This is a genomic window from Bradyrhizobium yuanmingense (genome assembly GCF_025200905.1).
GTDB lineage: Bacteria > Pseudomonadota > Alphaproteobacteria > Rhizobiales > Xanthobacteraceae > Bradyrhizobium > Bradyrhizobium yuanmingense.
Genome location: NZ_CP104173.1, coordinates 5,855,010 through 5,970,352, shown reverse-complemented (window position 1 = coordinate 5,970,352; position 115,343 = coordinate 5,855,010). Strand labels below are relative to the sequence as shown.

Here is a 115,343-nt window from a genome sequence, read left to right as displayed (position 1 = left end):
ATCACCCGTCTGGTCGGCGCGATCCTGCTCGAGCAGAATGACGGGTGGGGCGTCGAGCGTGGACGCTACATGACACTGGAAACCATCGCACCCCGTTGGGCGATGATCCGCCGTCAGCCTTCCGACTATCGCCAGCTGACCGATCCGGCCCATGCCGGCGAACGTGGTGACCCGTAATCAGCTACACCACGCCACGGGGCACGATCATACAAGAAGGCTCAAGAACGCCCACAGAACCGTTCTTCGGGTGGTTCCTTATCGATTTCCGGCCATGGGGCAGCCTGCGTGTCCGCTGCAGGAAATCGGCGGCTCCGCGTCAGGTTCTCGACAGATATCGCACATAGAGCAGGGTCTCCAGAAGCGATCATAGCTGGCGATCGCTGCAAGAAGACTGGAGCGCGCGGTCGGAGTGCTTCGACGCGGCATTTTAGGGCGTTCACGATAGTTTTCTGCTCGGTTCGATGCTGCCGAGTCGATTCCGTGGCAAATCACAACCGACCTCAGGCTTCAAATTGGCCTATAGTCCGAAAGTGAGAACGAATGAAGTTCGAATCCACCAACTGGGTGCGTCAACAATCGGGCACCGCGGGCCCGCAAGAGAGCTCACCGGCTCCGTCCACAGATGCGGCTGCCTTTGAGCAGCAGCTGAGCGAGATCGCTGTCCCGTCTGCTCCCGTGCTCATGCAGGTCCGCGCCCATCAAGCGGAGGCATCGCGATCTGAGGCGCATGCCGGAACGGATGAGGCGGTGCTGGGCGCCGCAGCGCTCCAGACCGCTCAGTCAAATTGGGTCTTGGTAGGTCGCAGCAAGGAGCCGCTTTATGCTAAGGATGCGCGCCTTATTTCCGGCCTTAAGCAGGCGCTCCTTGGAGCCGCCGAGAGCACCGCCGCGAGCTACGTCGGTTATCTGCTCAGCTTGAGCCGCTGGCTCTTTGCAAACGACAAGCCGGGCATTGCTGATCGGCTTCATGACGAGTCGATGGACAAGGATGTCGAGGAGTTCATAACCAAAGGTGGGACGGCGAACGTCCCTTGGGCACTAGCTCATCTGCGGACCTCTCAATTGACGGGGGGAGTCGTACCGATCGCAGGCCGCCCTGACCTCACTCCTTATCCCAAGGACGGAACTCTCATCAAAGAATACAGACAGCAAGCAGTGGCGGCCGGAACTTCAAGTACCGCCAAAACCTATGCATCCATTCTCACGGATTTCAGCCACTACCTTCGTGCAACCAACAAGCCTGGCATTGCTGCTCGGCTTCAGGACGAGAAATGGAACGAGGACGAACCGCTCAATGAAGAGATCAAGCGCTACAAGGACGCTGGGGGTAACAAAAGTATCGGCGCGGCACTTGATCATCTCCGTAATGGAGCGAGAAAACTCAACGGTCCGCCTTTTCATCCCGAAGACGCGCCCTTGATTTCCGGACTTCAAGAAGCACTCGTTAAGGCTGGGTACGAGGAGATCACCGCTAAGACGAATTATGTTCGTCCTCTTCGCAGATTCAGCCAGTGGCTCTTTGCAAAAAACGAGCCGGGAGTGGCTGCTCGGCTTAACGACGAATCGCTCAGCAGCGACGCTGCGATCTTCGATCAAGGTCGCAGGCACCTCGTTCTTACCGCACTAGATCGTCTCCGCGCCTCTCAGTCGCCGGGCGGAGTCGCGTCAATCACTGCGCGGGCAGGGGGCATTGAGGCCGCGGCTAAGCAGGGCGGGGCGCAGCCCGCCTTCAGTTGGCCAGCGGCACTCGCTGAGGGGGATGATCGAGATTTATTCTTTGGGACGGTCGACGAAGCCGGTGCATCGTCGTGTCTTCAGGCACCGCGGCATGGCCTGGCATTGAATCCTACAGAGTCCCCTAATCCCGTGAACTGGCGCCACCAGGACGACGAGCTGACGGATGAACGTTACAGCAACATCCTCGTGCCAGGCGAGCAGATTCCCATCATGCGGGCGAGCGGGCACCCATCTACGCCGCCTCCGCACGGTCAAGGCGGTAGAACGATGCTGAATGCCTCGGCGCTACCGCCCGGCCATGCAAATTTGGTTTTCGCAGGTAGCAGCCTGGATCCTGTTTATTGCGAAGATGCCTCTCTTATTGAGGGGCTCAGGCCGGCACTCATCAAGGCTGGGGCCTCCGAGAGCACGGTCGGTCGCAATCTACGTGGTCTTCTCAGCTTCGGGCATTGGCTCGTAAAGAACGACAAGCCGGGCATTGCTTCCCGGCTTTACGACAAGTCGCTGGACAAGGATGCCCAGGAGTTCGCCGAGAAGGAGGAGCAGGCCATCGCTACCCCACTGGATCATCTTCGAGCCTCCCAATCGCCGGGCGGCATCACGCCGTTTGCAAGCCGGGTTGAGCGGAATCCCTATCCCCAGGATGCGGATCTCATCAAAAGGTACAAGGAAGAAGCAGCCCCAAGCACCGCCAACACCGCCAGGAGCTATGCATCTCTTCTTATCGATTTCAGTGATAACCTCCGTGAAAACGGTAAGCCCGGCATTGCTGCTCGGCTTGGCCACGACTCGCTGGATGAAGATGTCAGTCGGTATAAGGAGGCGGACCCCCATGGCCGCAGAAAAGCCGGAGCCGCACTGGCCCATCTCCTGAGGTCGCCGGCGGGTGCTAGAGCGATCGAACTCCTGCGTCATATTCGCCCCCTTCCCGATCTCGAAGACGCGGTTCGCGCCGAGACGAAGCCGACCCTCACCGCGACCGCGCAGCACAGCGGGTCGAACGGAGCTGTCAGCTGGCCGGAGACTCTGCCTGCGAGCCAGCAGGATCTGCTTTTGGAGACGATGGACGGACCCAACTCCTCGCCGCCTCCGCAGGGCGACGCGGTTGAGCGGCGGCTGATGCAGACCCCATCCCATCAACTGGCGACGTCACCACCGCAGAGGCAAGCTCCGGTGTCGTCGCCGGACGAGCTGATCGGCGAGCAGCTTCCGGCCGAAGACGCGGAGCTCTTGGCGAGGTTTCGTGTAGACGCCGAGGGGCGCAAGCTCACCCCAGGGGCCATCAACAACAGTGTTTCCGGGCTTAGGACTTTCGTCCGCTGGGTCAACGCAAGTCATGGGGGCCCTGTAGCTTCTCGGCTGCGAGACGGTTCATCGCTGGATGAGGAAATAGCGAAGTACAGGAGCTTGGGTCGTGACCCCCAGAACCGCATTAGATCGGCTCTGGACGTTCTCAAGCGGCTGCTACGTGGGGGGGACGATGTCGAAGCACCCGAACCCCGCGTTCTCGGTGCCCCCCGTCACCGCGTTCCTCATCCAGAAGATGCGCCCTTCATCGAGGGCGCGCTGAGCCAAGCCCTGAAAGATCTTAAAATCCCGACTGCGAAGCTGAGGCAGTCTGCGCAACAGCGGGCGACACGTCTTCGTGCGCTGAGTGCGTGGCTTAGAGAGAATGGCAAAGGGAGCATTATTGGGCGACTAAACGGCTCCAGCAGGCAGCAGTTATCCCTCGACAATGACGTGGTAGCATTCCAACGGACTGGAGGCAGAGTACACGGTCCCGATTTGTCGCATCTTCGCAGCTACTTGAAACTCATCGAGGCGAACCGAGAGCTGGGGCTGCCAGGCCCTGAGCAGCCGAGCTCGCCGGCCGCGCAGGGCGATCGGTTTTCCGGCTCTTCGCAGGATCTTCCCTCAACGCCGGCCAGCCTAAGCGCTGGAGCTTGGGTTTGGTTGAGTGAACAGCTGCAAGAACCAGGATCACCATCCAGGCCCGCGTCAAATGCTAAGGGCAGGCTTGAGCCATTTGTTGATCTGAATGCGCCACCGCCGTCCGAGTTGCGCGACGATGCTCACTTTGCGCCAGCCGATCCTGCCAGGGCTCGCTCAGACACCTACGCTGGTTCTGTATCATTTGTTGGTCGGGATGCGCCCAGACCGCAGGTGATTGATCTAAATCCGCCCACGCTGCAGGAGCTGCGTGATGATGCTCGTTCTGCGCCTTTCCCGCCCACATCCGCCGATGCTCAGATCGGGGCTATGGATCCGACGGCCTCCTCCTACGGCCGCAGTAGACTAGAGCTCGGCGCCAAGGAATGGCTGGGCGACAAGCATATCCACAGGGATTACGAGCTCCTGGCGGAGGAGTTGCGGCGCGGCCGTCCGGAACTCGCCGCCCTGACGCAGTTCGTGGACCCCCTGGTAGCTCACTATCAACTGCGCTTTGGCGCCGAGCCCGACATGCTCCGCGCGTTCCAGCGCATCGTCTACGATCCAAATGGCAATGATACGGCCGACTTCCTGTTCCTGCCAGTGAACGACGCTATGGATCCTAATCGCCTCGGCACGCATTGGTCGCTGCTGCTCCTTGATCGCAACACGCGAGGAGAGCCAGTTGCCTATCACTACGACTCTGTCCGGGGACACAACCACGAGGCGGCAGCGCAGCTCGCACGACGGCTGCGCGCCCGCCTGGAGTCACCCAACATGGCCCAGCAGCGGAACAGCTATGATTGCGGCGTCTTTGTGGTGGACGGCACGCGGGCGCTGGTTCGACGATTGGCCCAAGGAGAGCGGCCAGCGCACGAGCCGCTGCACCTTGACAACCTCGTCGCTAATCGGCGGTCCCTCCAGAGTCGACTGGCTCATCCCGGCTTGGGCTAATGGAGCTGGCTGGAGCGGCTCTCCCGGACACTACACCGGGGGGCTCGCTCGAGCGAGCCGCCTGTTTGGCCGCGGAAGCCGAAGCCCAGGGGCCTTGCTGATCGGGAAGCTCAAACTCACGATCAAGAAGCTCCGCCACGAGCAGTTCGCAGAGTCCTCCGAGCCACGCGCATTGCTGGAGCAGCTCGAGCTAAAGCTCGCCAACGCGGAGGAGACTGCGGCGCAAGCTAGAGCATTCGCCGATCATGTTGCAGCGTATCCTGCGGCGATGAAGTAGTTGCGGCATTCGGTTGCTGTGAAGCGATCAATGATGCCACCAATCGCGCTCCCGAGGCCTCGACGGTTCGTTCCGCGGCCTGACGCAAGAGCGCTTTGAGCTTGGCGAAGGCATTCTCGATCGCATTGAACGCTTCGCTTGTTTAGGGCGATTGCGATGTTCATCGACAACGGAAAGCGTGGCATTGGAGATGCCAGTCTCGGTTCGGCCAACGTGGCGTTATTGGCTTTGAAGCTCGCCGAATTCTCGTGGCGCCGTAAGAAGAACGAACGAAACTTTTCGCTTCTTTGCATCGAGGAGCCCGAGGCGCATCTTCACCCCCAGCTCCAGCGATCGATCTTCAAGAAGCTGCTTGGAAATCTCGACGCGACGCAGGCGATGATCGTCACCAGTCATTCGCCGACTTTGGCGGCAGTTACTCCGCTGCGCTCAATCGTCCAGTTGAAGAAGCAGGCTGGGGCGACGCAGGCATTCTCGTTGGCGAACCTACCGGTAACTTCGGACGAGATCGACGACCTTGAAACCTACCTCAACACGACACGCGCTGAGCTGCTGTTCGCCCAGGGCGTCATTTTCATCGAAGGCGACGCGGAGGAGGCGCTCCTGCCCATTTTCGCCTCATCGCTCGGTCATTCGTTGGATGAGCTCGGAATTACGGTCTGCAATGTCGGAGGGGTCAACTTCCGCCCCTATGTGAAGCTAGCTGAGGCATTGAAGCTCCCCTATTGTGTCATCACCGATTGGGATCCTCTCGACGGTAGCAAGCCGCCGTTAGGAAAGAAGCGGACGCTCGATCTCTGGCAGGACATTTTAGCGATCCGTGGCCAACCTCTTTTAACTCCTCCACAGCGCGCGTACTGGGAAACATTGGACTATCCGACCTTTAGCGTTGAAGCGGCGAAGTCCAATGTCTTTCTCAACGATCAGACATTTGAAGTGTCGATTGCCAATACGTCCGGACTGTTGCACCCACTTCTTGATATCTTAAGCGAACAAGACTTTGGCTCGGTCCGAACGGCACGGATCGCCGCTTGGCGGGCCGGTGCGGCGGTCGATGCCGCACAATTGCTTGCTATGATCGCTGACATTGGCAAGGGCCGACTCGGCGCGCGCCTGTCGAAGAAGGCCGTTGGCCTGAAGCCGCCGGCCTATATCGAAAGCGCAATCAACGCTGTTGTCTGGTTGGCCGCTCATGTCTAGCGACCGCGCGCTTCTGCAGGCCCAGGCCGAGCTCGAGGCCAACCCGGAACAGTCGGCAGCTGTCGCTGAGACCGGGCATTGCGTCGTGCTGGCTGGTCCCGGCAGTGGGAAGACCAAAACCTTGACCACGGCTATGGCGCGAGTTTTGGCGCAGGACGTTGTCGAACCGCGAGGTGTTGCCTGCATCACTTATAACAACGAGTGTGCGATCGAACTCGAGACCCGTCTCGCCCGTCTCGGCGTTACTCCTGGAGATCGTGCCTTCATCGGCACCGTGCACAGCTTTGCGCTCAGTCAAGTAATCGGTCCCTACGCCCGCTGTGTGCCGGTGGGCCTTCCAGCGAACTTCAGGGTTGCTACGCGATTGGAAGTGAGAAGTGCGGTGGAGGTGGCGTACAGGTACACCATCAACGGCAGCGAAAATCCGCATGATCGTTGGGAGTTCGCGACCGAGAAGCGTAAGCGCGACGTCGATCGCTCGCGGCCGGAATGGCGTGGGCGCAATCCCGAACTGGTTGCTTTTATCGAGGCCTATGAATCGGAATTGCGCCGACAGGGCCTGCTTGATTTCGACGATATGCCTCTTCTCGCCTATCGTATGATCAAGGAAAACCTGTGGATCCGTGAAGCTCTTCGCGCGCGGTTTCCCGTATTGTTGATCGACGAGTATCAGGATCTCGGCCATGCTCTGCATGAGCTCGTCCTGCTCTTGTGTTTCGAGGCAGGAATAAGGCTTTTCGCGGTGGGCGACGTTGATCAATCCATCTATGCCTTTGCCGGCGCCAATCCCGAACTCCTGGAAAGCCTTACGATCCGTTCCGATGTGCGGACGATCAAGCTGCGGTTCAATTATCGTTCCGGTGCTAAAATCATTCGCGCTTCCTTGGGGGCCCTCGGTGAGGAGCGTGATTACTGCGGCGTCAATGGCGTGCCCGAAGGCGATTTGAGCTTTTGGGAAGCCCCCTACGGCCATGACTCGCAGGCGCAAGTCATCGCCAGCACGATCATCCCCAAGCTAATCGAGCAGGGATTCGAGCTTGAGCAGATCGCGGTCATCTATCGGGCAGCGTGGCTGGGCGACAAGGTCGCGACCGTGTTGAAGGAGGCCAACATTCCCTTTGTTCGAAGTGATAATAACGCTCTAGTCAGGAGAAATTCGCCCCTCGCAGCTTCATCGAGGGGTGTGCGCGCTGGGCGACCGGCGGATGGCGTGACGCCGATCCGCCCTATGCGCGGCTTCTGTCGCAAGCGATCACGCTCGTGTTCGGGCGTCACGCCAGCGAACGCGAAGAACAAGATCTGTCCGCACAGCTCACGGCGTTCCTCAATGCTTCAATCGGGACCGCGGAGACCACGCATGCGTGGCTGCAGCGCTTCTCGCGAGAGCTTATTACGCCATGGCGCGTTTTTGCCCGAAATTCCGAGCAGGAATGGCAAGTTTGCGACGAAATGATCAAAAATACAGATCCGAACCGCGACCTCGATCTTTCGCTGGCGCACTTTGCAGGGCGCATCGAAGGAGCGGGGCGCGTCAACCTAAGCACGCTACATAGCGCGAAGGGCAGGGAGTTCGACGCCGTCATAATGTACGGGGTTAACAATACCGATTTCCCAAGCGCGCGCGATAAGCGGACTCCGACTGGGCTTCGAGAAGCAAGGCGCCTGTTCTACGTCGGTGTAACGCGGCCAAAAATACATCTCAGCCTCGTTTTTCAGGAGCAGCACTTTTCCCCTTGGGTCCTCGAACTGTATCAAAGAAGCCAGAAAGAATAGCAGGCCGCGGCGTACTTCTTTGGTCGCCAAAAACCGGTCGAGATGAGAACTCTAAGCGCGCCGTCGAAAGACAATCTTGCGTTGTGAACTTTCAACAAGGTCGTAGGGCGCCCAGGTCATATCGACGGCGATGTCGTCGGCAGGGGTGATCAAGTGGCGTACATAGTCGAATTTCGCAAATTGGCCAACGAAGTGCCGGTTGAAGCCCATGGCAGTCGGAACGTCGATCTCTCGGTTTGAAAAGGCGCCATCGAAGTCGCCCAGCAGCAGGCAAGCAATCGTCGCTGGGTTGAGGGTCAAGACGAGCTGATACGGAATCATACCGGGAAGTGGGAGCGCCATTGCCGGATGCGCGGGCGCAGGCATCGCGAGCACTGGAGTAGTTGAGGACCGAAGGGTAATCGGAGAGCGGAGCACCATCATAAGCGCGCCCTTAAAGTTTCTCTCCGCCCACGCTGTTGTCGCAGCCATCTTCAACATCTTTTTAGCCAGGTTCGGATTAGCGCGCATCTCTCCGTATGCGGCGCGCTCGTCGTCGCCAAATGGCATTTCCGAAGTAGGGTCGCTCGCCATTCGCGCGAGTTCACTCATAGTAGCTTCGTAGTGTGGCGTGCGGGCTTCGAGATGCCGGATTAGCGCGTAAAGAATCGCTCGGTCAGATCGATCAAGGGCGTCGGTTCGACCACTCGTAATTTTGGCCCATGTGTCACTTTGAGAGATCGGTGTTTCTATCCGACGGTTGATTTCCGTTTCGACCGACTCGGGAATGCCATGGCGCATGTGCACATAGAAGTCACGTTCGTAGCCAAGACTTTCGATTGAACGCTCACTCCAAATTGCCATCGGGCCATGTTTTCCGACCGTCGTTATGCGGGTTTTCTCCTGGTCCACCGCGAAGTTGCGCAGAAAGAACTGTGGAACATAGTGGTGGTCGCGAGGTTCGTTTGGGGCCAATTTCGTCAATCCGGCGGTGTTGAAAGGTTGCGGGTTCAAATTCGAGAACCCAACGTGCCGTTATGGTCGGCTGCACCCAATCGCAACAAGTCGGCGCAACCTCATTTGCGCAGAAACTCCCGCATTGCATCGGAGACAGGGTGCTCAATGTCGAATACGCCGAAACGCTGGCGGAAGCGGTCCCAATGTCGACCGAGCTGGCCAAGGCGGCGGGCGTCCGGGCAGATCCAAATCCAATCAAGGCGCCACGGTCTTTCATCCGCCCCGTCCTGCGGCCGGAAAGAGCACGCACCGACGATGCGTCCGTATTCGTCGGAGAATAGGAACCCGATGGCGTCCGGATCGTGCCGCGCCTCTAACGACCACTGCGTGAAGTCGTAGCCTAGTTCCCGCTTAAACTCGAGCGCCCGGCCATAGACCTCTGCGCGTTTCCATTTTGGCGACTTGACATCTACCCACGCGGCATCGAGGTCTCGATTGAGCGCTTCCCTGAAGCGCCGGTGCGGTTTTGGTTCGATGATGGAAAATCGCCTTCGGTGGTAAGAACGATGCGATTGCTCGTTGGTCCGAGAGCCTTTCACGTACATCATTCCGCAATCGGGGCATGTAACCGCCTCCGATGCCGGCCGTTTGCGGTATTTTGGGGCTTGGGCGGTGAGCCACAACGCGTGACCATTGCTGTCAAAGGCATATTCCAGGCGCTATCCGGATGATGTCTTGAAGCGCGACATCTTGATGCCGCGCCACTCCCGATATGGGGCGGAAAGCGTGAGCGGCGGGAGGCGGTGCCGGTTCGCCTCGTAGAAGAGCACTGAAATCTCCTCGTCGGTCACGTGCGTTGTTGCGTCCAGACGCGGGCAAAGGCGCGCTGCGGTATCGGCTGCTGAAAGCATGTCATAGCCAGAGACTTCGTCGTTGCGGCGCTGCGGTCGAGGGAACACCGAGCGAAATGGCAGGCCCAGCGCATCTGCCAAAACTTTGGGGTCGATGACGGCTGGAGGGTCGAGCCGGCGATCCTGGTGAAAGCAGATAGTCCTCCAGATCAACGGCCGATGCCCACCCTGACGCGGCGATGCGCTCGTCCATCGCATTTGCGCGACGCGATGTCGTCGATGCGGGCTTTTGCAAAGCACGCCAGATTGCCTCTATCGCTTGAGCTTCGAGCTCCATCCGGTCGCCATCAAAGTGTTGCGAATCAAGAGTTTTGCGGATTCGACGATACTCGCGTAACCCAATCTGGTCTGTAGTCGTCAGTCCTGGGCGCGAACATAAGAAGCTAGCCTGTCAAGAATCGGATACTCTCTAGGGAAGGGCGACCAGTGCACCAACGAGAGAAGGAACGTGGATAAGTTTCACATTGATCTCACCCAGAGTGAAGTTGAGCTTGTTCAGAGGATCGATCTTCGTGTGACACACCGCGATCACACCGAAGGCCATGCCAATTACAATGCCAATAAGGAGCCTATTCTGACGCTCCTGCGTTCCTTGAGCGAGCGCAATGCGGTGCCGCCACAACGGCTAAGCTACTGGAACGATCCCAAGTATAATGTCGGCAGGGTCAAAACTTCCCGAAAAGGGTTATTCGAGCGGAACGGATGCACTGGAACGGAGATCTATACGCACCCTCACTTCGTTCCGTATCTAAGATATTTCTTGTTCGGTCCCGAGCTTCCCGACGACGTCATTGCGGAATTCGAGGCAAAGGTCGGCAATCCGGGATGGGTGACATCAAGCGATGTCGTTCCGATCGGGAAATTTGCACGTGACCTGACGCGGCGGTATCGCCTAGACCCCTCCGACGCGATGGAGGAATTCTTCAAGCTGTGCCTCGACATGGGCTTGAGCCTCAGCATCGCAGAAAGCGTCATGCGATCAGTGCGACAGATACGCTGAATCTCAAGTCTTGGAGGCCGAGGTCTGTCCGCGGCGTTGGTCACCTTCATTCAGCGTTTGGATCGCCAGTGCCGATCTCTCTCAGTTGGGCTAAGAAAACCGTGCCGATGTTGACGGCCCGCTTTGCAGCGTCAGCTCTTCAACTGGCTCATTGGAGGCTCTGATGCTCACGCCAAGGACTATTCATTGCTTCTGGCCAGCGGTCCTCTCGTGCGTCTTGCCCCCCTTTACGACATCGCCAGCATTCTTCCTTACGACCACGTCGATCAGCGCAAGATCAAACTCGCCATGAAAGTCGGGGGTGAATACAACCTCGATCAAATTGGCTTGCGTCAGTGGCAACAATTTGCGCGCGAGACGCGTATTGATGCGGACGTGCTCATCGCCACGCAGACGTCCATGGCCGCGCAGATCCCTGATCTGGTGGCGGACATTCGCACGCGCTCGCAAAAGGAGGGGTTGGAGAACGCTCTCATCGAGCGATTGGCAACGGCTTTGGGTACCCTGGCCAAGAATTGCGAACATGTTCTGAAGGGGATCTAGAATACGGATCATCGATTAATTGAAGGAGTCGAACGCAACCGCGAGCTCGTTCATTCCGATATCGGCGCGCTCGTCGAACGGGTGCCTGACAAGCCCTTTGCTGCGTCGCCTTATGCTCGTGCCGAGGTACGGATTGCATGCACTGGGCCGCGCTCAACTTTGCGGGTCGAAACTAGCGAGCTGCTGCCGGTCTGGAATCATGATCTCGCGTTGAGTATTGCGGACGAAAGCAAGAACGCCATCATTATGCAATTGCGACACTGCGGTGAGACGGTCTCGATGGTCAAGAAGGTAATCCGCGATGTTGCGGCGAGACATTGGCAGTGACATGACATCAGCAGTCGTGAGCGGCGCCCCCATCTGGTGCAAGAAAGCGGCAACGCGCTCCAGAGCAGTCTTACTTCCAAGCAGCCTCATTCGGTTCACCGCGTGCTGCAATCAAGTCGCGGTCATGTTGAGCAAGGTGCGCCAGAGACAAGTGCGTCAGTGTGGGCGATCGCATCAAGAGTATGCCTCTTGATCTGTGCTGTGCGAAACGGCTGCCGCGGTAAATCGGTGTACCCCACCGTTCTGGAATCCAAAAATGTCACCCGGGAAATGAAATGCGCCAGTCAGACCTCGCCCATCGGACGGCAGTTTGTAGGCCCGTACCGCTCCTTTCATGACGTGATAGAGGTGCTCCGCGGGCTCACGTCCCTTCTTTTACCGCTGACAATGTGTGGAAGATCGTGCTGATTTGATTTGAGCATTGTCGGCATAGATGAGCATTCACGGTGTGTTGGTTTCTCAGCCATGGATCCGCGCGCTTCGTACTCGGTATGTGTTTGTCCTATTCCCGCCTGAATGTCGTAAATCCGACAGGAGCTGCCGGAGCAACGCCGCACGAAACGCTTTACGTGGGCATGTTCTTCTCGTTCAACAACGCGCAGTCTAGACTTTGTGGGTGGCACGGCGGTTGCTAATGAGCAGAGAGATCACCGGCTGGGTGGGTGAAGATGGTCGCAGGCGGACTTTAGTGTTCACACGGATGAGACTGTTGCCGGTTTCAACAGACGTCATGCAAGACGCGGCTTTTGCGGATGGGCCATTCACCCCGCCTCCCGCGGCTACAGGCCAAGCCGCTGCCGCATCCCAAGTCACACAAACGTGCTTCGGTAATGCAGCGAAGGACCCGGACAGTACTGACGCGAGCGCCAAGGACAAGAACTTGCACGAGCTCAAAGAGACTCCTGTGGAAATGCTGGATGTCATCGGAATTGGGATCGGCCCATTTAACCTCAGTCTCGCAGCGCTTATTGAACCTACTCCGCTCCGCGCACTTTTCCTGGATAAGCGAGACGCACTTTTCTGGCATCCAGGCCTTGCACTGCCGAACAGTCGGCTGCAGGTGTCGCCGCTAAAGGATTGCGTGACCCTAGTCGATCCTACTAGCCCATACTCGTTCCTCAACTATTTGGCACTGCATGGTCGGCTCTACGGCTTTGTCAACAAGCGCAATGCTTCAACGTCCCGGCAGGAGTTCATTGAGTATTACCGGTGGGTCGCAGGGCGACTCAATACGCTCCGATTCTCCGAGGACGTCACAGATGTTGTTCCGTTTAGGGGCGGCTACCGCATCAGCACGAATACAACCACATACTTGGCCCGCGCTGTTGTTTTGGGTGTTGGCGTAGAGCCCAAGATTCCCCCCTGTGCCAGATCTTTGCTGTGTGACACCGTCTACCATGCAGCCGACTATCTCGAGCGGCAGCTACCGAATGCAGCCGAGCATGTGCTCGTTGTGGGAGGTGGTCAGAGCGGGGCTGAGATTATCGAGGACATTCTTACTCGTTCTGTGCCCACTCAGATCACGTGGGCAACGTCGCGCTCGAACTTATTTTCAATGGACGACAACAGTTTTGTGAATGAGGCTTACACACCCGCCTATAGCCGTCGCTTTCACGCCCTACCGCTTCAGCAACGCCGGGACATAGTCGAGGGCGAGATGCTTACGAGCGATGGTATTTCTGTCGATTTGTGCAACCGCCTATATGAAATGCTGTACGAACGGAGCGTGGATGGCACGCTGGCGGGCCGTTTTCGTCTGTTGTCCAGCGTAGTCGTGAAAGACATCAGGTCCCATGAAAAGCGCTGGCGAGTAGATCTAGATGAGAACGCAACGCGGCGAAATAGCTGCATCCTCGTCGATCGCATAGTGCTTGCTACAGGTTTCCAACCACGCACGCCGCCCTTCTTGGAGACCCTCCTCGAGGGTGCGTGTATGGAAGATGGCCTGCCAGTACTTGGCCCGGACTACGCAGTTCGCTTCGGTCGGCACATGCCAGGACCACTATATCTGCAAAATCAAAGCCGCGTGCAGCACGGATTGCAGAGCGCCAATCTGTCTTTGGTCGCGTACCGCAACAGCCAAATTATTAATAGCCTCCTCGGCCGACCGTTCTACTTGAATACATCCGACAGGGAGATGATTCAGGTTTGTGCACCTCCAGACACGTCTGAACGAGAGGCCGGTGTGGTTGCGCTGCGATCAACCCGACAGGTATCGGGGAGCGCATGAACGGCGGCTCGACCTCACCGCTGCGGGCCCGGATTGCGGATGGAACGGCCAACGCCGCCGACCAGCTTTCAGGCACGATCGACTACGGCGCCTTTGTACCGTTTTTGATTGCCTCCATTGTCATTGCCGCAGCTTACGGCACTAGCTTTCTATTGCCGGACTACATGCATGCGCTCGAAACGGATGGTCGAGCCGCGGATCTTATCATTTCTAGCGGCATGGCTGCTACTCTCGTTTCCTGTTGCTTGGCAGGGCGGCTGGCAAAGCGGATAGGCCTATTACCCACGTTGACTGTCGCATCGCTGTTTATGGCGTTAGCCATGCTGGCCTTTGCCGGCGCTGCCCTCGATACGCGAGCGGCGTACTGTGGAGGACTACTGGTGGGCGCTGCTTGGTCAGTGTTCCTCATTCTGGCACCGCTGCAGATCGTCCGCCATCTACGGCCCTCAGCACGTATTCAGTATTTGACGGTCTTATCCGGATCGCAAATGGCTGGGCTCGGCCTAGCGTCTCCACTTGGCCACTTGCTCGCAAGATACACCGGTTCGCTCGCGACCATTTATGCCGTGCTTGCGATTGCGTGCGTGATCGCCGCCGTTTGCGTAGACCTTACAAGACGCGCAATGTCGAAGCTATCGGCACTGGCTATGCCGGATATCGAAATTACACTGGCTGCGACTACGACAGTGCTTCAGAAGTGCACAGCGCTCCCGATCTTCATGATTGCGATTTCAGCCTGCATGTTCGCGGGGCTGGCCACATACCAGAGCGCGTATTCCGCATCACGTCACTTGAATTCCGATCTGTTCTTTCTCGTGTTTACTGCTACGAGCGTGGTACTACGCTTCTCGGTCGCTCACCTCATGGGCAGCCTGCCGTTACGCCGACTGGCGCTCACGCTCATCCTATTGACCGCTGCATCTCTGGTGCTGTTCCTTCTCAACACTGGCAGCACCTCACTCTATATTGCGGCCACGGTCCTCTTTGCCGGCGGCTATGGGTTAAGTTATTCAACCTTGAACACGATAGCAGTCAATCTCGCCGGCGAGCACGGCGTCTCCGTACCCACTACCTCGCAGATCTTTACCCTCGCATATTTCCTCGGGCTCTTCGGCTTTCCCATGGTCGGAGGGCAGTTGGTCCGTGGATTCGGCCTTGACGTGATGTTGCTGAGCATATTGAGCGCGACCGCTCTTAATGCGGTGCTAGCAACCCGTCTCGGGCAAAGCACAATTGATCCGCCTCATCTTAGGAAGGAGCTCACACATGCTGACTGAGGCACAACAATCGAAGTGGCATAAGGATGGATACCTTCGATTGGAAAGGTTCTTCGATCCAGCCGCGCGCGACAAGATTTCTCGTTACGTTGAGGAAGTTGCTCGTTGGGATGTAAGCTCCGATAGGTGGATGTTGTGGTTCGAGAAGACGAGTGACAGCCGGAAGATTATCTCCAAGGCCGAGAACTTCTTAGACTACCATGCACCTCTTCGGGAGGCGCTCCTGGCCGATGGCCGCATTCGTATAGCGGTCGAGACACTCTTGGATGAGAAGACACGGATGTTGAAGGAACTCTTGATCTTCAAGTATCCGGACAGCGGCGGATACCGTCCTCATCAGGACATCTATCATGTCCCGCACAAGATACCCGAGCGCATGGTGCACGCAATTGCATCCATCGCCGTGGACGACTCCGACCCGGGTAACGGTGGGCTCTTCTTCACGCCAGCTCGCCATAAGGAAGGAATGTTTCCGATGGATGCCGGCGGCGTGATCCACCAGGAGATAGCCGAGACCTTCAAATGGGAGCCGGTGCAATTGAAAGCTGGCGATGTCTTCATTTTCGACGATTATGCGCCCCATTTCTCCTTGCCAAACAAAAGCGATCGGTCGCGTCGTGCGATTCACTTGGTATTCCAGCGCGCATCCACTGGGGGTCCGACACGCACCGAATACAACCGGATGAAGCGCGCCTACAACCCACCAGAGGAAGCGGTGGCGGATCTTGAAAACCTGAAGCTTCCCAACGGCATATTCTATCGCGACTGATAGCCACGTCTGAGGAAGACCAACGTGTACACGACGCAGCTCGATCATTCTCTGATGCGAACCGAATACAACGTTCTGGTCTGGCGCCTTTTGGAGCATCTCCCGGAGGGTCTCAGCCCCGCATTTGGTGCTTCAGTCGTGGAGCTCGCTCCAGGCGATGCGGTCGACCCGCACGATCATCAGGAGCACGAACTGTGGCTGCTGATCTCTGGTCGTGGAGAATTCGAAGTCGACGGTCAGGTCCGTGATGTTGGCGAAACGACCTTGTGTTACATTTCGCCTCATCAGACGCACACTATCCGCAATATCGGCCAAGACGGCCCTCTCAAGTTTATCTCGATTTGGTGGGATTGACGTGCGCACTTATTTTGTCTGTCCCGCGCCGCCTTGCCCCAACGGCAAACTACATCTGGGCCACATCGGCGGCGTGTATTTACTCGCTGATATCTTCGTCCGCTTTCAACGCATGAACGGCCATCGGGCCTACTACATCACTGGATCGGACGAGCACGGCACACATACGATCGAAACGGCACGAAAGCTCGGCGGATCTTTTAGCGAGGTCGCAGAACAATACGTTCACCAGATCTTAGCGTGTTTGCGTGCCGTGCAAATTGCGCCTGATGTGTTCGTGCGCACATCCAGCGCGATTCACAAGGAAAATGCGCTAGCGATATTCCGCGAGCTGCAAGTGGCCGGGTACGTTGACGTGCGGCAAGGCGTCCAACTGTATTGCGAACATTGCGGCGAGCTCGTTGCGGACTCGCTCGCAACTGGCCGTTGTCCGGCTTGCTCATCGCCTTGCGACAGCAACCTGTGTGAGAACTGCGGGCTGGCTGTTCAGCACGACACAATCCGTGACGCACGGCACGTGACCTGCGGCCGCAATCTTGTGCTAAGACCCATCACGCAGGCCGTGTTCGACATGCCACGTCTGGCTCGCCAGCTGCACGAAGCCGTTGGAGAAAGCGCATGGCCCGAGCCGATACGCGCCAAGGCGCGCGCTTGGCTACACCGGGATGTGCGCGGCTTGCCGATGACCCGCCATTTCACGCACGGAGTCGGGGTAAAACAGCCTGACGCTCTGATCGGCCAAACGCTGCTTACATGGTTTGAGGGCCTCTGGTGCTTCGACACCGGAATTCGCGAGCAATGCGCCCGCTTAGGTCTGGACGCAAACGCGACGCTGCACGACCAGAACAGCGAGCTGCTCTTCTTCATGGGGCAAGATAATCGCTTCTATTACACGCTAGGTGTAGCCGGCGCTCTGCTCGCGCGCGGCTACCCAATTCCAAAGAATCACTCCGTCCAGGATTTCTACAAGCTGGAAGGCGAGAAATTTTCCACCAGTCGTGATCATGCTCTTTGGGCCGATGAAGTGGCGCGCGAGGTGGGCCCAAACGTACTGCGTTATGCACTGGCGCGCGTGGCCAAGCCGTTTGGAACCGACGCAAACGATTTTGATCTCGATGGGCTCATCTCGGCAGCCTCCCGGATTCGGATCTGGGAAGATGCGTTACGGCGGTGTGCAGAAAGCGCACGCACGGTAGAGAGCACTGAACTCTCCCCGAATCTCCGCCGATTCGCTGAAGATTACGCCGATGCCGTCACCGCACTGCGCTTCTGGGATGCGCTTGATATCATCGATAGGTACTTCGATCTAGCTGGCTTCGCACATGCAAAGGGTTGGACATGGAATGCTGCGCAGATCTCGCTGTTCCTGAGCCTACTCTATCCCGTAGTACCTGAGTTGGCGATGGGCTACGGCCAGCACTACTTTGGCGGTGCCTGGCGGCCGTCCCTCCAGACATCAGCCGTAACAGCCCAGCCAAAGGCGTCGGTGGACTTTCCCCGTTTCAGCACGCCAATACCTGCAAGCTTTGCCTCGGCGTACAATAAGCGCTTTCGCAGAGAGCAGATTTGGCAATCATGAAGATCCGAATGACGAAGCCATGAATATGCGCATCTCAAAACGCAGCGCTGTGGCTCAGGGGTTTGCGCCGTTCAACTCCTCACGCGCGGCGCATGGCATCAATTTCGGCTACGCGTTGCCCGACCCGGTGATGTTTGCAAAACTGCCGTGGCCAGATGCGTTTGACGAACGTACAGGTGTGGCCCCCGCCGATCTGCCGCAGTATACGGATGGCGCGGGTTTGCCCGAGCTTCGTACAAAGCTGGCACTGAGGTACGGTGTGCGGCATGACCAAGTTATGCTTACGGGTGGAGCTTCGCAGGCCTTACAATTGATTGCCGATGGCTGGATTGATCCCGGTGACGTGGTCCTGACGGAGGACCCCTCCTACTTGGGCGCACTGGGTACGTTTTCGATCGCGGGCGCAACCGTGGTCCAGCTAGGTCTGGGCGCAGACGGAGTGGATCTGAACGAAGTGGAGGCAATGCTGCAGACCACTGCCCGGGTGAAGCTTTTGTACACGATGCCAGCATTTCATAATCCAACGGGGCACCAGATGTCGTGCGACCATGTGGCCAAATTGGCGGCACTGCTGGCCCGCAATGGCGCTCTCTTGGTGCAGGATCTTGTCTATGCTGAGTTGCCCTATAACGGTCCAGTGCATTGGTTGGCGCCGGGCGACAACGTGATCAATGTCCATAGCATCTCAAAAGTTGCCGGACCGGGACTACGGGTAGGCTGGGTGCTTGCGGAGTCGGACATTATCAACAGGCTTGCGCACCTCAAACGCGACGGCGGCGTTAGTCCGGTTCTAAGTAATGTCGTTTTGGGATTGTTGCAATCAAGCGCTCTCGACTCGCACATAACACGCTTGCGCGAGCACTACCGAGCGAAGCGAGACGGCGTACATACGTTATTGCAGCGCAGCCGGATTTGCGAGCCGGAATATAGTCTGCCAAGCGGGGGCTTCTCGTTCTGGGTGCGGCTTACCGCCGGTACAGATCCGGAGAGGTTTATTGAGGCTGCAAGCGGCGAGCACGACGTGCACCTTATAAATGGTCGGAACTATGGCCCACGAAGTGGCCGCCACGTGCGCCTGTGTTTCAGCTATCTCCCAATATCTCTCATTGAGCAGGGGCTGGAGCGCTTAGGTCATTTGCATGCTAACCTTTAGACGCGCGCGGTATGTTTCACAAAGTCTTCCCATCTGAGACGGGGGCGCAGGTCCATCTCCCTTCGCCGATACTTCTGAAAGAGCGAGCTTACGCGGACACACGAAGTCGCTGTCCTGCTTTGTTGCCGGTCGGCAAGGTCGCCTTGGTGCACCTTAACCGAGCTGCCCGTCACCCGTCGGAAGCTTCGAAGAAATGTTCAAGCTGTATAAGGGGTGCTTCGGCCGACCGCTCATCGGCAGAAAGCTTCAATCTGCCGTGCCGTTCAAGTGACGGGAGCAAGAACGGCTCGCGACGAGCCGCTTACTGCAGAGCCGGTCAGAGGCGTCCCATAGCACAATCAGTGCGGCGCGAATGGAAGCCCCATAGGTCCGGCTTCGCCGCCGCGGTACGTCCGATCCCGACGCCCCGTCCGCTGACAGTGGTCGGATCGCGTGCTTACGATGTCGTCCGGTGACGGCGCAAAGCTCGTCCAGGATCCGTCCCTTCTCGCGACGACCGCCGGCCTGATGACGCTCGGCCACGGCTGATGTGATCTCGCGCTTTGCGCGCATGCTGATATTTCCTGCCATAGCCGCCACCGAACTGATTCGGCAGCTCCGCCCTCAGGCACGACAGGACAGCTGTTCGGTAGCAGTTTTAGTGGGGCAATGCGCCCCTCTGCGACACGAGGATAGCCTCTCCTGGCATGGCCGATGAGAGAGCGAATGAACGAGGCACGAATCGCAGAAGGGCTCGTCGTGGATTTGCGAGAACGATCCGGGGCAATTGTGGCTTGGCACCATGCGTGCACCTGCTGCGGCGCCGGTATGCCGTTTTGCAATCAGAGAAATGACAAGTCGTCGGCCCCCATGCCGCCGGAGGGCTGCATCGGCCGCGAGGAAGGCGGGTCCTGAAACCGATGAAGTCCCGCGACGATTGAGAGCCGTGGGGCAGTTTCGTTCTGCAGATGTGGCGATGCATTGCTTCACGAGCCACGGCCTCGTCAGCTTCTGGAAAGCCTATCCATAATAGGATCAGCTCAATTGTTTTCTTGGACGTGAGGCTAGGGGTGGACCCGTACAATTTCGATCCATCCAATGTAACAGCTTGGTCCCAGTTGCAGCACGCCGTCTTGGAAGAGCACCAGGGGGGCTATGCCGGGCAAGAGGGCTTTCAGCAGCACTTGGCCGAGGCGCCCACCCAATCCGGGTCCTGTCTCCGGTGGCGGCCGCAACCACCATTCCGATCTCTCTGCAGAAGATCGAGACATTATCGATAGGGCGATGGCCCAATATGCGGCTCAGAAAAACCCAAAAGTGAAGACGATTAAGCGCCATACTCAGGCGCTTCGCCCGCTTCGGTGTTTCCTCAGCGGATGCCGCTACCGTGGCGGTCTGCACCGGCGTAAAAAATGGTGCAACTTGTTCCGGAGCCCGCGCTCGTCGACGCCAGGTAAACACCAGACTGGCCGACACTCCGTTGCGACGCGCAACCTCAGTCACCTTCGCGCGGGGCGGAAACGTCTCCTCGGCATCGGTGCCTTGTCGTCCTGCGACCAGCGGCGCCGCCGCTACAGCCCGCCCAAGACCTCGAGCGCATCACCTGATGAATTTAAGTTAGACTTAAGGTCACACGCTTCGCGAATGACCACCCCTCATCCAAGATGGCCCCCGTCAGATGCGTACCGCAAAGACCCGACAGGCATGCTTCGGAAAGCATCTAGGACGCGCAGACCCATGCGCGCGAGGACATATAGATCTCCGGCTGGTGGGTTCTCCCGCTTCCCGCGTGCGGCGCCCCCTGGATCACTCCGCGGCGAGCCGTCACTGACTGGTTCCTGCTTCATTCACTCTCTCCGCAGCTATCCCGAGGAGGGGCAATTCCGGGGGGCAGTTTTCCGGTCGGGGCTACACGTGATCGAAAGCACGTTCCCGACCGTGCGCCACCGCACTCTGCGCGCCAGGGATGTCGAACAAGGCTGCGCTCGCAATAACCGTCAAGTTCGAGGAGGCGGACGGAAAAGGTTGCGTCTGTCGTTAGGCCTCAACCACTTGCAGAAACTCTTCCCGTGTAAATTCGCCGCCAACCAAGTCGTCAGACCGGGAACTCAATCCACTGCCGTCTAGCCCGTTGGGGCATCAACATTCGTTGGCGGTTCTTTATTCCACGATAAGTCACACGTTGGGTCGAAAGACAAGTAATCGCAAGTCAGTTCTTCACCAGATTGTACGTCACGGGCCGTCACAATTCGGCAATGATTGTCTTGGCATGTGTTTGGCTGACTGCTGTGGTTCATGAAGCGGGCGTTGTCAGCGTTGTACTCTATCACGCCATCGTTTGCCTTGTAGTCTCTTGGATAGGCATGCTTATCAAGTAGAGCTTGAAATGTTGGATCCAGGGCTGCGTACTGCTCAGCCGTCACCGCGATATCAACGATTGGGTTGTGAATCCAAATCAACGAACCTTTGGGCAGAAGAGTAGCGGAGAAAAGTCCGATACCGCCAAACTGGTCTGGCTTCAAAATAGTATCAACGACCAACATTGAAGAAGCCTCCCAGAGTCACCGGGCAAGCTAGCTGACCTGAGTCCCGAAATCTCCTGCACAAAGTGGTAGGGTAGTCTCATCGTGCCTCTATCACAATTTGGATTCTATCCGCATTTCTTTCGGCAGTCTGCGGCGGATCCCCCTCCGCGGGACCGCCATCGTGGTGATGCTGGAAAGGAGACTGCAAGTCAGTGGGATTCTGGGCGAAGATCCGCGTCCAAAGGCGGCGAGGTCGTGCCGCGCGATCGTGATCTGTTGACCTATTAGCGCGGCGCACGCTGGAATTTCTCGCGGCTCGGCAAGCCCGCCGACAAAGGTTTTTATCGAGGTCTTTGAAGAGCCGCTTTCCGGCCGAATGCGTCAATGCCCACCTCACTCCTTTGCCTTGGGGGGCCCAGGAAAAAGTGGAGACATGGGCAGATATTGCAGCGAAGCGCGCACCATCGGCGGTCGGTAGTCCACCGCCGATCTCGCTGCACAATCGCCTCGGCGCAACTAGCCCGCCAACGTGGTCACGCCGTTACCAAAAACAAAAGGCAAGAGAACTGTTCGGCTTAACAAGGAGCGGCTAAGCGATGATGCCCGCAAGTTCTCAGCGCCTATCCGCACCGCCAGAACCTCGCCAAGCTCGCAAGAGTCATTGAAGCAAGCTATGGTCCATCAAAGTCCGCTACCTGAGCTAGCGGGACGCTTCTCACGTAGCGACTGTCCCTGGCGTCTACATTTGGGGATGATGGATGAGCCGAATATCATTGGGTCCTCCCGGCCCCAAAAGGGCGGTGTAACGCTCACCGCGAATGTCGTACTGCTTCATCGGCTGCGCTTCGTCCGGCAAGAGGCCCCAGCAGCCGAGCTTCGAGATCATCGAGATTGGGGCGGGTTGGGTGCCGTGCGAAAAGCCCTCAGGAACGGCGAATGATGCAGCGTAGACCTCGCGGGCCGCAGGCGACGTCTCAGTCCGGGCCGACGCCGGAGCGGCTTGCTCCATCGTCCCCGCAAGCCGTGCTGGCGAGGGCCGATTCGCCGGCTGCGCGCTGGGCTGCGGAACGTTTTCCGGTCGAGATCCGAAATGAATGGGTGCGCCTGACAAATTGAGTGGAGAGCCGCCCCTCATCGCCGCCGCGGGCACGAACAGCGCCGTGAAGCGGTCGTTATGAACTATGAAAGGAGCGGGTGGGGTGTCCTGGCTCGGCAGGACGCTGCTACCCTCAAGCGGAACGGATGTGCGTTGGTCGCCATGCCGCGAGCTCAAGGAACGAACGGCCACTCCCAAATCCGCGACCTGGTCATGACGCTCGGTTGGCGCGAGAGACGACGATGGGCCGGCGTTTTCCATCATCGCCCAGAGCAGATCCTGATAGTAGTCTTCGGCAGGAAGGACCAACTGACCGCTCGGCTGAAACGATGTGCCGGCATTTTCCATCAGCTCGCGCGCGACTGAATTGCCGGGCCCGCTGAGCTGGCGCTCAATGGCATCCCCTTCCGTCTCGCTCAGTGTCCTCTGCCTCTTCGCAGGCCTTAACTGCCCGGTGTAATCCTCACTGATGAGGACATGGTGACCCGAAAAGGGGGCTATCCCGGTTAGCTCGTTTGCAGCAGGCTGGTAGGCGTCGCTCCAGTTGAAGTAACGAACGGCTTCTCCAAGATCCGGTTCCTGGTGACCGGGCGCGGTCGGGTTGAGTGCCGATGCTAGGATGGCTTCGTCTATCGGCCCTCGCTGATTGTGCCGTTCCGCACTCAGCTCCTGCGGCCAGGTCAAAGCTTCCCGCGGCGCGCTAGGCTCCGCAGCAGCGTCCCGAAGCGTCGAGTGACTGCGGCTTGGGGATGAGGACCGTCGGCGCTCTGGTGCCCAAGTCCCAACGCCCCGGCGCGTCTGCGGCCTTCTTCAGACAGATGAGGATAGTAGTGATCTCGTGAAACAGGATCCTCCGCGACGGAAGAGGTATCAAGCTGCAGCACTTCATCCAGGTACGGCTCAAACTCCGCTTGCCGCTGTTGCGATTGTGGCGCCGCGGCGTTGGAGGCAGCGAAGTCTCGGTCGAATGGGTTGATGCTGTTAAATGGGTCCATGTCCACTCCCCAGGATTTGAGTTGGTTCGCAATGCCAAGCCGATAGTGTCGCTCTCTCTCGCTCTATTAGGATCAGCTGTCGAAAAGCTGACGCGCTTGGAGACTTACCCTGATTGCGTCTCCGATCATTCATTTTGGCGCTCTTAACCGCGACTAGTAAGGGAGCGGAGGAGGCGGCATGATTTTGCGGGTTCGGGACGAGCTCAATGGCGTCGCCGCTCTGACGCCGCCACGATCTCGGCACTGATTGGGGCTCTCAGCCAGCCCAACGTCTTCGACGCGACCTCGATCAGCTTGCACCATCAATCGTATGGTTTGTGGCCATAACTTGGCGTGCACGCCCGTGTGCCGAACCGCGGCGGATGCTGTCGATCGGATTGTATGTCTGAGCTCTCTCTGGTGCTCGGCAGGAAAGTCATAGAAAGCCAAGAGGCTTTAGGTTGGCGATCCTGGTCCGGCGATCAAGGACGCGCACATTTGGCGCGATTGTCGACGAACGTATTCGAGTGCATGCTCCCCGACCGCCCGGCTTGGCGCCATTGAGATCCTGCATGGCCTTCTTGCCGCCCCGAACCGGTTCGGCATCTTTTTTGATTACACTGATGGTCTTGTGCTGCCAGCGCTCGTATCCGCCCCTCCATTGTTCGTTCAGGCCCGAAATCACAAGGCGAAAAGTTCGGCGCATCCTTTCCCGCAGGGCCAAGAGCCCTCCTGGCATCGCCTGTCGACATACGGCGCAGCTAAGGGTCGGGCAGCAGGGGATCGAGGCTCCTGGTTCGCCGCGCTCAAGTGGCAAAATCACCAAGGTCAAGCGGATCCAACCGGCGAGCCGCTCGCGCGCCGGTCCTCACCTTGGGCCTGGCAACCTCGATCGCGCCGATATTCGTTTGCGCTGCTGCGCGCCGGGCCATAGCCGTGCCGCACGGCCGGGCACGACCATCCGCCGCGGCTTCAGCTCGCTGGCGTCTCCGGAACGCGGCAGTTCCGTCTGGACGGCCCGGGCAAACAGATCACGCGCTATGCGGAGAGTTTGTAGCAGTGCATGGGCAACCGCAGACAACTGACCGAAGGGCAGGATATTGATCGTCTCCTTCGAGCCGTATCGCCTCCTTGGAGAAGTTCTCGCAGGTTCGCCATCCGCCTGGATAGGCTGCCTCTCTGAGCGCGTCATCACCAAGACCCGCATAGCTCCCGCTTTCTCCGTATTCACCTGGTCCCGTTCAAGACCTCCATGTGCAGAACCCGACAGCAAATTGCGATTGAGTCGATCTGAAATCGCCAAGAGATGATTGTCTGAACCAAGCTCGCAAGTCCTGGCACGTCGATTGCTAAGAGGTGCCTGCTACCTCATGCCACTACATAGACGCAGAAGGCGGAGTCAGCCCCAACTTGCCGATCAATTCTCTAGCATAGAAGCGGCCCTGTTAACTGCCGCTCCGCCGACGGAGCCGGGTCATGCCGATCGACACATCCGAAATCTTCGCCTCCATTCGCATCAACAAGCAGGAAGCGCGGGAGCGCCAGACCACGGCGCGATGCGAATGGCCAGGTTGCCAGAACAAGGCCAGCCATCCCGCGCCCAAGGGCCGCGACAATGCGCGCGAATATTGGCACTTCTGCATCGACCATGTTCGCCAATACAATCAGTCTTACAATTTTTTCTCGGGGATGGACGCGGAAGCGGTCGCGCGCTACCAGAACGACGCGCTGACCGGCCATCGTCCGACGTGGAAGATGGGCGAGAACATCAGCGCCCGCAAAACGGCCGGCAGCGCGGCCGATGTCGAGGACGACTGGCATGCCCTCTGTACGCTCGTCGAGCTGAACGGACGCGCCGGTGCCCGCCCCCGCGCAAAAGCGAAGCCTGAGGCGCCCAAGATTCTAAATGCCGAGCGGAAAGCGTTGCAGGTGATGGGCCTGAATGCCAACGCGACGCTCGGCGATATCAAGGCGAAGTACAAGGAGATGGTCAAGCAGCACCATCCCGACGCCAATGGCGGCGACCGCTCCACGGAGGATCGCCTGGTCGAGATCATCAAGGCCTACCATTACCTGAAGGCCGTGGTGCGCGAGAGCTAGCCCCCAACATGACTTGAACGGCTTCACCCCACCGGCCGCTACGTAGCGCGTCATCGTGTGAAGGCTGCATCCCAGCTGGCGTGTAATCCGCTTCAGACCCCCACGCCTACGCCTCAGAGGCGCAGCATCTCCGCCAAGTTAGCCGGCGTCTTTATCAACAGCGCGCCGCGGATCAATCCACGACGAGCCTTCCGTGATTCTTTCCTCCTTCATCTGTTCGCTCCTCGGCTTTGCAAGGAGGGGACAAGTGCTCCCGACGCCGAAGGGGCAGGTTCGCAAAGGGCGCCACAGCGAAACGCTGAAAGCGCCGGCCATCGGCTGCTCAAAGACCCCGCAAGACTAAACTGCTACTCCGCTGCTCGATTTCAAGGATGGAAAGGCCGTTACTGGATTTGGCTTGGGCCTTAGGACCGCACTCACAGGCGGCGCCCATCCGCGCTCCGCGTCAATGCAAGGTGAGGCAACCGGCCTTTAATCATGCTCTTGATATGTATCAATTCGATGTCCCGCCTGAGACGTTGTCGCATGTTTACGTATGTCGCATCCGCTCGAAACACCTCAGATGAGACCGTCTTTCTCTGAGTGCCTCTCTCTTAAGGGGTCATTTTGCTAAACGGAAGGTGGTACGAGAATTGCTGTGCCCACCATGCTGGTTCTAGGACGTCCTGAGGATCGCATGTACGCCGTCGTCCTTGTCAAGCAGCTGGTTGTCAATGTCCGCGAGTGGCGGCCCAACATATGCAAGCGCCTGAGGGGGGCTGCACCGGTCCGTGACCTGAGTTGTGTCGAGCTGCGCGAAGAGTCCCGTGCCGAGCGCACTTCTTTACGTCGGCGCTCTAGATGCTGGTATGTTCTTACGAGAAGCGCTGCCCTTGTCCGCCGCAACCGCTGCATCATTTGCCAGCCATTCTTTCGAGAGTCTGGATCCGCATGCGAGATTCGGCAGCTCGGATAGCAACCCGATCGGTCGCCAACGAACGAAGTCAGCTCCGCGTTGGCTCAATCTGCGGGCGGCGCGTGCCGGTTTGCTCCACCTATCTGATCTTCGGTACGCGCTGAGACCGAGTCAAACATTTCGGGCCCGGCGCTTTCCTTCGCGTGCGGGCGTCCAGCTGCAACAAGCAGAGCCAACATCTGTGCAAGTAAAATGGAAATAGAAATGGATGACCTATCGCACGGCGAAATGCCACTCTCTTCAAGCGGACGGGAAAGCCGCGGGCCAGACCTATTCAGCTTCGTCGAATGCGCTACACAGACAAAATCAATCAAGGCGCTGTTCGATCTTCTTGTGAATTGCGCGAGCAAGGAAGGCTTTGATAAAGTCGCGTACGGAGCTCTCACCTGCCCGAATGAGCGTCGTCTGCTGGACTATCTGCCGCCGCCGCCAACTATAAACTTTCCGTCTGATTGGTGCCAACGCTATGCTGAGCAAGAGTATCGAGCGATCGACCCGGTAGTCCGGCGGACAGCAATGCTGCCCAGGCCCTTTCTTTGGGATGAACTGACTCGTCGATATGAACTGCAGCCCCGTGAGCTGCGCGTCTTACACGAGGCCAGAGAAGCAGGTCTTAAGCATGGCATAAGCGTTCCATTGTTTGGATCGGAAGGCCGATTGGCTTTCGTATCGTTTGCATCTCCCTTCGATGATGCCGATCCACAGGATCGCATGGCTCATCTCACGACATTGGCGTCGGCGTTTCACAACGCTGTCGCGCAGATTACACCGCCGCTTGATGAAGGTTGGGAGACAGACATTCCGCTAACACAGCGAGAAACAGAGTGCCTATACTGGGTCGCAGAAGGAAAGTCAGCCTGGGTAATCGGGCGACTTGTGGAGGTCAGCGAGAATACCGTCAACTTTCACATGAAGAACGTCGTCAGAAAGCTGGGGGCGGCGAACCGGACAAATGCTGTAGCCAAAGCAACCCGACGCCGCCTCATTTAACTCCGCGCCCTCTAGAGGAACGATTAAAAGCCCCGTCCTCGAGCGGTCTCTTCTGTCATTGCCGCGCATCGGGACAACCGATCTCAAGTGGCTTCAACCATGTACTTCAACGGAAAGCGGCTCAAACCAGATAGCTGGGCAGGCAAGCGCATTCGGCGCGCGTATGCGGTGTCCCTCAACAGCGCCCGGTCTGGACTTGGGGCGTCGTCGTTGCATGCAAGTCTCGTTGCGCCAGACTCAATCCGCCTCTCAAGCGTTCTAGTGTTGCTAAACAGGATGCTCAACGAGATGGCGGGAAGACGCCGACATCATCTTCATTCCCTCCAGCAACCGTCCCGAGGCGATCCGGCCGCGCCAGCCGTCCCGGCCTTAACTCGATCAGGCAATCGAGGTGCCGCTGCCCGATGCGATCCGCCGCGGCAAGGTGGTTCGCCCTATGCAGCGGCTTGCCGGTGGACGATGCCATGGTCGCTAAAGCCGTGCGCTTCACCGCGGGGCAGCGCCGCCTTACAATTGTGGCGCGATTTCCATCAACGTGGAGCTACCTGCTCGTGCAGCGAGGTCAATCGCCTATCTAGGCATTGTGTAAGCGTTCTCCAGCCATCGACCTTGCCGCATGTGATCTGGCCGGAGGTGAGCAGGCCAGGACAATATTGCCGTGGCGGCCGCTGGTGGCAAACGGTCTTGATCTCGATCCGTCGCTTGAACTCCTCGTGCGGCCGCTCAATGGTGTTAGTAACCGCTATGAGATCTGCCGGTGCCAACGTTCCGCTGCGGTGGTCTACAGCTTGGTGTATGGTGCTACCATCGTCACAGAGGCAGCGGGAGCACGAACTGGGGGTCCGGCGATACAGCCAATGAGCCGGGGAGGTCGAGTTGGGAGCTGGCCACCTCTGCGACTCACTGCGTTGTACCAAGAGCGCTAACCCGCACGTGTCGTCTCGCCGTAGCTCAGATGACAGTGAGACGAGTGATTGGAATCGGCATCCACCGAAGCTTCGGAGGGATGTTGTTTGGGGGGGCGGCAGGCTCCGCCCGCTGCACTGATATGACGCCGAGTGCGCCAAAGCGCTGGCAAGACTCTGCTAGCCAGCGATGAGGTGGTGCTCGAGGTCATAGGCAACAGCATAGCGGTACTACGCGCGTGCGGACGCCTTTTTCCCGGTGTGATTGTCGGCAGTCCTTCTGCAAGCGAAGCAACTCGCGTAGGCTCTCGACAAACGACAAGATCGTCCCGGTCACGCCGGCACGTTGGAGGAGGAAGGTATCCTTCCCAGATTCGAATGCGCGTGAGAGGCCCAGAAGCGACACCGCGAATACGTTGGGACCTTCGCCAGGATAAGCCGAAGCGCAGGCACAATAGTGGCCGCTGTTCGATCTTCCGCCGATTTGCCCCAGCAATTTGGGCAAGGGACTTGTTTTCGACGCACATGGGGTAGGCGCTGCGCTAACAAGCGGCGGGCTTTAGGCAGCCGAACGCGACGATAACCTCGCAATCTCTTTTGGCGCAAGGCCGATCTCGCGGCCAGATCAACCCGCCACCTCAAGTGTTTTGACTGCCAGCCTTAGTGCCAATCCGTTTGGGCAACGTTCTTCCATGATTGGCTTCAAAGTTCGCGCCAATTCCGAGCGTGCAGCAACGGTCTATGTTGGTGGAATGTCAGAGTGACGGGCAGGCACCGATGAAGCCGCTGGTCCTACGGAATGGTCTAGGATCGCGGCTACTCTCAGAAGTCACCGAAACTGCCGCGGACTGCCAAGTCGTTCACAGGAGTGTCGCCACAGTGAAACTGTCCTGTTGGTTCATGTCCTCGGGTCAAAGGGCCACCTCCCAATCTCTAGTTCTCTAGTCTCACGGACAGCGGAACTTAACGAAGGAGTTCCGCAAGTGTTTCGGTGTCCAGTTGTTGTCGGCCTTCATCAAAAATCTCCACCTCGCATCTGCTTTTGCGCGACATCAAAGCGGGTGGATCAGCTCCTGGCTAGATGAGCAAAACGCGGGCCAACTTCAGTAAAGGTTCTTGCTTCATGGCGCTTACGCAGAGATTAGAGTTCCGGCAATCGCAGTCGCTGGTCATGACGCCGCAGCTGATGCAAGCGATCAAGCTGCTGCAATTGTCCAATCTCGATCTCACGACCTTCGTGGAGGAGGAGCTGGAGCGAAACCCGCTGCTGGAACGGGCCAGTGACGAGGCCCCCGCGGGCGAAGCTTCGGCCGAGGCCGGCAGTTACGGCGATTCCGGGGGCGGCCAAGGTGACGGTCATGGCGATGGCCAGGGCGAGGACGGCTTCGGCGGCAACGCGGAAGGCTTCGAGCCGGGCCAGGAAGACTGGATGAGCAAGGATCTCGGCACCCGCGCCGAGATCGAGCAGACCCTGGACACCGGCCTCGACAATGTCTTCTCCGAGGAGCCGGCCGAGGCTGCGGCGCGCAACGCCCAGGATGCCGCGCCGACCACCTATACCGAATGGGGCGGCGGCGCCTCCGGTGACGAAGACTACAATCTCGAAGCTTTTGTCGCGGCCGAGACAACGTTGTCGGACCATCTCGCCGAGCAGCTCTCGGTTGCCTTCACCGCGCCCGCGCAGCGCATGATCGGCCAGTACCTGATCGACCTCGTCGACGAGGCCGGCTATCTGCCGCCCGATCTCGGCCAGGCCGCCGAGCGTCTAGGCGCGTCGCAGGCCGAGGTCGAAAACGTCCTCGCCGTTCTGCAAAAATTCGATCCGCCCGGCGTCTGCGCGCGCTCCTTAAGCGAGTGCCTGGCGATCCAGCTGCGCGAGCTCGACCGCTACGACCCCGCGATGCAGGCGCTGGTCGAGCACCTCGATCTGCTCGCCAAGCGCGACATTGCGGCTCTGCGCAAGATCTGCGGCGTCGACGATGAGGACATCGCCGACATGATCGGCGAGATCCGCCGCCTCAATCCCAAGCCCGGCATGAAGTTCGGCTCGGCGCGCCTGCAGACCATGGTGCCCGATGTCTATGTCCGTCCGGGTCCCGACGGCGGCTGGCATGTCGAGCTCAACAGCGACACCTTGCCGCGCGTGCTGGTTAACCAGACCTATTATTCCGAGCTGTCGAAGAAGATCGGCAAGGACGGCGACAAGTCCTATTTCACCGACGCCCTGCAGAACGCGACCTGGCTCGTGCGCGTGCTCGACCAGCGCGCCCGCACCATCCTGAAAGTAGCGACCGAGATCGTGCGCCAGCAGGACGGGTTCTTCACCCATGGCGTCGCGCATTTGCGGCCGCTCAATCTGAAAGCCGTCGCCGACGCCATCCAGATGCATGAATCCACGGTGTCGCGCGTCACCGCCAACAAATACATGGCGACCAACCGCGGCACGTTCGAGCTGAAATATTTCTTCACGGTCTCGCTTGCCTCGGCCGACGGCGGCGAGGCGCATTCGGCGGAAGCGGTGCGTCACCACATCAAGCGGCTGATCGATTCGGAGGAGCCCTCCGCGATCCTGTCGGACGACACCATCGTGGAACGCTTGCGCGCCTTGGGCATTGATCTTGCCCGCCGCACGGTCGCAAAGTACCGCGAAGCCATGCGCATACCCTCCTCGGTGCAACGCCGCCGCGACAATGAGTGGTCAACGATTAACACTCGAGCATCGGGCGAAACTGACGTCGGTGAAGAAACTCCCAGCCGTCGATTTGGACTCCACAAGCTACGCGTTGCATCTGCCTGAAAGTGGGTCGTTGGCGCGACATTTGTTAATCGGTGATGGAACGAAGCCGCTCGCGCCGACTGCCGTCTGAGAGGATCCGGGCGTTCTCAGAGCCGCCCCCTTCAGACAGGAGGTTTTCTGATGGCCAGGTGAGCCGCCGCATGATTGAGGACATGACGGTGGGCAATTTGTCGCCGGAAACGCAGCCGATCATATCTCAACGCGGTATCGAAGCCTGGCCGAGCTTTTCTAGCCGATCGCCCGCTTGGGAGGATGTTCATACGTTCCAGGTTCAGCTGGTGGTAACAGGGATCTTTTGGCCGCATCTCAACCAGATGGTCTGTGCGTTGCACTTTTTCAACGGCGTGACGCTCGGCCACAGCGAGATTCCCGGGCGCATCGCCTACGCGTGAGAGCCTCGCAAAATGCCCGTCGTGCTGATCGCCGAGGAGGTGGTGAGCTTTCTGAAGGCAATCCTGAACCTAAGGAGCCGCATGGCGCTGACCACGTCTATGCCGCAGGATTAAGCGTGTTGGAAGTGGCTTTCCTCGCGATTCCGGATATCGACAGACAGCGGATAGTAATCTGAGTCGAGCGGGCAAAGGCGGCAGGGACGTCATGCTCTCGCCACCACTTCTTAACATCGCCGCCTTCATCAAGGAGTTCATGCGGCGCATCGCGCAATCGTCCATCGCGCGCGATGGCGGCAAGACGGTCATCTGCAATGATATCGATCAGGCGCTGGACGATATGCTGCCGATGAGGGGCACGGATCGCAGACCGGGCAAGCTGGCCGTGAGCCGCGACAAGGGGCAGGAGCGGCCACAAAGTGTGCGCGCAGTTGTCCGAAATCGGCCAGTTGGCCCACGTTGAGATCGGCGGCGAGCTGAACCGGCGAGTGGGGATCCGCAGGCATAGACTACAAGCCCCAGACCCATCGCCTCTGATTGACGCGGGCAATCCGTCGCGAAGATGTTGAGTTGCCCCCGTCAGTCAAGATCGCCATGCGGTTGAACGACGGTGGCGATGTCCTGCCAGAGCCGACGCCAACCCGCCTGTCGGTCTTTTTCGAGACCAAAGAAGTAACGGGTCTGCATCTTGATATCCACGGACCCCCAACTGGCGGACAACCGCGCCAACATAAAGCGCGACAATCCCTGGAACAGTTATGTCATCGACGAGGTGGCAACGTTGCTGGCGGAGAGCCGCCGTCGAATCACGATCAGACGAGATGATGATCCAGGATGTGGCTCGCTCGCATGTCGGTCACCTCCTCGCTGGCAATGTGTTTGGTGTACTGGCGTCGCCGCTGCTTGTCGGACGAGTGAGCGGTGCCAGCCGGCCTCAAGAGGGGGCTTCACTCGACTTGGACGAAGAAGCAGAGACCACCAATTTCGGTGTCCCGGTTGGGCCAAGCGGCATCCTGCCAGTGTCCATCGGGGCGGCGCGCGCAGGCCATTACGCCAACAGGTCGTGCCGCGGTTATTCACCTCCTTTGTGTTCCCCGGCGCGGAAGTTGCCCAGGCCGTCGTGACGATTTCAGATGAGCGGAGGTAAGAACTCGCAAAAATAGTAAGCTATACTGTCACTCTTTTAGATTGAAATCTATAAAAGCGTGAGCGAATAATGATGCTACTTAAGCTTTATCCCGAGCGAGAGGTGCGACAAACAGTCGTGAGCTGAAGATTACGCCGCCGAGATCGTGGTCGCTCGAGGATACCAGTCGCGGGCCAAGGCAACTTTCCAAGTTCTAGGCTTCGGCAAGTTTGGATTAACGAAAGGATTTCGAAATGTAGCCACAATTCTATTGGCGCCGAAAAAAGTTCTCAAGTGATGCCAAGGGAAGTAAGCCGGCCTTTTTCAAGAGGCGCTTATCTCCAGAAGTGTGTAGCTCTGACTCGAAGCCAACATTGATACCGCATGTCCGAATGCGACAGGTCTGAAGGTTTGGCCTGCAGTCAAGTGGCAAGATTGGTCTTCTTATTTAGGTGGATGATATGCTTCTGGCGATCCGTTCCCGTTGTTGCGGCGCAGTCCTCATATCAATCTCGATAGTTGTCCCAGTCAAAAGTGCCTTTGCTCAGGTCGACGTGCCTGGCGGATATCGACAACTCGTGCCCGGGCTGCTCAGCCGATCAATTTTCAAAGGTGACGCGGGAGGTCGGACTGTCGAGGTGATCGACCTGCTGGTCGGTGCGCGTAAAGCCTCCCAAGAACTTACCGCGCCTGGTCGTGCAATGCTGGACGTAGAGGCCGGTGAAGCGACTCTGATTGTTGACGGCAAGTCCCAGCAGGTGCGTCCCGGCGCTGTCGTTGCGCTCGATAGCGACCAGCGGATTGCAGTCGACAATACTGGCGGGGAACGCCCCTTTGTCGCGCGACTGATTGTGCTTTCGCCAGCACGGCACTGAGAGCACTTTTTTGGAAAGGGAGGGGCGCATGCAGGTTCGTTTGGCCATTTCCATCATCGTGAGCGCCATGATGGTCGGTTGCCCTGTCGTGAGCGCACAGCCAGCGCCCGAGCGAGACCCGCATCTGCAACCGGGTGGCGGAAGATTTCAAAACAATCCGGAGGTGGTCTCGCCGATCCTGCTCACAAGACCGATCTACGAATGCGCTCAGACGGTTGTCGTGAACGGCTACGTTCCGGATGCGCAGATCGAGATCTACCTTGCTGGCCAACCAAATCCCATTGGTTCGGCCACTGCGTCCGAGATCGCCAATCAGCCGATCAAGGTAGCGACGCCATTTGAAATCGGGCAAGTCATCACTGCTGTCCAGGTTGTGGGTGGAGTGAAAAGCAAGCCTTCGAATGCGGTGACCGTCACGTCCTACAAGGATGACTATCCAGCAGGCCTGCCGCAGCCGCGGTTGAATCCGGCGCCTTGTTACGATTGCGGGCGGGCAGTCGGCATTGCCGACGTAATCCCTGGGGCACGGTGGAAAGTATTTGCCGAGGATCCGCTGGCGGGCGGTGGTTTCGGTCCGAAAACCGAGATAGGTGGTAACGCGGATTTTGCCTATACGTTCGTGAACCCCGCGTTTCGGAAGGGGCAACGCATCACCGCGCAGTCCGGAATTTGCCGCGATATCAGTCCGGTGTCGCGCGCCGAGATTGTGCAGTCGCAACCGTCCTCATTACCGGGGCCGGTGGTTGACACGGTGTATGAAGGTGCCCCCGTTGCGGTGGTGCGCGGGCCGGCCTCGAGTCCGCTGCTCAACGGTGCCGATATCAAGGTGTTCACTGACAACATGATACCGAATCCCAACCAGGTCGGGGGACAGCCCACTCCTGGCGGTGCGCAGCAGATTGGACTGAACCCTCGCGGGAAGGGGACCGGCAACTACTGGGCCACCCAGGCACTGTGTACTGCCAGTGCACCGGGACCGAAGACGCCGGCGAAGCCCTGCAGCCAGCTGCCCGCCGCAAAGATTCGTCAGCCGCTACCGGGTGATACGATCATCGAGGTAGTGGAGTTCGTCCCCGGATCAAGGATCAGGATTTACGCAGAGGCTGAAGAAATCGGGGATGGCGGTGGTGCCCAAGTCGCTCTGACGCGCGCGATAAAGGAAGGCGAGAAGATATCAGTGGTGCAGTCGATGGGACGTTGTGTGGCGGATCTCGTTTACGTCGCCAACGCCGGTTGTGGAGACCGTGATCCGAAAGTCTGTTCGCGGGAGTGGCCTGCTTTCCGGCACAGTGGACTGCGGGACGCGCAGCAGCCGTTCGACTCTCCACTGGCGGACCCGCAACAGGTCAAAACGCTTAAGGTAAAGTGGACGTTCCGGCCACCGGATGATCCACGCGGTTTCCGCGCATCTGCCATCGTCCACCAGGGGCGTGTTTTCATCGGAAACGGCAATGGGAGGCTCTACGCTATCGATGCGGCGAGCGGCAATCTGCTCTGGCAATATCCAAAGGCCGGCGATCCTGCGCTGCGCTCCCAATATGAGACAGTCTCCGCACATAACCCTTCTTCCGAAGGACTGCCAGCGAGCGCGTCAATCGGCACGGTCAGGGAGAGAGATGCAGTTATTTTCGGGGGGCCCGACCAATCTGTCGGACGCAGGCTGGGCAGCGGCCGGCTGTTTGCTCTCGATCCCGCGAGCGGTGCGGAAATCTGGAAGTCTCCAGAGATCGCGGCTCTCAATGGGCTCACACCAGGCGATGGCCGAGAACTGCACGAGAATATCGGTTACTCCTCGCCACTCGTAATCGGAAATCGTGTGTATGTGGGGATCGCAAACCATGCAGATAGCCCGATCCAGAACGGGCGTGTCGCTTCGGTCGACATCAATTCCGGCAACATCGTTGCTTCTTTCGATTTCAAGGCTACGAGCACGCGTGGCGGCGGAATCTGGTCCTCACTGGCGGGGGGACTGTTGGGTAATGCGATTTACGCGACAACCGGTAATGCGCGGCTCTGGAACGGCGGAAGTCAACCGCAGCCAAGTGTCGATCACTCGTTAAGTCTGCTAAGACTGAATGCCGCAACCGGCGCACTCGAGTGGAAGCTCAAGCCGGTGCCATTCAACATGGACGATGATCCCGATTGGGCGTCAGGTCCTACCCTGCTCGACGCACGTTGCGGAGCTACGGTTGCTTCGACGCAGAAGGATGGCTGGAGCTATGCAGCACGTGCGGGTGCCGGTGCGGGGGGAAACCCGGTGGTACGCTGGCAATTTCCTCCAACGGGCATCCCTTTTACAAGCGGGACCCACGGAGATACGCGCTATCTGATTCCGGGCGCTGCTTGGCGCGACACGTTCATCACGACCACCGGTGGCTATACCGTGGAAGCCGGACAGGTACCACCCGGGTTCACCCGGTTGCATGCGCTCGACGTCTGCGTAGGGCCTTCTGGTCCAGTGCGGTGGGTAGCAGACATTCCGGGCACGAGGAAAAATACGGCCTACCAGCTTGGGCCGCCGACGGTCACGCGGGGCATCGTGTTTCTGGGCACCGCACAAGGGCACCTCGTTGTGCTCGCAGATCCGTCGGTTTGGCCACCAGCGGGGTCGATATGCGATAATCCGGAGGTTTTACAGGCCGACTGCGTGCCCAACGGTTTCAGACTCGTTCCCCGTCCTCAAATCCTCGCGGATATCGATCTTGACCCCGGTAACACTAGTGACCGCATTTTCACCGAGCCCGTCCTCGCCGATGGCCGAGTGTTCGTTGCGACAACCGCCGGCGTACTCTACATGCTCGAAACGGCCAGATAACCGGAGAACATCGATGAGCAGCGTCCCACTTCGCGTCCTCATCGTCATCGCCATCGCCATCCCCATCCCCATACTCTCGTTGTCTCGCGAGCCCGTTTGGGCTCAAACTGCCGCAAATACGGCAGGCATTTTCGCTCGCGACCGCTACTCCGGCCCGCTGATCGCTCAACGCGTCGTGGGGAGGAACCGACCAGCTGCAGCGCCACAAGCGGGGGGGGCTGGTCTGGACGTGCCGGTACTTCACTATCAGGAATTAAGTCTGCGCCCTGGCACACGAGTGGCTGGCTCAACTACGGCGGCGTCGCCAGCGGCAGGGGCAGGGTCTTCGCTCCCGCTCAAAGCCACAGGCGGCTTTCTGATCTATGAGTTGAGGGCAGGAAAGCTCACGACAATCATCAACGGGAATCGGCGGGAACGCGGGTTAGGCGAATTCTGGATCGTGGGGCCCACAGACACGGTTACGCTTGAGACCGAGGATGACTCAGTGGTTCTTCGGACGATCCAGCTCGCAGATCAATAACCAAGCGAGCCGCCGCACCCGGCGCTTGACCGATAGTCTCGTCTCTAACGGACGGGGCCGTGCTCGTCTGAGGGCCGGTTTGGCCGCGCAGGCGAACCAGAGACAAATCTGTCCGACTTGTGCAGGACGCCCTTCCAAAGGTGAGGAGGCCTCCCTTCTATGTCTTTACGGTAACCTTTCCCCTCATTCCGCCGTGATGGTCACAGTGGTACGGGATTTCTCCGGTCGTTCCAAACGTATGCTCGAAGGGCGGGTCACCCTTGACCATGTCGCCGCTGTCGAACTCGCCACCATCAGCCGTTACGGTATGCGCAACAGTATCCTCACTTGTCCATATGACTTTGTCGCCTTGTTTGATTTCAATCTGCGACGGGGAAAAAGCGAAATTCTTGATCGTGACGTTATAGCTGGCCATGAGACAGGGTCCTTACTTTGCAATTTTGACGCGTTCCATCATTCCCATATCCTCGTGTCCGAGGATGTGACAATGCATGACAAACTCTCCTTCGTAGTCCAAATATCGAGACCTGATGACTATCGGCTTTGGTTGGCCACCGGCTGGCAGGATGATCGTATCCTTCCAAAGTTTCGCCTGCTGCATCTTGCCATCCTTCGCGGGCTCCTCGCGCTCTACTTCGAACGCGTTGACGTGAATATGAAAGGGATGAGGGAAAATCCCATCACCTGTTATGGTCCATTTGGATGCTTGCCCTAGCTTGAGCATGCGCGGCGCATGCTCGGGCATAAAGACTCGTTCATTCGACGTAAAATGAATCTTGCAGTCGGGAGTTTCGGTCTGGCATATCGGGCAATTCCCGTCCGGGGTGCAGGAGCGGCGGCTCATGCCATCGAAGCGCACCGACTGCTCCGCGTCAGCCAATTCCTCGTCCCTGATCGGAACGAGGTCGCTCGGGACACGGTCACGCAGCTCTTCGCCACTCGGCAATGCCATGTCTCTGGAGGCGCCCTCAACGAGCACTCGTGCAATGATGCGTTGCGGTTTGTTTCCGATGTCGGCAATGAGATCCCCTGCATTGAAGGCCGCTCTTGACTGCGCGACCCGGATTACCGCGGTTGCGGCTTGCAACGACAGGGCGGCGGGCAACATGCCGTCTCGCAGGAAGTACTCCTTCGACGTCTCGCCAGGGGCGAGAGGGGCGGCCTTGACTAGAACGTCACTGCGGTAACCGGGACCGAGCAGCAACTCGCGGACACCCTCTTGAGAAGGCTCGGCCGCTGGCCAGTCCACCCGGCGACCCAAGGCCAGTCCATCTGCTGCGATTTCATGGAGCTGATGGCCGTCAAGTGCCAGGGCGATATTGTCTTCGACGCCCGCATGAACAAAGCGCCATCGCTGCACCTCGCCCGGATGAATCCGGATCGTCGGAACGAACACGCCATTTACTGTAATGTTACGCGACCACTGCCGGTCCGGAATCGCCTTGTCGAAGTCCTCAAGCTTTCCGTCAGGTCCAAATCTTATCTGCTGAACAACGAAGACTTTTTGTTCGGCAGCCTTGATTTCGGGTACGGCATCCAGCCCACCGTTTGCATCCTGACCACCCTCGATAATGAGAGCTCCTGCCATCCCGCTGGAAACCTGCACGCCGGTGCTGCCATGAAAGTGAGCGTGATACCAGAAGGTACCTGTCGGATGCTTGTCGGGGATGTGGATCCGATACAGCTGCGTAGCCTTGGGGTCACCCGGATACTTCTCTGGCCGTATCTCCAGGAAAACGTTGTCGCCGTTGCCGGACGGGGAGGTGTGCAGCCCGTGTGTGTGAAGATTGGTGATATTGAAGCTGAAATCACCGTCATGGTCAGCCGGATGTGGATCCTGCGGGTGATGATGCGTCACATCTGGCAGTTTGTTCGTCAGGCGGATGAAAAGCGTATCACCCGGTCTTGCGCGAATGGTGGAGCCAACGAGATCGCCGTTATAGGAGCGAAGCTCAACATCGCACCCTGCGACTTTCTTCCCCTTCGAGTATTGGACAACGAGCTCGTAGGGGGCGCTTTGGTTTGTCGGTCGGACGACAGCAGGTTCATGAAAATCGGCAAAGCCAAAGCTTCTGATGAGCTCTTTGATCCAAGCCTCACGCTGCTGCGGATTGCGCGGGTAGGGGGCACAAGGGTCCGTGACAGGCACCTGCGCGCAAGCCAGCCCGGTACTCGCAATTAGGGCCAGGAGGACAATAGCAATATAGGGGGCTGAAATACTGCATCGAGACAGCATCATTGCTCCGTGCATTTCGTTGTATCACAACCAGAGCTATTCTATCGCTGCTTGTCAGGCAGGCAAGAAAAAATGTCAGCTTACGCATTGCCTGAAGGACGGGCGAGAAATTACCGGCCATTCTCCTGCGGCAACTAACGGGTAGAGATAGGCATTCTTCGCGCTCCGGCACGTGCGCGCCTAAAGCGAGCTGAGGATTCACTCCGGCTCAGGAGAATGTATTGAGCGGTCCCGAGCTTGAAAGTTATTTTATCGACCGCACCTGCAACCGCAGTGCGTAAGCCGGGCCCTCGTTGTATTGCTTGGTAGTGGAGCGATTGGAGCTTGTTTGTATCGAGACCTCGATGTTGCCGAACTGGCTCGATGTTCCCGGAGTCAATTCTCGCGTCTCGGCGCCAACTGTCACCGCTACAGCGAGCTCTCCTGCCGGACCGGCTATTTGACGGGCCCTCAGGTTCGCTGTTTGGACGTCGAGGGAGACCGGTTGTTCGCCGGACCGGAACGCTGTGGCGAGCACTTCACTGTTTCGCTTTACGGCCACCACCTGTTCTTCGGAGGCGTGGTCCGAGTTGACCCGGTATTCAACGTCTGCGGGTGCGATCACCGCGTCAATGGCAGGATCGGGCGGCATTGCGATCGTATTTCCCATCGGAACTTCGACACCTGCAGTGAAGTTACGATTCATTTTCTTCACATCAAATTCCAGCCGAACTGCGCCGCCAGTCGAAGGGTGCACCCGAACGGTACCGGTTTCTGCACCTTTCCTGCGTTCCATCTCCTCTATCAGGCGCTGCACGCGGCCAATCTTGTCGGCGTCGCTTGTCGACGTCGGCGGGTTAACGGCTTGGTTCAGGTCCGTATTTTGCGTTCTTCCGGGCGGCACAACAGCACGCAAGCGGTTCTCAACGGCGTCCTGCTGCTGCAGCTTATTCCTCAGGGCGTCGGTCGTCGGATCAGCCTGCACCAACTGTGGGTGTCGAAAGCGCCCGCTATTAGAAGCGCCACCGAGAGCGGAGATTGTCGTCAGCGCAGCCAGAGCAAGATTCAGGACAATCACGGTGTGACCCTCCCACCGAGACGTGGACCGTCAAACCGGAGATTAGGCCAATTCGGGTGGTCCGTCACCTTGGTGGCCGCGGGCTCATCCTCGTCGATAACGGCGGTCACGTATTGGGAATCGATGACGCCGTTCTTGTTCCAGTCGATAGGCGAGCCGCACACCCCAACTTGTTCATTCAGGCTACCCGCATTGGGGGCGAGTTCCGGCCCAATTCCCTCCGAATAGTCAATCACAAAGCCAGCCACCTGAGGCACAGTGCCATCTACTTCTTCAGCCCCATCCGTCGCATAGTAGACGGGGGTGCAGGTCGGATACCGCCGACGGAATGCGTCAGCCTGACTCATTCGAAGCTGCCAAGCATAAGACATTACGCTCCAATAATTCGGCTTGAAACGGGAGTGATTTGTGCCGCCGTGCCGCTGGCCCAGATTGTGACCGAGCTCGTGTGCGAATGTCGCAGCCTGTGACTTCAATGTCTGGTATTGAACTGGAGCATCTCCGAGCGTTACCATGAAGTCGTTACCGACCTTCGACCCGTCAAAATCGATATTGCTCTCGCCGCTCCATCCCAGCGGATGGGCTCTTGCCCAGATCGCATAATGAAAGAGACCTCGGCGCGAGGGGCTGAAGTGGTCCTGTTTCAGAAGAGCAAAACTTGCAGTTCGGGTTGCCAGGTCATGCCTCGAGCGGAACTCAAGCAGCTCCCATGAGGGAACAGAGCCCGAGGAATCAACAAACAGATTGATGCCGTTTGGCCCGAACGGATTCAAAATAGGGGCATTTGCAAACATCTCCCGCGCTATATCGAACGTACCTGGCGTAGCTCCCAGTCGCTCGATTGGCCGATACAGCACGCCCTCCATGACATCGGCTTCGACAAATATATCCTTGCGAAACGGATCGGCGCCCAGTGCCTTGATATCGACCAAGGTGCTGCCGGGTTCGCTCCCGAGATAACCGTTGATCTCAACGACATCGGGGATACCGTCTCCATCACTGTCCAGGGAGCTTGCATCCAGAGGCAGCTTGAATATTCGCTCCAGACTCAACTCTCCGAGTTCATTCCGTAGCTGCACGCGGATTTCCGACCCGGCAGGGAAGCTGTCAAGAGGTACGACGCGCGAGAGATAATGCCTGATGGGAAATCCCAGCACCGCAGGATTCGCACCAAACATATTGTTGAAGAGCGCCTTGTGCGCGTCTGAAGTGCGTTCGACGCCATCCACGAGTACGGTCGCGCCTACATCCACATTTGCGCCCTGAATGTACAGAACGCACCGAACCCTTCCCCCATCGTCAAATCTGGTATCAAGAAGACTGATGTCGTCGATCCTAGGAAGCGCAGCTGGTGCAGCGCCAGTAATGGTCATTGTAACTGGAGATGAACGACCCTCGTCGTTCTCGATGGCGACAGCGTAAGAACCGGGAGACACGCCGGGAGGAATCGAGAACATCACAGCGCCTTGAACGGCTCCGTGCAGGACCTTTGGATTTGGCGAATTGGCATCCCAAATAATGCGAGCTTTACCGAGGTTCGTGCCCTGAACCAACACGAGGCCACGTGGCACCTGGCTCGGCGCTTGCAAACCCTCCAGCACCGGCGGGGAGGCCGAGGCTATGCCTGAGGCGCCGAACAGCTGTAGCAACAATGCCAAGGCCGACAGGCGAGACCATGCGAACGCTCTTGTATCCGCCCGCGGGAGACCAGAGCTGACGGCATTTGTATCACTCGTCGTGCGATGGTTCTCGTTGAGTGGTGGCGCCATAGGAAACTCTAAATGAAAAAGGGCGCTGATATAGTAATCAGCGACTGAACAGTTCTATTCTCCCAATCCTGACGGCGGCTGCGCTGGTTGAATTGGAGACTACGGTAATCCTCACACTGGCCGGATCGATTCCCTGTGCGATCAGTTCACGCATGCGGTTCGTGACTTCGATAACCTTGTCAGAAGCCGTTTGGCCGGCATGTCCAGCGATTGCATGATCGTGCGTACCAAAAAGCGCAAAACTTCCAGCAGGCTGACCAGCAACTGCGCCCGCGCCTGGCCCATCAAGGTAGATATCGAAAACACCTGAGGGCGCAGCTGGCGAACTGACTTCCGAAAATCGCAATATCCAACGGCTCGACGGTGAAGCGACGGCCGCCCCCGCGCCCGGTTCGGGAGCGAGCTGTGTCGCCGCCGATCCTCGGGGAGTAACGGACAGGACGTCGTCGCTTCGGCTCACTCGGTTTGGTGGGCGAGGTGAGGAAGCAGCCAGGGGGGATCCAGCCACGGCCGTCGGAACTGGGGCCAGTTGATCGTAGCTGTAAGCCGTCCCGACCATTCCGAAAGACTCTCCTGCGGTCAATCCGGTCTTCTGAGCGTTCGGCGAGACGAATAGATACGGTTCTTGGGTCCAGATGTACTCAGGCGTGCGAGGCGGATCACCCTCGAGTGGCGGCTGGTTCCTCCACCATTCCCATAGGCGGTCGAGATTTGAATGGTGCAAATAGAAGATCGGATCACGCGCCGCTAGTGCTGGGGTAGCCATTCCAAGGGGGACATTCTGATCCGTGATCACGCCGATGCGGCCGTGAACCAGATCATGAGGCGCGCTCTCCAGCTGGAAAGAGAATCCACGGTCTAGGCCCAGGACATCCCCTCGCTCCAGAAAGCGCTGGTCGGCAGCCGTTTGCCAGTTCAAATCACTGTCGCGGATCAACGGCTTTTCGGATGAAGGGACGGACGGGTCGTTCGGATCGCGGCATAGCGGACTGCGGTCCGAATAGTAGAGTGCATTGTCGCTGCCATCACTTTCCTTTGCAGGTCTGAAGCTTGCCGGAAAATCTCGATGCCTGGTATCGAGATAATTCCAGTAGGGCAGAGCAAACGGCTCACCTACAACGCTCTCGATAATGCGCTCAAAGAAGTAAAGGTAGACGCGATGCCAGGGCAGAAAATCGTAGGTGCGGTGTGGGCACTTCAACCAGATGCGATCACGTCCTACACCAACAGAGGGATCTAGGGGCACCTCTCCTGCGACTAATCTGCGCGATGCCTGGATGCGTGCGAGTACTTCCGGCGTTGCGCCAGGCAGCGGCTGAAACAGCCCGTTGAAACAATTGATTTCGTAGCATCCTTTCGAATCATCCTGCTGCGGCGTCCAGTGAATATTCGCCTGAAACCACCAGCTCGTCGGATCCCAGACCGGCCGATCTTTCATCTCTTTGATGGCCCGCTTGTACAGCTGGAGCATTGGTGTCGCTGCCGGATCATGGACCTCCCGTCGTACGGGAGGTGTCTGCGCATTGAGTTTGACGCCGGATTCGGTGAGAAGCATTGCGAGACTCGTTAGGCCTCCCGCAACGAAATTTCGTCTGTCCAGAGCGGCTGCCAGCATGCTCGTCCTCTTGGTGTCATCGTTTCAGAAAGGAACGGTTCATTCGTTCTCCGCTACGAGATCGAGAAAGTACGTCATGTTTCTGTCGAAGCTGCAGATCAGTCCTTTGCGAAACATAACCCGCAAGGCCTCATGAAGAGGCTCAGTCGCGGCGCAAGCGTCAGTAAATCCCTGCCTGCACCCCTTCTAATATCTCGCAGGCGTAGCAATATCGATCTCACGGGATGCGCTTTTCTTATTTTTAGTTCGATCCCCACTTGCAACGTAAGATAGCAGCTCCGGCGGGCCTTGTATAGCTGGTGACCGCTCGCGCGCCTACTTCAAGTCAACAGTATCTTCCGCGATGATTTCTTCATCGAATCCGCTCGTCCGCAATACGCGTATCTCGGCGCGTTTGGCGCCTGCGAACTGATTGCGATCGACGTCTACTTCGGGAGTGGGACGACTCACCGCGATCGTGTCCCACGTCGACTTGTTGTCTGGCCTGACCTGGATCGAGTAGGTCACTCCGGCAACAGGCTGCAGGCCGGCGAGCTGGTTGATCTTCAATGGCCGTCGGCTGGCTGCCACAGCTCCGCCAAGCTCAAGCCCGAACGCGCCTGCGGCCGGCTTGGGAGGCGCCGCCCCGGCTTCGTACCGGCTGACCTCCTTCCCCTTGAGCTGGAGGCTTACCGACTTCATGCCGGCGACGCGCGGAAGGTCCGCCTGGATCAGGCCGACATCGTTCGGCCGGTCGGGTTCGGCGGATGATCGGCGGACGACGACAGGGTTACGATACACTTCCTGGCCGTTGGCGTCGTAGGCCACAAGCTCCACCTCGTCGTCGGTGGCGGCGTCCGACGCGACCGTGGAGATCGAGGGGTTAACGTACATGATCTTGCCGTCGCCAGCGGTCTTGTTGATGGTGGCGACGACGTGAACGAATGATCCGGTCTTGATTTCGGTCTTCATCGGATCCTCCTAGGCGACCGGCGGGCCGAGGGCGTCCTCTTCCAGCAGCCGGGTGAGTATCGCCTGATAAGTGTACGCCGATAGCCACTGGTTGTCTGCATAGGTCATCACGTCGTGATATGTGAGGCCCGGCAAGGCAGCGGCCGGCAAGCCGAGTTCGTGGTCTCCGGTATCGACACCGACATATTTGTTGTCCGGCTTGCTGATGCAACCGTTCTCATAAGGAAACTGCGAATCGCTTGCGTCCTGCGCGCCGGGAGGAAATCCCGGATGAAACCGGCCGAACGTATGCCCGAGCTCATGAGCGCCGTACCAGTCGGCATATGAGGCGTCCCCATCGCCAGCAAAGCCGTTAGGGACACCCGCGGGTCCGGAAGCTACAGTATCAGGCTGGGCCGCCCCCGGAATGGCGAACGCCTTTCCGCGCATGAAGTTGGCAGACGCGTTGTCGTCGACCAGACCGTAATAGTGCGTGCGCGGATCGACGCCGCTGCTCACCTCGCGGCTCCGTAGTGCGGCGATCTGCGCATTGGCGAGGTCGACGGTCGAGTCGTTGAACGGCGCGGTAAAGTCCGCGTCCACCACCATGTGGGACCATTCGAGCGTGGCGACCGGATAGGCGCGATTGAGAAACGACCTGAGATACGAAAAGTGCACCGCAGCGGGTGTGACGGTCGTCGCGCCCACCTTGTACCGAAGACCGATCACCCGGATACGCAGCGGCGGGGCCGCCGCGAATGTTATGGGCGCGATGTTGAACGCCGCCGCCGGAAGGTCACCGCCTCCGGGCTGGAAGATGCGACTGATGCGCAAGTTGAGCTGGCCCGCGCCGATAGCCTCGGCCGGCAGGCGGAAGTTGAGGCTCTTGTCGAGATCCTCCCGCTGTTCGCGGAGGCTGAAAGGCGAGCCCGGGTTCACTCGAAGCGAGTTGATGGCGGGGAGGAACGTGTCTCCTCCTCCGCTCCGGCTCCAGGCAATTTCGGCTGTGATCTGCCCGGGCTGCGACAGCGAGGTCGGCTCGAGATAGAGGCGAACGATCGTCGCTTTATCAGCGACCAATGGCACCGAGTTGGCCAGGTCCTGAACGCACTGGACGATCTCGACGCCACGCACCTGCACGCCGGCCTGCGGCTGAGCTAGACCGAGCGCGCGGCGCTTGCGAGTTTTTATTCTGGGAACGCCCGAACCGCGATGCACACACATCATGCACATAATGATTTTTCCGGTTTTGATGACCCGCAACGCGCTCGGCTTTCACTTTGCAGTGTGGACTTCAGGTAGGCGTCGGGTGTATGGTCAAATTATAGTACTCGCTAAGATTGAATCAAGCCAGCCGGTGCCGGTCGGTCGTTTCGACGCGCACGGCTGACGCCGCCAGATGCCGTACCGCGAGCGGCTCCAGCGCGCTAAAGTTCTGGTGCGAACGATTTTTGTGACCCGGGAGGATGTCCGATGTTGCATCGCTTTCTGTCGCGCGGGCTCGGCGCGGCGGTTGCTCCGCAGAGCACAGTGCCGCCACGATCGGTGATCGAGCCGATCGAGGACATCCGTGCCTCGTTCATCGACAAGTTTCAGAAGCGGCGCATCGAGGCCGGCGAAAAGCCCGCCGAACGTGCTGTCTTCCGCAAGCAGCACGGCGCCGCGAAGGGCAAGCTAACGGTCGCGGACGAGTGCCCAGCGAAGCTTCGCAATGGGCTGTGGCAAGGCGGCCCCTATGACGTTTGGATGCGCTGGTCCAGCGACGTGCCGCCAAACATTCCGGATCAGAACAACAACACCCTCGGCTTCGCGCTCAAGCTGTTCGGGGTCAAAGGCCCGACGCTGGCAACCGACAATCCACTCGCGTCTACGGCCGACCTGATCTTCCAGAACAGCGATATCTTTTTTGTCGACAACGCGCAGGAAATGGCGGCGATCTCGTCGGAAGACGAAACGAACGCTTTCACCGCAATCCACAAGCGGTCGTTACTGATCCTGAATGAGATGGCAAAGAAAGAAAATAGTCTCGCGGCGGCGCGTTATTACAGCACGCTGCCATATGCGGTGGGCGAGGAGATCGTCAAATATCGTCTCATTCCCGCACAAGCGGTGCAGACCGCCGCGCCGGGCCCATCCCCGGTCTATCTCGCGGAGGATATTAAGGCGCGCCTCAAGGCCGGTGCGATCAGTTTCGTGATGGAGGCGCAATCGTTCGTCGACGACAGCGTCACGCCCCTCGATCGCGCAACCGAGCGCTGGGAGGAGACGATCTCTCCCTTCGTGCCCGTTGCCCGGCTGGATATTCCGGCGCAAGACATCGATCAGGTGGGTCAGGCCGCCTATGGCGAGAGCCTTGCGTTCTCGCCATGGCGGACCTTGTACGAGAACAGGCCGCTCGGCTCCATCGCCGACGCAAGGCGCATCTCCTATCCGGCCTCCGCCGCCGTGAGGCGCAGCCTGAACGGACAGCTGATGGAGGAGCCCGACCATCCACGCTGATGGGTGGCCGACGGCATGCGGCAATTCTCGTGCGACCGCCCCCGCTTTGTTTTTAATAATCTTTTTGATCTCGAGGTCAGACGATGGTCGATCCAAACGCAATTGCAGCGCTGAAAATCTATCCGCCGATCGGCATCGCCCGCGTCGGCAATGCCCAAGGCGCCGACGATTACGTTATTGGCCCCGAAGTGATCGGTGGCGCGCCGACCCTGCCGGGCACGACGCCGGAGCAGCCGGCCCGCTTTGTCGAGGACTTCCGTACCGCGAGCGGCGAGATCAAGCGCCAGGCCGCGCGCTTCCGCATCTACGCCCACATGAAAGACGGCAGCGTACAGGAGGTGACGGCCGCCTCCGCGAAGATCGAGTGGCGCGTCACCATCGCAAACCTCAAGGCCGGTTGGTACGACTTCAATCAGGCGATGGACCTCGGCGCGTTGAGCCACAACGCATTGCAGCGAAACCGCGAGCTGGTTTCGCCAGACGCCAGGTGGAAGCTCGACATCACTCCAGCGCCAAAAAGCATTACGGGGCAGACGGCCGGCCCGATCAGGCTGGATGACGGCGCGTTCTGGGGCTCGCCGGTCTATCTCGGTGAGCTTCGCACCGACGGCGACGGACGGCTGATTTTCCTGGGGGGCAACGGAGTGTCGCAGCCGTTCCGCAGAGGGATACGGCCCCTCACATTCGCCAACAATCCAGGTTGGCACGATGACGTCAGCGACGGGCCGGTGCGGGCGCAGGTGACTTTTCCGGGGCGTGCACCTATCGATGCAGAGCCCGGCTATGTCTGCGTCACGCCGCCGAATTACGCGCCAGGCCTGTTCGGTCTCGTGACGATGGACGACGTGGTGCGGGAGGTCTTCTACGACCAGGGATGGATTCCACGACCGGTCAAGACTTCGTTCACCAATGACGTGCTGCCGGTGTTTCAGCGCCTGACCGGACTGCAATGGGTCAATCACGGACTCTTCGTGGTGCATGGCTTTGGCTCGCCGCTTGACGTGCAGAATCCGCAAGTCGTCGCGAAGCTCAACGACGGGTCTCCTACGAATGCGGCGTGGCGCACCGCAGCATTGGCGTTGTTTCGCGATCCAGGTGCGGGTGGCGCCCTGATCGAAGATCAAATCCCGCAGATCTTCGGCGATGCGGTCGACGAGTTCTTCGGCAATCCGCCGAAGCCAACGAATTCGCTGCTTGCCGTGACCAAGACTCAGTACGCGCACCTCAAGCGCTGGGCCGCCGGAACATTTGAGGCCGAAGGGTCGTCGAATACGCCGGCGCAGCCGCAGGACTTCTTCGCCCTGCCTCCCGAGCTCCAGGTCGCGCATCTCGAGCGCGCGCCTTTGCACGACTGTCTCGGCGGCCCGTTCCATCCCGCGATGGAGATGACATGGGTGATGCGGATTCCTCTCATGTGGACATCGGCGTATCGTCTGAAAATCCTGCCCGGCGAGCAACCTGCGCGGCAGGACTTTGGGAGCACTCTCACGCCGGCGGTCTGCACCGGAGCGAACGGCCCACACGACGGTGTTTCCGCAGGCTGCCTCACCCGTTTCCTCGGCGTGCCCTGGCAGACCGATCATACCTCATGCAATTCGGCCGCCGACTACTTCCCCTCGACATTCCTGTCGATGCCGACGTTCTGGGGAGCGCGTGCACCCGATCAGGTTCTGGCGGACGGAAATTATCTACGTGCGGCCGCGATCGTGCCGCTCGGTGAGGCGACGCAACAGCAGACTTTCAAGCACCTGATGAACCGGGTCGACTGGCTGCGCGACATCCGCGGCAACGATTACTACGACCGGCTGTCGAACATGATTGCGGAATGGTCCGAGCTCGGCATGGTGCTGCCGGTGAAGAGTGCGCCTGCATCTTTGCCTGTGCAGGACGTGCGCGTCGAGCAGGGACGCACCGATAACGGGGTGCCGATCGATGTTAGGACCGATCCGAAGTACCACGCCGTCGAAAACATCGAGGACCTTTTCTCGCAGCAGGCGATGGCAGGTTTGGCGCAGCGGCGCGCCGCGCGCACGACGACTCCGCCGCCGAAGCGGACCTATCGCCAGGGCGAGATCTGACCTTGGACGTGTTGCGCACCGACTGTCTCGTGGTCGGCGCGGGGCCTGCCGGGTTGACCGCCGCACGCCTACTAGCCCTCAAGGGCCGCGTGGTCGTTGTCGCGGAATCCGGCAACTCTCGGACGACTCGCCTGGAGCTCCTCGCGCCGGCGTCGCTTGTCACCGTCGCGGCGCTAGGACTCGATCATCTGCTGGCCGATCCGGCGATCGCGAGAAGCTGTCTCGGCATTCGGCGAGCCAGCCGCTCGGGTGAGCGGGAGTACGAAGACTTTCTGCGTCATCCCTGCCGCCTGGGCTATGTGGTCGATCGCGTCCGTTTCGACGAGCGCCTTCGCCAAGAGGCTGTCGCCGCCGGAGTTACGTTCTGCGGATTGCGCGCAATCGGCGTCATGCCGGACCGCAGGGTTATCTGTCGTGTAAGCGATACATCCGGGGTGAAACTCGTGCTTGCGGAAATCGTCGTCGATGCCACCGGCCGCGCCGCCGCGATCGCGCGGCGTCGGGGTGCACGCGTGGCCGTCCGGGATCGCATGGTCGCCGAACTGGTCGAGGATGCGGCCGTCGACGCGACTGCCGACTCCGCGTCGTGGCTCGATTATCGCAGCGATGGACCGACTTGGTCCTACCACATCCATGGACCGCAAGGGCGCGTACAAAATTGGCGCATTCGCGCCGCCGGGACACCGGCTGGACACGCGCTACTCAGCGTGGACGCATCCGCATGCATCCTCTCACAAGCTGCGGGCGAAGGTTGGATTGCAGTGGGCGATGCGGCGATGGCGTTCGATCCGATCGCCGCTCAGGGGCTGTTCAACGCTTTGTCGTCCGCGTTGGTCGCTACGGGTGCATTGTTATCGGCCGATCGATTGAGTCCGACCGCAGCTCGATTGTATTCTGACGCGGTCACCGCAACTTTCGTTCGCTCTGAAGCGGGGCGCTTCAGCATCTACAACACTACACCGCCCTTCAGATCGTGAAGTTATTGCCGAAAATAGCCTGCGGGGTGCGGATCGGGGTTACGTGCTTCGTTCGCCGAGCTCTCGGTTTCGTCGCGCAAGATGACGTTGAGCTCGTCTCCGAGGGACTCTGACAGGCCCCAGGCACGCCGGCGTTTTCTCGGGCTGGCCAACCGAGCAACATCGCCTGACTTCAGTCTGTCTGGCCTACCGAACTGGCTCTGGGTTGCGAACAAAAAGTGAACACGCGTATTGAGGCTCTAAGACCCTCAGGGTTTGCGCTTGCACCAAACTGCGGGCCAAGATGCCATTCTTGCTATCGTGACGGTTGAATTACCGTCGAGGACCAGGAATAGGCCATTTTCCAAGAGAGTGACGGAAATGGGTTCCCTCTTCGGAATCATTCCGGAAAAGGCTTTTTGCATCAGGAGTGCAGCGTTCGCAATGCCATCGGGCCGAGCACGTTTCTGAGCCAATTTTGCGATCGGGATTTCTTCACCTGTGTCCGTGACGAAGTAAAAGCGGTGCCCGTAAGGGAGGGAACAGGCAATCTTATAGATCCCCTCAGGGACCTGGATTTCAGTGGTATTTCCATCCGCGAGAGGAACTTTCACAATATGCATGGTATTGAAAGTCCTTAAGAAAGTGTTATCTGTCCGTCGAACTTCCGCATTGCAAGAATCTGAAGCTTGCGGTACTGATGTCTTAGTTTCACTGAGGAGGGTTACTATGATTTGCCGTCCGATCGTTTTAGGCTGAATTTCTCGGGTTTGGCCGTAAGGTCAAAGTAGCGCAGCCAGCCCGCTTGCAGGCGCCAGTTTAAGCAGGCCTCGGCGACGTCCCTCTCAAATTCCGCGGCGAGTTTTACCGATTCCGTGCAGAGTTCGATTCCTTGCCGGACCTCCGCTGGTGTTTCTCCGAACACGATCCTGAACAGACCCTGTGTGTCCATGAACGCAGATTTGAGGGCATCCATCTTCTGAAATCGCTCATCTCCGAGAATCTTCTCCACATCAGCCTTCAAGGTCTGGAGATGTGACTTGTTTCTCATTGGCCGAAGATGTTCTAGCTCCAAGAGATATGTGATGCGATTGAAGTTCAGCACGAGCTGCGTGTCTGCGTCGAACCTTCCGGTGAGATTGCTAGACGTCAAGCGTTCGCAGTATTCCGCAGCCCGTCTCAGATCACCTGCCACATAAAAAGCGTTGGGTATCGAAAGCAACACCTCAGATTTCAGATCTGGGTCAGCAGGATTGCTCGTCGAATAGTCAATGAACCGCTCGATCTGAATGCTGAGTTCTCGCGAACGGTCCCCGAAAAGTAGCCCGCTCGCCACTTTTGTCATAAGCAACCAGCCGAACTTCACAAGAGGAGGTTGGGCGCAAAGCGTGTCGATCTCGTCGACAATAGCGTTCAATCTATGGACATCGTAATTGCCGTCGGCGGATTCGGCTCGAAGAACATCAATACGCTCCCATAGAGCCGCAGCTTCTGGACTTCCCGCCCTGAGTGGTTCGAGTCTTCCTTCTCCTAAGACCGAAATCATGTGCTCACAAAGCGATTGGAAGGCTCTGGTTTCAAGGCTGTGCCTGCCATTTATAATATTCCGTATAGTGATGCTTTGTTGCTCGATTCCTTCGATCTGGCTCGAAATTGCTCCCATTAGGCCGCTTAATCGACCATCGATCGCGCCGGCGGGCTTGTAGGTAAGGTCGTGCATTTTCGCCGACCAGGCATCATGAAGTACCGTTTTGATCTGGACTTCGCAACGTAGACCGGCATGAGCCCCTCCACTGGAGCGGAACACGGCGTGCAACGCATGGTACCCTCCGCTATGCCACTTCGGGTCTCCGACTGGTCGGATTCCCTTTTTGCCAAGTACGGCCGAAAGCATGTCGAGTATATGCAAAGCATCATCGGGGTAGTAGATGACGATCGTTACTCCAATAATGTCATGAAGCTCCGTCAATTTTCCATCGGTGAGCGGAGGATCGATTTTGTCTAGAATCTTCGCTGCGTCTTTCAGCTCCTCTCCGCCGGCCTGTTTTTCTCCCCTACTGTACGAACGATAGATCAGACCTACCGTGGAATCCTCAACCTGCTCGCAGGCTGCCAGGACTTCTTCGACAAGCCGCTTGAAACCCGCCCGATTCCTTGAGCAGAACGATTCTACCTTAGCGAGATCACTCATTGCCGCATTCTTTCCCCGGCCAATATTCGCGAACGACAATTTTACCAACGGAGACGACTCAAAAAGCGCGCCGGCAAATATTCATGGGAACTTGGTCGCCACCGTCGCGAGAAATCGATCATCGGAAACGATCGAGTGGATAGACGACCTTATCGTCTGAACCGCCTGCCCAAAAATCTGCCGCAGCGCGCGCCCGTACAACTACCTCACCTTATGCAACTTACAGGCTGCTCAGCCCGAAGTACAGAGGCGGCCTTTGGCGTGCCGACGGCCAAAGATAGTTTCCTAGAGTTTGGCAACGTTCTGCGATCCAGTAATTGCTGCGGGCCGGTCAAGTGCACGTAGGATGCTGGTTCAAGCGGCATGAGAGAAAGCAGTTCTATGCGGACCGGTCGATGCGCCGGCTTTGCGCCTGCCGAGACGAAAGTTGTCTTGCTTCTTTGCTCTGACGAACCCTCTCCTCCGACCTCAACGCCGACGAAAGCTGTGAGCGTCGCATCATCGAAGAGACCGACTGATCCAACAGCGAAGGAGAAGACCCAAAACTACCTTGCCTTCGTCCAACACACATCTGTCCGGCTATGGCTGGCGGCGCGTTATGAGCCCGCGCCTAGCTGTGGTCTCCCAGGAGGTTGTCCATCTGGTCTGAGCCGAGGAGGCTGAGCTTGCGCCCGCATCCATGAAGCGCGGCGATGCGGCCGCACTACAGGGAGGAAGTTGAACGACGCGCCGACACCGCGTCGGGTCGAAAGATCTATCCCAAGGCGTATCTGTCGTTTGGAGTGACTGACACCAGCTCGCGCCGGAGAAAGGTAGCGCGGTCCTTCCAGATTTATCGTCAATTGCGACCTGCTCATCGGGAAGTACAAGGCATGCAGCCGGATCCCCCCAACGCGGTTCGACCGCGAGCCGTGCTCGTCAAGCGGAACTGCCGGATCAAGGTTTCCGCAGTCTTCTACAGGCACGTCAGGAACAGTCTCGAACATTCCGTCGAGCAGTGAGAGAGACATGTCCGAAGTCTAGAACTGCGGATGTGTTGGTGGCGACCCGGAACGAACCAGGACGAGCCGACGTCACGTGTCCCAGCGGCTGGATAAGCAAGTTGTGGATCGGTGAGCTCAAGCGGCGTGAGATCGGGAGACCTCAATAAAGCAGCAGACTGCCTGACGCGCCGCGAGTGCCAAGTGTTGAGGCCATAACGAGTGATGATGGTCCGAGGTCGTTTCGGACTGATGATGAGATCGAGCTGGCCATGCGGGATTGTTGCGCTCTATTGGAATGAATGAAGAAAAAGTGCGCAAGGTGGCGGATCGAGAGCGGAAAACACTGACATCACCGGTCTTGATCCTCAGCATCGAAAATCTCTTGACGATTCAAGAGAATATTCGATAAATCCCGCTACTACTGTAGGTTATGTTCTCAATTTTCAGGGCGGTGTCCGATAGGCGATCTCCCGTCAAATTGCCGGGGGGGCCGCCGAATGCCTTCGACGACGGCTGGTACGATTTTGCAAAATCCAGGCCTTTTTTCTGCTCAGGACTATCTTCGATGGACAGTATGGAAATTGAGGCGATGACTGTGCGCGGGCAGCTCTTTACATTGTCGCGCAACCTCCGGTGGATAGCTGTCTTTTCGGTATTCATTTCAATCTTGCTGTACTTGCCAGATCAGATTCAGGAGCTCTACCGGATAGCCGCTGACGACATTGGGTGGGTAACGCTCAAGGAGTTCGTCGCCGTGGGCGTGATTGCGCTAACGATTTGGGCGGCCGCTTTTCAGCTTAGCGCCGCAACCCTGCCTCATATCCCGCCCGCGAGGGGGTGCGTGGCGTTTTATATCAAAGTTGCACCCATTCTACTCGGAGCGTTGCCGATCATCGCCGCGACGGCCGGACAACTCGCCTCGCGGCCGACTGAAAAGATCGGTGAGGTCGAGGAGGTCGGAAGTATCTTCCGCATTCAGGATCAAGCGCTCGCCTTCGAGCGGAACATGCTGCTCCTCCTTGCGCTTGCCATGTTGATCCTGCTCGCCTTCTTTGTCGGGTTTGCCTGGCAGGTGGGGTCAAAACATCGCTCGGCCGCACTCGCGAACCGGGCGAACATGGCCTATTTCATCCGCTATAGATTTCTCGCGCTCACGATCGGCGGCATCGCCCTGTTGACGACCGCGTTCGTTTTGTTTCCGGACAGGCTTGCGCAATTCGTCGGATCGTTCGGTGTAATCGCTCTCTTTGCGATGTGCGTGGCCGGCCTCACCACCCACTTTGCGCTACTGACGATCAGGTTCAATTTTCCTTTCATACCGGTTGTGTTTGGCGGCTTGTTCCTGGTTGCCTCACTGTTTGGAGGCGATAACCACGGGCTACGTAGCATGGCGGGAGCAACCGGCCCATCAGAAGAGATGCGCATTTCTGCAGTCGAAGCATTTCGGGATTGGCTTCGGCAAAAACCGCGCTTGGCCGAGGCCGAGAGGCTCGGAGAATATCCGGTATTCATTGTGGCTGCCCAGGGGGGAGGCATCTACGCAGCGAACAATGCGGCGCGCTTTCTTGCCAGGATGCAGGATCTCTGTCCGGCATTTCGGCAGCATCTGTTTGCGATAAGCGGCGTCTCCGGAGGGAGCGTCGGCTCCGCGATCTTCGCAGCTGCGCTTCATGTCGACAATGCACCACTTGATAAGATCGCTCCCGACGCAAAGACATGCCCGAAGATCGCCGATTTTCTGGCCGGCGTCGGCCGGGCTGAGGATATCGATGCCCCTGGGAAGGTAGAACAGCGCGTTGCAAGCGTCTTGGCGACGGATTTTCTCTCGCCCTTGATTGCCGGTTTTCTATTTACCGACTTCACCCAGCTGTTTTCTCCGCTCGCTATCCCAAGTTTTGATCGCGCGCGCTTTCTGGAGTACACGCTGGAAAATGCTGCAGACAGAATGCTCAAGAACCAAAAAGGCGCCGGCGACCAATCCAATCTGCTAAAGGCCGATTTTCAATCACATTGGACACCTTCCAACAATATGCCGGCGCTGTTGTTGAACACGACAGATGCCGGTAGCGGCAAGCGCGTTGTCATCTCTCCCTTCGATATCGACCCGCTCCACGCCAAAGACAAAGACCTCTGTATTCTCTCGATGCTTGATCGTGCCCGCACCGGAGCCAATCAAACTATCAAGAGCCACTCGCTGCCAATCCCGCTTAGCGCTGCGGCTTTTACCAGTGCGCGATTTCCATGGGTGACGCCGGCAGCGACGGTCTCCTTGCGGAATGATTGTATTACCGCCAATCCGCAGGCGCGCCTGGTGGACGGAGGATATGTCGAGAATTCCGGAATAGAGACCGCGCTCGATTTGATTGAGCGGCTCAACAGCATCAAGGGCACCTCTGACGCGCCAAAATTCCGGATCTATCTGCTGTCGCTGGTGAGCGGTCAGTTCGGAGATCACGGCTCCTTCATGTTCGGTGAGCTCATGGAGCCGGTGCGCGCGCTCTTGAGCACGCGAAGCTCTCGGACCTATGTTGCCCTCAACCACGCGAACAATATCGATCGTCCGCCAACGAGCGATGTGACGCCTAGCGTGCAACGCTTTCCAACGTTTGGTCGAATAGACATAACAGGCTCGTTTTACAACCTGCCGCTTGGTTGGACGCTATCTCAGAAAACCGAAGATATCATTTCGCTAAGCAGCGGCCGCTTTTGGGATTGTGTGCCGAAGGATGACTTCGATCAATCCCGCAAGAAGCAGAGTAATGCGGATTGCTTGCAAGTGAAGTTGTTTCATCTCTTGAACGGATCCGTCGCATCCGCGTTTGAAACGCTCAGAGAAGCCAAGCTTGCCCAGGCGGCTTACGCTGACGAGTTAGACAACGAATACAGGCCCGCTCCAAAGATCAAACCGCAGCCGTTACTTGCCTGCTATGAGAGCAAGTGGTTGCAGGAGCGGGGCTATCAAAAATACCAGGATAAAGTTTCTGCGTACGAGCACCAGCTAGCCCAGTCGATCAAGGACCATTCGCCGGCTCCTGCGCCCGTGCCGCCATATCGAAAGAGCTATATGGCTTACTTCCAGGCCGAGCAGGTCAAAGCCTTGCTGCAGGAATGGGACCGCATTGAGGAGACCGATCCGCGGATCCTGGCCTATATCCTAGGGGCAATCTCCTACGACAGCGCCGACTTTACACGCAGCAGCGAAGACTTTTCCTACAGCGCGGTCTCGCAACTGCCGCGCAAATGGCGCGATCGGATAGAAAAGAACAATGCCGACCTAGCGGCCAAGAACAAACCGATCGTGGGCATGGACGCATTGCTCAACCATCCCAAGGAATTGGCCAACTTTGTTCTTGGTTACGAGGGCAACCCGTTCGGAAACCAGGTGGGAACGGACGACGGTTGGCTGTTTCGTCCACGAGGAATGTATCAACTGGTGGGACGGGAGCAATATCAGGAAGCGCAGAATCAAATGCAAGAGAGCGGAGAGCTGGTCGGGCTTGATCTCCTTACGCTCCCCGACGCGCTGCGTGATGCGAAGATCTCAGCCAAGGTCGCTTTTGCGCACTTTCGGCTTCATCCCTATCAGAGCCGAACGCTGTTTGAGCTACTCAAGGATCCATCGAAGGACTGGATCGCCGTGCGCGCGTTGCAAACCGACATGGAGCATGGCCCAGCCGATAGAGAGCGTGTCAATGCAAGAAGCCAGATGTTTCTCGGCTGCATTGAAGAGGCTTTACATCCGACACAACTCAAGTCGTTGCAGAGCAAATTTTACGGCAGCGAGTAAGCATCCCGATCCCCGGCCGCGCGCCGAGTGCGGGGATTATGTGGCTGAAACCGGTCTACATCGGACTTTCGTTTTTTCGATCTTACAGGGGAATTGCCGACGATGGCAAAAGGTGAAATCCGCCGGTCAAACCTTGGTCGGCTGTTTGCAAGTCTGCCCGCAGCCGGGCTGATCCTCGCACTTACCTCGGGAGCAGGAACGGCCCGAGCCGAGACGCGATCGAAGCCGCTTTCGGCCAACGATGTGTCCATCATGTTTCCTCCACCGAAAGCGCCTGCAGACCTCGTTAATCTGATCGCGGTTTCTGATCTCACCGGCCCCACAGGGGCTCCGCAGCGGCTTTTCTCCGATGAGGATTTCGCGCGTTTTATCGCAAACGCCGAAAATCCAGAACGTGACGGAGTGCCGGATTCGGGCGTGCGCCGCATTCAGCTTCCTGATGTCGTGAGGAAGATCGATGCCTGGTTCGTTGCGGGCATCCGGATCGATCCGGGAGCCCCGGGACTATCTGCTGATGTCATCGCCCAATTTGGCCGACAACCGCAAATCCGCCTGATCATCCAGCCGGTGACCAATGACCCTCAAGGCTTAAAGGTCCATGATACTGCCGGTCATCTTATCTTCAGTTTCAACCTTGAGCCGGATCCACCTCTTGATGGTTGTGCGCCATTCCCGCGATTTAAACCTGACTATGTAGCCTTCAAGGCAATCGTTCGTGACGTTGCATCTTTGCGTGATCAACTTGCGGCGGGAAAGTTCGGCAATGTCAAGGTCTCGACTGCCGGTGACATGAACGTGCACCCAGGCCTGGTCGGCGCATCCGCAAAGCCGTTTCGTGATGCGGTTAAAGCTTTGCTGGAAAAGCATCTCTCGCCGAAGCGCCTCAACACAATGGCTGTCATGGGGATTTCACCGCCAGAACCCTGGGTTTTCGTCTCGATGCTAAGGGTTCCGCAGGCCGGATTGATACCAGTGCCTGGCCCGACGCTCGATGGCGTCCATGCTGCGCAGATGTTCAGCATCCTCGGCGAGACGCACGTGGTCCCGCGGCCTGCCGCGAATAACCAGAATCCAACGACGTGTCGCCACGCGGCGCTGCAGAATCCTCCCTTGGCCCTTGCCAATCGGAAGGGGGTTTCGACAGCCGATTTCATCGATGCCAACGTGCCAAATAGCCGGGTACTTGAGATCGTCAATGTCATTGCCGATACAAAGAAGAGTCATTTCTTCAATACGGACTGCGTGAGCTGTCACACCGAAACCGCGCAGCCGCTGGCCAGGAAATTGCGAGGATTCGTGGTGCGTGGGGTGAACCGAGCCGTTCTGCCGAAAGAAGACTGGAATGTTCGCAATTTCGGTTGGTTTCCCTCGTTCTTGCATGGTGGCCCAGCGGCCGCGACCATAACGCGGCGCGCGGCAACCGAGACCACCGAGGTCGTCACCTTCATCAATAGCCAATTGCTGAACAAGTAATAAGCGCATTGTTGGCTGGCGCGCTCGCGCGGCAGCAGGCGCATTTGAGATCCAAGGAGAGTTTAGGATGGGGGCACGTTCGTTCAGCTCTTGGGTGGGTGGCGTGGTGAGGCGGTGGCCTCATGTCGTCGCTCTCTTGTTCGCGATTGTGTTCGTCGTGGCGGCGTCAATAGGGATGGCGTATTTCGCACCCGAGAAGCTTCGCGATGCGGCGCTTAAGGTCAAGAGTGACGCAAATCTGGTTGCCCAATTGCTGCCCGCGACACTGCCCGCACCATCGAAAATCGATAGCGCATACTGGCTGCCGCAGAACTGGAGTGCCCGGCAGCGTTACTGGTTCCACCATACGTCCCAAGGCACAGCGACTATTCCCGTGCCCTATAAATGGTTCCTGGCTCTGGAGCGTCCTGAGTTGTCGGTCCGTTACACGAGCCTGACGGACAACGAGTATCTGCGACGCCTTGGTTTCATCCCAAGTCCGAGCTCAACGGACTTTGACACTAGCTCACCTGCGTACGGCTATCAGCAGGATGCCGAGGGCGTTAGCTCCACTTGGACAGCGAGCACGCCCGACAACGCCAATGGTTTGCCTGTGGGTTTCGCGATCCTGAAAGGGGGCGTCGACCCGACAACGGGAGATTTCTACGAAGATCAGATCGGACTAACTTGCGCCGCCTGTCATACCGGGCATCTCGAGTACAAGAATGTAAGCATTCGCTACGATGGTGGGCCAGCGATGGTCAATCTTGGCGAGGTTGAACGGGTCATTGGGTTATCGATCGGCTATACGCTGATGTTGCGGTGGCGGTTTGAACGCTTCGCCGACCGGCTGGAAAGCATTGAAGGTCGAAGCGTCGACCGCGGAAAGCTTCGACGGGATCTGGAGCTCGCACTTCAAAAGATCAAGAAGCAAAAGGCTGCAAATGATAGCCTTTTGACGAGGCAGGGCGTGACGAATCTCGACGAGGGGTTCGGTCGACTTGATGCCCTAAACCGGATCGGCAACCAGGTGTTCTATACCAATTTCCTGGATCCGGCGACAGGCGAACTGCCAGATCCGCTCCTCAAGGGCAACTTCGCGCGCAACGATGCTCCCGTGAGTTTTCCGCCGATCTGGGACACCCCGTACTTTCTTTGGGCGCAGTATGACGCTTCTGTTCTCAACGAGCTTGTTCGCAATTCTGGCGAAGCGCTCGGCGTCAGCGCGAAAATCAACATGAGGGCACCCGCGCCGGGACGGCCGCTTTTTGAATCATCCATCCATCTGTCGGACATTGCGCGTTTCGAGGAGCTTTTGCGCGGTACCGATCCGTTTTCGTCGGCGGAGGCAAGCGACAGGAAATTCAACGGGCTTGTCGCGCCACGATGGAAGGATGCGCAGGACAGGTTCCCAGGCGACCCAGCCTGGGCCATCGACGAAAAACTCGTTGAGAAAGGGCGCGATCTTTATCGCTCGCACTGCTTTGAATGCCACCGAGGGCCGGTCAATGATCCCGCATTCGACGCAAAGTGGCCGGAGGATTCGTTCTGGAAGCCGGAGAACCCGGATCGCTCCGCCAAGGGCGAGAAGAATTGGGTCGAGATCGGCGGACGCCGTTATTTCAACGTCGCTCAGCTGCCGGTGAACGTGATCGGTACCGATCGTCAACAATCCAATGTCCTGACGACCCGGCGCGTTCACTTGCCCGCCTCACTCGGCCTCAATCCGATCGATGACCTGAACAAAGCTTGGGGGTGCGGCCTTCCGGCCGATCCGGTGCCAAACCCCTTATTTGTGCTCGCGCTGATGGATGTCGTGGGCAAGACGATTGATCAATGGAACCTCGCGAACAACTCTTCCGAAAATACCAAGCAGCAGATGTGGGGGCCGAGGAAGAATTGCCAAAACCCGCGCGCATACATTGGAGCGCGGGCGCGCCGTAACGGCAAGGACGAAGATGTCCTTGCCCTTGAACCTCAGTACCGCGCGCGCCCGCTTGACGGTGTTTGGGCAACAGCTCCGTATCTGCACAACGGGTCCGTGCCGACGCTAAAGGACATGTTATTGCCGCAGGACCGGCGGCCGAGCTCCTTCTGCGTGGGCAGCCGCAAATTCGATCCTGTTGACGTGGGGCTCGTTGCGAAAGTGCGAGCGAACGACCCCTGCGCGGCCGGCCTGACGGACTTCAACGTATCGCTGCTCGGGAATAGCAATCGCGGGCATTCCTTTGAGGGCAAGGAAACCGATATAACGAAGCTGCCGCCCGGGGTCATCGGGGCAGAATTAACCGACGCCGAACGGCGGGCGCTTCTGGAGTACTTGAAGACGCTGTAAGGAAGCCGTTACCCTGGAAGCTGGGCGCTCGTGGCCCGACGGCAGATCAAGCCGATCGTTTTGGGAAGCACACCATCCACGAAAACTCATTCGCGCATCAATAAATCGGTCATTGATGATGCGCCACGAGCGGACATGTTCAACCTGAGGCCCAGCTTGGCGCGGCCAAGACCATCTGACTATCGAACGATTAGCCCGAGTATGTCGGTAATCTTTGCCAAAGGCGTTAGACTTGATGATGCGCCAAGTTGTTTCATTGTATGATCATGCAACCTTAAGTGAAGGGACGTAAGCGCCATTCGCCATCGCCGTTCACACAGGCAATTGTAACATTTATGTCTGCTGTGCAGTCATCGTACCACTCCATTGGAGGAGACCTTCTATGCTCAACTCCGAAACCGCCGCCTGTCTACGTCGAATTCTGGATGAAGTATGCAAGGATCTGTCGCGGCACGAGACCGGCATCCGAGCGCACGTCGCTTCCAAAATTCTGGAAGCCGCCTCTCGGGGCGAGACGTCCGTCGAGGTTCTCAGGCAAGTTGGGCAGACCGCGTTGAGCAGCGCTCCCTCGATGTGGCCTCAGCAAAGTTCTCGTCGATCTTCATCCGAAAGTAGCGGCGCCGGCGAGCCTACTGGCTCAACCAAACAGGATTAAAGCACGCCGGCCCGAATCCATCAGCAAAGCGCCCGCGAACTGGAACATTCAGGGAGGGCGCCGTCGCGGAAGCAGACCCGAAACGGTCAAGTGCGCGAGACGGCATTTGCCGAAAAATGGAATCAATTCCGGGCTGGCCGGTGGGTCTCGCGAAGCGCGATCCTATGCATCCGGCGACTCAAGCAACCCGCAATGAAGCTGGGCGATTTGGTGCGCAGCAACGGCGACCTCCGCAAGTAGAAGCCCTTATCGCAAGCGGCCAGTGAGACCGATCTGCCAGGCGGACCAGCAAGACCCCAAGCACAATTTCGCACGGCGCGAGCTGCTTACAAGCAGCTTTGTCTGCGCATGCAAGTACGCCTAACGGAGTCTGCTGTGGCCCGTGGCGAACCTCAGCTTTGTTGCGATGGTGTGGATCTTTACACGATGGCTCGGCCGCCTCGGCGCGTTGTTACGCAAGCTGGTGCATTCTTTCGTCGTCTTCTCTGAAATCGCGCAGTTTTGGTGCGTGTGTGATCATGCTTACGCGCCTTACAGTTGCCAGAGGAGATGAAGACAGGTCGATCATAGGAAGATAGATCCTCGCTTATGATCTTAGATCCGACGCAGCCCTCCGGTCTTCCTACCAATAGGGACAAAAGAGCCTGCCCAGAAAGTGCGGCTTGCAAAGCAAGAGCGCGAAGTCGCTGCATTGTCTCGGGGCCGCACGGTATTTCTGCGCTGTCCGCGACTGTCTCTATTCTGTGCGGTGCCAAGAAACCAAAAAATTTGCGTTCCGTGAGAAAAAACAACGCCTCCGGACGGAGCAAAAACGCACGTCACAGCCCGGACGACCTGCATTCCGTGACGTGCGCAGATTCCGCAAATAGAGGGATTGAGTCCGTTGTTTAGCTGCAATGGGAGTTGCAGCGTTTAATTTTGCGCGGCTTTCCCGCTCGCCAACGAAGAACAAACCAACAGGCCAGCCGACGAAAGACGACGCCCATTGGACAACTACAAGTCGCGAGGAATTGATTGGCAAGCTCGCGCAAGTAGTTATATATACAATATACGCTTTAAAATAGAGTTGGCCAAAGCGGGGCGTCCTGCCATATCCGCTTTTTCGCGAGCGCCGGCCGCGAACGAGTTCGAATCTCGTCGTGCGGATCAGGCGATGCCGATTGCGTGAGGTGACGACTCAATCGTTATTCGAGGATTTTCCAAGGACGAGTTCGGAGACGAGGCGAACGTTACTCAAGATCGAAAAGAAAGCTGGTTTCGTTTCATGGACTGGACATGGATTGCCTCTATGATTTGTACCGTTGACGAGGCTGCAAATCGATCTGGTGGCGTTATATGCGAGTGCCTTTCCATGAAGCGGACACTGGCTGTGTCCGTACAAAACGGGAGTCAGATCCTAAGATGATGGTGGTCTGTAACAAGATTCAGCCGACTGCTTGTGCGGCGTGGTTCACCCGCCCCTCAGACAATTCGCATGCGTGTCATCAAGACGGCTTTGTCGCGTTTATCGCCAGACGTGACCACCAAACACGGAGTTTGTTTAGACATCACAGAGAAAGGCGCCCGTTATGAGTGGCACAATGACCGTTGATAACGTCATTCCGCGAGCAGACATCGTGAAGCACGCGGATCGGCTTGGGACGGAAATCAAGAATATTACGCTGTCAGACGATTTGTCCGACGAGGCCATCGTAGCCATTAACCGGCTGCTGCTAGAGCATAAGCTCATCTTCTTCCGTGATCAGGGACATCTGGATGATGCCCAGCAACAGCGTTTTTTGCTCCGGCTTGGCTCGCTGATAAGGAATCCCACAATGCTGGACCGAAAGGGAGGCTCAACAATCAGGAAGGCGCTCCCTGATGGCGCCTGCGATGATCTCGATCAGATGAACGGTGATGACGTCTTCAGTCCTGACGTCTTCAGTGCCACCCGCTCGGCAATTTCAGTGTTGCGAGGTGCAGCGATCCCGCGGTTCGGCGGCGAGATCGCTTGGTCAAGCTCGGTGGCCGCTTATCTTGACCTTCCCGACCCGCTGCGAATGCTTGCCGATACCCTTTGGGCTGTGCGCTTCGCCGCATTCGATCACGCTGCGACGGACGGGGCCAACGAAGCGGCGAGGCGGACATTGGGGGACGTATCCACCGGAATGATTTACGAAGCGGCACATCCAATCGTTCGTGTCCATCCCGAGACTGGCGAACGCATGCTCTCGCTCGGCCGTTCCGTGCAGAACTTTGTCGGCCTGCAGCGCTATCCCAGCCAAAGGCTGTTCGAACTTCTGCAATCCTATCTCACCGCCCCGCAGAACACCTTGTGCTGGAATTGGAAATCAGGCGACGTCGCAATTTGGGACAATCGCGCGATTGAGACGTATCCCGTCAATGAGATCGGCAGTCCTCATTCGGCCATGGGCCGGCTTGCGATTGACGGCGGCGTACCGCACATCAAGAGGTTGAAATCACGGGCGGCTGAGGCTGCCTAGCATTGTGCGCACGTCCGGTTTTCGTAAGACGCTGGCGGTCCAAGACTAAGTTGCGGCCCTGCAATGTCGAGCGGAGCCGGGCCTTCGAGCTTATCCAGGCAGGACCGGCTAACCGGCGCGGGCAATCTGCTCCTTTTGGGCGCGCTGGTCGCATACCTTAGATCGGGGATGTAGAGCGGCGGGAATAGAGCCCGCGCCTGCGATGAGGCGGGCCCTCTTCCTTCTTCTAGCTCGACAAATCGGGAGCATCGCGCTGGCGCGGCACGGGGAGGAGGATTTGCTCGACATTGGCTGGGAAATACTCGGCGTTGATCGGCCCGTCGCGTACGATAGATGCAGTCAGCCCTTTGCAGGTGCGGCCGCAAGGAATGTGGTCGTGTCCCCATGGCCGTTCGGCGCATCGCCGATGGCACGTGGGCTGACACCGGCCGAGGCGTAATGATGCGCCATCAGCTACGCTGCAGTTCCAGAGGCCATTCAGCGCGGAACGTCGGGCCGTGCCGGTCGGCAAAGCTGCTGGCGCGTTTCCTCGGAAAATCCGTGCCGCCTGAAAGATCGCCCTGAACCACGGCCTCGCTCACCCAAATCGGAAGAACCGCCGATGCGCCACCCGCGCCAGGCTCCTCCGCGCCTTGGAGGGCGAGTCACGGTTCGCCTGATTTGCCATCCCCTTAGGTGATCTCAACACGCTCTCATGGCTGCGACTTAGGTTCGCGGTCGCGCCGCTAACCTCGGCGCGCCGACATCAGGCGAGTACCGGTGCACCTTTCGCAACTCTAGGGCCCGATAGTCCTCACCACACCAGGTAGGTATCGATCGACTGTCGATACTGTATTAGAGGGGGAAGATCGCGTTGAAACAATGATAAGGGCGCACGAGGTTCGGCAATGAAAACCACAGCAAATCCGCTGGATTGCAGAGCACACGTGTTGAAGCTCATTGAAGAAACGCGCGTGGTTAGCGAGAATGAACTGCAGGCCAACAACATCACGCCCTATCATGTCACAACGTTTTATCGCGAACAAATTTTCAAAAGCGGTTATTACGATCAGCTGAAGTACGTTGTCGAGCCCTCAGTCGACGAGTTCGACAGTCCGGGAACTTTAGATACGAGCGGCGAGCACGACAACACGGTCGTGCCGGGACTCCAGCACAAGTACGCGCAGACCGGCTTATTGCTGGTGACGGAACGCTGCGGCTCATATTGCCGTTACTGTTTTCGCAAGCGCATTGTGGGCAAGGTTTCGGATGAAATCGCACCGGATATCGATCAGGCCGCGCACTACATTGCGCGCCATCCTGAGATGACGAACGTACTTCTTTCCGGAGGTGACCCGTTCGTGCTCAGCACCGCCAAACTGAACAAGATCGTTGACCACCTGCTGCCAATAAACCATTTGAATTCCATCAGATTTGGCACAAAAATGCTGGCCTATCAGCCAAGGCGGTTTGCGGATTCCGCTCTACCGGCCTTATTCCAGCGTATCCACAAGGCGGGTAAAACCCCAATCATCGTCTCGCATTTCGATCACGTAGGTGAGATCTCATGCGACGCGGAGCACAAAATTCGCTCCTTGCGAGCACAGGGCGTGCAATTCCTTAATCAGTCCGTGCTTCTCGCCAAAATCAACGACGATCCCGAGATATTGGCCGCGACCTTTGCCAAATGCCACGAAATCGGAGTGCGACCTTACTACTTATTCCAGGCGAGGCCGGTGAAGGGCGCGTCGCACTTCCAAGTCCCACTGCGGCGGGGAGTAGAGATTGTACGCGGCATCAATCAACGTCTGAGCGGGATCGAGAAGACATTTAAATACATCATGTCCCATTACACTGGAAAAATAGAGATTCTGGACTTCGGCCAGGATGGCCGGCTGTATATGCGCTACCATCAGAATAAAGTTGCCGAGAAGATCGGGGGGATCTTTTCCCGACCGCACGTCGCGACGGCCTGCTGGCTTGATGATCTGCCCGAACAATAGATCTAACGCGCTCCGGCCCACAGGCTCGGAGCGAGTGCGGTACGCCAGCCGCCCCAGGAAGCGAAGTCAGGTTCGGCCGCCGGTGGCGTGCGCCGGTCACAAGCGTAGAAAGGCTCGGATGCCGCTCGACTATCCCGCTGCACTGAACTTAAGGACCTGCGGAGCTCGCTATTCCTGGACTGACAGGGAGGTAATGCTCTATGCACTTGGAGTGGGCATGGGCTCAGATCCTCTGAACGAGGAGGAGCTACAATTCGTCAACGAAGCGTTTGCAACGTCGAAGCCATTAAAGGTAATCCCGACGTTTGCTTCCGTGTGCGTTTGGGGAGCACGTCCCGGAATCATCGACCTCAATCGCGTCATGGTTGTTGACGGCGAACGTGACATTACGTTTCATAAGCCGTTACCCGCCGCGGCGAACGTGACGGCGGACGCCCGTGTGAGAGGAATTTATGACAAAGGTAAGGAGAAAGGCGCGATCATTCAGAACGAGGTGGTGGTCAGAGAGGGGGGTGGCGACAAGATCGTCACAATCCTTTCGTCGACATTCGCCAGAGGTGACGGCGGCTTTGGTGGGCCTTCGGAGGGGATGCCGGAGCCTCACCAGGTGCCCCGCCGAGCACCAGATAGATCACTCGATATCCCGACCCGGCCTGACCAAGCCCTGATCTATCGTCTTTCTGGCGACCGAAATCCTTTGCACAGCGATCCGGAGTTCGCCTCTCGAGCCGGTTTTCCGAGGCCCATTCTGCACGGAATGTGCACGTATGGGCTGACCTGCAGAGCCGTCCTGCAGAGCTATGCCGACTACGATCCGTCTGCTTTTCATCGTCATCGCGCCCGCTTTTCGGCGCCCGTGTTCCCGGGAGAAGTTGTTACCGTCAATCTTTGGAAGGACGGCAATTCGATCTCATTCGAAGCTTGCGTAAGAGAGCGTCGGGTTACGGTCGTCAAGAATGGACAGACGGTGCTAAACTGAGCAGGGTTCGGACCGTTCCTTTTCCCTATTCGGCTGCGAGTTTGTCGCGCCTTTTTGGCGGTTCTTACCTATGTGCATGAAACGTGCGCGGCACCGCCTACCCAGATGGGCCGGGCAACGAAACTGAGGGGTTCGGAGCACTCAACTGCGGCTCTCAAGGGTCCGGCATTTCGGCTGATCGCGCCCGTGGACCTCAGCCGAGGGCGGTCCGCCACTTCGTCGTCCTCGAAGCGGAGTGAATGTGAGACCGTGCCAAGGCGCGCTTTGAACTGTCTAGAGAAGTGGTGCAAGCTGGCAGAACGGCAAGAGCATGCGATCTCAAATGCGCCCCTCAATGACGGACAGCCGACGGGCGGCCTAGAAATAGACGGATCTGCTTGAGCAGTTTGCAGAATATGTACCACTTGTTAGCTCAAGATTTCGGGATGTTCGCGTGGAGCAGTTGAATTGCTTAGCAGCATGCGCCGGCCGAAGTCCCGCCGTGTCCAACGTACAGCAGCCAAACTGTACGGTTCGAACCATTCGGCTTGGCTGCTCGGGAGGCGAGTTCGCGACGAAGTAAGACTTCCTCCGGTTGACAGCTGCATGAGTGTTGCGAACGTTGTACCGTCGCCACCTCGGAGGATGCAGGAGTTCGTGCGCGCGAAGATGCCTCTAGGCCGTTGGCAACATGTAAGATCCGGAAGGACCACACTGCACGTTTTCAGATAGGCGGAAATGACAGACGTATCGCTGTGGACACGGCAGTAGGGGCAGTTCGGCTTGACAGATAGAGGATCGGCCATCTCACGAGGCAACGTTGTGCAATCCAGATCGAATTGATAATCGATTCTCGCTTGTCCTGGCGCGACGCTCCTGCAGTTCGGTGACAGGAGCAATTCGTTCACCCCACATGGAAGACTGGTACGAACCTATTACACCCATAGTGATGGCGTGCTGTCCCGTCTTATCAGCATCGATCGAACAATGCCTTGTGCTCTTTTTACGCGACTACTATGCTCGAAGCGGGCCACTCATCAACTTTTCTGCAACCCGTGTACGTAGCAGTAGACGACGGCGTCTGGTGGAAGCGCGACAATATGCTATCCCTGCTCAAAACCTGCGCTCCTTCCGTATTGAGCCATGCGGTGGGCGAAATGGTAGTACTCAGCGTACCGGCTGTGCCTCCTGCGGTGAAGCGTCGCGTTCAAGCGCAGCGGGTACGACCTGCGATCCTTGGAAGCAGCTGAAAGAAGCTGTCGCGCTAATCTACATACGCCAATCGCACTGCAGTTGTGTGCTTCTCGACATGTCCGAAACAAAACGCTGACAGTTCGCCCGTGACGACGGTACAAGAAGCTCGCCATGGTGTTCTTTACTGTAGTCCGTTGATGTGCGGACCGGCATGCGGATTGCTTTGGACTTGAACGACTGTCGCAGGCGCTGAGCCTATCGAAAAAAAGGCTCGGCGTGAACTGTCTCACGTATGTAGTTCTGGTAGCGCAGAGGCAGCTCGAATACCGGGCCCAAAACGCGGCGTTTCGTTCCGAGGATGCTTCATCTCTCGAAGCCTGAAGACGCTGGTCTCTCCGTCGTACCGCTCCAGCCATGACACTGAACACGCTAAGAGCTCTTGAATGCAAAAAAGTCGGATCGATCTTGCAGCCATCCTCGACGTTGACTTGATCGGGGACAACATATTTCGCGGCAATAGTCCGAACGCCGCCGACGAACGGGTATTCGGGGGCCAAGTTCTCGGACAGGCGATGTTTGCCGCATGTCGAACAGTTGAAGCCCGGCTACCGCATTCGCTGCATTGCTATTTCATTCACACTGGCGACCCCGGGGTGCCTTTGATCTACGAGGTAGAGCGGCTGCGCGACGGTAAAAGTTATTCGACCCGGCGCGTGACGGTGATGCAGCATACCAAGGTAATTTCCTCACTTATGGCGTCCTTTCATAAGCGTGAGGAGGGCGCGTTCAACCATCAGGACAAAATGCCGGAGGTTCCAGGACCTGAGCACTTCGGAGCCGACAAGTTGTCGAAGGAGCCAGTGTATCCTCACTTGCCAGAAATTGTTCGTCGCTACTATGAACCCGATCGTCCGGTGGAGCTTCGTCCAGTCGAGATCGCCCGGTATGTTGGCAAAAAGATCGAAGACGGAAAGCTCCATATGTGGATGAAGGCTGCGACAAAGCTGCCGGATGATCCGGTGCTGCATATGTGCGCGCTGGCCTATGCCTCGGATTTATCACTCTTAGATGCCGTGATGGCACGCTATGGGCGTACGCTGTTCGACGGACGCATTCTGTCCGGAAGCCTTGACCACGCCATGTGGTTTCATCGCTCGTTCCGTGCCGATGATTGGCTGCTCTATGCCAAGGAATCGCCGAGCGCACAGAGCGGACGTGGCCTCGCCCGTGGCCTGATCTTTAGGCGCGACGGCACGCTTGTGGCCTCTGTCGCACAAGAGGGCTCAGTGCGGGAGCGACGCTGAGCCTAAACCACCTCGCTCATAGGCCCAGGGCGCGGCGAGCAGTCTGCCTATGTTGCAGGATACGCGGCCCCGCTAGAGTGGTCCACTCCCTGCTAAACTTGGCAGTTGATGTGTTTGTGTCGGAGCGCTTTAGTCTTTCCGGGAGCGGTAGGCGCGGCTGCAGACTGGCTCCGCTAGATCGCCGAGTTTGCTGACGAGAACGCGTGCTGACCGGAAGGGCGGCGTGGGCGCAAAGCGCGGCCAGAAGGCGGGGAGAGCGCGAAGGTGGATGCGTGTGCGTGAGGTAATTAAGGCCTACCAAGGTGACGGCCAATGGACAGAACGCGCGGAACTCATTCTTGAGCCCGCTGCGAAACACATTTTGGGAGGAGGGTGTGAGCTTTCATGTTCCCACTGTTTTGCTGGGGGAAGCCGTCTGTTTGGCTGAAGCGAGCACGTGGTCATCTTAGATGGTCGTGCAGAAGCTCAGCCATACAGATCACGCCCTGTCTTAATGCATGATTGCAAGTTGTGGAATCAACATGCGTGGCATTGAAGCATTTCGAGATGTGCAGGCCGAGGCAACTGCTTGGCGCCACTATCTTCATGAAAATCCGGAGCTGGAGTATCGGCTCTATAATACGGCAAAATTTGTAACCGAGAAGCTCGCCTCTTTCGGCGTTGATCATGTCGAAACGGGGATCGCTGAAACGGGTGTCGTCGCGATTATTAATGGCAAATGCGGAGGCGGGCCAACGATCGCTCTGCGCGCGGATATGGACGCGCTACCGATAGTTGAACGATCCGAGAAGCGCTGGTCATCTAAAGTATCTGGCAGGATGCACGCATGCGGGCACGATGGTCACATGGCCATGCTTTTAGGGGCCGCGAAATACCTTGCGACTACTCGACGCTTCAGGGGGAGCATCGCCTTGATTTTTCAGCCGGCTGAAGAGGATGGGCTCGGTGGTAAAAGGATGGTCGAGGCGGGCATCATGGATCGATTTTCAATAAGCAAGGTGTTCGGACTGCACAATGTACCAGGAATGGAAGTTGGCAAGTTCGGCATCTGCCATGGCCCGATCATGGCGGCTCTCGACGAGTTTGACCTCGTCGTCAAGGGGAGGGGCGGCCATGCCGCGAAACCACACGAAGCCATCGATCCAGTCGTCATCGCAGCACAGATCATCGTCGGCCTCCAAACCTTGGTTTCCCGCTACACGAATCCAATCGAGGCGTTGGTAATCTCCGTCACAAAACTCAATGCAGCTCAGGCTTACAATATTATTCCCGACCGAGTAGAAGTGGCAGGCAGCGTGAGGACTCTTGTGCCGGGCCTGCGCGACTTCGCCGAACGGCAGATTGTGTCGTCTGCCCGAGGCATCGCGCGCGGATTTGGCGCAGACGTCGAATTCAGGTACTTTCGATCCGGCCCGGTCACCGTCAACCATGCGAAGGAAACCGATTTGGCGATCACGGTAGCACGCAATCTCGTCGGGCCGACTTCAGTGGATGACAAGATCTTGCCAAGGATGGGGTCGGAGGATTTCGCTTACATGCTTGAGGCACGCCCGGGCGCCATTATATTTCTAGGTAATGGATCAACAGCTAGCTTGCACCACCCGGCATACGATTTCAACGACGAGACGTTGCCATATGGCATCGGCTATTGGGTGAACCTGGTTGAGATGGTACTGGCTCTCTGAACGCTCGCGTTCGCTGGCGCTACCGCGACTCCGTCCTCCGAGCGAAAGTCTATGACGATGTATGCTAGAAGTTTGGCTGCAACAACGAGCTGAGGCTATCTCCCAATCGAGCAACGTGGAGCGGGGGCGTGGCTGCGGTGTCGGCTCGGGAGAGCTTGCGGTGGCTGGAGCCTTCAAGGTTAGCGTCGCCAGCGATTGAAGTGCTCACAGCGGTTTCGTTCGACTGTAGCGCCGTGGCGCGGCCGACGGGACTGCACTCGAGCGGTCTTAGTGGAACATGTTCTCAAGCCGGCTTGCCGAGCAAGCGGACATGACCTCCGCGCGCTGCTGGTCGTAGTGGCAGACGGTGGGGATCAAGGCTAGGCACCTGAGGCCGCACGGCGGCGGGATATCACCTTTTTCGGGCATTGGTTGATGCTGGTCTGGCCAGATTTGGCTCTCGCCGATTGCGCGGCCTCAGCTCGTCCCGAGCGGAAAGCCGCGTGCATGGCGTAGGTAGCGCTCTCAAGTGCAACTCGTCTCGTCAACTTACATAGCTCAAGTAGGGCCGGTACAATGGAAACGTAATGGCTTCAGGTATCTTGGCGACGACGGCCAATGCGCTGATCGCGTTGTAATATTTGACTTCTGTGGGTATTTCGTTTGGGGGCTGGGCTAACGCGTCCAATACGCTCCGCTCGGTGTGCCAATCGATATTAAAGGAAATTGAGGCCGATAGGCTACGCACGTGGTGGAGGGTACCAGGTGGCATGTACAGCATGTCGCCTGCACTCACGGTGATTGCCACGGGGGTCGCACGCCGGTACTGCGGAAATCGCCCATAGTCGGGGCGCTCCGGGTCCACATCAAACCATCTCCAACCGCGGCGTCCACAGAGCTCTGCTTGGTTCGCGGGTATGATTATGAACGTCTTACTGCCGTAGATCTGGAAGAAGAGATTGTGACTAAGCAGGGTATCGAAGTGAAGCGGAGTAACCGTGCCTGCTGGGCCCATGAAGAACTGCGAATACCGCCACCAATGCTGACGATACCAGGGACTAAGAAGATTGGCCGGAAAGGGCTGGCAGTCTGCAGCCAGCGTTTCCACTAATCCGAGTAATGGAATATCGTGGCAATACGGGATTGCTTCCGCGTTTGATGAGACTTCATCCGCGCGCGGCGGACGCTCCATTATGAACTTCACGTATTCTGCCAGGCGCCAAGGTGAGACTTTGATGTCGCCAGTGTTGAGCGTCTTCACCGGCACTGTCAGCGATCCCGCGGCCTGCTCAAAATACTGAGGCGACCAACGCTGGCAGGCGCTCCAAGCCGCGCAGCCGCCACGTAGGACAACTGGCCGCATTGCATCGCGATACTTTGTCGCAAAGTCGGACTCAGTAAGCTGCGCCACAATGTCGATCGATGATGAGCAGGAGCCGTCCAACGCCGATGGTGACCGATCGGCTGACTGAGTTGATGCGTCTTTCACCTTCGTCATGTTATGCGCCTTCATCACAATTCGACTGAACCGCCATTTTCACCCCAAAAATAGCCAATCTAGTCAATCGATAAAAATCAAAAGCTCTTATGGAGGCATACGTCTCGCTAATAAGCGACCTATTCGGCCGCGGACCGATGCGCTGCCTGTAAGGTTTCCGACAGCAATGTCCGGCTCCTTAACGACAAGCGAATGTGCTCCGCGATCATTGCTGAGGCACGAGATTGATGACCTGGAATACAGTATAGAACAAGGTCAACGGCACCGAGTGAAGGGAGCCCCTCCGCCTCCACAAGTTGGCGCACACCGGCTGGGATCACAGACTCCTCGGCGAGCGATACAGCGACACCGACCGCGACTGCAGCAACAATGGGAGCCATTGTGCCGCTGGATAATACGATCTTAAATCTTCGGTCGGCTTTCTTGAGGGCCTGCAGGGCGATCTCGCGACGGAGACAACCACCAGAAAGGAGCGCTAACGGCAATACTTGGTAATCGTGCGGCGAGTTCTGCAGCGATGTGATCCAATGAAGTTTCTCACGTCGGAGCAACTCGGCGTCGCGGGTCTTCGAATGCCGGATCACCAGGGCGAGGTCCACTCGTCCGTCTCGAACTTCCTGAGCCAAATTGAGGCCATCGTCAGCAACGATATGAAGTCGTACATGGGGACAAGACTTGCTGAGCAACGGCAATACGTCGGGCAAAATGATGCGGGCGAAGGCGTCCGATATACCGATGCGCACTACGTCGTCAGACTGAAACGCCGAGAGCTTGACAAGCGCTTCATCATTTAAGAGCAATATTCTGCGTGCGTAGTCGATCAGCAACTCGCCGGTGGTGGTGAGCCGAGTGCCGAATGGACCTCGCACAAAGAGTGGCTTTCCGATGCGCTCTTCCAATCGCTTGATCTGCATGCTGATCGCCGCCTGCGTGCGGAACAGCCGTTCGCTGGCTTTCGTGAAGCTGCGTGTCTCTGCGACAATGACGAAGGCCCGGAGAAGATCCGGCTCCAAATGCTGCACTTGCGCCTCCAGAGAACAGACTAACAAGCCCCAAGAGAAGAGTGTATTCTGCAGGTCGGCGGTTGCGCACGCCCAGCTTGGGGAGGGGACAGGAGCTTCTGTGCCATGATCTGATTTGCGGGGCTAACCGCGCTGATCGAATGCGCTGCCTTGTCGCGGTCTTTAGTGGAGGCGTGAAATGACGCGAAGGATCTGCGTGGCACGAGTGCGGATCCATGCAATCACAAAAACTCGGGCGCAGTCCTGCATGCCCCAGCGTTGCCCGACATTCAAAACGTGCGCTCGGCGGGGCTGGCGCGCTCGCTGCTGTTGAGCTGCCGTAGAGTCCAAGCATCGACTGCCGGAGACAGGCTTGGAAATGTCCTGCCTCTGATCCAGCACTTGCCGCCGCCCTGAGGGCAAGCATACGGAAAACCGTGGAAAGTCAACGAAACGGGCCCCGCCCCTCAATCCCACGGCGTGGCCCCCAGAAGGCTGAGGTGACAGGCCATGCTGAATTGGGAGAAAACTAAGCTTGCGACGGATCGGAAGCACTGACAATTATTACTATGACAAAAGATGCGAACCGAACCTACGTATTGCAAGTTTGCATTCCAAACGAAAGAGCGCGTCTAGCTGCCATTTCGGCGGCGGCTATTTTTCTCAACACTGGTGGTTCATCGCTTCTCTCCCAAATGAAGCTTGGATGCTGGTTGCTATTCGTCAGTTCACTTCTTGTCTTGCGAATCGGCGGGCGATTGCCAAAAGCGGCTGGCGGATGTCCGCTGATGAAATTGTTGTCGACGCTGTAATTCGAACCGGTCGCCCAGTCCGCGATCCTCAATGAGCCTTTATTTCAATGCTTGTGGGTTCACGGGCGAGCCAAAGCCTCCGGTAACCTCCAAAGGCGGGGCTGCAAGCAAGAAGCTGTAGCGTCCGTCGGCTGCGCAGTCCGCGGCCAGCGTCTCTAGATTGAACATTTCGCCCAACGGCATGCCTATGTCTCGCAGCGCCAGCATGTGGAAGGCGAGCGGCATTTCCGAACCCAAGCCCTCGGCGTCTAATATTTCCACAGCCATGTTGTCGGCCGCGACGGCAGCCAGTGACTTGTCATGCGCCCACTCGGCGCAGGTATAGCTGAGGCCGGGCTGCATTCCCATAAAAGCGTCGCGATCCCCATCGGCGGTGAACCAAAGCATGTGGCCTGTGTTCACCAACAGGATGTCGCCCCTGCCGACGCTTACGCCTTGCTTCTCGCATGCGGAATTCAAATCATCGACCGTGATCGCATAGTCGAGTGGCAGTCGCTCGACGCCCTTTAGCTGCGCAATGTCCAGGAGCACCCCGCGGGAGACGATGCCGGGGCTTGCCAGATGGTCGATGCCCATCTTCAGCGCCCCATTTGGCGTAAGGCATTCGCGCGCATTGCAGCCATTGTAGAGTTGACCGTCATAGTGGACGTGACCGAGTGCGTCCCATTGGGTCGAACATTGCAGCGGCATATGGATCACGTCGTCGGAGAAACAGACACCAGGCGCCGCCGTGGGGCTCATAGGTGTGAAAAGGTCGGTCGCGTAGACCATCGGGTTGAACCGCTTGCGTCCGAGCTGCGGCCCATTCCGGTCGAACCGCAGACCAAGATTGAAGAGCTTGCCGTCGCGCACCTCGGCCGCCGCCTTCTTCAGAGTTTCTGGCCCGATGTGATTCAGCGTACCCCGCTGATCTGCCTGGCCCCACCGGCCCCAGTTGCGTAGTTTTTCAGCAAGATCATCAAAGTTGGGGGGGCGCATGGGTGGCTCCTTGATAGCCGCCAAATATTGAGCAGCGTCGGAAACGGATTGCCTACTCGCTTGCTTGGCAGGTCAGTGGTAGCATATCAGCGCTTAGCCAGACCATCAGGTTGCGTAATCAGGACTTAAGCGGTCGAGGCGGCGTTTGAGGGCGGTCCAAGGCCGAAGACTCCTATTGTAGCCCTCGCGTTGAAATTGCTCCGCAGCATGTGCAGCAATCTTCTCAGAAGGCAAAGCGATCTTTTGTCCGCCTTGCGTTGCCGCGATTTGCACCCGGCAAGATTGCTCTAAGAGGTACATGTTGAGGAAGGCTTCAGAGACGGTGCGGCCGATTGTAAGCAAGCCGTGGTGCTTGAGGATCATCAAGTCTTTGCCGCCGAGATCGCGGACGAGACGTTCGCGCTCGTCGAGGTCAAGGGCAACTCCTTCATAGTCGTGATAGGCAATGCCGCCGTATAGGCACATCGATTTTTGATTTAGTGGCAGCAGTCCCTGTTCTTGAGCCGCAACCGCCATTCCGGCTAAGGTGTGGGTGTGAATTACGCACTGAGCATCGTCACGTGCCATGTGCACGGCAGAATGGATCGTGAAGCCTGCGTTGTTCACTTTAGCCTCTTCCTCCTTCTGAATGGCATGCCCCTCGGGGTCGACCACAACAAGACTAGAGGCTGTGATTTCGTCGAACATCATGCCGTAGGGGTTCAACAGAAAACGATGCGCTTTGCCAGGCAGGCGCGCTGATAGATGGGTGGAGATCAAGTCGTCCATGCCGAAATGGGCGATCAGGCGATAAGCTGCCGCGAGATCACAGCGGATGTGCCATTCCTGGGAGGCCTCGTTAGTCATGGTCTCGTCTCCTCAACCTCTTTAAGTGATGTCGAACAAAAATAGCGCGCAGAAATTTACTGAGATACCGGTTGGTCGTGGATATTCCGCTTTTGGACAAAGAACCGCAGCTTTCATGCATTCTTCTCCAGATGACCGTGCGTCCATATCCTGGGTCCTTGCTGCACTGCTTCGTTCGACCTTCATGATCGCCGTTCGCTGGCATTTTGTGCGCTTACGGTTCATATGCCCGAGGACGGCGGCCCGCGGATCGCCGTGAGGGGAATTCCGCAAAGGTCCGGAGTGATCTATCAGGGCAAGAAGTCATGGCACCGCCGGGCAATATATGCTGGCCTTGGTCATGTCTTTTAGCGCGGCTGATTGGGGCCTACGAAGCCGAAGTCAGCGTCCGTTCCAGCCAGACGAAAATATCCTCATCGCAGGCTGCAAAATTCTCGAACTCACCGTCTGGAATGTGTGCCAGACGCGGCATCAAGAGCTTGAGGTCGATGCGAGCGGCTGCGCAGTAGGTTTCCAATTTGATGGCCTCCGGGACGCTAGCGATGCTGCGCCCACCTGCAACCACGAGAGCCGGGCATTTCAAACGTCGCGCCAATCGCGCTCGGTATGCTGAGGCCAGGTGATCATCCAAGAGGTCAGAGGCTCCCGTCATCCAGGAGATGGAAGCCTGAGTACGAGCCCAGTTCCACAAGCCGCCATCGCAAACCGCCGCAGCAATGCGTCGATCAGCCAACGCGAAATCGGTCGCCAGGGCGGCCGACAGCCCTTCACCGTAGATACCAATACGAGATGCATCGACTTCCGGTTGAGCAGTTAAATAGTCCAAGCAGGATGACAAGATCGCTGATTGTTCATGCCGGCCAGCGGAAACGTCCTGGTGAGCGAGAACGAGAGCCGCCATGCCTCGGCCTGCTAGAACTGGCAAGAGGCGCCCGACCAACATCGCTTCCGTTTCGTCCTCTCTGCTTATGCAAATAACTGCTGGGGTGAACAACTCAGGTTCGCCCGCGGACACGTAGTAGGCAGGTAGCTTGCGTTCATCCCAAGACGCGATTTCGACGCGCCGCACCCTCTGTTTGAGAGATTCGAAATTGCCGATGACAGCTTCCAGTTTGCCCAAAACGTCCCCCGCTTGTGGATCGTCTTCGTCGGCCAGCCGCCTTGCCAATTCGAATGCGGTCATTGCGCAAAGCCAAGCATCCTCCGCGGCATCGAATGCGCCCCGCTCGACGTTCTGGTCTCCGAATAGGCAGTGAGCCTCTCCAATGTTCGTCCACCTTGCGACGAAGTGCCGCCGGCTTATGAGCTCGTGACCTCCAGAGAAACTGTCAAGGAATACCGCCGCACTCCGCCTTGTGGACTCGAGGTTATGCGTCACTTCAGGCCAAGCAGCGCACAGCATCGGTTTCCCCCTTTCGCGCGAGTCATCGATAATTGCTCGGGTATGCCCCACACAACCTTAAGCAATCGAGAGTCCCTGAATCGGGCCAGTCAGCGTTGATTGGCAGCTTCAGCTTCCGCTATGTCGATTCTAGAGTCTAACGCTCATCGAAGCTGCGGCTCGCCGATCTACGGGCCCGCGCCGCTGAAAATCTGCTTTGTTTTAGTCAATGCGCAGCTTTTCCAATTTCGCTTAGCTTGGCTAACGTGCGCCGGCAATCTTGCGCAAGAGGCGATCTTAAGATGCATCTGCGGCAAATACGTGCCACAGTTTTTGCTGCTCAGTGAACCATTCTGGGCTCGTGAGGAGTGCGTCAAGGCTTCGATTGAGGCCCGGCTACAATAGCCCGAGGCTTAGTTTTTGATGTGCAAGGCGGCTGTTCTTGGCAATCGAGGTCAGTCGTTTGTTGAGGTAGTCCAAAGACTCTTCGTCCAAACCGGCAAGCATCGTCGAATTAAGTGCGTGTCTCTTATCCGACAGCTTCACCATTTCCGTTCGAGCCTTTTGAGTCAGTGAGATCTGCAGAAATCTCGCATCATCGGGCGATATTACGCGGGCCAAGAGCTCCATCTGTTCGAGCTTCTTCGTTTGGTTTGTCACGAAGGCCGGATGGATCCGCAGTTTATTTGCGACCGCAACGCCAGAAACGCCGCGACCATCATCGAGGTCGTCAATGGCCGTAAGGATGAGCCATTGCGGTTCGGTTATTCCTAGCATTTCAGCCCAACTCTTATGGATTTCCTCAAGTTGAGAATGGATTTCAACGATGTTCCAGATCAGGTCCCTCGCGGCTCGATCTAATTGTTCTTTTTCGGCCATGTTCATTTTCGCACTTTGCTCATTGTCGCCAGGCGAGACCTCGCGGGTGAGTCAGGAGGCATCACCGATCCTAAATCGCCCCAACCAGGTGGCATAGAACATAGGCACGATGCAGTAGAGAAATTTACTGAGACAATTAATTACGGTGTTCCGCAGCACCTGCGATCCTCCAAAAGCCGCTGGAGATGCCCCCGGGCTGTTCTTACCCCTTAATTAGCGGGCGCGTCACTCGGATGCAACCGGACTCCCATAATTGACGGCAGTTATGCGCTAAATTAATTTCAGCAATTGAAGAGAAATTAAAGATCTATTTGACGCCGAGGGGATTCTCGAAGTCGTTCCGCCACACCTGTCTTGGGGCACGGCCGGATAATTGAAGAACGGAAACGCGATTTCCATCTTGGAGTGTGCTGATTCCGCTCGCTGTCGCCCAGGGTGACGCGGCCTCTTCTGGCTCCGCTACGGTCCCGCCTCCCGGTTTTGCGAGGGGGGCCTGGATCCCGACGAGAGGTTTGCGATGCGCCATGTGCGCGAATGGATCAGATTGAAGGCGGCCGGGATGCCGATCGGCGAGATTGCGCTGCGGGTGGGGACGGCGCCTTCGACGGCGGGTTGACGATCCGCCTGTTCAAGGCGGCGGGACTGACTTGGCCGTTGCCCGACGACGTCCGACAGGGTGCTGGAGGCCCGGCTGTTCGCCAGGCCTGAGCCGGTGACGACACCAAGCGGCGCCATCGCCGGCATGCCGAGCCAGAGGGGGCGGCGGTGCGTCGCGAGCTCAAGCGCAAGCACGTAACGCTGTCGATGGTGTGGGAGGAGTAATGGGCGAGCAGATGCTGATTCAAGTCAATGCTAGGACGCGAATTCGGGGTGTGTGGGTATTGTCGCACGTGGACTCTGCACGGTGGGAGGCAATCGGCGCATTGTGTCCGATTTCAGTGAATTGACTGGGAGTCTTCACATGCGTCGGGATTGCGTGGATAGAGGTCTGTCCGTTTCTTGCGCGATCGGAGGGGCAAGCCGCCGTTAGAAGGGCGCTATTCAGCGGTAATAGGTTCGCGACCGCCTCGACCTCCGGGCAGAGGCTCAGCCGCTGGCAGTAGTTCGGGAAGTCACGTGCTTCCTCGCTGCTGGCGGAAAGCTCGGCCCGATAAGACGCGCGATGTTGTTGTGGCTCGAGACACAGTCCTGGAGCCACGCGTGAGACGTGCACGAAGACAATCATAAGCTTGAATCTTCGCACACGGCCGACTCTGCGCAGGATTTCGACCGTCCGAACTGTCACATCGATGAAATTCAGCTTTGGCGGCGCGCTAATGTTTTCGTGAACGATAATCTTCTGTCGGGTCGAGCGTCGCAAAGCTAAGCGCTGGTAGGAAAGGAATGCGCCAAATGGTCAGTTACAAGCGCCTTATAAATGCTGGCCCCGGCCTCAATTGCGCGCTCGCGAATGTGCAATCCATCAACGATCATCGTACTCTGATAGTCGCCGACGGCGCATTAGTGGAACAAACGCCGGGAGCGGGGAGAGGGTCGATGCCGGACGCGAACACTGCCTTCGTGAAGTTTTCCGACGTCCAGAAGACTTACGACGGCGAAATGCTGGTCGTTAAGAACCTCAACTTGGATATCGCCCGGGGTGAGTTCTTGACCATGCTGGGGCCCTCTGGCTCCGGCAAGACGACGACGCTGATGATGCTTGCCGGCTTCGAGGTGCCCACCCAAGGCGCCATTCTTCTGGAGGGGCGCTCGATCAACAACATGCCCCCGCACAGGCGCAACATCGGCATGGTGTTCCAGAGCTACGCGCTTTTTCCGCATATGACCGTGGAGGAGAATCTCGCCTTCCCGCTTAAGGTGCGCAAGCTTGGCAGGGCCGAGATCGAGGCCAAGATCAAGCGGACGCTCGACCTCGTCCGACTCGGCGCCCATGGCAGGCGCCGGCCCGGCCAGCTTTCTGGCGGCCAGCAGCAGCGCGTCGCGCTTGCCCGGGCCCTCGTCTTCGATCCCAAGCTCGTGCTGATGGATGAGCCGCTCGGCGCGCTGGACAAGCAGCTGCGCGAACACATGCAGCTTGAGATCAAGCATATCCACGAGGATCTGGGTGTCACCGTGGTCTATGTGACGCATGACCAGAGCGAAGCGCTGACCATGTCGGACCGCATCGCGGTATTCAATGACGGGGCCATCCAGCAGATCGCGGCGCCTGCCGAGCTGTACGAGCGACCGCAGAACGCCTTCGTTGCACAGTTCATCGGCGAGAACAATCGGCTACACGGAAGGGTTGTCGCGATGAATGGTGCGACCTGCAAGGTGGAGATTGCAGGCGCGGGCAACGTGCAGGCGCTCGCGGTCAACGTCGAGACGGTCGGTCGCCCGACTATGCTGTCGTTGCGGCCGGAGCGGGTGCAGCTGAACCCCGCGCCAGGCTCTCTGCCCAACGTCTTCAGCGCTCGGGTTGCGGAGGTGATCTATCTGGGCGACCACGTGCGTGCCCGGGTCTCGGTCTGTAAGCATGATGATTTTGTGATCAAGCTGCCGAATTCGGAAGGTGTGGTCCAGCTCGAGCCCGGTGCGGCGATCACCATCGGCTGGAAAACGGAGGATTGTCGGGCGCTCGACGGGGCATGACATGACCTGAGGCGCCTCGACAAGGCAATCGGGAGTTCGACGTCGCCGCTCCTATCCTGGGGGGTGGTATAGGAGGGGAGAGTAAGACGATGAAGACACGCCTAATGATCACCAGCGCCCTGTCCCTGACAGGCTTGGCGGCGAGCGCGTTGTTGCCGGTAAAGCCTGCTTTGGCGGGCGATCAACTGACGATCGTCTCCTGGGGAGGGGCCGGGCAGACGGCTTGGCGCAAGGCCGTTTTCGAGCCCTTCGCAAAGGCGACCGGGATTAAGATCACCGAAGGCGAGTACAGCGGCGAGATCGCTAAGGTTCGTGCCATGGTCGAGTCCAAGACCGTGAGCTGGGACGTTGTTGACGCTGCCGGATCGGGCGCTTGGCTAATGTGCGCCCAGGGCCTCCTTGAGACGATCGATTGGAACAAGCTGGGCCTCGACCGTGCCAAGTTCGGTGCGGAAAGCAAATTGGACTGCGGGGTGCCAAACGTAGTCAGTGCCACGATCCTCACCTATGACAAGGGCAAGCTGCCGAACGGTCCCAAAACCATCGCCGACCTGTTCGACACGAAGAAGTTCCCCGGCAAGCGCGGACTGGTGAAGAATTTCTCTCCCAATCTCGAATGGGCGCTGATCGCCGACGGCGTGCCGACCAAGGACGTCTATAAGGTTCTCAACACGCCGGACGGCGTCGACCGTGCCTTCAAGAAGCTCGATAGGATCAAGAAGGACGTCATCTGGTGGACGGCTGGCGCCCAGGCGCCGCAGCTACTGGCAGACGGTCAGGTCGTCATGACCGCGGCGTATAACGGGCGCATCACCGATGCCGCCAAGGACTCCGGCAAACATTTCGAAATCTTGTGGGATGCCGCTCAAGTGGGCTGGGGCTACTGGACGATTCCCAAGGGTAGTCCGCATCTGGACGACGCGTACAAATTCATCGCCTTCGCTGGCTCACCCCAAGGGCAGGCCGATTTTACGCGCTATATGCCCTACGGACCTGCCAACAAGGACGCGATGGCGCTTGTTGATCCAACGGTGTTGCCCAACCTTCCAAATACGCCCGAGCGTGACGCCATTGCGCTGCATGCCGATTACCCTTTCCTGATGGAGCGGGCCGATGAGCTGCGGCAGCGGTTTACCGCGTGGCTCGCGAAGTAAGGACGATGGCGGCGAGGAGATTCCGTGCTCCTCGTCGCCTCGATTGAGAGAGCGAGAAATAGTGAGAGAGAAGTCGATGGCGACGATGGCCGCCCAAATCACGGGCAGTCCGGACGGCATCCCGTTACGGATCAGGCTGCAGCGGGTCGAGCGCCGGCGCAAGCTGAAGGCCGTTATGCTTGTCCTGCCGCTCATGCTGTTCATCTTGATCGCGTTCGTGTGGCCAATCGCCCGCATGATGCACAACGCGATCTATGACGATACACTGTTGACGCTCATGCCGCGAACAACGGCTGCGCTCAACACTTGGGACAGCAAGGACCTGCCGGGCGAGAGCGTCTATGCCGCTCTCGCCGACGATCTCAAGCAGGCCTGGGCGCAGAAGACCACAGGCGTGATCGGCAAGCGGATAAATTATGAGATGCCTGGCGCCGGCAGCCAGGTAGCGTCGAGCGCCCGAAAGGTGAGCATGCTTTCCGCTGGCCCCTACAAGGCGGCGCTGATCGAGATCAATCCGCTCTGGGGTCAGCACGGCGTCTGGAGCCTCCTCAAACGCGGTCACTCGGCCTATACGGCCTTTTACCTACTGCGCTCGATCGACTACCAATACGGGCCCGACAGCCAGATCGTCGCCTCGCCGCCGGAGAACGCGGTCTTTCGCGACACCTTTCTGCGCACGCTTGCCATCAGCATCGGCGTGACCGGCGCCACCCTGCTACTAGGCCTCCCGCTCGCTTATCTCCTGGCGACATTGCCGCTCCGGATCAGCAACTTGCTCATGATCATGGTTCTGTTGCCGTTCTGGACCTCCGGGCTGGTGCGCACCACGGCATGGGTCGTGCTCCTGCAGGACTACGGTGTCATCAACGAAATGTTGATGGCGCTGCATATCATATCGCACCCGGCGGAGCTCATCTTTAACCGCTTCGGCACGATAGTGGCCATGACACATATTCAGTTGCCCCTCACGCTACTGCCGATCTACAGCGTGATGAAGACGATCTCGCCGAGCTATGTCCGCGCTGCGCGCTCGCTCGGTGCCGGCCCGTTCTACGCCTTCTGGAAGGTCTACTTCCCCCAAACCCTGCCGGGCATCGCCGCCGGGTGTCTACTGACGTTCATCCTATGTCTTGGCTATTACCTGACCCCCGCGCTCGTCGGGGGGCCGACCGACCAGATGGTCGGCTACTTCGTCGCGCACTACACGAACGAGGACCTCAACTGGGGCATGGCGTCGGCCCTAGGCGCTATCCTGCTCAGTGCGACTCTGCTGCTCTACTATGTCTACAATAAGCTGATTGGTGTCGACCGGCTCAAGATGGGGTGAGAACGATGACCACTTTCGCCTATGCCTCTCCGATAGAGAGGGCCTGGCAGTATCTGCACCGGCTCATCTGCGGGGCGGTGCTGTTGTTTCTGGCTGCACCGATCCTTACGATCATCCCGCTGTCTTTCAATTCTGTGCCCTTCTTCAGCTATCCAATGCCGGGGCTGTCGCTGCGCTGGTATGAGGAATTCTTCCTAACAGACCGTTGGCAGGGCGCGCTGCACAATTCTATCTTCATCGCGGTGTCGGTCACGTTGCTGTCGACCGCGCTGGGCACGCTAGCCGCGCTGGGGCTCAGTCGCCCAAGCTTCCCTTGGCGTACGGCTGTGATGAGCTTGTTGATCTCGCCCATGATCGTTCCGGCGGTAATAACCGCGGTCGCCGTCTATTACTTCTATGCCGATATCGGGCTGCTCAACAGCTATACCGGGCTAATCCTAGCGCAAACCCTGCTAGCCACGCCCTTTGTCGTCATTGCCGTGACTGCGACCCTGATAGGTTTCGACCACTCACTCACCCGCGCAGCCGCCGGACTCGGTGCGCCGCCGATCACCGTCTTCTTCGAGATCATTCTGCCGCTCATTCTTCCAGGTATGGTATCCGGTGCACTCTTCGCCTTCCTCAGCTCCTTCGACGAGGTGGTGGTCGCTCTTTTCGTTGCCGGCCCCGCGCAGCGAACATTGCCCATGGTCATGTTTTCCGGCCTTCGCGAGGAGATCAGTCCGACCCTTACTGCCGCCGCGACCGTACTAATCCTGTTCTCCATCGTCATGCTGAGCAGTGTCGAGCTGCTACGCCGACGCTCGCAGCGGCTGCGGGGGATCCACAACGCTAACCATTAGCGCCGCCACTCGGGCGAGACGGTCCGATATCAAGATTCAACCTGCTCCGGTCGGTTTCTCAGACTCGCATGAGGTGCTCGCGACCGTAACGGTAAGAATAAAAGCTTCACCTCTTGCGATTGCGTAGGTCCTGATGTGAGATCGGCACGTGTCGCGGGCTTTCCGTCGAGGCCCCATTGCGCTCCTATGGTTGTACTAAAACTCCTCACACGAAGGGCGACCGGTGCACTATTTCTGCCGTCTGATGCGTCATATCACCGAAATTCGGTTCCCATGGCCTGATAATATTTGCGCGAAGATGAATCTATCGGCCCCAACGTCGCAGAATCATGCGTGGAAAGAATGCGCCAATTGTTCAATTACAAACGTGTTATGGATGCTGGCCCCTACGAGCGCGCCGACGCGCTCGCCCACGTTGCCGGCTACTGCATCGTGAACGACGTGAGCGAGCGCGAGTACCAGATGGAAAGCGGCGGCACGTGGGACAAGGGCAAGGGTTGCGACACCCTTTGGTCCTGTTGGACCATGGCTGGTGACGGCGGACGAGATCACCGACCCCCAGGCGCTCGATGTCTGGCTCGACGTCAACGGAAATCGCATGCAGGCGGGCAACACCCGGACCAAGATCTTCGACTGCGCCGGATCGTCAGCTACGTCAGCCGCTTCATGACGCTGATGCCCGACGATATCATTGCGACCGGCACGCCGCCTGGCGTGGGCATGGGCAAGAAGCCCGCTGCGATCTATCTCAAGCCGGGCGACGTCATGACGCTCGGAATCGAGGGGCTCGGAATGCAACGCCAGCAAACCCGCGAATGGTCGCCAGCTGCGGGGCCACGATCGTGACCGTCTACAGCGGAAGATTCGAAGGACGAACAGCTGTCGTTACCGGCGCGGCGTCCGGCATCGGCCGCGACGTAGCTCGTCGCCTGGCGGCCGAGGGCGCCCGCGTCTCCATGTGGGACTTGAACTCCTCCGTCCTTGCCGCTGCAGCGGTGGAGGCCGGCGCGGTGCACACGCAGTCGGTCGACATCTCGGAGGAAGACGCCGTCGATGTGGCCATGCAGCGGAGCATCCACGATCTGGGCGGCGGGCTCGACATTCTGGTGGCCAGCGCCGGCATAACGGGGCCGAACGGAGCCGTGAAGGACTATCCGGGCAGCGATTGGCGCAAGGTCTTCGACGTCAACGTCAATGGAGCCTTCTACTGCAACCGCGCCGCTGTCCGCGCGATGGAGAGGGGCGGCTACGGTCGCATCGTCAACGTTGCCTCGGTCGCGGGAAAGGAAGGCAACCCGAACGCTTCGGCCTACAGTGCGTCCAAGGCCGCCGTGATCGCGCTCACCAAATCGCTAGGCAAGGAAACGGCTACAACCGGCATCCGCGTCAATTGCATAACGCCGGCGGCGATCAAGACGCCGCTGTTCGACCAAATGACGCCCCAGCACATCAAGTTCATGCTTTCGAAGATTCCGCTCGGAAGGTTCGGCGCGATCGAAGAGGCGACGTCGCTCGTCTGCTGGCTCGCCAGCGAGGAGTGCTCGTTCAGCACGGGCGCCGTATTCGACCTTTCCGGGGGGCGGGCGACCTACTAGCCGGCCATGTTCGCGCCGCGAACACATTGCGTGAATTTGTTGTGTCGGCTCGTTCGATACTCGGAGCAATAAGAATAAGGCGCCAAAGATCGCATTGAGGAAACGATGGTTATTCGGCGCACGATTTGACTCCTCGTATTGCCGCATCTGCGAATGTTACCCTAATGGCGCCATTGCCGATGACGATCGGATGTCGATTAATCGGCCGCGCGCCAGATCGCTTTTCCCGGCTTGCTCGAGGAGAGGGGCTGTGGGCGGGTCGTCCCCTACATAGCCCGACCCGTCCACAACCCCCGGCAATGGGGCAGCGATCGTGGCTTCGTCGAGCGGGGCCTGCGACCAAGCCTTCGGCAGCCCTCCGTCTGAGCGCCCTCAGCAGACGTTGCACAATCCAATGCTGTCTCTTTCCGGTACGCATCCGACAGGGGCCGTCTTGCGTGACGGCTGGTAATTCGCGAAGCGTGTGGCCTTAAGTCTAGCTTTAAGGTCATCAGGCGATGCGGGTCGAGGTTTTGGGCGGGCCGGAGCGGCGGCGGCGCTGGTCGCAGGACGACAAGGCACGCATTGTCGAGGAAACGTTGGCGCCGGGCGCGAAGGTGACTGAGGTTGCGCGTCGCAACTTAGTAGCGGCCAGCCTGGTGTTTACCTGGCGTCGACAAGCACGGACATCGGAACAAGTTGTACCATCTTTTGCGCCGGTGCAGATCGCCGCCGCAGCGGCCTCGGCTGAGGAAACTCCGAAGCTTTTGCCTACGGCTGATGGCCGAGTTCGCTCCGTGGCAGCCGCGCGTACTGGATTGATAGAGATTGATCTCGGCAACCGACGGTGCGTCCGGGTGGATGCGCACGTCGATCCGGAGGCGCTGGCGCGGGTCCTCGATGTGCTTGGACGCCGATGATTGCTATACCGGGGAATGTGCGAGTGTGGCTCGCGACAGGCTACACGGATATGCGCAGAGGCTTTCCGTCGCTGGCACTCCAAGTACAGGAGGTGCTGCGCAAAGACCCGCTCAGCGGTCATCTGTTCGTCTTCCGCGGTCGCCGCAGCGATCTTGTGAAGGCGATCTGGCACGATGGCCAGGGAGCCTGCTTGTTCACAAAAAGACTCGAGAGAGGAAAGTTCATCTGGCCATCGGTTGCCGGTGAATCGGTAACGATCTCGCCGGCGCAGTTGAGCTATCTGCTGTCCGGGATCGATTGGCGCAACCCTCAAGAAACCCAGCGTCCGACGCGGGTCGGATAGCCGCTTTACGGTTTAAATCTGCTGCTTGATCTGATTCAATGGGCTTCATGATATCGAAGCCGGACGATCTTCCATCGGACCTTGTGAGTGCCCTGGCGGCGCTGCAGGCCGAGCGTGAGGCGCGGCTGCGAGCCGAGGCGATGGCCGCCAGTGCACGGGCGGAGCTGTCGGACAACGAGGCGGTGATCGCACATCTCGAACTACGGATCGAGAAGCGCAAACGCGAGCTGTACGGGCAGCGCTCCGAGCGCACGGCACGGCTGCTCGAGCAGTTGGAGTTGGAACTCGAAGAACTCGTCACCACGGCGAGCGAGGATGAGCTTGCCGCGCAGGCCGCCGCGGCGAAGACGCAGAACGTTCGCCCCTTCATGCGCAAGCGGCCGGTGCGCAAGCCATGGGCGGATGACATCGAACGCGAACGCGTCGTCATTGAGGCTCCAACAACCTGCGCCTGCTGCGGTGGATCGCGGCTGGCGAAGATCGGTGAGGATGTGACTGGGACGCTGGAGGAGATCCCGCGCCGCTTCAAGCTGATCGAGACGGTACGCGAGAAGTTTACCTGCCGCGATTGCGAGAAGATCAGCCAACCGCCGGCGCCGTTCCATGCCACGCCGCGCGGCTTGATCGGCCCACAATTGCTGGCGACGATCCTGTTCGACAAGTTTGGCATGCATATCCCGCTCAACCGCCAGAGTGTGCGCTTCAAGGCCGAGGGGATCGACCTGCCGTTGTCGACGCTGGCCGACCAGGTCGGCCACGGGACCTTCGCCGTCATGCCGCTCTTCCACTTGATCGAACGCCATGTACTCGCGGCCGAGCGCCTTCATGGCGACGACACCACCATCCGTATCTTGGCGAAGGGCAAGTGCACGACCGGGCGGATTTGGACTTATGTGCGGGATGACCGGCCGTTTGCCGGGCCTGCGCCGCCGGCGGCGGTCTATTACGCCTCGAGCGATCGACGAGGCGAGCATCCCCAGAAGCATCTGGCCGCCTTCGCGGGCATTCTGCAGTGCGACTGTTACGGTGGCTTCGAACCGTTGTTCGACCCGCAGCGGAAAGAGCTGCCGATTACGCCGGCGTTTTGCTTTGCCCATGCGCGGCGGGGATTCTTCGAGCTGGCTGACATCGAGAAAAATGCTCGGGAAGGTAAGAAGGGCAAACCGGTCTCTCCGATCGCGCTGGAGGCGGTCAGACGCCTCGATGCGTTGTTCGAGATCGAGCGCGCCATTAACGGCTGCAGCGCTGACGACCGGCGCGCCGTGCGCCAGGAAAAGAGCAAGCCGCTTCTCAAGGACCTGCACGCGTGGCTGCTGCGTCAGCGCGAAACCCTCTCGCGCTCCTCCGAGGTCCTGAAGCCCATGAATTACATGCTCAGGCGCTGGGACGACTTCGCCCGCTTCCTCGACGATGGCAGAAACTGCTTGACCAACAATTGCGCTGAGCGCGCATTGAGAGGCATCGCCTTGGGAAGGCGCAACTGGACCTTCGCTGGTAGCCAGCGTGGCGCCGACCGTGCCGCCATCATGCTGACGATGATCACGACCTGTCGCCTCAACGACGTCGATCCCAAGGCCTGGCTCGCCGATGTCCTGGCCCGTATCGCCGATCTTCCCGCGTCGCGCCTGCACGAACTGCTGCCCTGGGAGTGGAAGCTCCTGCGCCAAACCGACAAGCCCGCCGGTCAGCAGGCCGCCTGATCTTCACCCAACCGATCATAGAGCTCGCCGTGCTCGCGCGCATGCGTCAATTGAGCGGCCTTCGGCGTATGAGTACTCTTTCCGAACTTCTCGCGGTATTTCTCGCAGCGGGCCGACAATTGCGAGCGCCGTCAGCTGCGGCGCTGCGGCTGCTCTGCGAGCCAGGCTTCGATCGCGGCAATATGCGGGTCGAGCTTGGATGGCACGCGAACTCTGGTCTTATAAGGCCGACGAATTCGGTGGTGCGGCGTGGCCCCACCACGCAGGCGGCGCCGACGTCGGCGGACCAGGCTTCGGAGATCGCCTGCCTCCGCCAGGAGAACGAACGGCTGCGCATGGAGCTCGAGATTTAAAAAAGTTGATCGCGATCTTGCCGGAACCCGGACATGAGCTTTAGCTTCATCGAAGACCACCGCTGCGCCTATCCGGTGCGGCTGATGTGCGCCGTGCCCGAGGTCTCGCCGGCCGGCTATGACCCTGGCGCGATCGCCCGGTGAGTGAGCGGACCAAATCCAATGCCACGCTGCTGGCTGTGGTCCGGCAAGTCCACCGTCTTCGCATGCGTTTCCGGCGCTGTGCAGGCAAGCATGGTGAGCCAAAGGATGGGCCAGCTGAGAATAAAGAAGACCGCCAGCAGATTGACGAGTCGCTCCGCGGTTCGGAGTTTTGAGTCTTCCGCCCTCAGCCCGGTTTCAGGACCTCGTGGAACACCTCAATTTTCCAGGCGCTTGGGGTACCAGTTAATCTTCTCGAGCGTCCGCAGATGCGTAGGACCGTGATTAGCTTCCACTCAATAGGTTTACGGCCCTTTGGCACAGCGAGCTCGCTGGCGTGGATTACGGTCACCTTGAGAGTGGGATAAGCTTTCTTCTTTCCGATCGGGCGCAAGACTGCGAACCGCTTGAACTTAATTTTCAGAGGCTTGAGGATCGTGCTCGACGACCAGCCGCCTAGCAAGCGTCCATCAAAGCTCAGGCTCGTCGATCTATGGCGACACGCCTTTGAAATTCTGCCTTGTTTCGCAGTTTTTCAAGCTCGCGCACGCCGAGCCGCATTGGAGGCGCCCCGCTCAACATTCAGCTCCCAAACAGGCAGTGAACATTGCCAATGTTCGTCCATCTTGCGACGAAGTGCCGCCGGCTTGTGGCCTCGTAGTAGCGGGTGTGGCGTTCCGTCGTAAGTTGCGTAAATAAAGTGCACAGAACATAGGCGCTATACACAGTCAATTTACTTAGACAATTTATCTGGCAATTTATTGCATATCCTATGATCATTTCAAACTTTTTCGACAGACGGTCGTTGCTCTCGATCTCCAAGTGAAACCCATGAGATGCCCCTCGGGGGTTTCCTTTGCTTTGACAGCCGCTTCTTCAGTGCGGGAAATTAGGTGTTACAAGATCGCAACACCGGTGCCGAAAGCAGCGGTGCCTACAATTAATTAATTGAAACAATTGATTTGATGCGTTAGTCTTTGTATCGACAGCGAGGGGTCCTCGACGTCGTTCCGCCCGCTGGCCTGTCCATGGGGGGCAAGCAGCGGCGGATCTTTGAAGGACGGAACGACGTTCGAACTTGGAGGTTCATCAAATGAAACTGACGAAGAGTCTCATCCTCGGCTCTGCCGCAATGTTCGCGAGTGCCGGGGGGCAGGCAGCCGATCTACCGGTCAAAGCGAAGGCGATCGAGTATGTGAAGATCTGCTCGCTTTACGGTGCGGGATTCTACTATATCCCGGGCACTGATACTTGCATTAAGCTAGGTGGTTACCTGCGCTTCGATACAGCGGTGGGCACGAATGCGGTCTTTGACGCCAGGAACTCCGGCTTGGGTGGCGCGAATAACCGCCTCAGCAACTACTATACGACCTTGGCTCGTCAGCAACTGAACGTCGATACCCGCACGGCTACCGAATACGGCGTGGTCCGGACCTACGCCGAGTTTGTGTTCACTTGGTCAACTGGCGGATATGGGGGGAGCGGCACGACCGCAATCAATGGCTCGACCGCCTATAACGGCTCCAATCCGGCCGGAAGCGGTGGCGGCCAGATCGCCGCCGGCAGGCTCGGTCTCTACTACGCTTTTATCCAGTTCGCCGGGTTCACCTTCGGCAAAGCAGAATCGCAGTTCAGAACGCCTTGGGCTGAGTACCCGGCAAACAACATAGAACTCCCGGGCAGCGCCGGTTGGGATCCCATCAACCAGGTCACGTATACAGCGGACTTCGGTCAGGGCATCTCGGCTTCCTTCTCAGCCCAGGATCAGGTTCAGGCTTACACAACCAACATCTGGAACGTGAGCGGTGCGACCGCCGCTGGCTTGGCAGCCGGAGCTTACGGCGCCAATGACATCGGCGGGTCGCGAGCTCCTGACCTCGTTGCGAGGGTTCGTGTTGACCAGGCTTGGGGTCTCTTCCAAGCTTCCGTCGCGGCGCATGACAACCATCCTGGCTATTATGGCGCCGATGAAGCGACCGGCCATCCAGGAGACAAATGGGGTTGGGCTGGTCAGCTTGCGTTATCGGTAAAGAATCTCCCGACTGGGCCGGGCGACACGATCAACCTAACCGGCGTATATACATACGGTGCGAGTAGCTACAACTTTCACGATTATATGTCCAGGTCGTTCGCAATGTACGGCGGCACCGGACTCGCAGGCGCCTATCAAAGCTTGGGCTTGGGAGGTGTCGCTGACTCTGTGTTCGTCACGGGTGCGGGGCAGCAGCTGACCACAACGTATGGCTTCAATGCTGGTTACACTCACAATTGGGACCCGTACTGGAACACGTCTATTTTCGGCGCTTGGGCTGCTGTCAGGTACAACAACACGGCTAAAGGCTATATCTGCGGAGCGATGGTCGCTACCATCGCGCTGTCGAGCGGCGCAGCCGGCTGTAATCCCGACTTGAACTATGCTGTCGTCGGTACGAAGACAAGCTGGACGCCGGTCAAGAACTTGGCCTTCACGGCTGAGCTCGCCTATGTGATGCTTGACCAGAAGTACGCAGCCGGAAGTACTGTAACCCTTCCGCTGCAGACAGTTATCGCTAAACCCGCTGCGACCTATGAGCTGAAGGATCAGAACAGCCTCGTGCTGATGCTCCGCGCTCAGCGAAATTTCTAAATCGTGGTGTAACGAAAGGAGCAAAGAAAAGGGCTCTTCAAGCTAACCTCCAAGAAGGCCTCCGGCATGCCCGCCGGAGGCCTTTCTCGTATTGTGCAGAGAAGTCCCGAGCGTTCGAGATTGCACAAAGCATTAGCTGGGGTAATCCGGTAATCCGATCCCAGTCCACCGCTATGTTTTGCTGGGATCCGTTCAGCCGAGCAAAGGAGGCGCCATGGCTTTGTAACGTTGATGTTGATGGCTCGGACTGTCTCGGAGGGTAAGGGCAGAAAATTCGACAACCTAGCTCGTGAAGGTATTGATAAGTCGCGCTTGTTGGTATCGAAGCAAGTCCGCTGTCGGAATGACTGTATGGCGCCTTGGTTGAAAAGTGGGTTGAAAACGTATGAATAAGACGCGACACGCGCAACGCTTGCTGTCATCACAGCCGAACAAAACTGATCGCAGCGACGGTCGCGGCATCACAGACATGATGCGGCTCTGTCGGTACCCGGCAGTTTACGTGAAGAGCAAGGCCTCTTAACTTGCAGAAGCTATACTGGCTGCTGCGAGAATAGCGTTGAGGCGCTCGCCAACGCGTCCGTTGAAATAGTTCTCGTCCATGCGGTGCGCGGGTCTGTAGGGCCGATGATGGGCTCGGCAGCGGCGCGACGTTACATCTCGCGGCGGATGGAAGCCGTGACGCGGCGGATCTGTCCCGAGATCCATGCCCTGAACCGATGCGGGTGGTTATGGCCGCGATACCCTCTTTCGACTTGGATGCGGCGAATCTGCACGCCGGTGAGCTTCTCCATGTAGGTCGATTACAGGGCCGAGCGTGTGGCCCATCAAATATTTGGCATGCAGCACGAAGTGTCCGCGCTTCGGAGACGTCACGGGGGCAATACTAATCTTGTAATCGAACTCTAAGGTGCGCGGGCTTTCCCATTGCCGAGCCACTCGACCTCAGGAGCTGCAACGCATAAACTTCGGGCCGCGCTGATGCTGATCCCGGCTGAGCACCTGCTGCGCCAAGTCGAGCAAACCGGCCGAAGCGACTGGGCGCACAACGTTCGAATGTGACGCCGCCGATTTGATGCAAACGCAAATGCTGGTTTCTTCCATGGAGATGTCCAAACCGACGTCCTGCTTCATAGCGCTGTTCCCTTTCGGTTAGCCGATGCTACTGACCCTCGGGTCCTCAAGAAGACGTCAGTGGGATTGCGCCATGTGAAGAATGCGGATCGGCTTGCAAGGTAGGCAGAAATTGTCTCGATTAGGGCATGATGCTCTTATTCGGAAACATAGCCCGAATTTTTGAGATTTGGCACACTCCTTTTTCAGAGAAGATATCGAGGAGATCGCCGACCTTGCGCCAAGTCGCTTCGACATCACGTGTCTGGGCGGCCCGCATCAGGTGTTTGCGGTTGGCGAAGACCTGCTCCCGGCACTCGTTTCTGGGTCGCCCGTCCTCCGCCAAACACGGTCGGATTAACGTCGGGGCTGTAGGGCGGCAAGATAGAGGAGATGCCCTCCTGCTACGCGGATGGGTTGCGGGCAGCCTTGCCCTTGTGACTGCCGAGATTGTCGAGGATGACGACCTCGCCTTTTGCCAAGGTGAGCACCAACACTTTCTCGACATAGAGCGTGAAGAGCTCACCGTTGATGGGTCCGTCGATAACCCAGGGCGGCTCGATCCTGCCCTGATGGGCCTTCCAACGCGTCCGCTTACGCGCGATATCGGGCTGGCCGGAGCGTCTTTTGAAGCTCAGTCCTCCGCATCTGTTTTGACCCCGCGATCAGCCAGTTCCTGCGTCAGTCTCCGCAAAGTGAACGGTTCGGAGCGAATGCGCTTGCGCAGCCATCTGCGTCGGCGCCGGACAGAACCGGCTTCTTGTGACCGCCGATCTTGCCGGGAGAAACGCCTCCGGTCTCCCGCCGCAAATTCTTCCACTTCTCACACAGGAAGGACTGATCTGAAGCGCTTCTGCAATTGAATGAACCGTTCTCGCCAGCGTCAGCCCTCGTCAGCGCGAGTTCGCGAAGGTCTTCCGAATACGGTCGCGTCAATCCATGTTGGCCCCCATTCCGCAGCATGGGGTTGAATCAGAAATCCTGCCCGCTAGTAATCCCGATTCCGGTAAAAACAACATACTCTAAGTATTCGATCCTTCAGGAAAGCGGGGTGTTAGAGCTCGCTTCCTTGCATTTTGCGATTTTGCTTTTGAGCGATTCGTGATTTCCTAATGGCATCGTCGACATTGGGAAAGGCGATGACCAAAGCGCGGGATGATCGCCAGAAGGACCTGCTGCTTCCGGCACTGAATCAAATCATCGACATGGGCCACCCGTTAATGCGGTTGGCGCTGATCGTGCCTTGTGGATCTGGCAGCGCTGGATCTCAGCGGCCGAACCGAAGGTGCGGCGGATCGCCTTCGACACCGCCTTCGCGCAGTCCGCGATGAACATGTTGGCACCGTCGGGGCGAGCCCGCGAGATCAGGTTGTCCAGCGTCTGAACTATTACTGCATTCTCGGTCGCCCCTTCCACCAGCGCCACGGGATGCTTGTTGCCTTCGCCGTCAACCGAACATAGGCGGTGGCAGAGGCTCAATTCGCCACAGAAATATTGGTAATAGGGTTCTCGATCCAGCGGGCGCTACAGCACCTCATCTGACAGATTGTGATGCAGATGCCGGCGACAAGCGCGTCGGCAAGCCCGGCTGATCCGGCCCCCTTGCACACGAACTGAAGCGCTCATCCAGGTCCGGCAGCCGCGCCGCCGACGGCGCTACGAACGTCGCGAGGCCGCCCACTTCGAAATCCCCGCTCGGGCGGTGCCGGCACGTCACGCTCGGGCAGCCGGGCCGAACCGGCGCGCCGATACATTGATCAGCATCAGGTTCATTGCCCAGCGACCAAGCCAGTCCTCCTGCGCCGCGGTTTCCTAGCTCGGGATCGTGACCTCGCGGCCGTCAACGCCCCCAACCCGCGGGCGCCCGACCTCGATCTGCCGCCGTGGAAGCTGATCCGTCCGTGCGTTCGAGCCCACCGGTGCGCCCACCGCGCCGCATCTCGACTGTGGCCCGGCCCGCGGGCCGCCGTCTCATCCGCGTCCATCATCGTGCCGAGCGCCTCCATCCCTGCTGCAATGCAGAACCGATGGAAGCTCGCCCACACTTCCACAAACGCTTCATCCACAGCCCCGGTCGCCGGCCAACCAGCCGGTGCGATCTCTCGTCATGGCGTTGCTCTCCATTGTGGAATTAGCCCCTCGAGCCTACCAGCTCAAGGTGGGCACGCCGATCTCCTCAGAAATTCAACAGAACCCGGGACTTCCCCATGGATCATAACAGCGAAAGTATCAGCGTGAGTAGATCTATAGCGCGGAGCTATGTGCGAACAAAGTCGAGAGCGCGATACCACCGTCGATGTTAACACCACGGTGTCGGGGGCACGATCATTGAGACTTCATGTTTCGGACGTCCCGGCGCAGAATTTCTGCTCGGCACCGGCCAAATTAGTCAATTCAGATCTCGGCGCTCGGTAGCATTCATCCGATTTCCGAACCATGATCATGCCGGCAGCGTGAAGGAGGCGACGATGAGCAACGCGAGTTACGCAGGCGTCATCGGGAACTTGCGGGCGGGGGGCATCCCGGTCCACGAGCTGGAGGCGGGTGGTAGAATTGCGGTGACGCTGGCTGCAGGCCGCGTTATTGCGATGGCCTTCTCGGCGGACGCGCCGAATCTGCTGTGGTCGCACCCGCAGCTCGACGATGTTGACCTGGTCAAGAAACCGGAGCAGCTGACTGGAGGCCTCGGAGGAGATCGTCTGTGGTTCTCGCCGGAACTGGCTTATCACTGGGACGGGGAACCCGACTGGGAGACCTTCGCGAACTACAGGGTACCCCGTACCACCGACCCCGGAAAGTACGAATTCGTCGGGGGGGATTCGCGCTCGATCACCCTCCGAACCGCGGTAGAGCTGCCAGTGCAGGGGGGCGATTCGGCGGTCGCCTTCCACGTGGAGCGCACGATCCGTGTGGCTGAACCGCCCCTTCCCCGCGAGCATCGACTGCTGACCGGGATTGAGTACGTGGGAATCGAATCTTCGCATGTGCTTGAGATTTCCGAGCGCACGCGCCGTGGTGTCGTTGACTTGTGGCACTTGCTTCAGATGCCGCCCGGAAGCGTGCTAGTCGTCCCGATCGAGAAGGCGGTCGCTGGCCAGGCAAAGCCGCTGTCCTATGGGCTGCATGGCGGCTGGGTCGAAAAGCCGGACCACATCGTGTGGCCTTACGGCGGAGTGGCGCGCGCTAAGTTCGGGCTATCGACCATCGTGCTCACCGGACGATCCGCCGTTTTCCGACAGCTCGCGGACAGGCGCTGGTGCATGATCGCGCGGGAGTTTCCCGTTGATCGCACTTCCGCGTACTGCGACCATCCCCATCGGTCACCTCGAACTGACCAAGCGTTCCAGGCGTGGGATGGCTTCGGATTCGGAGAGATGGAATTCCACAGTCCCGCGCTAGACGCTGAGCATGGACCTCGCACGCTGAGAGAGTCCGATCGCTTGTGGGCGTTCGCTGGCCCCGAACAAGCGATCGCCGCGCTTGCTGAACAATTGCTCGAGGTCGACGTCGAGTACATTCTGAAGCATGATACGGCGTACGAGTAGCCTCATGAGGAGTGGGGCAAGGTCAAGTTCATCATCGAATCGGGCTCATCGATCCTAGTGTCGCAAGGGCGTTAGAGAAGGTTGTCACTGATCGCGAGGCAACACAACGCCGGCGAAGCAATCGTGCAGCTCGCAGACAGCGGCAAATTCCAGGCGATCCGCGTTGATGTAAACAAGCGTCCGAAAATGGAAGAGGTTGCAGTGTGACGGTGACAATCTTCGCAATGTTCACGCATTGGTCAGCAGCCCGGCGTCCACTCCGAGATATCGTAGGCGAAACGATTTACGAGGACCGGAACTGGGTGGTCGGTGCCGAATGTAGCGGAATCATCACTCGTGAGCCGTTCTTGCACTACATAAGGAATTCACCTCAAGGATGGGCAGATCATCATGAGCTCATTGATCGTGTCCCGTGGGGTGGTGTAGCTGAGTGCGGGTCACCACGTTCGCCGGCATGGGCCGGATCGGTCAGCTGGCGATTGCCGGGAAGCTGACGGCGGGATCATCGCCCAACGGGGCGATGGTTTCCAGTGTCATGTAGCGGCCGCGCTGGACGGCCCACTCGTCGTTCTGCTCGAGCAGGATCGCCCCGACGAGGCGGACGATGGCGTCTTCATTGGGAAAGATGCCGACCACTTCGGTTCGGCGCTTGATCTCGCCATTGACCCTTTCGAGCGGATTGGTTGAGTGCAGCTTGGCGCGGTGCGCGGCCGGGAAGCTCATGTAGGCGAGCACGTCGGTCTCGGCCTCGTCGAGGAAGGCGGCGAGCTTTGGCAGCTTAGGGCGGAGTTGGTCGGCGACCTTTCGCCACTGCGCTCGTGCGGTCTCGGCATCGTCCTGGGCAAACGCGGTGGCGATGAAGGCCGAGACGACACGCCGCCCGCTCTTGCCGGCATGCGCCAGCGCGTTGCGCATGAAGTGGACACGGCAGCGCTGCCAGCTGGCGTTGAGCACCTTGGCCACGGTCGCCTTGATCCCCTCATGGGCGTCGGAGACCACGAGCTTGACGCCGCGCAGGCCGCGGCGGGCGAGCTTGCGCAGGAACGCGGTCCAGAACGTCTCGGCCTCGGAGGGGCCGATATCCATGCCGAGCACCTCGCGCCGGCCGTCGCTGTTGACCCCGACTGCGATGATCACCGCGACCGAGACGATGCGCCCGTTCTGGCGCACCTTCACGTAGGTGGCGTCGATCCACAAATACGGCCAATCGCCCTCGATCGGACGGGCGAGGAAGGCCTTCACCTTGTCGTCGATCTCACCGCACAGCCGCGACACCTGGCTCTTGGAGATGCCGCTCATGCCCATCGCCTGCACCAGGTCGTCGACCGAGCGGGTGGAGACGCCCTGGACATAGGCCTCTTGCACCACCGCGGTGAGCGCCTTCTCGGCCATTCGCCGCGGCTCCAGGAAGCCCGGGAAGTAGGAGCCCTTGCGCAGCTTGGGAATGCGCAGTTCGACCGTGCCGGCCCGCGTCTCCCAGCTCCGATCGCGATAGCCATTGCGCTGGACCTGCCGCTCCTGGCTCTTCTCGCCATAGGCGGCCCCGGTCAGGCCTTCGACCTCCAGCTCCATCAGCCGATGGGCGGCAAAGCCGATCATCTCGCGCAACAGATCGGCATCAGGGGTCTTCTCCACGAGCGCGCGCAGGTTCATCATGTCGTCGGTCATCGGTGGTTCCTCGAATCAGGTTGGCTGTCGCAATCCAAACCTTACCGACGAATCATCGGTGACCACCCGCAAAGCCGCTCGCTCGCTACGGCGCTATATGAGGGCGCGCTTCGCGAGCGGCTTCGCTCCAGCTACACCACCAGCTGGGACACGACCAGCTCATTCGCTCGAAGATCCAATCTGAAGGCAGAGGCGAGTGCGTTCGTCGAGTACACGCTCGCCTCCGCAAGGACCGACGTTGGCCTGTAAGGCGTTCGCGCTCTCGAGGACGAGTTCTGCCTGTCGGTGGATTATGCGGCTTCCCCCGCGCGGTGGCGGAGGGCGTCCGACACGCGGAACTGAGCTGTGGACGTCGTGGAGTACATGTAGTCGCTGGAGAACCTCTTCGAGATAATCGGCGATGCCAACTTTGGCGTCCGGCTCGGAGGGCTCGCCTCTAATTCCCCGTCTGCGCAGGTGACTTCTGGGCTCGTTAGGACGATCAGCACTGGTGCTGCTTAGGAAGCACAGCGCGAGTTCGACAACGGCCCGGAAGCGAATCTCTACGGCCTGATGTCCAACTACATCTATTGCACGGGAAGCATGCACCACGGCTGACCGCGAATCGTGTAGCAGATGTGGATAGTCCGCACACGACGGTGGGATCGTCGCGCTATCCTACGGTCCGAACGATGTCACGTTCTGAGCTGCCGATGGGACAGATGTCATCGTGCGCCAAGAGACCTAAATCCGTTTGACGGCACGATCACGCTCACTGTCGAAGCTGCACACGCGGTCGCCTTCGCACTGTTCCTGTGTAATCCAAGGTGGCTGAATGGCGGAAAGCGCCCGAAGGTCCACTAAAAGAGGTGCACAAGAGGTGCGTACCAGCGCGCAGCACCAGCTCGACGAGACCTCGGAGCCGCGCAAACGTTCTGCGCTCGATTCCTCCTCATGTCCGTTCGTGGATGGGCAGCTTCGCCGCCAGCCGCTCACGCGGCTCCCGTTCGCCGGCCGCGAGCCGATCTACGACACAGCAACCGACAGATGCGCGCTATGAGTCGGCGAGCCAATGATCGTGAGGTCCTCGCGAAGTTCACCACAAACTGGGGTTTGCACCCGGTATAACCAAGCATAGCGGATCTGGCCGAATGCCGAGCTCAGCGCCGACGTAGTCGAGATCGAGGATGAGCTTGTCGCCTGCGGCTCCGGGCGAGATTATAGTGAGCGGGACCTTTTGGGACCTTCGAATCACGGCACGGGTCGCAAACGACAGGAGCCAACAATGCGAGCACTGCTCCAGGCTGCTCGGGGGCCGAGGGGCTGAAATTCGTCGAAAGAACCGCGGGAATCTAAGCATCGATGCGTTGCGTACAGCGTGGACCGATATTGAAGTATTCAATATTGGTGAACCTGCTTCACAGTCACAAAATCGAAAATGGCGTACCCCTATAGTGACGCTCACCCACAGCGTTGCTGACGGGGAGAGTTATCCGATCTTCGTTTGACCTACGGCTAACCACATTGACCGAACTGTCGCTCACCATGGCCGACGCTATGTTTACAATTTCTGCCTCGTGCTTGCGGCTCGACTCGAGGCGCCGCGGTCGGGACGAATTCTCGAGCTGCTGACCGTCCAGTGGGGCCTGCAAGTCTACCCCGAAAAGTATCTCGATGGTTCGATGGTAGGGAGGGGCGGGCGGCTCTATCGGCAGTCGGATGCAATCTGTCTCAAGCCTTCAGATCTGGGCGAATGCGCCTAACTGGGCTAATTTTCCGTTGGCGCGCCTTAGGCCCAACGCATCTACCACCACTACACCGGTCTATCGCTTTGTCGCTGCAGGTCGCATGCGACGATGGAGCAGGTGCCGACTTCCGTTCTGTTCGTCGAGCGCTGCCATCTCGCCGAGCGGCCGACCTATGACGCGGCGACCGATACTGCTTGGTGGTTCGACATTCTCGACGAGCGGCTGTTCGAGGCACACCTTGGTAGCGCGCGCCATCGCATCCATCGACTGGGCAAGATGGCGCCAGCGCGCTGGCGTGCGTCGATGCCGAGCGCCAGTTGATTGTCGAAGAAGACGGTCTTTACATTTGTTCCATCAGCGAGGGATTCATGAGCCTCTATTGCCCTCCCGGGGCAGACAATCCGGCGACGCGATCGAACGACCCACGCGTGCATCCTTCAGGAACGTTCTGGATCGGCACCATGGGGCGCAAGGCCAAGACCGAGGGAGGTGCGATCTACGCGCTCTATCGCGGCGAAATATCGCGGCTGTAGATGGGTGTGATGATTCCAAAATGCGATCGGCTTCTCGCCCAACAGCGCACTCGGTTTTGCCGATCACCGCAATGAAAGCGCTGTACCGCGTCATGCTTGATCCAGCGACTGGACTGCCTGCGGCGTGCCGGGGGTGCTGTTGCGCCGTGGCACCGGCGGTCTCGACGGTGTGTCTTCGACGCCGGCGGCCTGATCTAGAATGCGTGCTGGGATGGCGGCTGCATCGATTATCTACAGTCCACAGGCGAGCAACTGCGCGCTCTGCGGTTTTCGGCGGGGCGGGCGTGCCCGGCTTTCGTGGGACAGAATGCGTTGCGTTTCCTGGTTACCTCCGCTTGGCTCGAGATGGATGAGGCGGCGCGTGCCGCTGATCCGGAGCACGGGCGGACCTTTCTGATGGAGGTGGCTGCGCGCGGTCCGCCCTGAGCCGGACGTCAAGATTGCAAGCTCGTAGGACGTGACCGGTTAAGAATATTCCGCCGCAATGAGCCTACATCTGTCTTGTCCATGCCGTTGGATAGCCGACGAGGATCCGCGGATCAATGCCGTGTTCGGGGAGCCGTCACCCTACGACGCATACCGAAGGCGGGATGGTGATTTTTGTCGAAAGCTATGCCGGAGCCGTCGGCGAGCGCGATATCAAGGTCGAGCAGCAGGTTCTTGTGGGCGAGAATGCCTATGGGATGCTGTCGACCTACCCATTGGAGGAATCTCTGCTCGATTGAGGATGTCGGCCTGAGATGCAGAAGGCAGGAGCCCGCGCGACGTTCGTCGTCCACCTGAATCGCGTGCAGTGACGAAGGCCAAATCCAAGTTCGTTGAGACCTCAAGCGGTTTTGAGAAACCTGCTGCCCGACCTCGAGCCTGATGGCGCCAAATTTCGTTATGCAGATCTCCATGTGCGGCCGCGTTAGCTTGTATATCTAATGGTTTGCCCGCGAACTTGCTGAGTTGACGCTCGATTGCGGGAAAAAGCTGCGCATTCTACCGGTTGGGCGCACAATTTCGGAACTGCTAGGGCTTAAATCAGAGAACTTCGCGTTCGGAGATCGCTAAGATCTTCAAAAGTGAGATATCACCTAAGGGAAAAAAAGGGGGGGATTTGCGTAATGTCTTAGTCACCGACGCCACTTTCCAGGCGTTTGATCACGAAAACCCCGTCGGGGCGCGTCACGGGGCCTCCCTTCGTTTCCCTCAGCTGAAATCCGCAGAGGTCACCGCAGGGCTCCCCGATCACGCCGAGATCGTGCGGTATGGCATCGGTCTCGACAATATCGCCTTCAGCGGGGCGAAGAAGCTGGCCACGCCGGTTGCTTATGTGTCGGACAACGCCACTGGCGAGGTTGCAGATCATGCGGTCGGAGGTCTGTTGTGAAGCGATTAACGAACAAAAGGGCGATAGTAACCGGTGCCGCACAGGGGATCGGCCTCGCCATTGCGCGAAGCTTCGTGGCCGAAGGCGCCTGTGTTGCCTTGGTTGACATCAATGCTCGCCGCGGCCACGAAGCAACCGAGGAGCTCGCTAATCTCGGCGCGGAGGTTTGCTTCATCGAAGTCGACGTCGCCGACTCCAAGGCAGTGGACGCGATGATGGCGGAAGCGGCTAAGCGGTTGGGTCCGCCAAACGTGCTCGTCAACAATGCCGGGGTCGCCGTCTTCAGAGATCCGCTGGAGATGGCCGTCGAAGATTGGCGGCATTGCTTTACGATTGACTTGGACGGCGCCTGGCACTGCAGCCGTGCCGTGTTGCCTCACCTTCTGAAGCACGGGCAGGGCGATATCATCAATATCGCCTCGGTGCATGCTTCTCAAATCATCCCAAAGTGCTTTCCCTATCCCGTGGCCAAGCACGCTGTGGTTGGCCTCACCCGTGCGCTCGCTATTGAATATGCCGATCGCGGCATTCGCGTGAATGCAATCTCACCGGGCTATATTGGCACCGAGATTGTCGAGAATGTTTTTGCAAGCGCATCTGATCCGGAGAAGCTCCGCGAAGAAACGAATGCGCTCCACCCGGTCAAACGCATCGGGCGACCAGAAGAGGTTGCTTGCACGGCGGTTTTTCTCGCGTCCGATGAGGCGCGCTTCTTGACCGCACAGAACATCGTCATCGACGGCGGACGTTCGATCCTCTTTCATCAATGAGGGGTTTCGCTGCCACTGTCATATGTCAAGAGTCGGCGGTGAATGAGAATCTCGGTCGGGCATCGAGCGTCCCGGCCTCACCGACCATTTCTATCTCGCCCCCCCTACCCGGACGCTTCCATGACATTCGCCCATCGCCTCATCCGCCACCTCGGCCTTTCTGAGATCACCGACAACTCCATTGGCCGCGCCCCCTTCGCGCTCCTGCTGTCCGACAACAGCCGCTTCGAGTGGACTGAGATCGGTCTGACCGAGCAACGCAATGGATTCTCCGCCGAGTTCGCGCACGCAAGCGGGCTGCGGTCCGAGCTGCGCGCCCGAATCTTCGGAGACTCACGGGCCGTTGAGGTCTCCGGCTCGATCTGCAACAACGGCTCGCGCACCGTCGCCGGCGTCACCGGTTGCGCAACGCTGCAGCTGTTCTTGCGCGCCGAGCCCGGCTGGGGCGCGCCAAAGCTGAAAACCTGGCGCGGCGGCATGGTGGCCAGCGCCTTTCCGCCGGTCGACTTCGAAGCCGTGAGCCGGCAGTTGATCAGCTATCCGTCGGCGGTCTCCGCGCGCTGCGGAATCGATGGCCGCAGTTCGTCCGAGGACCTCCCATTCGCGTTGCTGGCCGGAGCCGGCTGCGGTGTCGCGATCGGCGTCGAGTGGTCCGGGACTTGGTACGTCGACGTGCGCAGCGACCCGCAGCCGGGTGCCGGCCGCGGATACCCGGTGCGGCTGGAGGCGGGCCTGTGGGGCATCGCGCTCGATCTATGCCCAGGTCAGACACTGCCGTTGCCGACTGTCTTGCTCGCCCCGTACACCGGCGATGCCGCCGACGGCGGCAACGCGCTGCGGCGGCACATCCGCCGACACGTGATGCCGCGGCTCGATGGCGAAGAGGTGGTGCCGATGACGTCGTTCAACCACTGGTTCGCATTCCGGACGGCCTTCAGCGACGCGCTGTTGCGGCCCGCGGTTAAAGCGGCCGGCGCCGCCGGGCTGGAGTACTTCGTCATTGACGCGGGCTGGTTCCCCGGCGGCTTCCCGAAAGGCATTGGCAACTGGGATGAGCCCGACCCGGAGCGCTTTCCCGACGGCGTCGCCGCCTTCTCGAAGTACGTGCGTGAACAGGGGATGCGGTATGGCACCTGGTTCGAGCCCGAATACGCACACGTCTACAGCTCGCTGTACCGCAAGCACCCGGACTGGTTCGTGCCCGTGGAATCGCTCACACGGCCAACGACATACGACAACTGGATGGGCAACCGGACGTGGCCGGACTTTTCTGTCTACGCCGCCGACTACCGGATGCTCGACTTCGGCCTCCCGGAAGTGCAACAGTACTGGGTGGACCGGATCAGCGCGGCGTACGCCGACTGGGGAGTGCGCTGGATCCGTTGGGACTTCAACCACCCCCCGCTGTACCGCTGGAATGCGACCCCCGAACCCGGCTGGGCACAGATCAACCACATCCGAGGCCTTTACACCGTCTTGGACCACCTCATCGAGACCCTGCCCGACCTGGTGATCGAGCAGTGCGCCGGCGGCGGCCACAGGATCGACCTCGGTACCGTCCGGCGCGGCCACACCTTCTGGATGAACGACCACACCAGCGACACGGACACGGTGCGCCGACTGCAGACCCGGCTCAATCAGGTGCTGCCGGGCAACTACGCGAACACCAACCTGTGCCAGCCGCGGCACGATTTCACCGACTACGACTACCTCTCGCACAGCTGCGGCCCGTTCGGGTACAGCGGCCGGCTCTGGGAGGCGACCGACGCGCAGAAGCGCGGCTACGCTGACGCGATCAAGAACTACAAGGGATTCCGGCATCTGCTGCTGGGAGACTATCGGTTCGAGCTCGCCGATATCGAGGACCGCACCGCCCGCGAGGTGCACACCTGGACGGAGGGCGGCCAGCAGCTGGTCATCGAACTGAATGGGGCCGCCGGTCCCCGCACCGCAAGCGTGACCGTCAACGACTGACCCTGTTGACGGTCTGACAGAACGCCGGGAATGCTTCGCGGCAAGCCGCCGGAAATTCGACCGATATTGCTGCCTCTTCTGCCTTGGGGGACACTCGGGCACATCAAGTTCAACGTTGTAGATGTTCGGCCAGCTAGCGTGCTTCGGAAGAAGTTCAATCGGCGCTAGACCCACCGTGCTTCGTCCGCCGGAAAGGTTTGGCAGAGCGCCCCGCCCGAATGGATCGACAAATCGTCGAAGCTTCGACGATTTGGGCTGCGATCACTGGCCCAGCCGACTATGCCATCGAAGAGTGGCGCGAAGTCGTCGACGTAGCTTGACCGGCACCTCCAACACCTGCCATTTCGTGGTACCCTTCGTGCTGAAAAAGGACTCTGGCCGCATCATCAACATTTCATGCGTCGCTGGTAAGGAAGGGAATCCAAACATTGCGGTATACAGCGCCACGTAGGCGCGTCCTTGGTTTCACAAAGTCTCTCGGAAAGGAAAAATGGCAAAGACAGGGATAGCAGTCAACGCCATCACTCCAGGCAGCACGAATACACCTCCTCTTACAGGGCTTACGCCCGAATTATCGACCACATGCGGGTCCGAATCCCGCGAGATACCGGTCCCTTGGCTGCTATCTGAAGAGAACTCCTTCGCCACGGCGGCGACATTCGATCTGAGCGTCGGCGCCACGACATATCAATGACCATATCAGGGCTTCTCGAGCATCGGCGATCCTGCGCGCCACCTTCCGCAATAGCCACTCGTATTCGACCAAGGGAGGAAGCGGCCATACATTGCCATCGCGATGATATTCCTGCTTTGGTTACGATCACGCGCAAGCGTCACGCATTCGAAGGTCAGGCGTTGGCCCTGATCATCGACTATTTTCTCACAGCTTCCCCGGATGGCAGTCGGTCGTCGATTCCGGCGAGCTGGACCGATTGGAAGGTGGAGCGCTTGGAGGCACGCCGCCAATCGATGCGATGACGCTGTCCACGATCTCGGCAGGCTCGGTGATTTGCTCCACTTGCGCAAGCTGGTCGACCGCCCTTTGATCGCGCCCGCTCGCCGGGCAGACCGCGTCCCGTTCTCGTTCTGCTCTCTTACGCGATCAATCGCTATCTTCAGACCCCTGCGGCGTCGTAGCTCTTTGTCTGGACTAGAGAATTGAACAGTGTCCGATGGAAGCAGCAGGTCCTTCTGGCGATCATCCCGCGCTTTGCTCATCGCCTTCCCCAATGTCGACGATGCCGTTAGGAAATCACGAATCGACCAAAGGCAAAATCCCAAAATGCAGGAAAGCGAGCTCCAACACCCGCTTCTGCAGACTTAACCGACACAATTTCTGCGCCTCCTTCAAGCAGATCCGCCTTCTTCACCGACGATTCGTCGCTCGGCCGGTTCATTTGAATGGAACGGTCCAGCTTCTACCACATCGGCCTCTACTTCGCTCTGGCGAACATCCACGGGCCTGTCGACGAGAACGCGCCCTTTCCGTCGCGGACACCTGCAGATTCAGAGGTCTCGCCAAGTGCCTGCCGCGGCTTTTTATCAATGCGAATTTCGCAATCGGCCTTTTCGACGATCTGCCTCTCTTGAAACCCGACTGGCAGACATTGCTGCCGTGAAGCGCAATGGCTCCACGCTGATTCACTTGACCGATGATATAGCTAGGTCGCTCCTGCCGAGGTCGCCATGTAGGCTGTCTTGGCGGCTCACCTGCAGCCGATTGCTCGAGCTGTAAACAGGTGCAGGCCAGTTCAGGAGGCCAGACGATCAACGATGAAAGCGCAGGAACGACCTCAAAATGTGAAGACGCGCGTGCTGACTTTGGCGTGCATTTCGAGATCCATTCATGGCTATTCACGTGATTGGTGACGCCCCGGCGCACGGCAGAAATCACCAATCGTATTCGTTACATAGTCGATTTCCGCAGCCCCAAGCCCGGGGTAGACACCGATCCAAAACGTTTGGTTCATCACGCGATCACTGTTGGTCAATTTGCCATGCACTCGGTAGTGCCGATTTTGCATGTAGGGCTGCCGGGTGAGATTACCGCCGAAAAGTAAACGCGTTCCGATTTTCCGAAAATTGAGATACCGTACGATTTCGTCCCGGCTGAACGGCGCTGATTCGCGCACGGTAAGCAAGAAACCGAACCACGATGGTTCACTGTTCGGCGCGGCATCAGGTAGGATGAAGAAATCCTCAAGCTCGCGCAGGTAGTGTTTCAGAGAGTCGAAGTTGCGCCGCCGAGCGGCAATAAAATCTTCAAGATGAGCGAGCTGAGCAAGGCCGATAGCGGCCTGCATGTCAGTGATCTTCAGATTGAAGCCGAGGTGACCATAGGTGTATTTATGGTCATAGCCGTGAGGAAGATCCGAGAGCTGCCAACCGAAGCGGCGATTGCAGGTATCGTCCTTGCCAGGATTGCAATAGCAGTCGCGACCCCAGTCGCGAAAAGTCTCCATCGCTCGCCGTAGTCCCGGATGGCTGGTGAAAGCCGCTCCACCTTCGCCCATCGTGATGTGGTGAGCGGGATAGAAGCTCAAGGTGCCGATGTCACCGAACGTTCCCACATGCCGACCGTTGAGCGTTGCACCGAGCGCGTCACAGCAGTCTTCGATGAAAAAGAGATTATGTCTCCTAGCAACCTCGGCGATCCGCGCGGCGTCGAATGGATTCCCAAGTGTATGGGCCGCCATAATAACGCGTGTTTGCGGAGTGATCGCCGCCTCGACGAGCTCGGGCGTAACGTTGTAGCTGGGAATGTCGATATCGATGAATACTGGCGTCATTCCCCACAGTATAGAGGGATTGACGGTCGTCGGAAATCCGGTTGCTGCCGTGATGATCTCACTTCCGGGCTGCAATCTGCGCTCTCGGAGCAAGGGCGAGGTGAGGGCCGAAAAGGCAACAAGATTTGCCGATGAACCGGAGTTGACAGTGAGCGCATAGGGTGCCCCGACGCGCTGTGCGAGCTTGGCCTGAAACTCATCGTTGAAGTGACCCGCGGTGAGCCAGAATTCGAGCGCAGCATCCACCGCATGCTTGACATCAGTGGCGTCGAAGACGCGACCGGAAATAGGCACCGAGGAATGGCCAGCCGAAAAGGCCTTCAAGGCGTGAGTCAGCTCGTAGTGGCGTTCCACCAATTGATGGATTTGACGCCGAATGTCCTCTGCCTGTCTGGGCGGATCGATGGCCTCGGATGCCGGCGGTGATTGAATCGTCATGACAGTTCCTTAGAGCGTCGATTGAAATGCTGAATGATGCAGTATCGCGCTTTCTTCACAAATCTTCGCCAGTGGTAACGCCTAAGCGCGGGTGGGCATGCTCATAGACGATATCTCGCGCCGCTCGGTCCCATGAGCGGACCAGGCGTTAAGCCGCCGGGCATTACTGCAACGTAGATTTCATTGTACCCGCCGGAACGCCTTCCTGAGCCGCTAGTGCGACCGCAGACTCGCCGCATGCCGGCATTGCAGCTCGCATAGTGTGGTTGGCCGCAGGTCACTGCGGCGAAACCGGCATGACGGGGGCTTCATGTCTGCAAGTGAGGAGCCTGCACCTTCGATTAGGACAATTGGTGAACAGATTCTGATTGATCTTGCATGCTGCCGACTCCTTGCAAGAGTGGTTGACCGACCCAAACGTTCATCAGCACACGTGGCATGTTTCTGTCATTCGGATCAACTACTAGCGCTGGCAGTTGAGCGGGCCGAAAATTGTCGCATCTGCTATAGACACGCTAGAGCTAAGTCCAATCGAAAGAAGTGGTCGAGTCCTTTCGCGCGGGCTGGAAAGTCGGAGATCGTGATGAGGCGCCAGAAGCGCCGATGATTGCCTCGCGGCATGCCCGCCAGATCCCTCCGCGGAGCCAGCGCGGCGTTTGATGAAGGTGATGTGCACACAACAGTGCGCTGGTACGGCAACAAGGTTCAGCAGCGGAGAATTGCGCGGCCGAGATCCGCAGCCTATTGATCAAGGACCAACACCATTGATGAGGATGAGTTCACCCGCCATTTTGTGCAATCTTGAGCGCTTCGCGGGTAAATCGGTGCTCGTAACGGGCTCGTCAGGCTTTATCGGGCGGCGCCTGGTTTCACTTCTTGTTGCGCACAGAGCGAAGGTCATGTTGCTCCAACGGAGGGCGGAACCGACATCGCGCGATATTCTACTAGCCAATCTCGCAGAACCTGATTTCGATGCGCAGATCGCTAGCGTTTGGGGAGAGCGCCATTTCGATACGGTTTTCAACTTGGCGGCCTATGGTGTGACGCGCTCGACGGATTCGTCGGCCGATGGACAGCGTCGCAAACGCTTACTGGCTCAGCGCGTCAATGTAGATGCGGCGAGGGCTATATTCCGACACGCGCAGAAGACCGGTAGCAGTTCTTTCGTGCAGGCTGGAACATGCTTCGAATATGCGCCCTTGGACGACGCTCCAAGGGTTGAGACTGATCCGCTCGAACGGCGCGATAATCTGGATAGCGTCATCTATGGTGTCAGCAAGGCTCGGGCTACCGACACCCTTCTTCGCTTGGCGCAATCGAGCACTTTGTCGCTGGTCGTCGCGCGCATCTTCAACGTCTATGGGCCTGGTGAAAAAAGCGAACGGCTTCTGCCGAGCCTCGTTTATAACCTATCTCACGGCAAGCGCGTCCCATTATCGGCTGGTATGCAGATCAAGGATTATCTGCATCTCGATGATGTCGTTGAAGGATTGTGCATGCTCGCGCTTACTGCAGGGAACCGGGAGTTTCGGGGGGTGCTCAATCTGAGTTCTGGCTTCCCTGTCAGCGTCGCCCAGTTCGCGCGCGTAGTTGCAGACACGATCGGGCATTGTGAACATTTGTTGAGCTTCGGAGAAAGGCCGGCGCATCCAGAGGAGGTGCCGGTTCTGATCGGATCGACAGCGGCGCGGGATGCTTTTACGGAATGGCGACCCCGGCTGCCCCTTGATGTTGGCGTGCCGAGCGTTGTGTGTAACATGATGGCAAAGGATTGCCTGCGAGGCATCAACGACGAACGACGTCGACCATTCTATGCGTAAGCTGGCTACGATTTCAATTCTTGACTTCGACGAAAGCAACATCGCAAAATCGTCTGCCCAGATGCGGGCTGTTTCGTTCAAGCCGCGGATTGTTACGATTTTGAGTTCCTATTACGGCAACGGTATCGGGACAGGATGCCGGCGCTGTTGGAGGCGAAGGTCGCGCGATCCGCGAGTCTGTGCCCTGACGCTCTCTCAAAATCACGGGCTCGCAGCTGTCGACCCTGACCAATTTTCTGCATGCGCGGGGAAGCGCCGCGAAACGGATCGACGTGTACAATACGCGTCCGAGATGATCCTTTCGCGCGATAAGCTAAAGGATTCAAAATGACCTAGGGCGGGCCGATCCATCACGCTGAGCGGGCCATCCTGTGCTGAATGCCATGTGTGGTTCAGACAGCTCGAACCGATGAGCTTAGGCCGAACGGCCTATTGCGTCGACATCTGTCGTTGCCGGTAACGCCCGATGTTCGCTGTCTTTTGGTTCACTAACTTAAGACCTTTAAGATTGATCATTAAGTGAGATGTACATGGCCGGGAGTTTGGTGCGGCACGAGGAAGATATCACCGAGGTGCTAATTGCCGACCTTTCCATGTTTCCTCTATTTAGATGTGGCGGGCATTGTCCGAGGTCGTACCTATTCAGAGCCGGCTCCGGAAATCTGGACAGGGCGATAAGTGGAGTTTCTGCCTGACGGCGGTCAAGATTGTCGCGCGAATCAGGAGAGACGATGAGCAGACGAACCCGTCGGCACCACGCACCAGCATTCAAGGCCAAGGTGGCGTTAGCCGCGATCAAGGGCGAGATGACGCTGGCCCAGCTGGCTGAGCATTTCGACGTGCACCCGAACCAGATCACGCAGTGGAAATCCCAGCTTCAGGAAGCGGCGGCCGAGGTATTTAGTCCTGGCGGTGGCAACAGACCGAGCGAGCCCGCGGTGGACGTGAAAACGCTGCACGCCAAGATCGGGGAGCTCACGCTGGAGAACGATTTTTTAGAAGGCGCGCTCAGCAAAGCCGGCCTGCTGAGCGCAAAGCGATGATCGACCGTGAGCTCTGCCGATCAGGAAACAGGCGGAAGTTTTGAAGATCAGCGGTGGCAGTGTCTATTATCTGCCGCGTCCGGTGCCGCCTGCCGATCTTGCGATCATGCGACGGCTCGATCGGCTGCATTTGGAGTTTCCTCTCGCCGGTTCGCGAATGTTGCGAGACCTGTTGGCTGCCGAGGGGTGCAAGATCGGCCGCCGGCATGTCAAAACGCGGATGCGGCAGATGGGGATAGAGGCGCTCTACCGCCGGCCGCGTACCACCAAGCCCGAGCCTGGACACAAGATCTATCCGTATCTGCTGCGCGGGATGGAGATCACACGCCCGAACCAGGTCTGGGCGATGGACATCACCTACATCCCGATGGCGCGCGGCTTCGTGTACCTGGCTGTTGTCCTCGACTGGGCGACCCGCCGGGTGCTGTCGTGGCGCGTCTCGATCACGATGGAAGCCGCATTCTGCGTCGAGACGCTGGAGGACGCTCTCGCCCGCCACGGCAGGCCGGACATCTTCAACACCGACCAGGGCTCGCAGTTCACGGGCGCCGGGTTCACCGGGCTGCTCGCCAGTCATGGCATCGCCATCAGCATGGACGGCCGGGGCGCCTGGCGCGACAACGTCTTCGTCGAGCGGTTGTGGCGCAGCGTCAAATACGAGGAGGTCTATCTGCGCGCCTACGACACCGTGTCCGACGCCCGCGCCTCGATCGGCCGCTACATCGACTTCTACAACTGCGCATCAGAACACCCATCTGGCTATGTGATTGAAGAGAAGAGATTTTGTTGAGCGGGATGCGATCCCGCGGGGTGTTTTGGGTTCTGTCGCGCTCGTTCGGCGATAGATTGAGCAGCAGGTGTTATCAGCGAGGTGCGGGCGAAGATCCAAGGACCATCCGGCAGAGGATGGATGGATTCGATCTCGCCGACTTCAGCGGCCAGCCGGAGCGTCTTGGGCGCGATCTCCAAGAGCTTTGCGGCCTTGCCAAGGTTGAGCCATGGCTCGATCCTGTCCTCCGCGGGCTTGAACACCGGGATGTGGTAGTTCGAGCGCATTGATGTGACGCGCTCGCGGGTCCCGCGATTGCCGTTTCCGGTCTTGAGGCAGTTGCGGTTGAGGAGGCCGGCAATCAGATCGTCGCTGGCGATCACCACCAGTTGACGTACGGCCTGGATGATGTCGGCAGAGGTGCTGTTGGCTGTCCGCGCCGGCGCTTCGGCAAGCGCAACTCGCTGTGGGCGCCACCCACCCAATGAACGATGAGAACGATCTCCGAGGCCACGTCGTCGATATCGGTCACGACCTCATGAATGAGGGTGCGCACCATGCGCTTCTTAAGACGAGCAGCCGTCGTCGGCGCATCCCAGACCGTTTTGAGGTTCGAGGCTAGAGCGCTGAACGAAGCTGGATCAGCAATGGGTGCGGGCGTCGCCACATCATGCATCGCGATCTTGCCCTCAATCTCGGCCGCGTGAGCGAGCGCCCTGTTCCAGCGGGCTTCCAGCTCACTGGCGACCAGCCGGTTCGCGGGATCAGCGGCATCGTATTGCCGGAAAGCCCTGTCGGCGGCATAGCGCGCCGCTTCGAGGTCGCGACTGAAGAGCATCGCGTACCTGATCGCGCCCCTCCCTGGCTCTCTTGGCGACAGCGGTTGCGGCGGCGACCGCGCCCGGACCGACGACGCCAAGCAGTGCTTCCTCGATGGCATCATCGACGCGCAGTCCGCCGAAGGCGATGCAGTGGGGCCCGCCATTGTCCATCCAGGCGCGGCTGCAGCTGTAGCGGGATATGGCTTTCCATGCCGGAGTACCGGAGTGTGAGCTTGCGGCCGCAGCGCTTGCAGCGGATCAGACCGGCCAGCAGCGCCTCATCATGCTTGGGCGCGCCGTGATGCCGACTGCTGGGAACATTGCTGCTGACCATCGTGCGAATCGCCTCGAACTTCTCCCAGCTCACATACCCTTCGTGAGTGTTGGGCTTCAGCGTCAGCCATTCGGTGCGCGCCTTGCGGCGGATCTTCACGCTCACGCCCGCGGTGTTGTATCCCGCCGCCATAGCCGTCTTACCATAGGCATAGGCGCCGCCGTAGACCGGGTTCTCAATGATCCGGTGGATGGCAGTAGTTTGGTCGCCGCCAGGCCGTGTCGCCGTTGGTCTGCTTCACCGGCAGATCGAGATTGTACTCGTGGAGCCAGCAGAGCGCCTGGCGCGCGCTGCCCAGTTCCTCGACCTTGTCGAACACCAGCTTGATCGCCTCCTGGACACGCCGATCCGGGTCTTTCTCATAACGGTCGCCGGCCTTCACGAAGCCGACGGGCGCTGTCACAACCAACTCGCCCCGGCGCGCCTTCTCGTAGCGGGCCGAGAGCGAGCGCTGGTGCAACAGATCGAGCTCGTACTCGTTGAGCCTGCCCTTGAGCCCGAGCAGCAGGCGGTCGTTGCCGTGTCTTGGCGCATAGATGGTCTCTTAATCGACCAGAACGGTGTCGACCACGCGGCACATCTCGATGAGTTGCTGCCAATCCCGGCTGTTGCGGGCGAAGCGCGAGACCTCGCGGGCGCAAACCGCACCAACCTTGCCAAGGCAAACCTCCGCTACCATCCGCTCAAAACCAGGGCGTTGTATGCCGCCGGCGGCTGAACGACCGAGATCATCATCGATCACTTCGATCTCTGACCACCCGAGCGCCGTCAGCCGGTCCCGCATGGCGTATTGCAGCGCGCTGCTCTCGCGATTGTGCAACACCTGATCGGCCGAGGATTGACGCACGTAAAGAATCGCCTTGCGCTCCAGATGATGAGGCTTCGACCTCCTTCGCGGGCAGCGTTGCTGTCCTCGCAGCATGGTCGAGGATCAACTGCGTCATCAGGCTCGTGAGGGCCGCCCTGGCTTCCGCCGGAAGCTCCGACCATGTGGGCGCACCGATGGCGCCGCTCGACAGGCCGCTCCCGAACAGATCCATCTGCTGCGGCCGCGGTTGTTGATTGTGTCGGTATCCGCTCCCTGGCATTGCCGTCTGCCGTGACATGAGTCGCTCCCCAATTCTGACCATGAGGCCTCTGGATGCGCCAGAAAGCAGGGCGGCTGATGGCGTTCGATCCTTCAACGCCAGATCGAGAAGCGCAGAAAGCGCCGCAAGCGCATCGATGCTGACAAACGGCTGAGCTGTCAAAAACTCGGCGTCAGGGCATGCCGTCTGGTCGAACATCCATGCTGGCACTTCCAGCCAACGATCTCCTTGCGATCCGTCCAAGGTGCAGCGAAAAACAACATCATCAGCCTTGTCGACGGCTCCATGAACGCAAACTCGGCGCCCAAACCATGGATGATGCCGATAAAGAACCTCGCGAAGAACGGTCCTGTGGGCGTTCTCAAAGGTTGTTCTACAACGGTCGGCGCCCGCATTCGAGCCTTGACGGCAACACGCCGGATCAAGCTTACTTCAACCCGCTGCCGTTCCGCGCGGCAGCTTAACTTTGGCAGAAGCTCCACTTATCGACGCGGAATTGCTGTTCAGACAACCGGGGCCACCTCAATTCCTCAAGACAGAGACTTTTGAGGCTTTCATGGTCTCTCACTCCAGCAGCGCGGGATTCGACAGCGCAAAGGGCCGACCAACAATGATCCAGTGCTGCCGGCTTCAGATCAGCAGAGTGATAGACGCCACCAATTTTGGGAGGAGATTGCGAGGGCCAGGTCATTTAGAAGCTCCTTGAGGCTAACATCATTTATTGGAATGGCCTCCTCTACGCGGCTAACAGGAAGGGCCCATGCTAGGAGATAACCACTTTACCAACACAACAGCTTCATCAGTGTTTCTGAATCGGACTTTGCTGGCTCTGTCCGCCGTAACCACGGCAATACTTTTCGCTTGGCTGCTAAACTACAGCAGTTACGGTCTCGATCTCAGCGACGAAGGTCTCCACCTCAACTCCATCGCGAACCCATTCGCCTACGCCATCAATATTCCGCCGTCTCTTTTCGGCTTCATCTATCACTGGCCATATCAGTGGGTGGGTGGCGACATCGCAGTGCTTCGCATGGTGGGCGTCACGCTTACTATGGCGCTGGGCTGGATCCTCAGCTTCCTCGTGATCAGGAGCCTGTGGATAGCTAGCCGGCCGCATGCGACGGTGCTATCGGCAGGGATCGGCAGCCTGACATTAGTCAACTTTCGCAGCTGGTTGCTCACCCCCAGCTACTACACACTGACCTTTCAATCGCTTTTGATGGTGATGATCGGCTTGCTGTTAGCCGAGCGGTCAGGGCACATCGGCCGGGTCTTGGGATGGATCCTGGTCGGCGTTGGCGGCTGGTGCTGCTTCATGGCCAAGCCGACCACAGCTGCGGCGATTGCCATCGTCGTTATGCTCTATGTCGTCGTTTGGCGCCGAAAGTCGCTGCTGCTCATGTTTG

Annotated in this window: 83 protein-coding genes and 8 pseudogenes (2 of these 91 cut by a window edge); 52 read left to right on the top strand and 39 right to left on the bottom strand. The window is 58.6% G+C overall.

The window, feature by feature from the left end; translation table 11 throughout:
* The 3 genes and pseudogenes from N2605_RS27670 to N2605_RS27660 form a co-directional block, all read left to right on the top strand.
* Positions 1-139, top strand: a pseudogene (locus tag N2605_RS27670) (transposase) (its annotated part extends 315 nt beyond the left edge of the window); the annotation flags it as partial.
* A gap of 401 nt (positions 140-540) precedes the next feature.
* A complete protein-coding gene (locus N2605_RS27665) occupies positions 541-4,620 on the top strand; it encodes a Ulp1 family isopeptidase (protein WP_260343956.1) in 4,080 nt (1,359 codons plus the stop codon).
* 94 nt (positions 4,621-4,714) lie between these two features.
* Positions 4,715-4,897: an IS66 family transposase gene (locus N2605_RS27660; protein ID WP_260343955.1), complete on the top strand. Its 183-nt coding sequence runs from the start codon at positions 4,715-4,717 to the stop codon at positions 4,895-4,897.
* Here N2605_RS27660 and N2605_RS27655 read toward each other — a convergent pair.
* A pseudogene (locus N2605_RS27655) lies at positions 4,864-5,036 on the bottom strand (IS630 family transposase); the annotation flags it as partial. The gene N2605_RS27660 and the pseudogene N2605_RS27655 overlap by 34 nt on opposite strands.
* A gap of 17 nt (positions 5,037-5,053) precedes the next feature.
* Here N2605_RS27655 and N2605_RS27650 point away from each other — a divergent pair.
* The 3 genes from N2605_RS27650 to N2605_RS27640 are packed head-to-tail and all read left to right on the top strand — an operon-like array spanning position 5,054 to position 7,870.
* On the top strand, positions 5,054-6,097 hold the full coding sequence (locus N2605_RS27650) for an ATP-dependent nuclease (RefSeq protein ID WP_260343954.1): 1,044 nt from the start codon (positions 5,054-5,056) through the stop codon (positions 6,095-6,097).
* A complete protein-coding gene (locus N2605_RS27645; protein ID WP_260343953.1) occupies positions 6,090-7,550 on the top strand; it encodes a UvrD-helicase domain-containing protein in 1,461 nt (486 codons plus the stop codon). Before N2605_RS27650 ends, N2605_RS27645 begins: the two co-directional genes overlap by 8 nt.
* A complete protein-coding gene (locus N2605_RS27640) occupies positions 7,547-7,870 on the top strand; it encodes a 3'-5' exonuclease (protein WP_260343952.1) in 324 nt (107 codons plus the stop codon). The genes N2605_RS27645 and N2605_RS27640 overlap by 4 nt, the downstream gene beginning before the upstream one ends.
* Positions 7,871-7,921: 51 nt before the next feature.
* On the opposite strand, the gene N2605_RS27635 is transcribed toward N2605_RS27640, so the two are convergent.
* The 3 genes from N2605_RS27635 to N2605_RS27625 form a co-directional block, all read right to left on the bottom strand.
* Entirely contained in the window at positions 7,922-8,863 is a 942-nt protein-coding gene (locus tag N2605_RS27635; protein ID WP_260343951.1) for a DUF4238 domain-containing protein, read from the bottom strand.
* A 62-nt stretch (positions 8,864-8,925) separates the two neighbouring features.
* Complete coding sequence (locus N2605_RS27630; RefSeq protein ID WP_260343950.1) at positions 8,926-9,414, bottom strand: hypothetical protein; 489 nt, start codon at positions 9,412-9,414, stop codon at positions 8,926-8,928.
* A 111-nt stretch (positions 9,415-9,525) separates the two neighbouring features.
* Positions 9,526-9,870, bottom strand: a complete 345-nt coding sequence (locus N2605_RS27625) for a hypothetical protein (protein ID WP_260343947.1) — start codon at positions 9,868-9,870, stop codon at positions 9,526-9,528.
* A 295-nt stretch (positions 9,871-10,165) separates the two neighbouring features.
* On the opposite strand from N2605_RS27625, the gene N2605_RS27620 reads away from it, so the two are divergent.
* Both N2605_RS27620 and N2605_RS27615 read left to right on the top strand, forming a co-directional pair.
* Positions 10,166-10,717 (top strand): hypothetical protein, encoded by a 552-nt coding sequence (locus N2605_RS27620; RefSeq protein WP_260343946.1) that lies wholly within the window; start codon positions 10,166-10,168, stop codon positions 10,715-10,717.
* 123 nt (positions 10,718-10,840) lie between these two features.
* Positions 10,841-11,260: a HipA domain-containing protein gene (locus N2605_RS27615; protein WP_260343944.1), complete on the top strand. Its 420-nt coding sequence runs from the start codon at positions 10,841-10,843 to the stop codon at positions 11,258-11,260.
* Between the two features lie 153 nt (positions 11,261-11,413).
* On the opposite strand, the gene N2605_RS27610 is transcribed toward N2605_RS27615, so the two are convergent.
* Both N2605_RS27610 and N2605_RS27605 read right to left on the bottom strand, forming a co-directional pair.
* On the bottom strand, positions 11,414-11,677 hold the full coding sequence (locus tag N2605_RS27610) for a helix-turn-helix domain-containing protein (RefSeq protein ID WP_260343941.1): 264 nt from the start codon (positions 11,675-11,677) through the stop codon (positions 11,414-11,416).
* Between the two features lie 84 nt (positions 11,678-11,761).
* Complete coding sequence (locus N2605_RS27605) at positions 11,762-11,923, bottom strand: hypothetical protein (RefSeq protein ID WP_260343939.1); 162 nt, start codon at positions 11,921-11,923, stop codon at positions 11,762-11,764.
* A gap of 298 nt (positions 11,924-12,221) precedes the next feature.
* On the opposite strand from N2605_RS27605, the gene N2605_RS27600 reads away from it, so the two are divergent.
* From N2605_RS27600 to N2605_RS27575, 6 genes are read left to right on the top strand one after another with little or no spacing between them, the layout of a single operon-like run.
* Positions 12,222-13,817, top strand: a complete 1,596-nt coding sequence (locus tag N2605_RS27600; protein WP_260343936.1) for a lysine N(6)-hydroxylase/L-ornithine N(5)-oxygenase family protein — start codon at positions 12,222-12,224, stop codon at positions 13,815-13,817.
* The gene (locus N2605_RS27595) at positions 13,814-15,094 is read left to right on the top strand and encodes an MFS transporter (protein WP_260343934.1); all 1,281 of its coding nucleotides are present in this window, start codon (positions 13,814-13,816) and stop codon (positions 15,092-15,094) included. The genes N2605_RS27600 and N2605_RS27595 overlap by 4 nt, the downstream gene beginning before the upstream one ends.
* Positions 15,084-15,863: a phytanoyl-CoA dioxygenase family protein gene (locus N2605_RS27590; RefSeq protein WP_260343933.1), complete on the top strand. Its 780-nt coding sequence runs from the start codon at positions 15,084-15,086 to the stop codon at positions 15,861-15,863. Before N2605_RS27595 ends, N2605_RS27590 begins: the two co-directional genes overlap by 11 nt.
* 24 nt (positions 15,864-15,887) lie before the next feature.
* Positions 15,888-16,217 carry a cupin domain-containing protein gene (locus N2605_RS27585; protein ID WP_260343932.1) on the top strand — a complete coding sequence of 110 codons (330 nt, stop codon included), beginning with the start codon at positions 15,888-15,890 and terminating at the stop codon, positions 16,215-16,217.
* Position 16,218: 1 nt separating this feature from the next.
* Complete coding sequence (locus N2605_RS27580) at positions 16,219-17,796, top strand: class I tRNA ligase family protein (RefSeq protein ID WP_260343930.1); 1,578 nt, start codon at positions 16,219-16,221, stop codon at positions 17,794-17,796.
* Between the two features lie 19 nt (positions 17,797-17,815).
* Positions 17,816-18,949, top strand: a complete 1,134-nt coding sequence (locus tag N2605_RS27575) for an aminotransferase-like domain-containing protein (protein WP_260343928.1) — start codon at positions 17,816-17,818, stop codon at positions 18,947-18,949.
* 1,014 nt (positions 18,950-19,963) lie between these two features.
* On the opposite strand, the gene N2605_RS36595 is transcribed toward N2605_RS27575, so the two are convergent.
* From N2605_RS36595 to N2605_RS27560, 4 genes are all read right to left on the bottom strand, one after another.
* Positions 19,964-20,404 (bottom strand): hypothetical protein, encoded by a 441-nt coding sequence (locus N2605_RS36595; RefSeq protein WP_425248821.1) that lies wholly within the window; start codon positions 20,402-20,404, stop codon positions 19,964-19,966.
* A 647-nt stretch (positions 20,405-21,051) separates the two neighbouring features.
* Positions 21,052-21,471: an SET domain-containing protein gene (locus N2605_RS27570; protein WP_260343926.1), complete on the bottom strand. Its 420-nt coding sequence runs from the start codon at positions 21,469-21,471 to the stop codon at positions 21,052-21,054.
* Positions 21,472-22,192: 721 nt separating this feature from the next.
* Positions 22,193-23,233, bottom strand: a complete 1,041-nt coding sequence (locus tag N2605_RS27565; RefSeq protein WP_260343925.1) for a hypothetical protein — start codon at positions 23,231-23,233, stop codon at positions 22,193-22,195.
* 726 nt (positions 23,234-23,959) lie between these two features.
* Entirely contained in the window at positions 23,960-24,247 is a 288-nt protein-coding gene (locus N2605_RS27560) for a hypothetical protein (RefSeq protein WP_260343924.1), read from the bottom strand.
* A 752-nt stretch (positions 24,248-24,999) separates the two neighbouring features.
* Between N2605_RS27560 and N2605_RS27555 the strand changes: the two genes are divergently transcribed.
* The gene (locus N2605_RS27555) at positions 25,000-25,623 is read left to right on the top strand and encodes a J domain-containing protein (protein WP_260343923.1); all 624 of its coding nucleotides are present in this window, start codon (positions 25,000-25,002) and stop codon (positions 25,621-25,623) included.
* Between the two features lie 1,159 nt (positions 25,624-26,782).
* Entirely contained in the window at positions 26,783-27,568 is a 786-nt protein-coding gene (locus N2605_RS27550) for a helix-turn-helix transcriptional regulator (protein ID WP_311735335.1), read from the top strand.
* 530 nt (positions 27,569-28,098) lie between these two features.
* Here the strand turns inward: N2605_RS27550 and N2605_RS36590 are convergent.
* Positions 28,099-28,305, bottom strand: a pseudogene (locus N2605_RS36590) (hypothetical protein); the annotation flags it as partial.
* Between the two features lie 1,291 nt (positions 28,306-29,596).
* On the opposite strand from N2605_RS36590, the gene rpoN reads away from it, so the two are divergent.
* The 3 genes from rpoN (at position 29,597) to N2605_RS27535 (ending at position 32,122) form a co-directional block, all read left to right on the top strand.
* Positions 29,597-31,270 carry an RNA polymerase factor sigma-54 gene (gene rpoN, locus N2605_RS27545; RefSeq protein WP_260343922.1) on the top strand — a complete coding sequence of 558 codons (1,674 nt, stop codon included), beginning with the start codon at positions 29,597-29,599 and terminating at the stop codon, positions 31,268-31,270.
* Between the two features lie 140 nt (positions 31,271-31,410).
* Positions 31,411-31,662: a hypothetical protein gene (locus tag N2605_RS27540; protein WP_260343921.1), complete on the top strand. Its 252-nt coding sequence runs from the start codon at positions 31,411-31,413 to the stop codon at positions 31,660-31,662.
* Between the two features lie 205 nt (positions 31,663-31,867).
* A complete protein-coding gene (locus N2605_RS27535) occupies positions 31,868-32,122 on the top strand; it encodes a hypothetical protein (RefSeq protein WP_260343920.1) in 255 nt (84 codons plus the stop codon).
* A gap of 1,262 nt (positions 32,123-33,384) precedes the next feature.
* Here the strand turns inward: N2605_RS27535 and N2605_RS27530 are convergent.
* Positions 33,385-33,708 (bottom strand): hypothetical protein, encoded by a 324-nt coding sequence (locus N2605_RS27530; protein WP_260343919.1) that lies wholly within the window; start codon positions 33,706-33,708, stop codon positions 33,385-33,387.
* On the opposite strand from N2605_RS27530, the gene N2605_RS27525 reads away from it, so the two are divergent.
* Entirely contained in the window at positions 33,689-36,475 is a 2,787-nt protein-coding gene (locus N2605_RS27525; RefSeq protein WP_260343918.1) for an outer membrane protein assembly factor BamB family protein, read from the top strand. The two genes, N2605_RS27530 and N2605_RS27525, sit on opposite strands and share 20 nt — an antisense overlap.
* A gap of 677 nt (positions 36,476-37,152) precedes the next feature.
* On the opposite strand, the gene N2605_RS27520 is transcribed toward N2605_RS27525, so the two are convergent.
* The 7 genes from N2605_RS27520 to N2605_RS27490 form a co-directional block, all read right to left on the bottom strand.
* On the bottom strand, positions 37,153-37,410 hold the full coding sequence (locus N2605_RS27520; RefSeq protein ID WP_091963773.1) for a plastocyanin/azurin family copper-binding protein: 258 nt from the start codon (positions 37,408-37,410) through the stop codon (positions 37,153-37,155).
* A gap of 12 nt (positions 37,411-37,422) precedes the next feature.
* On the bottom strand, positions 37,423-39,246 hold the full coding sequence (locus N2605_RS27515) for a multicopper oxidase family protein (protein WP_260343917.1): 1,824 nt from the start codon (positions 39,244-39,246) through the stop codon (positions 37,423-37,425).
* 229 nt (positions 39,247-39,475) lie between these two features.
* Positions 39,476-40,288 carry a hypothetical protein gene (locus N2605_RS27510; RefSeq protein WP_260343914.1) on the bottom strand — a complete coding sequence of 271 codons (813 nt, stop codon included), beginning with the start codon at positions 40,286-40,288 and terminating at the stop codon, positions 39,476-39,478.
* Complete coding sequence (locus tag N2605_RS27505; protein WP_260343912.1) at positions 40,285-42,057, bottom strand: hypothetical protein; 1,773 nt, start codon at positions 42,055-42,057, stop codon at positions 40,285-40,287. Before N2605_RS27505 ends, N2605_RS27510 begins: the two co-directional genes overlap by 4 nt.
* 37 nt (positions 42,058-42,094) lie before the next feature.
* A complete protein-coding gene (locus N2605_RS27500) occupies positions 42,095-43,612 on the bottom strand; it encodes a tyrosinase family protein (RefSeq protein WP_260343909.1) in 1,518 nt (505 codons plus the stop codon).
* Between the two features lie 375 nt (positions 43,613-43,987).
* Entirely contained in the window at positions 43,988-44,623 is a 636-nt protein-coding gene (locus N2605_RS27495; RefSeq protein ID WP_260343907.1) for a hypothetical protein, read from the bottom strand.
* Between the two features lie 9 nt (positions 44,624-44,632).
* On the bottom strand, positions 44,633-45,865 hold the full coding sequence (locus N2605_RS27490) for a hypothetical protein (protein ID WP_260343906.1): 1,233 nt from the start codon (positions 45,863-45,865) through the stop codon (positions 44,633-44,635).
* 282 nt (positions 45,866-46,147) lie between these two features.
* Between N2605_RS27490 and N2605_RS27485 the strand changes: the two genes are divergently transcribed.
* From N2605_RS27485 to N2605_RS27475, 3 genes are all read left to right on the top strand, one after another.
* Positions 46,148-47,101 carry a catalase family protein gene (locus N2605_RS27485; protein ID WP_260343905.1) on the top strand — a complete coding sequence of 318 codons (954 nt, stop codon included), beginning with the start codon at positions 46,148-46,150 and terminating at the stop codon, positions 47,099-47,101.
* Positions 47,102-47,184: 83 nt separating this feature from the next.
* Complete coding sequence (locus N2605_RS27480) at positions 47,185-49,179, top strand: LodA/GoxA family CTQ-dependent oxidase (protein ID WP_260343904.1); 1,995 nt, start codon at positions 47,185-47,187, stop codon at positions 49,177-49,179.
* A gap of 8 nt (positions 49,180-49,187) precedes the next feature.
* The gene (locus N2605_RS27475; RefSeq protein WP_260347506.1) at positions 49,188-50,156 is read left to right on the top strand and encodes an NAD(P)/FAD-dependent oxidoreductase; all 969 of its coding nucleotides are present in this window, start codon (positions 49,188-49,190) and stop codon (positions 50,154-50,156) included.
* A 248-nt stretch (positions 50,157-50,404) separates the two neighbouring features.
* Here N2605_RS27475 and N2605_RS27470 read toward each other — a convergent pair whose 3' ends face one another.
* Entirely contained in the window at positions 50,405-50,758 is a 354-nt protein-coding gene (locus tag N2605_RS27470) for a hypothetical protein (RefSeq protein WP_260343903.1), read from the bottom strand.
* A 104-nt stretch (positions 50,759-50,862) separates the two neighbouring features.
* A complete protein-coding gene (locus N2605_RS27465; RefSeq protein WP_260343902.1) occupies positions 50,863-52,326 on the bottom strand; it encodes a RelA/SpoT domain-containing protein in 1,464 nt (487 codons plus the stop codon).
* A 1,548-nt stretch (positions 52,327-53,874) separates the two neighbouring features.
* On the opposite strand from N2605_RS27465, the gene N2605_RS27460 reads away from it, so the two are divergent.
* The 8 genes from N2605_RS27460 to N2605_RS27420 all read left to right on the top strand — a co-directional run bounded on the left by N2605_RS27460 (position 53,875) and on the right by N2605_RS27420 (position 71,144).
* Positions 53,875-57,096, top strand: coding sequence for a hypothetical protein (locus N2605_RS27460; RefSeq protein ID WP_260343901.1), 3,222 nt, complete (start codon positions 53,875-53,877; stop codon positions 57,094-57,096).
* Positions 57,097-57,198: 102 nt separating this feature from the next.
* A complete protein-coding gene (locus tag N2605_RS27455; protein ID WP_260343900.1) occupies positions 57,199-58,569 on the top strand; it encodes a hypothetical protein in 1,371 nt (456 codons plus the stop codon).
* A 67-nt stretch (positions 58,570-58,636) separates the two neighbouring features.
* Positions 58,637-60,883, top strand: a complete 2,247-nt coding sequence (locus N2605_RS27450; RefSeq protein WP_260343899.1) for a di-heme-cytochrome C peroxidase — start codon at positions 58,637-58,639, stop codon at positions 60,881-60,883.
* A gap of 2,235 nt (positions 60,884-63,118) precedes the next feature.
* Positions 63,119-64,021, top strand: a complete 903-nt coding sequence (locus tag N2605_RS27440) for a TauD/TfdA dioxygenase family protein (RefSeq protein WP_260343897.1) — start codon at positions 63,119-63,121, stop codon at positions 64,019-64,021.
* A gap of 887 nt (positions 64,022-64,908) precedes the next feature.
* Positions 64,909-66,003 carry a KamA family radical SAM protein gene (locus N2605_RS27435; protein ID WP_260343895.1) on the top strand — a complete coding sequence of 365 codons (1,095 nt, stop codon included), beginning with the start codon at positions 64,909-64,911 and terminating at the stop codon, positions 66,001-66,003.
* A gap of 118 nt (positions 66,004-66,121) precedes the next feature.
* Positions 66,122-66,982, top strand: a complete 861-nt coding sequence (locus N2605_RS27430; RefSeq protein ID WP_260343893.1) for a MaoC/PaaZ C-terminal domain-containing protein — start codon at positions 66,122-66,124, stop codon at positions 66,980-66,982.
* A 1,616-nt stretch (positions 66,983-68,598) separates the two neighbouring features.
* On the top strand, positions 68,599-69,459 hold the full coding sequence (locus tag N2605_RS27425; RefSeq protein ID WP_260343892.1) for an acyl-CoA thioesterase: 861 nt from the start codon (positions 68,599-68,601) through the stop codon (positions 69,457-69,459).
* 521 nt (positions 69,460-69,980) lie between these two features.
* Complete coding sequence (locus N2605_RS27420) at positions 69,981-71,144, top strand: M20 aminoacylase family protein (protein WP_260343891.1); 1,164 nt, start codon at positions 69,981-69,983, stop codon at positions 71,142-71,144.
* Positions 71,145-71,667: 523 nt separating this feature from the next.
* Here N2605_RS27420 and N2605_RS27415 read toward each other — a convergent pair.
* The 8 genes and pseudogenes from N2605_RS27415 to N2605_RS27380 form a co-directional block, all read right to left on the bottom strand.
* Complete coding sequence (locus N2605_RS27415; protein WP_260343890.1) at positions 71,668-72,621, bottom strand: cupin-like domain-containing protein; 954 nt, start codon at positions 72,619-72,621, stop codon at positions 71,668-71,670.
* A 119-nt stretch (positions 72,622-72,740) separates the two neighbouring features.
* Positions 72,741-73,643 carry a LysR family transcriptional regulator gene (locus N2605_RS27410; protein WP_260343889.1) on the bottom strand — a complete coding sequence of 301 codons (903 nt, stop codon included), beginning with the start codon at positions 73,641-73,643 and terminating at the stop codon, positions 72,741-72,743.
* An 830-nt stretch (positions 73,644-74,473) separates the two neighbouring features.
* On the bottom strand, positions 74,474-75,412 hold the full coding sequence (locus N2605_RS27405; RefSeq protein ID WP_260343888.1) for a cyclase family protein: 939 nt from the start codon (positions 75,410-75,412) through the stop codon (positions 74,474-74,476).
* Between the two features lie 105 nt (positions 75,413-75,517).
* Positions 75,518-76,258: a class II aldolase/adducin family protein gene (locus N2605_RS27400; RefSeq protein ID WP_260343887.1), complete on the bottom strand. Its 741-nt coding sequence runs from the start codon at positions 76,256-76,258 to the stop codon at positions 75,518-75,520.
* A 367-nt stretch (positions 76,259-76,625) separates the two neighbouring features.
* Complete coding sequence (locus N2605_RS27395) at positions 76,626-77,441, bottom strand: alpha/beta hydrolase family protein (protein ID WP_260343886.1); 816 nt, start codon at positions 77,439-77,441, stop codon at positions 76,626-76,628.
* Positions 77,442-78,035: 594 nt separating this feature from the next.
* A complete protein-coding gene (locus tag N2605_RS27390; protein WP_260343885.1) occupies positions 78,036-78,518 on the bottom strand; it encodes a MarR family winged helix-turn-helix transcriptional regulator in 483 nt (160 codons plus the stop codon).
* 459 nt (positions 78,519-78,977) lie between these two features.
* Complete coding sequence (locus N2605_RS27385) at positions 78,978-79,310, bottom strand: hypothetical protein (protein ID WP_260343884.1); 333 nt, start codon at positions 79,308-79,310, stop codon at positions 78,978-78,980.
* A 250-nt stretch (positions 79,311-79,560) separates the two neighbouring features.
* Positions 79,561-79,671, bottom strand: a pseudogene (locus N2605_RS27380) (AraC family transcriptional regulator); the annotation flags it as partial.
* Between the two features lie 383 nt (positions 79,672-80,054).
* Here N2605_RS27380 and N2605_RS27375 point away from each other — a divergent pair.
* The 11 genes from N2605_RS27375 to N2605_RS27325 all read left to right on the top strand — a co-directional run bounded on the left by N2605_RS27375 (position 80,055) and on the right by N2605_RS27325 (position 92,130).
* On the top strand, positions 80,055-81,149 hold the full coding sequence (locus N2605_RS27375) for an ABC transporter ATP-binding protein (protein ID WP_260347505.1): 1,095 nt from the start codon (positions 80,055-80,057) through the stop codon (positions 81,147-81,149).
* 89 nt (positions 81,150-81,238) lie between these two features.
* Positions 81,239-82,303 carry an ABC transporter substrate-binding protein gene (locus N2605_RS27370; RefSeq protein WP_260343883.1) on the top strand — a complete coding sequence of 355 codons (1,065 nt, stop codon included), beginning with the start codon at positions 81,239-81,241 and terminating at the stop codon, positions 82,301-82,303.
* Positions 82,304-82,379: 76 nt separating this feature from the next.
* Positions 82,380-83,630, top strand: coding sequence for an ABC transporter permease (locus N2605_RS27365; protein ID WP_260343881.1), 1,251 nt, complete (start codon positions 82,380-82,382; stop codon positions 83,628-83,630).
* Positions 83,631-83,635: 5 nt separating this feature from the next.
* Positions 83,636-84,472, top strand: a complete 837-nt coding sequence (locus N2605_RS27360) for an ABC transporter permease (RefSeq protein WP_260343880.1) — start codon at positions 83,636-83,638, stop codon at positions 84,470-84,472.
* A 342-nt stretch (positions 84,473-84,814) separates the two neighbouring features.
* Entirely contained in the window at positions 84,815-85,318 is a 504-nt protein-coding gene (locus N2605_RS27355; RefSeq protein ID WP_425248820.1) for a fumarylacetoacetate hydrolase family protein, read from the top strand.
* Positions 85,315-86,067 (top strand): SDR family NAD(P)-dependent oxidoreductase, encoded by a 753-nt coding sequence (locus N2605_RS27350; protein ID WP_425248819.1) that lies wholly within the window; start codon positions 85,315-85,317, stop codon positions 86,065-86,067. Before N2605_RS27355 ends, N2605_RS27350 begins: the two co-directional genes overlap by 4 nt.
* A gap of 497 nt (positions 86,068-86,564) precedes the next feature.
* Complete coding sequence (tnpA, locus tag N2605_RS27345) at positions 86,565-86,966, top strand: IS66-like element accessory protein TnpA (protein ID WP_260343877.1); 402 nt, start codon at positions 86,565-86,567, stop codon at positions 86,964-86,966.
* Between the two features lie 23 nt (positions 86,967-86,989).
* Positions 86,990-87,310 carry an IS66 family insertion sequence element accessory protein TnpB gene (gene tnpB, locus N2605_RS27340; protein WP_433994572.1) on the top strand — a complete coding sequence of 107 codons (321 nt, stop codon included), beginning with the start codon at positions 86,990-86,992 and terminating at the stop codon, positions 87,308-87,310.
* A gap of 47 nt (positions 87,311-87,357) precedes the next feature.
* Positions 87,358-89,010: an IS66 family transposase gene (gene tnpC / locus N2605_RS27335; protein ID WP_260347503.1), complete on the top strand. Its 1,653-nt coding sequence runs from the start codon at positions 87,358-87,360 to the stop codon at positions 89,008-89,010.
* Between the two features lie 29 nt (positions 89,011-89,039).
* Positions 89,040-89,363 (top strand): hypothetical protein, encoded by a 324-nt coding sequence (locus tag N2605_RS27330; protein ID WP_260343872.1) that lies wholly within the window; start codon positions 89,040-89,042, stop codon positions 89,361-89,363.
* 1,234 nt (positions 89,364-90,597) lie between these two features.
* Positions 90,598-92,130 (top strand): porin, encoded by a 1,533-nt coding sequence (locus tag N2605_RS27325; RefSeq protein ID WP_260343870.1) that lies wholly within the window; start codon positions 90,598-90,600, stop codon positions 92,128-92,130.
* 540 nt (positions 92,131-92,670) lie between these two features.
* On the opposite strand, the pseudogene N2605_RS27320 reads toward N2605_RS27325, so the two are convergent.
* Positions 92,671-93,159, bottom strand: a pseudogene (locus N2605_RS27320) (transposase family protein); the annotation flags it as partial.
* A 1,317-nt stretch (positions 93,160-94,476) separates the two neighbouring features.
* A pseudogene (locus N2605_RS36585) lies at positions 94,477-95,342 on the bottom strand (IS256 family transposase); the annotation flags it as partial.
* A gap of 369 nt (positions 95,343-95,711) precedes the next feature.
* On the opposite strand from N2605_RS36585, the gene N2605_RS27300 reads away from it, so the two are divergent.
* On the top strand, positions 95,712-96,788 hold the full coding sequence (locus N2605_RS27300; RefSeq protein ID WP_260343869.1) for a DUF6786 family protein: 1,077 nt from the start codon (positions 95,712-95,714) through the stop codon (positions 96,786-96,788).
* 468 nt (positions 96,789-97,256) lie between these two features.
* Here the strand turns inward: N2605_RS27300 and N2605_RS27295 are convergent, their stop codons facing one another.
* On the bottom strand, positions 97,257-98,456 hold the full coding sequence (locus N2605_RS27295) for an IS256 family transposase (RefSeq protein ID WP_260343346.1): 1,200 nt from the start codon (positions 98,454-98,456) through the stop codon (positions 97,257-97,259).
* 1,835 nt (positions 98,457-100,291) lie between these two features.
* Between N2605_RS27295 and N2605_RS27285 the strand changes: the two are divergent.
* The 6 genes and pseudogenes from N2605_RS27285 (at position 100,292) to N2605_RS27260 (ending at position 105,286) form a co-directional block, all read left to right on the top strand.
* A pseudogene (locus N2605_RS27285) lies at positions 100,292-101,170 on the top strand (SMP-30/gluconolactonase/LRE family protein).
* 136 nt (positions 101,171-101,306) lie between these two features.
* Entirely contained in the window at positions 101,307-101,441 is a 135-nt protein-coding gene (locus N2605_RS27280) for a hypothetical protein (RefSeq protein WP_260343868.1), read from the top strand.
* A gap of 377 nt (positions 101,442-101,818) precedes the next feature.
* Entirely contained in the window at positions 101,819-102,091 is a 273-nt protein-coding gene (locus N2605_RS27275) for a Rossmann-fold NAD(P)-binding domain-containing protein (protein ID WP_260343867.1), read from the top strand.
* The gene (locus N2605_RS27270; RefSeq protein WP_260343866.1) at positions 102,088-102,861 is read left to right on the top strand and encodes an SDR family oxidoreductase; all 774 of its coding nucleotides are present in this window, start codon (positions 102,088-102,090) and stop codon (positions 102,859-102,861) included. Before N2605_RS27275 ends, N2605_RS27270 begins: the two co-directional genes overlap by 4 nt.
* A 120-nt stretch (positions 102,862-102,981) precedes the next feature.
* The gene (locus N2605_RS27265) at positions 102,982-104,835 is read left to right on the top strand and encodes a glycoside hydrolase family 36 protein (protein ID WP_260343864.1); all 1,854 of its coding nucleotides are present in this window, start codon (positions 102,982-102,984) and stop codon (positions 104,833-104,835) included.
* Positions 104,836-104,956: 121 nt separating this feature from the next.
* On the top strand, positions 104,957-105,286 hold the full coding sequence (locus N2605_RS27260; protein ID WP_260343863.1) for an SDR family oxidoreductase: 330 nt from the start codon (positions 104,957-104,959) through the stop codon (positions 105,284-105,286).
* Positions 105,287-106,079: 793 nt separating this feature from the next.
* Here N2605_RS27260 and N2605_RS27255 read toward each other — a convergent pair.
* The gene (locus tag N2605_RS27255) at positions 106,080-106,205 is read right to left on the bottom strand and encodes a hypothetical protein (RefSeq protein WP_260343862.1); all 126 of its coding nucleotides are present in this window, start codon (positions 106,203-106,205) and stop codon (positions 106,080-106,082) included.
* 480 nt (positions 106,206-106,685) lie between these two features.
* Positions 106,686-108,062: a lipopolysaccharide biosynthesis protein RfbH gene (gene rfbH / locus N2605_RS27250; RefSeq protein WP_260343861.1), complete on the bottom strand. Its 1,377-nt coding sequence runs from the start codon at positions 108,060-108,062 to the stop codon at positions 106,686-106,688.
* 773 nt (positions 108,063-108,835) lie between these two features.
* Between rfbH and N2605_RS27245 the strand changes: the two genes are divergently transcribed.
* On the top strand, positions 108,836-109,882 hold the full coding sequence (locus tag N2605_RS27245; RefSeq protein WP_260343859.1) for an NAD-dependent epimerase/dehydratase family protein: 1,047 nt from the start codon (positions 108,836-108,838) through the stop codon (positions 109,880-109,882).
* Between the two features lie 731 nt (positions 109,883-110,613).
* A pseudogene (locus N2605_RS27240) lies at positions 110,614-111,715 on the top strand (IS3 family transposase).
* Here N2605_RS27240 and N2605_RS27235 read toward each other — a convergent pair.
* The 5 genes from N2605_RS27235 to N2605_RS27215 all read right to left on the bottom strand — a co-directional run bounded on the left by N2605_RS27235 (position 111,685) and on the right by N2605_RS27215 (position 113,771).
* Positions 111,685-112,077, bottom strand: a complete 393-nt coding sequence (locus N2605_RS27235; protein ID WP_260343857.1) for a hypothetical protein — start codon at positions 112,075-112,077, stop codon at positions 111,685-111,687. The pseudogene N2605_RS27240 and the gene N2605_RS27235 overlap by 31 nt on opposite strands.
* Entirely contained in the window at positions 112,074-112,532 is a 459-nt protein-coding gene (locus tag N2605_RS27230; RefSeq protein WP_260343854.1) for a hypothetical protein, read from the bottom strand. The genes N2605_RS27235 and N2605_RS27230 overlap by 4 nt, the downstream gene beginning before the upstream one ends.
* A gap of 101 nt (positions 112,533-112,633) precedes the next feature.
* A complete protein-coding gene (locus tag N2605_RS27225) occupies positions 112,634-113,029 on the bottom strand; it encodes a recombinase family protein (RefSeq protein WP_260347501.1) in 396 nt (131 codons plus the stop codon).
* Positions 113,025-113,309 carry a hypothetical protein gene (locus N2605_RS27220; RefSeq protein WP_260343852.1) on the bottom strand — a complete coding sequence of 95 codons (285 nt, stop codon included), beginning with the start codon at positions 113,307-113,309 and terminating at the stop codon, positions 113,025-113,027. Before N2605_RS27220 ends, N2605_RS27225 begins: the two co-directional genes overlap by 5 nt.
* An 84-nt stretch (positions 113,310-113,393) precedes the next feature.
* Entirely contained in the window at positions 113,394-113,771 is a 378-nt protein-coding gene (locus N2605_RS27215) for a recombinase family protein (protein ID WP_260343851.1), read from the bottom strand.
* 926 nt (positions 113,772-114,697) lie between these two features.
* On the opposite strand from N2605_RS27215, the gene N2605_RS27210 reads away from it, so the two are divergent.
* Positions 114,698-115,343: the 5' portion of a hypothetical protein gene (locus tag N2605_RS27210; RefSeq protein WP_260343850.1), read on the top strand. The gene runs 1,244 nt beyond the window's last position; only the first 646 of its 1,890 coding nucleotides appear in the window; its start codon is at positions 114,698-114,700; its stop codon lies off the right edge, out of view.

Bases quoted from the DNA above. Each gene is read 5' to 3' on its own strand.
- N2605_RS27325 (WP_260343870.1), top strand. From the start codon at position 90,598: ATGAAACTGACGAAGAGTCTCATCCTCGGCTCTGCCGCAATGTTCGCG.
- N2605_RS27590 (WP_260343933.1), top strand. From the start codon at position 15,084: ATGCTGACTGAGGCACAACAATCGAAGTGGCATAAGGATGGATACCTT.
- N2605_RS27230 (WP_260343854.1), bottom strand. From the start codon at position 112,532: ATGCTCTTCAGTCGCGACCTCGAAGCGGCGCGCTATGCCGCCGACAGG.
- N2605_RS27530 (WP_260343919.1), bottom strand. From the start codon at position 33,708: ATGGCCAAACGAACCTGCATGCGCCCCTCCCTTTCCAAAAAAGTGCTC.
- N2605_RS27470 (WP_260343903.1), bottom strand. From the start codon at position 50,758: ATGCATATTGTGAAAGTTCCTCTCGCGGATGGAAATACCACTGAAATC.
- N2605_RS27540 (WP_260343921.1), top strand. From the start codon at position 31,411: ATGATTGAGGACATGACGGTGGGCAATTTGTCGCCGGAAACGCAGCCG.
- N2605_RS27280 (WP_260343868.1), top strand. From the start codon at position 101,307: ATGGTGATTTTTGTCGAAAGCTATGCCGGAGCCGTCGGCGAGCGCGAT.
- N2605_RS27505 (WP_260343912.1), bottom strand. From the start codon at position 42,057: ATGGCGCCACCACTCAACGAGAACCATCGCACGACGAGTGATACAAAT.
- N2605_RS27295 (WP_260343346.1), bottom strand. From the start codon at position 98,456: ATGACCGACGACATGATGAACCTGCGCGCGCTCGTGGAGAAGACCCCT.
- N2605_RS27515 (WP_260343917.1), bottom strand. From the start codon at position 39,246: ATGCACGGAGCAATGATGCTGTCTCGATGCAGTATTTCAGCCCCCTAT.
- N2605_RS27605 (WP_260343939.1), bottom strand. From the start codon at position 11,923: ATGAAAGGAGCGGTACGGGCCTACAAACTGCCGTCCGATGGGCGAGGT.
- N2605_RS27365 (WP_260343881.1), top strand. From the start codon at position 82,380: ATGGCGACGATGGCCGCCCAAATCACGGGCAGTCCGGACGGCATCCCG.
- tnpA (WP_260343877.1), top strand. From the start codon at position 86,565: ATGCGGGTCGAGGTTTTGGGCGGGCCGGAGCGGCGGCGGCGCTGGTCG.
- N2605_RS27245 (WP_260343859.1), top strand. From the start codon at position 108,836: ATGAGTTCACCCGCCATTTTGTGCAATCTTGAGCGCTTCGCGGGTAAA.
- N2605_RS27575 (WP_260343928.1), top strand. From the start codon at position 17,816: ATGAATATGCGCATCTCAAAACGCAGCGCTGTGGCTCAGGGGTTTGCG.
- N2605_RS27400 (WP_260343887.1), bottom strand. From the start codon at position 76,258: ATGACTAACGAGGCCTCCCAGGAATGGCACATCCGCTGTGATCTCGCG.
- N2605_RS27555 (WP_260343923.1), top strand. From the start codon at position 25,000: ATGCCGATCGACACATCCGAAATCTTCGCCTCCATTCGCATCAACAAG.
- rpoN (WP_260343922.1), top strand. From the start codon at position 29,597: ATGGCGCTTACGCAGAGATTAGAGTTCCGGCAATCGCAGTCGCTGGTC.
- N2605_RS27480 (WP_260343904.1), top strand. From the start codon at position 47,185: ATGGTCGATCCAAACGCAATTGCAGCGCTGAAAATCTATCCGCCGATC.
- N2605_RS27495 (WP_260343907.1), bottom strand. From the start codon at position 44,623: ATGAAGACCGAAATCAAGACCGGATCATTCGTTCACGTCGTCGCCACC.
- N2605_RS27570 (WP_260343926.1), bottom strand. From the start codon at position 21,471: ATGTTGGTCGTTGATACTATTTTGAAGCCAGACCAGTTTGGCGGTATC.
- N2605_RS27645 (WP_260343953.1), top strand. From the start codon at position 6,090: ATGTCTAGCGACCGCGCGCTTCTGCAGGCCCAGGCCGAGCTCGAGGCC.
- N2605_RS27535 (WP_260343920.1), top strand. From the start codon at position 31,868: ATGCTCTCGCCACCACTTCTTAACATCGCCGCCTTCATCAAGGAGTTC.
- N2605_RS27415 (WP_260343890.1), bottom strand. From the start codon at position 72,621: ATGACGAAGGTGAAAGACGCATCAACTCAGTCAGCCGATCGGTCACCA.
- N2605_RS27665 (WP_260343956.1), top strand. From the start codon at position 541: ATGAAGTTCGAATCCACCAACTGGGTGCGTCAACAATCGGGCACCGCG.
- N2605_RS27405 (WP_260343888.1), bottom strand. From the start codon at position 75,412: ATGCGCCCCCCCAACTTTGATGATCTTGCTGAAAAACTACGCAACTGG.
- tnpC (WP_260347503.1), top strand. From the start codon at position 87,358: ATGATATCGAAGCCGGACGATCTTCCATCGGACCTTGTGAGTGCCCTG.
- N2605_RS27395 (WP_260343886.1), bottom strand. From the start codon at position 77,441: ATGACCGCATTCGAATTGGCAAGGCGGCTGGCCGACGAAGACGATCCA.
- N2605_RS27300 (WP_260343869.1), top strand. From the start codon at position 95,712: ATGAGCAACGCGAGTTACGCAGGCGTCATCGGGAACTTGCGGGCGGGG.
- N2605_RS27465 (WP_260343902.1), bottom strand. From the start codon at position 52,326: ATGAGTGATCTCGCTAAGGTAGAATCGTTCTGCTCAAGGAATCGGGCG.
- rfbH (WP_260343861.1), bottom strand. From the start codon at position 108,062: ATGACGATTCAATCACCGCCGGCATCCGAGGCCATCGATCCGCCCAGA.
- N2605_RS27610 (WP_260343941.1), bottom strand. From the start codon at position 11,677: ATGAGGCTGCTTGGAAGTAAGACTGCTCTGGAGCGCGTTGCCGCTTTC.
- N2605_RS27500 (WP_260343909.1), bottom strand. From the start codon at position 43,612: ATGCTTCTCACCGAATCCGGCGTCAAACTCAATGCGCAGACACCTCCC.
- N2605_RS27430 (WP_260343893.1), top strand. From the start codon at position 66,122: ATGCCGCTCGACTATCCCGCTGCACTGAACTTAAGGACCTGCGGAGCT.
- N2605_RS27355 (WP_425248820.1), top strand. From the start codon at position 84,815: ATGCGCCAATTGTTCAATTACAAACGTGTTATGGATGCTGGCCCCTAC.
- N2605_RS27600 (WP_260343936.1), top strand. From the start codon at position 12,222: ATGAGCAGAGAGATCACCGGCTGGGTGGGTGAAGATGGTCGCAGGCGG.
- N2605_RS27375 (WP_260347505.1), top strand. From the start codon at position 80,055: ATGCCGGACGCGAACACTGCCTTCGTGAAGTTTTCCGACGTCCAGAAG.
- N2605_RS27425 (WP_260343892.1), top strand. From the start codon at position 68,599: ATGCAAAAAAGTCGGATCGATCTTGCAGCCATCCTCGACGTTGACTTG.
- N2605_RS27460 (WP_260343901.1), top strand. From the start codon at position 53,875: ATGGACAGTATGGAAATTGAGGCGATGACTGTGCGCGGGCAGCTCTTT.
- N2605_RS27260 (WP_260343863.1), top strand. From the start codon at position 104,957: ATGTTCGGCCAGCTAGCGTGCTTCGGAAGAAGTTCAATCGGCGCTAGA.
- N2605_RS27640 (WP_260343952.1), top strand. From the start codon at position 7,547: ATGATCAAAAATACAGATCCGAACCGCGACCTCGATCTTTCGCTGGCG.
- N2605_RS27450 (WP_260343899.1), top strand. From the start codon at position 58,637: ATGGGGGCACGTTCGTTCAGCTCTTGGGTGGGTGGCGTGGTGAGGCGG.
- N2605_RS27595 (WP_260343934.1), top strand. From the start codon at position 13,814: ATGAACGGCGGCTCGACCTCACCGCTGCGGGCCCGGATTGCGGATGGA.
- N2605_RS27455 (WP_260343900.1), top strand. From the start codon at position 57,199: ATGGCAAAAGGTGAAATCCGCCGGTCAAACCTTGGTCGGCTGTTTGCA.
- N2605_RS27520 (WP_091963773.1), bottom strand. From the start codon at position 37,410: ATGGCCAGCTATAACGTCACGATCAAGAATTTCGCTTTTTCCCCGTCG.
- N2605_RS27650 (WP_260343954.1), top strand. From the start codon at position 5,054: ATGTTCATCGACAACGGAAAGCGTGGCATTGGAGATGCCAGTCTCGGT.
- N2605_RS27360 (WP_260343880.1), top strand. From the start codon at position 83,636: ATGACCACTTTCGCCTATGCCTCTCCGATAGAGAGGGCCTGGCAGTAT.
- N2605_RS27215 (WP_260343851.1), bottom strand. From the start codon at position 113,771: ATGCTGCGAGGACAGCAACGCTGCCCGCGAAGGAGGTCGAAGCCTCAT.
- N2605_RS27265 (WP_260343864.1), top strand. From the start codon at position 102,982: ATGACATTCGCCCATCGCCTCATCCGCCACCTCGGCCTTTCTGAGATC.
- N2605_RS27390 (WP_260343885.1), bottom strand. From the start codon at position 78,518: ATGGCCGAAAAAGAACAATTAGATCGAGCCGCGAGGGACCTGATCTGG.
- N2605_RS27420 (WP_260343891.1), top strand. From the start codon at position 69,981: ATGCGTGGCATTGAAGCATTTCGAGATGTGCAGGCCGAGGCAACTGCT.
- N2605_RS27525 (WP_260343918.1), top strand. From the start codon at position 33,689: ATGCAGGTTCGTTTGGCCATTTCCATCATCGTGAGCGCCATGATGGTC.
- N2605_RS27370 (WP_260343883.1), top strand. From the start codon at position 81,239: ATGAAGACACGCCTAATGATCACCAGCGCCCTGTCCCTGACAGGCTTG.
- N2605_RS27440 (WP_260343897.1), top strand. From the start codon at position 63,119: ATGACCGTTGATAACGTCATTCCGCGAGCAGACATCGTGAAGCACGCG.
- N2605_RS27435 (WP_260343895.1), top strand. From the start codon at position 64,909: ATGAAAACCACAGCAAATCCGCTGGATTGCAGAGCACACGTGTTGAAG.
- N2605_RS27630 (WP_260343950.1), bottom strand. From the start codon at position 9,414: ATGATGTACGTGAAAGGCTCTCGGACCAACGAGCAATCGCATCGTTCT.
- N2605_RS27550 (WP_311735335.1), top strand. From the start codon at position 26,783: ATGGATGACCTATCGCACGGCGAAATGCCACTCTCTTCAAGCGGACGG.